This window comes from Nonomuraea sp. NPDC047529 (genome assembly GCF_040642995.1).
Classification (GTDB): Bacteria; Actinomycetota; Actinomycetes; order Streptosporangiales; family Streptosporangiaceae; genus Nonomuraea.
Genome location: NZ_JBEYTJ010000001.1, coordinates 498,158 through 609,171, shown reverse-complemented (window position 1 = coordinate 609,171; position 111,014 = coordinate 498,158). Strand labels below are relative to the sequence as shown.

At 69.4% G+C, this 111,014-nt stretch carries 119 protein-coding genes and 2 tRNA genes (1 of these 121 cut by a window edge); 70 read left to right on the top strand and 51 right to left on the bottom strand.

What is annotated here, in order from left to right; translation table 11 throughout:
- The 6 genes from ABZ815_RS03185 to rpsF form a co-directional block, all read right to left on the bottom strand.
- Positions 1-65, bottom strand: partial view of an amino acid ABC transporter permease gene (locus tag ABZ815_RS03185; protein ID WP_357693368.1) — the 5' end (the start) only. 796 nt of this gene lie to the left of the window's left edge; the window shows 65 of its 861 coding nt (coding positions 1-65); it begins with the start codon at positions 63-65; the stop codon falls past the left edge of the window.
- The gene (locus ABZ815_RS03180; RefSeq protein WP_357693366.1) at positions 62-931 is read right to left on the bottom strand and encodes an ABC transporter substrate-binding protein; all 870 of its coding nucleotides are present in this window, start codon (positions 929-931) and stop codon (positions 62-64) included. The genes ABZ815_RS03185 and ABZ815_RS03180 overlap by 4 nt, the downstream gene beginning before the upstream one ends.
- 292 nt (positions 932-1,223) lie before the next feature.
- On the bottom strand, positions 1,224-1,670 hold the full coding sequence (rplI, locus tag ABZ815_RS03175; protein ID WP_357693364.1) for a 50S ribosomal protein L9: 447 nt from the start codon (positions 1,668-1,670) through the stop codon (positions 1,224-1,226).
- Positions 1,671-1,684: 14 nt separating this feature from the next.
- Positions 1,685-1,921: a 30S ribosomal protein S18 gene (rpsR, locus tag ABZ815_RS03170; protein ID WP_020543048.1), complete on the bottom strand. Its 237-nt coding sequence runs from the start codon at positions 1,919-1,921 to the stop codon at positions 1,685-1,687.
- 63 nt (positions 1,922-1,984) lie between these two features.
- The gene (locus ABZ815_RS03165; protein ID WP_357693362.1) at positions 1,985-2,551 is read right to left on the bottom strand and encodes a single-stranded DNA-binding protein; all 567 of its coding nucleotides are present in this window, start codon (positions 2,549-2,551) and stop codon (positions 1,985-1,987) included.
- A 147-nt stretch (positions 2,552-2,698) separates the two neighbouring features.
- A complete protein-coding gene (gene rpsF / locus ABZ815_RS03160) occupies positions 2,699-2,989 on the bottom strand; it encodes a 30S ribosomal protein S6 (protein WP_026214314.1) in 291 nt (96 codons plus the stop codon).
- Between the two features lie 191 nt (positions 2,990-3,180).
- Here rpsF and ABZ815_RS03155 point away from each other — a divergent pair, with 191 nt between their 5' ends.
- Positions 3,181-3,498, top strand: a complete 318-nt coding sequence (locus tag ABZ815_RS03155; protein ID WP_357693361.1) for a hypothetical protein — start codon at positions 3,181-3,183, stop codon at positions 3,496-3,498.
- 58 nt (positions 3,499-3,556) lie between these two features.
- Here ABZ815_RS03155 and ABZ815_RS03150 read toward each other — a convergent pair whose 3' ends face one another.
- Positions 3,557-3,736, bottom strand: coding sequence for a hypothetical protein (locus ABZ815_RS03150; RefSeq protein ID WP_357693360.1), 180 nt, complete (start codon positions 3,734-3,736; stop codon positions 3,557-3,559).
- A gap of 76 nt (positions 3,737-3,812) precedes the next feature.
- On the opposite strand from ABZ815_RS03150, the gene ABZ815_RS03145 reads away from it, so the two are divergent.
- A complete protein-coding gene (locus ABZ815_RS03145; RefSeq protein WP_357693359.1) occupies positions 3,813-4,556 on the top strand; it encodes a deoxyribonuclease IV in 744 nt (247 codons plus the stop codon).
- A 107-nt stretch (positions 4,557-4,663) separates the two neighbouring features.
- On the opposite strand, the gene ABZ815_RS03140 is transcribed toward ABZ815_RS03145, so the two are convergent.
- From ABZ815_RS03140 to ABZ815_RS03125, 4 genes are all read right to left on the bottom strand, one after another.
- Positions 4,664-5,728, bottom strand: a complete 1,065-nt coding sequence (locus tag ABZ815_RS03140) for a mannosyltransferase family protein (protein ID WP_357693357.1) — start codon at positions 5,726-5,728, stop codon at positions 4,664-4,666.
- Positions 5,725-7,041, bottom strand: coding sequence for a glycosyltransferase 87 family protein (locus ABZ815_RS03135; protein ID WP_357693355.1), 1,317 nt, complete (start codon positions 7,039-7,041; stop codon positions 5,725-5,727). Before ABZ815_RS03135 ends, ABZ815_RS03140 begins: the two co-directional genes overlap by 4 nt.
- Positions 7,038-9,500 (bottom strand): transglycosylase domain-containing protein, encoded by a 2,463-nt coding sequence (locus ABZ815_RS03130; RefSeq protein WP_357693353.1) that lies wholly within the window; start codon positions 9,498-9,500, stop codon positions 7,038-7,040. Before ABZ815_RS03130 ends, ABZ815_RS03135 begins: the two co-directional genes overlap by 4 nt.
- A 230-nt stretch (positions 9,501-9,730) precedes the next feature.
- Positions 9,731-10,117, bottom strand: a complete 387-nt coding sequence (locus tag ABZ815_RS03125; protein ID WP_357693351.1) for a DUF5318 family protein — start codon at positions 10,115-10,117, stop codon at positions 9,731-9,733.
- A 133-nt stretch (positions 10,118-10,250) separates the two neighbouring features.
- Here ABZ815_RS03125 and ABZ815_RS03120 point away from each other — a divergent pair, with 133 nt between their 5' ends.
- Together ABZ815_RS03120 and ABZ815_RS03115 are read left to right on the top strand one after the other, a co-directional pair.
- On the top strand, positions 10,251-10,835 hold the full coding sequence (locus ABZ815_RS03120) for a PadR family transcriptional regulator (RefSeq protein WP_125640646.1): 585 nt from the start codon (positions 10,251-10,253) through the stop codon (positions 10,833-10,835).
- Between the two features lie 13 nt (positions 10,836-10,848).
- Positions 10,849-11,928 (top strand): inositol-3-phosphate synthase, encoded by a 1,080-nt coding sequence (locus ABZ815_RS03115; RefSeq protein ID WP_352322950.1) that lies wholly within the window; start codon positions 10,849-10,851, stop codon positions 11,926-11,928.
- A gap of 24 nt (positions 11,929-11,952) precedes the next feature.
- Here the strand turns inward: ABZ815_RS03115 and idi are convergent, their stop codons facing one another.
- The gene (idi, locus tag ABZ815_RS03110) at positions 11,953-12,537 is read right to left on the bottom strand and encodes an isopentenyl-diphosphate Delta-isomerase (RefSeq protein ID WP_357693349.1); all 585 of its coding nucleotides are present in this window, start codon (positions 12,535-12,537) and stop codon (positions 11,953-11,955) included.
- A gap of 106 nt (positions 12,538-12,643) precedes the next feature.
- On the opposite strand from idi, the gene ABZ815_RS03105 reads away from it, so the two are divergent.
- Positions 12,644-13,933, top strand: a complete 1,290-nt coding sequence (locus ABZ815_RS03105; RefSeq protein WP_357693347.1) for an MFS transporter — start codon at positions 12,644-12,646, stop codon at positions 13,931-13,933.
- Here the strand turns inward: ABZ815_RS03105 and ABZ815_RS03100 are convergent.
- Positions 13,913-15,337 (bottom strand): CCA tRNA nucleotidyltransferase, encoded by a 1,425-nt coding sequence (locus ABZ815_RS03100; protein ID WP_357693345.1) that lies wholly within the window; start codon positions 15,335-15,337, stop codon positions 13,913-13,915. The two genes, ABZ815_RS03105 and ABZ815_RS03100, sit on opposite strands and share 21 nt — an antisense overlap.
- A 130-nt stretch (positions 15,338-15,467) precedes the next feature.
- Between ABZ815_RS03100 and ABZ815_RS03095 the strand changes: the two genes are divergently transcribed.
- From ABZ815_RS03095 to trxA, 8 genes are all read left to right on the top strand, one after another.
- A complete protein-coding gene (locus tag ABZ815_RS03095; RefSeq protein WP_357693343.1) occupies positions 15,468-15,992 on the top strand; it encodes a YbaK/EbsC family protein in 525 nt (174 codons plus the stop codon).
- Positions 15,993-16,036: 44 nt separating this feature from the next.
- On the top strand, positions 16,037-18,166 hold the full coding sequence (locus tag ABZ815_RS03090) for a DUF6049 family protein (protein ID WP_357693341.1): 2,130 nt from the start codon (positions 16,037-16,039) through the stop codon (positions 18,164-18,166).
- Complete coding sequence (gene murJ / locus ABZ815_RS03085) at positions 18,163-19,767, top strand: murein biosynthesis integral membrane protein MurJ (RefSeq protein ID WP_357693339.1); 1,605 nt, start codon at positions 18,163-18,165, stop codon at positions 19,765-19,767. Before ABZ815_RS03090 ends, murJ begins: the two co-directional genes overlap by 4 nt.
- 230 nt (positions 19,768-19,997) lie before the next feature.
- Entirely contained in the window at positions 19,998-21,515 is a 1,518-nt protein-coding gene (locus ABZ815_RS03080) for a protein kinase family protein (protein ID WP_357693337.1), read from the top strand.
- Between the two features lie 16 nt (positions 21,516-21,531).
- Positions 21,532-22,167 (top strand): RNA polymerase sigma factor SigM, encoded by a 636-nt coding sequence (gene sigM, locus ABZ815_RS03075; protein WP_357693335.1) that lies wholly within the window; start codon positions 21,532-21,534, stop codon positions 22,165-22,167.
- A complete protein-coding gene (locus tag ABZ815_RS03070; RefSeq protein WP_357693333.1) occupies positions 22,157-23,035 on the top strand; it encodes a zf-HC2 domain-containing protein in 879 nt (292 codons plus the stop codon). The genes sigM and ABZ815_RS03070 overlap by 11 nt, the downstream gene beginning before the upstream one ends.
- A 124-nt stretch (positions 23,036-23,159) precedes the next feature.
- Positions 23,160-24,092, top strand: coding sequence for a thioredoxin-disulfide reductase (gene trxB / locus ABZ815_RS03065; protein WP_357693331.1), 933 nt, complete (start codon positions 23,160-23,162; stop codon positions 24,090-24,092).
- A gap of 10 nt (positions 24,093-24,102) precedes the next feature.
- A complete protein-coding gene (trxA, locus tag ABZ815_RS03060) occupies positions 24,103-24,417 on the top strand; it encodes a thioredoxin (protein WP_357693330.1) in 315 nt (104 codons plus the stop codon).
- Between the two features lie 77 nt (positions 24,418-24,494).
- Here the strand turns inward: trxA and ABZ815_RS03055 are convergent, their stop codons facing one another.
- On the bottom strand, positions 24,495-25,112 hold the full coding sequence (locus tag ABZ815_RS03055; RefSeq protein ID WP_357693328.1) for a GNAT family N-acetyltransferase: 618 nt from the start codon (positions 25,110-25,112) through the stop codon (positions 24,495-24,497).
- 269 nt (positions 25,113-25,381) lie between these two features.
- Between ABZ815_RS03055 and ABZ815_RS03050 the strand changes: the two genes are divergently transcribed.
- The gene (locus ABZ815_RS03050; RefSeq protein ID WP_357693547.1) at positions 25,382-26,614 is read left to right on the top strand and encodes a PLP-dependent aminotransferase family protein; all 1,233 of its coding nucleotides are present in this window, start codon (positions 25,382-25,384) and stop codon (positions 26,612-26,614) included.
- Positions 26,615-26,743: 129 nt separating this feature from the next.
- The gene (locus ABZ815_RS03045) at positions 26,744-27,700 is read left to right on the top strand and encodes a D-alanine--D-alanine ligase (protein ID WP_357693326.1); all 957 of its coding nucleotides are present in this window, start codon (positions 26,744-26,746) and stop codon (positions 27,698-27,700) included.
- Positions 27,701-27,822: 122 nt separating this feature from the next.
- Here the strand turns inward: ABZ815_RS03045 and ABZ815_RS03040 are convergent, their stop codons facing one another.
- Positions 27,823-28,827, bottom strand: a complete 1,005-nt coding sequence (locus ABZ815_RS03040) for a hypothetical protein (protein ID WP_357693324.1) — start codon at positions 28,825-28,827, stop codon at positions 27,823-27,825.
- Positions 28,824-29,345 (bottom strand): RNA polymerase sigma factor, encoded by a 522-nt coding sequence (locus ABZ815_RS03035; protein ID WP_357693322.1) that lies wholly within the window; start codon positions 29,343-29,345, stop codon positions 28,824-28,826. Before ABZ815_RS03035 ends, ABZ815_RS03040 begins: the two co-directional genes overlap by 4 nt.
- A gap of 560 nt (positions 29,346-29,905) precedes the next feature.
- On the opposite strand from ABZ815_RS03035, the gene ABZ815_RS03030 reads away from it, so the two are divergent.
- On the top strand, positions 29,906-30,952 hold the full coding sequence (locus tag ABZ815_RS03030; RefSeq protein ID WP_357693320.1) for a low specificity L-threonine aldolase: 1,047 nt from the start codon (positions 29,906-29,908) through the stop codon (positions 30,950-30,952).
- Between the two features lie 261 nt (positions 30,953-31,213).
- On the opposite strand, the gene ABZ815_RS03025 is transcribed toward ABZ815_RS03030, so the two are convergent.
- The 8 genes from ABZ815_RS03025 to rpmH form a co-directional block, all read right to left on the bottom strand.
- Positions 31,214-32,176, bottom strand: coding sequence for a ParB/RepB/Spo0J family partition protein (locus ABZ815_RS03025; protein ID WP_357693318.1), 963 nt, complete (start codon positions 32,174-32,176; stop codon positions 31,214-31,216).
- A gap of 309 nt (positions 32,177-32,485) precedes the next feature.
- Positions 32,486-33,391, bottom strand: coding sequence for a ParA family protein (locus ABZ815_RS03020; protein WP_357693316.1), 906 nt, complete (start codon positions 33,389-33,391; stop codon positions 32,486-32,488).
- Between the two features lie 206 nt (positions 33,392-33,597).
- The gene (gene rsmG, locus ABZ815_RS03015) at positions 33,598-34,269 is read right to left on the bottom strand and encodes a 16S rRNA (guanine(527)-N(7))-methyltransferase RsmG (RefSeq protein ID WP_357693314.1); all 672 of its coding nucleotides are present in this window, start codon (positions 34,267-34,269) and stop codon (positions 33,598-33,600) included.
- Positions 34,270-34,812: 543 nt separating this feature from the next.
- Positions 34,813-35,301: a R3H domain-containing nucleic acid-binding protein gene (locus ABZ815_RS03010; protein WP_357693312.1), complete on the bottom strand. Its 489-nt coding sequence runs from the start codon at positions 35,299-35,301 to the stop codon at positions 34,813-34,815.
- Positions 35,302-35,321: 20 nt separating this feature from the next.
- Positions 35,322-36,245, bottom strand: a complete 924-nt coding sequence (gene yidC, locus ABZ815_RS03005; protein ID WP_357693310.1) for a membrane protein insertase YidC — start codon at positions 36,243-36,245, stop codon at positions 35,322-35,324.
- A gap of 4 nt (positions 36,246-36,249) precedes the next feature.
- Positions 36,250-36,507 (bottom strand): membrane protein insertion efficiency factor YidD, encoded by a 258-nt coding sequence (yidD, locus tag ABZ815_RS03000; protein ID WP_352322972.1) that lies wholly within the window; start codon positions 36,505-36,507, stop codon positions 36,250-36,252.
- A 17-nt stretch (positions 36,508-36,524) separates the two neighbouring features.
- Positions 36,525-36,887 (bottom strand): ribonuclease P protein component, encoded by a 363-nt coding sequence (gene rnpA / locus ABZ815_RS02995; protein WP_357693308.1) that lies wholly within the window; start codon positions 36,885-36,887, stop codon positions 36,525-36,527.
- Positions 36,888-36,949: 62 nt separating this feature from the next.
- Positions 36,950-37,087 (bottom strand): 50S ribosomal protein L34, encoded by a 138-nt coding sequence (gene rpmH / locus ABZ815_RS02990; RefSeq protein WP_043614899.1) that lies wholly within the window; start codon positions 37,085-37,087, stop codon positions 36,950-36,952.
- 444 nt (positions 37,088-37,531) lie between these two features.
- Here rpmH and dnaA point away from each other — a divergent pair, with 444 nt between their 5' ends.
- The 9 genes from dnaA (at position 37,532) to ABZ815_RS02945 (ending at position 49,202) form a co-directional block, all read left to right on the top strand.
- Positions 37,532-39,112: a chromosomal replication initiator protein DnaA gene (dnaA, locus tag ABZ815_RS02985; protein ID WP_357693306.1), complete on the top strand. Its 1,581-nt coding sequence runs from the start codon at positions 37,532-37,534 to the stop codon at positions 39,110-39,112.
- A gap of 525 nt (positions 39,113-39,637) precedes the next feature.
- The gene (gene dnaN / locus ABZ815_RS02980; protein ID WP_357693304.1) at positions 39,638-40,777 is read left to right on the top strand and encodes a DNA polymerase III subunit beta; all 1,140 of its coding nucleotides are present in this window, start codon (positions 39,638-39,640) and stop codon (positions 40,775-40,777) included.
- 49 nt (positions 40,778-40,826) lie between these two features.
- Positions 40,827-41,768 carry a phosphogluconate dehydrogenase (NAD(+)-dependent, decarboxylating) gene (gene gnd, locus ABZ815_RS02975; RefSeq protein WP_357693303.1) on the top strand — a complete coding sequence of 314 codons (942 nt, stop codon included), beginning with the start codon at positions 40,827-40,829 and terminating at the stop codon, positions 41,766-41,768.
- Between the two features lie 90 nt (positions 41,769-41,858).
- Positions 41,859-43,091 carry a DNA replication/repair protein RecF gene (gene recF, locus ABZ815_RS02970; RefSeq protein WP_357693301.1) on the top strand — a complete coding sequence of 411 codons (1,233 nt, stop codon included), beginning with the start codon at positions 41,859-41,861 and terminating at the stop codon, positions 43,089-43,091.
- Positions 43,081-43,581: a DciA family protein gene (locus ABZ815_RS02965; RefSeq protein ID WP_352324557.1), complete on the top strand. Its 501-nt coding sequence runs from the start codon at positions 43,081-43,083 to the stop codon at positions 43,579-43,581. The genes recF and ABZ815_RS02965 overlap by 11 nt, the downstream gene beginning before the upstream one ends.
- A gap of 302 nt (positions 43,582-43,883) precedes the next feature.
- Positions 43,884-45,827 carry a DNA topoisomerase (ATP-hydrolyzing) subunit B gene (gene gyrB, locus ABZ815_RS02960; protein WP_357693299.1) on the top strand — a complete coding sequence of 648 codons (1,944 nt, stop codon included), beginning with the start codon at positions 43,884-43,886 and terminating at the stop codon, positions 45,825-45,827.
- A 15-nt stretch (positions 45,828-45,842) separates the two neighbouring features.
- Positions 45,843-48,341: a DNA gyrase subunit A gene (gene gyrA / locus ABZ815_RS02955; RefSeq protein WP_357693297.1), complete on the top strand. Its 2,499-nt coding sequence runs from the start codon at positions 45,843-45,845 to the stop codon at positions 48,339-48,341.
- Positions 48,342-48,344: 3 nt separating this feature from the next.
- On the top strand, positions 48,345-48,995 hold the full coding sequence (locus ABZ815_RS02950) for a DUF3566 domain-containing protein (protein WP_357693295.1): 651 nt from the start codon (positions 48,345-48,347) through the stop codon (positions 48,993-48,995).
- 133 nt (positions 48,996-49,128) lie between these two features.
- Positions 49,129-49,202, top strand: a tRNA-Ile gene (locus tag ABZ815_RS02945).
- A gap of 540 nt (positions 49,203-49,742) precedes the next feature.
- Here the strand turns inward: ABZ815_RS02945 and ABZ815_RS02940 are convergent.
- Complete coding sequence (locus ABZ815_RS02940; protein ID WP_357693293.1) at positions 49,743-51,032, bottom strand: DUF11 domain-containing protein; 1,290 nt, start codon at positions 51,030-51,032, stop codon at positions 49,743-49,745.
- Positions 51,033-51,251: 219 nt separating this feature from the next.
- Here ABZ815_RS02940 and ABZ815_RS02935 point away from each other — a divergent pair, with 219 nt between their 5' ends.
- Both ABZ815_RS02935 and ABZ815_RS02930 read left to right on the top strand, forming a co-directional pair.
- Positions 51,252-51,452 (top strand): hypothetical protein, encoded by a 201-nt coding sequence (locus tag ABZ815_RS02935; RefSeq protein ID WP_357693291.1) that lies wholly within the window; start codon positions 51,252-51,254, stop codon positions 51,450-51,452.
- A 3-nt stretch (positions 51,453-51,455) separates the two neighbouring features.
- Positions 51,456-51,770 (top strand): hypothetical protein, encoded by a 315-nt coding sequence (locus ABZ815_RS02930; protein ID WP_357693289.1) that lies wholly within the window; start codon positions 51,456-51,458, stop codon positions 51,768-51,770.
- A 16-nt stretch (positions 51,771-51,786) separates the two neighbouring features.
- Here ABZ815_RS02930 and ABZ815_RS02925 read toward each other — a convergent pair whose 3' ends face one another.
- Complete coding sequence (locus ABZ815_RS02925) at positions 51,787-52,158, bottom strand: DUF4267 domain-containing protein (RefSeq protein WP_357693287.1); 372 nt, start codon at positions 52,156-52,158, stop codon at positions 51,787-51,789.
- A gap of 89 nt (positions 52,159-52,247) precedes the next feature.
- Here ABZ815_RS02925 and ABZ815_RS02920 point away from each other — a divergent pair, with 89 nt between their 5' ends.
- Both ABZ815_RS02920 and ABZ815_RS02915 read left to right on the top strand, forming a co-directional pair.
- The gene (locus tag ABZ815_RS02920; RefSeq protein ID WP_357693285.1) at positions 52,248-52,820 is read left to right on the top strand and encodes a TetR/AcrR family transcriptional regulator; all 573 of its coding nucleotides are present in this window, start codon (positions 52,248-52,250) and stop codon (positions 52,818-52,820) included.
- Between the two features lie 74 nt (positions 52,821-52,894).
- The gene (locus ABZ815_RS02915; RefSeq protein WP_357693284.1) at positions 52,895-53,284 is read left to right on the top strand and encodes a nuclear transport factor 2 family protein; all 390 of its coding nucleotides are present in this window, start codon (positions 52,895-52,897) and stop codon (positions 53,282-53,284) included.
- 18 nt (positions 53,285-53,302) lie between these two features.
- Here the strand turns inward: ABZ815_RS02915 and ABZ815_RS02910 are convergent, their stop codons facing one another.
- Positions 53,303-53,629 (bottom strand): CU044_2847 family protein, encoded by a 327-nt coding sequence (locus ABZ815_RS02910; protein ID WP_357693282.1) that lies wholly within the window; start codon positions 53,627-53,629, stop codon positions 53,303-53,305.
- A gap of 207 nt (positions 53,630-53,836) precedes the next feature.
- Here ABZ815_RS02910 and ABZ815_RS02905 point away from each other — a divergent pair, with 207 nt between their 5' ends.
- Together ABZ815_RS02905 and ABZ815_RS02900 are read left to right on the top strand one after the other, a co-directional pair.
- On the top strand, positions 53,837-54,256 hold the full coding sequence (locus ABZ815_RS02905; RefSeq protein ID WP_357693280.1) for a hypothetical protein: 420 nt from the start codon (positions 53,837-53,839) through the stop codon (positions 54,254-54,256).
- A 2-nt stretch (positions 54,257-54,258) separates the two neighbouring features.
- Positions 54,259-54,483 carry a helix-turn-helix transcriptional regulator gene (locus tag ABZ815_RS02900; RefSeq protein ID WP_357693278.1) on the top strand — a complete coding sequence of 75 codons (225 nt, stop codon included), beginning with the start codon at positions 54,259-54,261 and terminating at the stop codon, positions 54,481-54,483.
- Here the strand turns inward: ABZ815_RS02900 and ABZ815_RS02895 are convergent.
- Entirely contained in the window at positions 54,480-54,956 is a 477-nt protein-coding gene (locus ABZ815_RS02895; RefSeq protein ID WP_357693276.1) for a transcriptional regulator, read from the bottom strand. The two genes, ABZ815_RS02900 and ABZ815_RS02895, sit on opposite strands and share 4 nt — an antisense overlap.
- 97 nt (positions 54,957-55,053) lie before the next feature.
- Here ABZ815_RS02895 and ABZ815_RS02890 point away from each other — a divergent pair, with 97 nt between their 5' ends.
- Entirely contained in the window at positions 55,054-55,233 is a 180-nt protein-coding gene (locus tag ABZ815_RS02890) for a hypothetical protein (RefSeq protein WP_357693275.1), read from the top strand.
- Here ABZ815_RS02890 and ABZ815_RS02885 read toward each other — a convergent pair.
- On the bottom strand, positions 55,211-55,834 hold the full coding sequence (locus ABZ815_RS02885; RefSeq protein WP_357693273.1) for an FMN-binding negative transcriptional regulator: 624 nt from the start codon (positions 55,832-55,834) through the stop codon (positions 55,211-55,213). The genes ABZ815_RS02890 and ABZ815_RS02885 overlap by 23 nt on opposite strands.
- A 46-nt stretch (positions 55,835-55,880) precedes the next feature.
- Between ABZ815_RS02885 and ABZ815_RS02880 the strand changes: the two genes are divergently transcribed.
- The gene (locus tag ABZ815_RS02880) at positions 55,881-57,209 is read left to right on the top strand and encodes an aminotransferase class I/II-fold pyridoxal phosphate-dependent enzyme (protein ID WP_357693271.1); all 1,329 of its coding nucleotides are present in this window, start codon (positions 55,881-55,883) and stop codon (positions 57,207-57,209) included.
- Positions 57,210-57,226: 17 nt separating this feature from the next.
- Here the strand turns inward: ABZ815_RS02880 and ABZ815_RS02875 are convergent, their stop codons facing one another.
- Complete coding sequence (locus tag ABZ815_RS02875; protein ID WP_357693269.1) at positions 57,227-58,606, bottom strand: MFS transporter; 1,380 nt, start codon at positions 58,604-58,606, stop codon at positions 57,227-57,229.
- Between the two features lie 133 nt (positions 58,607-58,739).
- On the opposite strand from ABZ815_RS02875, the gene ABZ815_RS02870 reads away from it, so the two are divergent.
- Entirely contained in the window at positions 58,740-59,450 is a 711-nt protein-coding gene (locus ABZ815_RS02870) for a hypothetical protein (RefSeq protein ID WP_357693267.1), read from the top strand.
- A gap of 12 nt (positions 59,451-59,462) precedes the next feature.
- On the opposite strand, the gene ABZ815_RS02865 is transcribed toward ABZ815_RS02870, so the two are convergent.
- Genes ABZ815_RS02865 through ABZ815_RS02855 form a run of 3 tightly spaced genes read right to left on the bottom strand, consistent with a single transcriptional unit; the run spans position 59,463 to position 65,501 of the window.
- A complete protein-coding gene (locus ABZ815_RS02865; RefSeq protein ID WP_357693265.1) occupies positions 59,463-62,057 on the bottom strand; it encodes a LuxR C-terminal-related transcriptional regulator in 2,595 nt (864 codons plus the stop codon).
- Between the two features lie 49 nt (positions 62,058-62,106).
- Positions 62,107-62,268, bottom strand: coding sequence for a hypothetical protein (locus ABZ815_RS02860; protein ID WP_185844989.1), 162 nt, complete (start codon positions 62,266-62,268; stop codon positions 62,107-62,109).
- Positions 62,269-62,303: 35 nt separating this feature from the next.
- Positions 62,304-65,501 (bottom strand): BTAD domain-containing putative transcriptional regulator, encoded by a 3,198-nt coding sequence (locus ABZ815_RS02855; protein ID WP_357693263.1) that lies wholly within the window; start codon positions 65,499-65,501, stop codon positions 62,304-62,306.
- 111 nt (positions 65,502-65,612) lie between these two features.
- On the opposite strand from ABZ815_RS02855, the gene ABZ815_RS02850 reads away from it, so the two are divergent.
- Positions 65,613-66,131 carry a universal stress protein gene (locus tag ABZ815_RS02850; protein WP_357693261.1) on the top strand — a complete coding sequence of 173 codons (519 nt, stop codon included), beginning with the start codon at positions 65,613-65,615 and terminating at the stop codon, positions 66,129-66,131.
- A 12-nt stretch (positions 66,132-66,143) separates the two neighbouring features.
- On the opposite strand, the gene ABZ815_RS02845 is transcribed toward ABZ815_RS02850, so the two are convergent.
- A complete protein-coding gene (locus tag ABZ815_RS02845) occupies positions 66,144-67,517 on the bottom strand; it encodes a PLP-dependent aminotransferase family protein (RefSeq protein WP_357693259.1) in 1,374 nt (457 codons plus the stop codon).
- Positions 67,518-67,584: 67 nt separating this feature from the next.
- Here ABZ815_RS02845 and ABZ815_RS02840 point away from each other — a divergent pair, with 67 nt between their 5' ends.
- A complete protein-coding gene (locus ABZ815_RS02840) occupies positions 67,585-68,034 on the top strand; it encodes a carboxymuconolactone decarboxylase family protein (protein WP_357693257.1) in 450 nt (149 codons plus the stop codon).
- Positions 68,031-69,194, top strand: coding sequence for an MFS transporter (locus ABZ815_RS02835; RefSeq protein ID WP_357693255.1), 1,164 nt, complete (start codon positions 68,031-68,033; stop codon positions 69,192-69,194). Before ABZ815_RS02840 ends, ABZ815_RS02835 begins: the two co-directional genes overlap by 4 nt.
- On the opposite strand, the gene ABZ815_RS02830 is transcribed toward ABZ815_RS02835, so the two are convergent.
- From ABZ815_RS02830 to ABZ815_RS02820, 3 genes are read right to left on the bottom strand one after another with little or no spacing between them, the layout of a single operon-like run.
- The gene (locus tag ABZ815_RS02830; RefSeq protein ID WP_357693545.1) at positions 69,177-71,390 is read right to left on the bottom strand and encodes a heavy metal translocating P-type ATPase; all 2,214 of its coding nucleotides are present in this window, start codon (positions 71,388-71,390) and stop codon (positions 69,177-69,179) included. The two genes, ABZ815_RS02835 and ABZ815_RS02830, sit on opposite strands and share 18 nt — an antisense overlap.
- Before the next feature lie 29 nt (positions 71,391-71,419).
- The gene (locus ABZ815_RS02825) at positions 71,420-72,331 is read right to left on the bottom strand and encodes a hypothetical protein (RefSeq protein ID WP_357693253.1); all 912 of its coding nucleotides are present in this window, start codon (positions 72,329-72,331) and stop codon (positions 71,420-71,422) included.
- Positions 72,328-72,540 carry a heavy-metal-associated domain-containing protein gene (locus tag ABZ815_RS02820; protein ID WP_357693251.1) on the bottom strand — a complete coding sequence of 71 codons (213 nt, stop codon included), beginning with the start codon at positions 72,538-72,540 and terminating at the stop codon, positions 72,328-72,330. The genes ABZ815_RS02825 and ABZ815_RS02820 overlap by 4 nt, the downstream gene beginning before the upstream one ends.
- A gap of 258 nt (positions 72,541-72,798) precedes the next feature.
- Between ABZ815_RS02820 and ABZ815_RS02815 the strand changes: the two genes are divergently transcribed.
- The 4 genes from ABZ815_RS02815 (at position 72,799) to ABZ815_RS02800 (ending at position 74,921) form a co-directional block, all read left to right on the top strand.
- A complete protein-coding gene (locus ABZ815_RS02815; protein ID WP_357693249.1) occupies positions 72,799-73,251 on the top strand; it encodes a hypothetical protein in 453 nt (150 codons plus the stop codon).
- A gap of 718 nt (positions 73,252-73,969) precedes the next feature.
- Positions 73,970-74,089 (top strand): DLW-39 family protein, encoded by a 120-nt coding sequence (locus ABZ815_RS02810; RefSeq protein WP_020542320.1) that lies wholly within the window; start codon positions 73,970-73,972, stop codon positions 74,087-74,089.
- A gap of 15 nt (positions 74,090-74,104) precedes the next feature.
- Positions 74,105-74,833 (top strand): HAD-IA family hydrolase, encoded by a 729-nt coding sequence (locus tag ABZ815_RS02805; RefSeq protein ID WP_357693247.1) that lies wholly within the window; start codon positions 74,105-74,107, stop codon positions 74,831-74,833.
- A gap of 15 nt (positions 74,834-74,848) precedes the next feature.
- A tRNA-Ala gene (locus tag ABZ815_RS02800) sits at positions 74,849-74,921 on the top strand.
- 83 nt (positions 74,922-75,004) lie between these two features.
- Here ABZ815_RS02800 and ABZ815_RS02795 read toward each other — a convergent pair.
- From ABZ815_RS02795 to ABZ815_RS02780, 4 genes are all read right to left on the bottom strand, one after another.
- Positions 75,005-75,424: a hypothetical protein gene (locus ABZ815_RS02795; protein ID WP_357693245.1), complete on the bottom strand. Its 420-nt coding sequence runs from the start codon at positions 75,422-75,424 to the stop codon at positions 75,005-75,007.
- 114 nt (positions 75,425-75,538) lie between these two features.
- A complete protein-coding gene (locus ABZ815_RS02790; RefSeq protein WP_357693244.1) occupies positions 75,539-76,258 on the bottom strand; it encodes a tyrosine-type recombinase/integrase in 720 nt (239 codons plus the stop codon).
- 323 nt (positions 76,259-76,581) lie between these two features.
- Positions 76,582-78,720, bottom strand: a complete 2,139-nt coding sequence (locus tag ABZ815_RS02785) for a tetratricopeptide repeat protein (RefSeq protein ID WP_357693242.1) — start codon at positions 78,718-78,720, stop codon at positions 76,582-76,584.
- A 115-nt stretch (positions 78,721-78,835) separates the two neighbouring features.
- Entirely contained in the window at positions 78,836-79,123 is a 288-nt protein-coding gene (locus ABZ815_RS02780; RefSeq protein WP_357693240.1) for a hypothetical protein, read from the bottom strand.
- A 239-nt stretch (positions 79,124-79,362) separates the two neighbouring features.
- Between ABZ815_RS02780 and ABZ815_RS02775 the strand changes: the two genes are divergently transcribed.
- Positions 79,363-80,049, top strand: coding sequence for a hypothetical protein (locus tag ABZ815_RS02775; RefSeq protein ID WP_357693238.1), 687 nt, complete (start codon positions 79,363-79,365; stop codon positions 80,047-80,049).
- Between the two features lie 241 nt (positions 80,050-80,290).
- On the opposite strand, the gene ABZ815_RS02770 is transcribed toward ABZ815_RS02775, so the two are convergent.
- Positions 80,291-80,545 carry an immunity 53 family protein gene (locus ABZ815_RS02770; RefSeq protein ID WP_357693236.1) on the bottom strand — a complete coding sequence of 85 codons (255 nt, stop codon included), beginning with the start codon at positions 80,543-80,545 and terminating at the stop codon, positions 80,291-80,293.
- A 166-nt stretch (positions 80,546-80,711) separates the two neighbouring features.
- Entirely contained in the window at positions 80,712-81,092 is a 381-nt protein-coding gene (locus ABZ815_RS02765; protein ID WP_357693234.1) for a hypothetical protein, read from the bottom strand.
- 474 nt (positions 81,093-81,566) lie between these two features.
- Between ABZ815_RS02765 and ABZ815_RS02760 the strand changes: the two genes are divergently transcribed.
- Both ABZ815_RS02760 and ABZ815_RS02755 read left to right on the top strand, forming a co-directional pair.
- Positions 81,567-82,766 (top strand): sensor histidine kinase, encoded by a 1,200-nt coding sequence (locus ABZ815_RS02760; protein WP_357693232.1) that lies wholly within the window; start codon positions 81,567-81,569, stop codon positions 82,764-82,766.
- A 23-nt stretch (positions 82,767-82,789) separates the two neighbouring features.
- Positions 82,790-83,461: a response regulator transcription factor gene (locus ABZ815_RS02755; protein WP_357693230.1), complete on the top strand. Its 672-nt coding sequence runs from the start codon at positions 82,790-82,792 to the stop codon at positions 83,459-83,461.
- A 215-nt stretch (positions 83,462-83,676) separates the two neighbouring features.
- Here ABZ815_RS02755 and ABZ815_RS02750 read toward each other — a convergent pair whose 3' ends face one another.
- Positions 83,677-84,087 (bottom strand): hypothetical protein, encoded by a 411-nt coding sequence (locus ABZ815_RS02750; RefSeq protein WP_357693228.1) that lies wholly within the window; start codon positions 84,085-84,087, stop codon positions 83,677-83,679.
- 636 nt (positions 84,088-84,723) lie between these two features.
- Between ABZ815_RS02750 and ABZ815_RS02745 the strand changes: the two genes are divergently transcribed.
- The 3 genes from ABZ815_RS02745 to ABZ815_RS02735 all read left to right on the top strand — a co-directional run bounded on the left by ABZ815_RS02745 (position 84,724) and on the right by ABZ815_RS02735 (position 87,288).
- Complete coding sequence (locus ABZ815_RS02745; RefSeq protein WP_357693226.1) at positions 84,724-85,191, top strand: hypothetical protein; 468 nt, start codon at positions 84,724-84,726, stop codon at positions 85,189-85,191.
- 343 nt (positions 85,192-85,534) lie between these two features.
- On the top strand, positions 85,535-86,104 hold the full coding sequence (locus ABZ815_RS02740) for an RNA polymerase sigma factor (protein ID WP_357693224.1): 570 nt from the start codon (positions 85,535-85,537) through the stop codon (positions 86,102-86,104).
- On the top strand, positions 86,101-87,288 hold the full coding sequence (locus ABZ815_RS02735; protein ID WP_357693222.1) for a CU044_5270 family protein: 1,188 nt from the start codon (positions 86,101-86,103) through the stop codon (positions 87,286-87,288). The genes ABZ815_RS02740 and ABZ815_RS02735 overlap by 4 nt, the downstream gene beginning before the upstream one ends.
- A gap of 162 nt (positions 87,289-87,450) precedes the next feature.
- Here ABZ815_RS02735 and ABZ815_RS02730 read toward each other — a convergent pair whose 3' ends face one another.
- Complete coding sequence (locus ABZ815_RS02730; protein ID WP_357693220.1) at positions 87,451-88,263, bottom strand: TetR/AcrR family transcriptional regulator; 813 nt, start codon at positions 88,261-88,263, stop codon at positions 87,451-87,453.
- A gap of 70 nt (positions 88,264-88,333) precedes the next feature.
- On the opposite strand from ABZ815_RS02730, the gene ABZ815_RS02725 reads away from it, so the two are divergent.
- Both ABZ815_RS02725 and ABZ815_RS02720 read left to right on the top strand, forming a co-directional pair.
- The gene (locus ABZ815_RS02725) at positions 88,334-89,038 is read left to right on the top strand and encodes a hypothetical protein (protein WP_357693218.1); all 705 of its coding nucleotides are present in this window, start codon (positions 88,334-88,336) and stop codon (positions 89,036-89,038) included.
- A gap of 428 nt (positions 89,039-89,466) precedes the next feature.
- A complete protein-coding gene (locus ABZ815_RS02720) occupies positions 89,467-89,784 on the top strand; it encodes a hypothetical protein (protein WP_357693216.1) in 318 nt (105 codons plus the stop codon).
- Positions 89,785-90,020: 236 nt separating this feature from the next.
- Here the strand turns inward: ABZ815_RS02720 and trpS are convergent, their stop codons facing one another.
- Positions 90,021-91,001 carry a tryptophan--tRNA ligase gene (trpS, locus tag ABZ815_RS02715; RefSeq protein WP_357693214.1) on the bottom strand — a complete coding sequence of 327 codons (981 nt, stop codon included), beginning with the start codon at positions 90,999-91,001 and terminating at the stop codon, positions 90,021-90,023.
- 493 nt (positions 91,002-91,494) lie between these two features.
- On the opposite strand from trpS, the gene ABZ815_RS02710 reads away from it, so the two are divergent.
- Positions 91,495-91,653 carry a hypothetical protein gene (locus tag ABZ815_RS02710; protein ID WP_357693212.1) on the top strand — a complete coding sequence of 53 codons (159 nt, stop codon included), beginning with the start codon at positions 91,495-91,497 and terminating at the stop codon, positions 91,651-91,653.
- Positions 91,654-91,713: 60 nt separating this feature from the next.
- Complete coding sequence (locus tag ABZ815_RS02705) at positions 91,714-92,601, top strand: permease-like cell division protein FtsX (RefSeq protein WP_357693210.1); 888 nt, start codon at positions 91,714-91,716, stop codon at positions 92,599-92,601.
- A 130-nt stretch (positions 92,602-92,731) separates the two neighbouring features.
- Here the strand turns inward: ABZ815_RS02705 and ABZ815_RS02700 are convergent, their stop codons facing one another.
- Entirely contained in the window at positions 92,732-93,319 is a 588-nt protein-coding gene (locus ABZ815_RS02700; RefSeq protein ID WP_357693208.1) for a hypothetical protein, read from the bottom strand.
- Between the two features lie 85 nt (positions 93,320-93,404).
- Here ABZ815_RS02700 and ABZ815_RS02695 point away from each other — a divergent pair, with 85 nt between their 5' ends.
- Both ABZ815_RS02695 and ABZ815_RS02690 read left to right on the top strand, forming a co-directional pair.
- Positions 93,405-94,064 carry an HNH endonuclease family protein gene (locus ABZ815_RS02695; RefSeq protein WP_357693206.1) on the top strand — a complete coding sequence of 220 codons (660 nt, stop codon included), beginning with the start codon at positions 93,405-93,407 and terminating at the stop codon, positions 94,062-94,064.
- A 67-nt stretch (positions 94,065-94,131) separates the two neighbouring features.
- Positions 94,132-94,824 carry a hypothetical protein gene (locus tag ABZ815_RS02690; RefSeq protein WP_357693204.1) on the top strand — a complete coding sequence of 231 codons (693 nt, stop codon included), beginning with the start codon at positions 94,132-94,134 and terminating at the stop codon, positions 94,822-94,824.
- 14 nt (positions 94,825-94,838) lie between these two features.
- Here the strand turns inward: ABZ815_RS02690 and ABZ815_RS02685 are convergent, their stop codons facing one another.
- Positions 94,839-95,660, bottom strand: a complete 822-nt coding sequence (locus tag ABZ815_RS02685; RefSeq protein ID WP_357693202.1) for an alpha/beta hydrolase — start codon at positions 95,658-95,660, stop codon at positions 94,839-94,841.
- A 62-nt stretch (positions 95,661-95,722) separates the two neighbouring features.
- On the opposite strand from ABZ815_RS02685, the gene ABZ815_RS02680 reads away from it, so the two are divergent.
- The 16 genes from ABZ815_RS02680 to ABZ815_RS02605 all read left to right on the top strand — a co-directional run bounded on the left by ABZ815_RS02680 (position 95,723) and on the right by ABZ815_RS02605 (position 106,937).
- Entirely contained in the window at positions 95,723-96,226 is a 504-nt protein-coding gene (locus ABZ815_RS02680) for a MarR family transcriptional regulator (protein WP_357693200.1), read from the top strand.
- Positions 96,223-96,753: a flavoprotein gene (locus ABZ815_RS02675; RefSeq protein ID WP_357693198.1), complete on the top strand. Its 531-nt coding sequence runs from the start codon at positions 96,223-96,225 to the stop codon at positions 96,751-96,753. The genes ABZ815_RS02680 and ABZ815_RS02675 overlap by 4 nt, the downstream gene beginning before the upstream one ends.
- A gap of 77 nt (positions 96,754-96,830) precedes the next feature.
- Complete coding sequence (locus ABZ815_RS02670; protein ID WP_357693196.1) at positions 96,831-98,630, top strand: NAD(P)/FAD-dependent oxidoreductase; 1,800 nt, start codon at positions 96,831-96,833, stop codon at positions 98,628-98,630.
- A 127-nt stretch (positions 98,631-98,757) separates the two neighbouring features.
- Entirely contained in the window at positions 98,758-99,027 is a 270-nt protein-coding gene (locus ABZ815_RS02665) for a hypothetical protein (RefSeq protein ID WP_357693194.1), read from the top strand.
- Positions 99,020-99,634 (top strand): DUF6879 family protein, encoded by a 615-nt coding sequence (locus ABZ815_RS02660; RefSeq protein WP_357693192.1) that lies wholly within the window; start codon positions 99,020-99,022, stop codon positions 99,632-99,634. The genes ABZ815_RS02665 and ABZ815_RS02660 overlap by 8 nt, the downstream gene beginning before the upstream one ends.
- A 4-nt stretch (positions 99,635-99,638) precedes the next feature.
- Positions 99,639-100,355: a DUF6082 family protein gene (locus tag ABZ815_RS02655; RefSeq protein WP_357693190.1), complete on the top strand. Its 717-nt coding sequence runs from the start codon at positions 99,639-99,641 to the stop codon at positions 100,353-100,355.
- An 11-nt stretch (positions 100,356-100,366) separates the two neighbouring features.
- Complete coding sequence (locus ABZ815_RS02650) at positions 100,367-100,756, top strand: hypothetical protein (RefSeq protein WP_357693188.1); 390 nt, start codon at positions 100,367-100,369, stop codon at positions 100,754-100,756.
- 44 nt (positions 100,757-100,800) lie between these two features.
- Positions 100,801-101,418, top strand: coding sequence for a TetR/AcrR family transcriptional regulator (locus ABZ815_RS02645; protein ID WP_357693186.1), 618 nt, complete (start codon positions 100,801-100,803; stop codon positions 101,416-101,418).
- Complete coding sequence (locus ABZ815_RS02640; RefSeq protein ID WP_357693184.1) at positions 101,415-101,831, top strand: thioesterase family protein; 417 nt, start codon at positions 101,415-101,417, stop codon at positions 101,829-101,831. The genes ABZ815_RS02645 and ABZ815_RS02640 overlap by 4 nt, the downstream gene beginning before the upstream one ends.
- A 61-nt stretch (positions 101,832-101,892) precedes the next feature.
- Complete coding sequence (locus tag ABZ815_RS02635) at positions 101,893-103,053, top strand: histidine kinase (RefSeq protein WP_357693182.1); 1,161 nt, start codon at positions 101,893-101,895, stop codon at positions 103,051-103,053.
- The gene (locus tag ABZ815_RS02630) at positions 103,041-103,682 is read left to right on the top strand and encodes a response regulator transcription factor (protein WP_357693180.1); all 642 of its coding nucleotides are present in this window, start codon (positions 103,041-103,043) and stop codon (positions 103,680-103,682) included. The genes ABZ815_RS02635 and ABZ815_RS02630 overlap by 13 nt, the downstream gene beginning before the upstream one ends.
- A 34-nt stretch (positions 103,683-103,716) precedes the next feature.
- On the top strand, positions 103,717-104,511 hold the full coding sequence (locus tag ABZ815_RS02625; RefSeq protein ID WP_357693178.1) for an MBL fold metallo-hydrolase: 795 nt from the start codon (positions 103,717-103,719) through the stop codon (positions 104,509-104,511).
- A 35-nt stretch (positions 104,512-104,546) separates the two neighbouring features.
- Positions 104,547-105,119 carry a PadR family transcriptional regulator gene (locus ABZ815_RS02620; protein WP_357693176.1) on the top strand — a complete coding sequence of 191 codons (573 nt, stop codon included), beginning with the start codon at positions 104,547-104,549 and terminating at the stop codon, positions 105,117-105,119.
- Between the two features lie 117 nt (positions 105,120-105,236).
- Positions 105,237-105,614 carry an SgcJ/EcaC family oxidoreductase gene (locus ABZ815_RS02615; RefSeq protein ID WP_357693174.1) on the top strand — a complete coding sequence of 126 codons (378 nt, stop codon included), beginning with the start codon at positions 105,237-105,239 and terminating at the stop codon, positions 105,612-105,614.
- The gene (locus ABZ815_RS02610; RefSeq protein WP_357693172.1) at positions 105,611-105,961 is read left to right on the top strand and encodes a hypothetical protein; all 351 of its coding nucleotides are present in this window, start codon (positions 105,611-105,613) and stop codon (positions 105,959-105,961) included. Before ABZ815_RS02615 ends, ABZ815_RS02610 begins: the two co-directional genes overlap by 4 nt.
- Before the next feature lie 10 nt (positions 105,962-105,971).
- Positions 105,972-106,937 carry a GNAT family N-acetyltransferase gene (locus ABZ815_RS02605; protein WP_357693170.1) on the top strand — a complete coding sequence of 322 codons (966 nt, stop codon included), beginning with the start codon at positions 105,972-105,974 and terminating at the stop codon, positions 106,935-106,937.
- On the opposite strand, the gene ABZ815_RS02600 is transcribed toward ABZ815_RS02605, so the two are convergent.
- Entirely contained in the window at positions 106,924-108,384 is a 1,461-nt protein-coding gene (locus ABZ815_RS02600) for an ATP-binding protein (protein ID WP_357693168.1), read from the bottom strand. The two genes, ABZ815_RS02605 and ABZ815_RS02600, sit on opposite strands and share 14 nt — an antisense overlap.
- Positions 108,381-109,052 (bottom strand): response regulator transcription factor, encoded by a 672-nt coding sequence (locus ABZ815_RS02595; RefSeq protein WP_357693166.1) that lies wholly within the window; start codon positions 109,050-109,052, stop codon positions 108,381-108,383. The genes ABZ815_RS02600 and ABZ815_RS02595 overlap by 4 nt, the downstream gene beginning before the upstream one ends.
- A 144-nt stretch (positions 109,053-109,196) precedes the next feature.
- Between ABZ815_RS02595 and ABZ815_RS02590 the strand changes: the two genes are divergently transcribed.
- Complete coding sequence (locus ABZ815_RS02590) at positions 109,197-109,766, top strand: hypothetical protein (protein ID WP_357693164.1); 570 nt, start codon at positions 109,197-109,199, stop codon at positions 109,764-109,766.
- On the opposite strand, the gene ABZ815_RS02585 is transcribed toward ABZ815_RS02590, so the two are convergent.
- Positions 109,763-110,845 carry a hypothetical protein gene (locus ABZ815_RS02585; protein WP_357693162.1) on the bottom strand — a complete coding sequence of 361 codons (1,083 nt, stop codon included), beginning with the start codon at positions 110,843-110,845 and terminating at the stop codon, positions 109,763-109,765. The genes ABZ815_RS02590 and ABZ815_RS02585 overlap by 4 nt on opposite strands.
- Positions 110,846-111,014: the final 169 nt, after the last annotated feature.

Sequence of the window (111,014 nt, the reverse complement as noted above, 5' to 3'; positions counted from 1 at the left end):
CGTTCGCGCTCAAGCTGCCGCTGCGAGGGGACGTGCTCGCTGGCGGGCTTACTCGTCGGACTCACGACAACTCAGGCGCGCCGGCGGCCGAGCCCAGCCACTCCTGCTCGATCTTCGCCAGGTCGCCCTTCGACTTCAGGGAGTCGACGGCCTTGTCCAGGCACGGCTTGAGCGCGCTGCCCTTCTCCATGACCAGGCCGAACTCCTCCGGCGTGCCCGCGGTCGAGCTGAACTGGCCGACGATCTTGGAGTTGTCCACCTGGGCGGCCGTGACGTAGAACGCGGTGGGCAGGTCGACGACGATCGCGTCCACCTGCTTGTTCTTCAGCGCGTTCACGGCGTCGACCTGGTCGTTGTAGACGTTGGGCTCGGCGGACGGCTTGATGACGTCCTTGACCCCGGCCAGCGACGTGGTGCCCACCTGGACGCCGAACTTGGCGTCCTTGAGCTCGGCCACGTTCTTCGCCTCGGCGAACTTGCTGCCCTTGATCGCCACGACGGCCTGCTTGACCGTGTAGTAGCCCTTGCTGAAGTCGACCGCCTTGGCCCGGTCGGGGTTGATCGAGACCTGGTTGACGTCGAAGTCGAACTGCTTGGCCCCCGGCGCGAACGCGGAGTCGAACTTGATCGTGCTCCACTGCACCTCGGTCCGGTCGAAGCCGAGCTCGCCGGCCACCGCGAACGCCACCGCGCTCTCGAAGCCCTGACCGTTGCTCGGGTCGTCGTCCTTGAACCACGGCTCGTAGGCCGGCTTGTCGGTGCCGATGGTGAGCTTGCCGCCGTTGACGAGCTTGAGCTGGTCCTTCGTGCACATGTCGGCAGCCGCGGAGCCGGTCGCCGTGGCCGCGGGGGCCGGTTGGTCCGCCGGGGCACATGCGACGGCCCCCACCGCGAGCACACCGATCGCGAGCAGCATCGTGGAACGGGCCATGGCAGAGCCTCCAGGGGGAAACACACACAAAGAACGCAGGCATTCTACGCGGCCCCCACGGGAAACAAGTGCGCAGGTCACCACGGCAGCCGGTCACGCGTGGGCGCGCGTCACGGCGGCCCGCCGGTGAAGGGTCAGCGGCCGTTCCCCTGGAGGGCCCTCGGCCGGAGCACGGCGGGTGGCCGGACCGGGCGCAGCCGTAAGGACCGGAAAAGGACACCGGCTACGGGCGGCGGGCACGGGAACGCGAAAAAGCCCCCCTCCTTGCGGAGAGGGGCTTGATCAGCGATCGTCAGCCGGCCACGACGTCGACGTCGACGGACGCCGACACCTCGGGGTGGAGCTTGACGGAGATCTTGTGCGACCCGACGCTCTTGATCGGGTTGCGGATCTCGATGCGACGGCGGTCGAGGGTCGGGCCACCGGCCGCCTTGACGGCGTCGGCGATGTCGCCCGTGGTGATCGAGCCGAACAGCCGGCCCGACTCGCCCGCGCGGGTGGTCAGCCGCACGCGCAGGGCGCCGAGCTGGCCGGCGACCTCCTTGGCGGTGCCGATGTCGCGGATCTCGCGAGCGTCGCGAGCCTTCTTGATGGTCTCGATCTGGCGCTCGGCGCCACGCGTCCAGCGCATGGCGTAGCCGCGCGGGATGAGGTAGTTACGGCCGTAGCCGTCCTTGACCTCGACGACGTCGCCAGGGGCGCCGAGGCCGGAGACCTCGTTGGTGAGGATGAGCTTCATGTCGACAGACCTCCTTAGCGCGCGGTGCTCGTGTAAGGCAGCAGAGCCACCTCACGGGCGTTCTTGATCGCGGTCGCCACGTCGCGCTGGTGCTGGGTGCAGTTGCCCGTCACCCGGCGCGCACGGATCTTGCCGCGGTCGGAGATGAACTTCCGAAGCAGCGCCGTGTCCTTGTAGTCGACGTATGAGATCTTGTCGTGGCAGAACAGGCAAACCTTCTTCTTGGGCTTGCGCAGTGCCGGCTTAGCCATCGTGGTGCTCCTCTCAGAGCCCCGCTTTTCGGGCGGGAATGGACTCGGGCTTGTGGACAGGTGTTAGAAAGGCGGTTCGTCGCTGAAGTCGTTGCCGCCGCCGAAGCCGCCGCCCTGGTTGCCGCCGCCGCCGCCGAAGCCGCCGCCACCACCGCCACCGCCCTGGTAGCCGCCGCCCTGGGGCGGGGCGGGCGAGGCAGAGGCCCACGGGTCGTCGGCAGGGCCGCCGCCGAAGCCGCCGCCACCGCCGCCGCCGCCCTGACGGGTGGTGCGGTTGACCTTGGCCGTGGCGTTGCGCAGGGACGGGCCGACCTCGTCGACCTCGACCTCATAGACCGTGCGCTTCTCGCCTTCCTTGGTCTCGTAAGACCGTTGCTTGAGCCGCCCCTGCACGATGACCCGCATGCCGCGCTGGAGGCTTTCGGCGGCGTTCTCCGCCGCCTGCCGCCACACGTTGCAGGTCAGGAAGAGGCTTTCGCCATCCTTCCACTCGTTGGTCTGGCGATCCATGAACCGCGGAGTGGACGCGATGCGGAATCGAGCCACCGCTTGACCCGTCGGGGTGAAGCGCAGCTCCGGGTCGTCGACAAGGTTGCCGACGATGGTGATTACGGTGTCGCCTGCTGCCATGGCTAGCGCTCGCCTTCCTGCACGCCTTCGCTTGGGTTACGGCTCAGAGTACGGGTGCTCTCCGACAAAAAGCCGGTGGTCGTCAACAAGAAACCCGCTCGTCGGCCCGCCACCGAGACGGCGGCCCGCTTCGCGGCCTTCCTGCTGCTAGTGCACGTCCGGGCGCAGGACCTTGGTGCGCAGGATGCCCTCGTTGAGGTTCATCTGCCGGTCGAGCTCCTTGACCGTCGCGGGCTCCGCGGACAGGTCGATGACGGCGTAGATGCCTTCCGACTTCTTGTCGATGTCGTAGGCGAGCCGACGACGGCCCCAGACGTCGACCTTCTCCACGGTGCCGCCGTCGTTGCGGACCACGGTGAGGAACTGGTCGAGGGACGGCGCGACAGTGCGCTCATCGAGCGAAGGGTCCAGAATGACCATTACTTCGTAACGACGCATGCGGGACTCCAACCTCCTCTGGACTCTTGCGGTCACGACACTCTGCCGTGACAGGAGGACGCTGACGTCAGGCCGCGGCGCCCCATTTCGGCGCCCCGGGTCGATGGATCACCCATCACAACGCAGCGCTGCCCAGGTTACCAGCCACGAGTAGGTGGGAAGGCATGTAAGAAAGCAAGGGGGTGGCGGCTGTGCCACATGTGCTTCATCCCTCTGAAAGGGAGCGGTTCAGGCTCACGCTCAACACCGACGGACGCTCTCACCCGGTGGAGAACGGCCTGGCGGTCGCGACACTGGCTTGCGGTCTCGTGGCGTTCGTCGCCGCGTTCTTCCCCGCCGCCCACGTGATCTCGTCCTGGCTCGGCACGCTCGGTTTCGGGACCGGTCTCTACTCGCAGTACATCTCGGTGACCACGCCTCAGCGCTCGGTCAACATCGTGGGTCTGGTGGCCTCGTTCGTGGGAGCCGTGCTCGGCATCGCCCACGGCGGCTTCCTGCCGCATCCTTGACGGGCCCCCGCACGGCGAACGGCCCCGGTGACGCCCGGGGCCGTCGTGTGTCCGCGGCTCACCTGCCGATGTGCAGGTCGATGCCGAGCAGGACCAGGAACCAGAGGAACACCGCGAGCAGTGCCTCGGCGACGTCCCGGAGGAGACCCGGGGTGATGTAGTCGTAGATCCAGGCGACGTAGATTCCGACGATCACGTAGACCAATAAGAGCAGCGCCCGCAGCCGCCAGCGTGTCATATGCGTTCTCCTCGGGGGTAGGGGGTGCCGGGCGTCTTCCCGGGGGCGGTCCCGCCAAACGGATAAGCTCCTTGACATGCTGCGTATCGGAGCTCACGTCGACCAGGACGATCCCGCCGCTCACGCCGAACGGGTCGGCGCGGAGGTCGTGCAGTTCTTCCTCGGCGATCCCCAGGGCTACGCCAAGCCGGTGCTACCGGACAAGCTGGTCGAAGGCGTCGACGTCTACATCCACGCGCCCTACCTGATCAACGTCGCCACGACGAACAACCGCATCAGGATCCCCAGCCGCAAGCTGCTCGAACAACATCTGAAGGCGGCCGCGGGGCTCGGCGCCAAGGGCCTGGTCGTGCACGGCGGCCACGTCAACAAGAGCGACGACCCGCAGGTGGGCTTCGACAACTGGCGCAAGGTGTTCGAGCGCATGGAGTGCCCGATCCCCGTGCTCATCGAGAACACCGCGGGCGGTGGCAACGCGATGGCCCGCAAGCTGGAGCGCATCGCCCGGCTGTGGGACGCGCTCGACGGCTTCGACGTGGGCTTCTGCCTCGACACCTGTCACGCGCACGCGGGCGGCGAGGAGCTGGTCGACCTGGTCGAGCGGGTCAAGGCGATCACCGGCCGGATCGACCTCGTCCACTGCAACGACTCGCGCGACGACTTCGACTCCGGCGCCGACCGGCACGCCAACCTGGGCCAGGGGAAGATCGACCCCGAGCTGATCCTGGCGGTCTGCCGCGCGGCGGGCGCCCCGGTCGTGGTGGAGACGCCGGGCGAGGGCCAGGCCGACGACATCGCGTTCCTGCGCAAGAACCTCTGAACGCGGCGCGAGAACCTCGGAACGCCGCGCGGGAGCCTCTGGACCGAAAACACACAGCCTGTGGATAACTTCCCTGGATTACCGAGGCGAAGAAACGGGTAGAGACTTCAGCCCGCCCAGGCACCCGTGAGGAAGCGGGCCGCGTTGAGGTACATGAGCGGCCCGCAGATCAGCGCGTACAGCACGATGACCCACGGCTTCCTGGTCGCCACCTTCGCGACCAGCACCCACAGCGGGAACCACAGCAGCAGCGAGCGCGGGATCGACAGGTAGTACGCCGAGGTCATCAGCGCCGCCGCCTGCAACCCGCAGTAGACGGCCTCGCTCCACCTGCGCAGCGCCAGCAGCCACACCAGCACGCCCACCGCCAGCACGGCCCCGGCGATCTCCATGCGGAAGGCCACCGCGAAGTCGTCGGTGCCCATGGCCGAGCTCCACGTCGTCCGCCACGCCTGCCAGGGCCACTCGAAGTCGCGCCCCCAGCCGGCCTCCTGCGCGTGCTTCCACGCCAGCCAGTCCCCGGAGCGCCGGTAGTGGTAGAACGAGTACGCCGCCAGCGGCAGGAAGGGCACCGCCAGCCAGCCGGCCCGCCGCCACGACTCCCTGCTCCTGACGAACTCCACCGCCAGCGCGACCGCCAGGAACAACCCGGTGATCCGCACGCACGACGCCCCCGCCGCCAGCAGGACGGCCTGCGGCCAGCGTCCGAGGCGGGCGGCCAGCCACGCGGGGATCGCGAAGGCCAGGAACAGCGACTCGCTGTAGCCCGCCGACAGGAACACCGCCATCGGGAACAGCAGCAGCGCCAGCACCGCCATCCAGCCGGTCGCGCCCTCCAGCTCGGCCAGCCTGGCCAGCGCGACCATGGCCACCGCCCCGGCGACCAGCGAGATCAGCATCCCGCAGATCGCCCAGTCGGGCACCACGAGATGCACCGCCCGCAGCGCGACCGGCAGGCCGGGGAAGAACGCGGGCAGGCCGTCGTCGTGCGGTTTGCCGGGTTCTCCGTCGTACCCGTACTGGGCGATCGTGACGAACAGGCCGGCGTCCCATTGGCGCCACTTGCCGGCGTACTCGGCGAGGGTCACGCCGAGCAGCGTCGACACCAGGAGCCCGGCCCGCGATCCGAGCCACAGCAGCAGCGCGTCCCGACCGGCCGAGCGCGTGATCACGGTGTCTTCAGTACGAACCGGTCGGGGGCGTCGTCGAACACCCCGCCCGCCTGGTCGTCGATGTCACCCTGGCGCACCACGTCCAGTTCCGGGCGCAGGATGTCACGGACGACGAACGCCATCATGATCCCGATGGTGATGACCCGTCCCCAGACCGCGGTGAAGTACGTGTCGTCCCCGATGCCCAGGTCGTCGCGGCTGAGCGGGGGCTGGGCGAGCAGGTAGAGCCAGATCGCCGCGAAGTACCAGACCTCGGCGAGCTGCCACAGCGCCAGCGGCTTCCACCTGGGCCTGGCCAGCACCGCGAACGGCACCAGCCACAACACGAACTGCGGCGACCACACCTTGTTCGTCATCATGAACGCGGCCAGGGCGAGGAAGCAGATCTGCACCAGCCGGGGCCGGCGCGGCGCGGCGAGCGCGAGCACGGCGATGCCCAGGCACAACACGGCCAGCGCCACCATGCCGAGCGTGCTGACGTCGGCCTCGCCCAGGATGCCCCAGCCCTTGCGCTGGAAGAACAGCCATGGCGATCCCCAGTCGATCCCGCGTTCCTGGGAGAAGACGTAGAAGCGGCGCCAGCCGTCCCAGGCGAAGAGCATGAAGGGCACGTTCACCACGAGCCAGGCCCCCGCGGTCGAGCCCAGCGTCACCAGGAACGGCCGCCAGCGGGCGGTCCTCAGCGTGAGCAGGAACAGCGCGCCGAGGAACATCAGCGGGTAGAACTTGGTCGCGATCGCCAGGCCGAGCAGCACGCCCGCCAGCACCTGCCGCTTGCGCGCCCAGGCCAGCAGCATGCCCATCGACAGCGCGCCGGCGACCAGGTCCCAGTTGATGTACGCGGCCAGGATCACGGCGGGCGAGATCGCGTACCACAGCGCGTCCCACCGGCGGGTGGGCCCGGCCACCGCCGCCATCAGCAGGACGCCGACCACCAGGCAGATGCCGAGCAGCAGGACCGTGAGGTCGTAGAACCTGACGGCCTGGGCGACCTGGTCGAGGTCCAGCTTCCGCGAGATCCAGGCGATGACCTGCATCACCTCGCCCAGCACCACCGGGTACTCGACCTGCTTGTCGAACGGCACGTCGGCGAAGTACGGGTTCTGGGTCGCGAGCTGCCGGTCGAAGTACAGCGGGTAGATGTCGGTGTAACAGAAGTTCGTGTACGTCTGGACCTGGTCGTTCCATCCGCCGGTCCGGCACGGCAGCCGCACCACATAGGCGAGGACGGCCCCCAGGGCGGCGATCAGCCCCAGGGGGAGGAACGGCACGGCACGCGCCGCCAGAGGGACGCGTGCCTCGGTCGTGGTCACCACTCCTCGTGTCTGGCGTTCATCTGGTGGGTGCCGGCCGGGCGGGAGTCGGGCACCTTGCCGCCTCCGCCGCCGCTCAGGATGCCGTGGTCGTCGGCTTCGGGGATGCCGGTGTCCTGCTGGGAGTCGTCGGTGACATCACCGCCGTCGTCGTTGCAGGGCGCGACCAGGCAGTCCTGCTGGTTGCCGTCGTCGAAGGGGTTGCCCGAGCCGTCGTCGAGCGGGTTCTTGGTCGGCGTCGGCGTCGGCACCGGGCGCGGCACGATGTTCTCCGGCAGGCCGATGTCGGCCTTCGGCGGGAACTGCTCGATCGGCTTGCCCTCGTGCGCGGCGAGCATGAACCGCCGCCAGGTCGCGGTGGGCGGGCCGGCGCCCTCGAACCCGAGCGGGGCCTCCTCGGCCTTGGTGTACTTGTTGTTCGGGCCGTACTTCTTGCTCGGCTTGCCGCCGGGGGTCTCCGGGCAGTTGGCATGCAGGGGCTGGACGACCTTGCCCGTCTTGGTCACGCACCGCTCGCGGTAGAACCCGACAGCCGTGGAGATCTGCGGCGTGTAGCCGACGAACCAGGCTTCCTTCTCGTTGTTGTTGGTGCCGGTCTTGCCGGCCGCGGGCCGGTTGCCGAGCCCCTGGCCCGCTGCGGTGCCGCTCCTCAGCACCTCCTGCATGGCGGTCGTCGAGTCGGCGGCCACCTCCGCGTCGATGACCCTGGTCGAGGTCCGCTGCTCGGGGTAGACGACCTGGCCGTTGAGCTTGACGTCCTGCACCACGTGGTACTTGGTGTACTTGCCGCCGTTGGCGAAGATCGCATACCCGGCGGCCTGCTCGACCGGCTTCACCAGGGCGCTGCCGATGGCGAACTGGAACTGGTGCTCCCTGACGTCCAGGTCCATGCGTCCCTTGTCGAACCCGGCGTTCTCCACGAGCTCCTTCACCTCGTCGAGCTGCCTGGGCAGCTTGAACGCCATCGACACGTACGCGGTGTTGACGGACTGCGCCGTGGCCTTGATCACGTCGACGGCCTGGCCGACGTTGTGGCTGTTGCGGAAACCGTCCTTCTGCTGGCCCGGGATGATCTTCGGCACGGTCTGGTTGCCCGGCACGTAGCTCTTGAGCGAGTAACCGGCCTGCAGCCAGGCCGCCAGCACGTACGGCTTGAACGCCGACGCGGCCTGCTTGTTGGCGTCGAAGGGCTCGTTGAACGGGTCGGTGAGGAAGTCGCGGCCGCCGTAGAAGGCCAGGACGCGGCCGTTCTTCGGGTCGACGGCGGCCAGGCCGGCGTGGAACTCCTTCGACATGTTCGCCGTCGTGGCCTCGACCGCCGTCTTGGCGGCCTTCATGAGCTTCTCGTCGAAGGTCGAGGTGATCTGGTAGCCGCCGCTCCTGACCATGTCAGGGGTGAGCTTGCGCTGCTTCAGCTCCTCCAGCACCTGCGTGATCATGTAGCCGCGCAGGCCCGCGTAGGCTTCCTTGGTGTCGCCCTTGTAGACCTTGGGGAACTTCGCCTTCGCCGGCAGGTCGCCGTACTTCTGGGGCCACTGCTCGGCCATGTACTTGATGGTCGTGCTCCACCGCTCGCGCAGGCCGGGGTCGTCGGGGCCCCAGCTCGGGCGCTGGATGCGCGCGGCCAGGTAGGCGCCCTGCTCGGGGGTCAGGTTCTTGGCGTGGACGCTCTTCCCGAAGTACGCCTGCGAGGCGGCCTCGACACCGTAGGCGAGGCCGAAGTTCACGGTGTTGAGGTAGCGGGCGAGGATGACTTCCTTGGTCAGCTCCTGGTTGAGCTTGACCGCGACGAAGATCTCCTTGAGCTTGCGCTTGACGGAGACCTCCTGGCTGAGGCCGTCGTAGTAGCCGCGGGCCATCTGCTGGGTGATGGTCGAGGCGCCCTGGAGCTGCTGGCCGGTCGCGGTCATCCACACCGAACGCGCCATGCCGGAGAGGGAGACGCCGGAGTCCTCGTAGAACGTCTTGTTCTCGATGGCGACCGTGGCGTCCTTGACGGTGTCGGCCATGTCCTTGAAGTCGACGGTCTGCCGGGGCACGCCGAGCTTGGCGAGGACCTTGCCGTTGCGGTAGTAGAGCGTGCTCTGCTGCGCGACCGCCGACGCCTGGGTGGCCTCGGGCACCGGCGTGAGGTTGTAGGCGACCATGATCATGCCGAAGATGCCGGCCGCCAGCACGACCACGCTGGCCACGACGATCTTCCAGCTCGGCACGAACCGGCGCCAGCCGCTGCGCCTCTTGGTCGGCGGCCCGGGCGGCTCCGGGGGTTCGTCCTGCCCGCTCGCCCGGCGCGAGCGCCTGGGCGGCGCCTCGCTGACCATCGTCTCCTGGTTGCTCACGGAACGCGTGTCCTGCCGCGCCCGGGAGCGGGCGCGCGGCGGCGGCTCCTCACGCCCCTGGGGCGCCCCGCGCTGGGGCTGCGGCCCTGAGGCGGGGTCGCTGTACGACTGCGCGGACATCGCGCCGGTCTGCTCATAAGCGGCTTCAGGACGACGTGGCGACTGCGTCGAACCCCAATCGGAGTCGCCGGTTTGGGGAGGAGAACCTGGGGGCACAGAACGGGATGAGTTGGAGCGACGGCGCCTTCCCGGGCGGGCCGTCCCCTCATTCATGCTGTTACTCACACGTCCTCGCATCGTCGTCGGATAAAACGGCGTATGGGCGTGAGGTGACTCGCCGCCCTCGGTGTTCACGGTTGGCCGACGAGGTCTGGCGGTCCGTTGCCGAGGACGAACGAGACCGTCAGGTGGTTCCAGGAACAACCTTGGCAGACCTCGACGACGTACACCCGGAACTCATCGTAATCATGGGCCATTTCGACAAGCTCTGACGTGGCCTTTGCCTGACCGGCATGCCGCCCGAGCGAATCGCCGTAGACATAGGTCACGTTGGTGACGTTCTCCCTCTCGCACACCGGGCAGAGACGTTCGGTCGACTCGCCGAACATGCGGGCTGCGCGAAGGAGGTACGGCTGTGCGTCACAGAGGTCTCCGCGCGAGGCGCGGCCCACCTCAAGGGAACGGACCGCTGCCCGCTTGGCGAGGCCGTAGTCCACCACCCTCCGCTGTGACCACATGAGCGCCAGACTACGGCGTTTTACCGAATCATCCCAACGGCTTGGCAAATCCTTTGATTGCGGCCTTATAGCGAATCGACGTATCCTCTGGATGTATCGACTCGATACATCGACGCGAGAGGAGGCGGTTCCAGTGGCCAGCGGACAAGGCAGAGTTCTGGAGCTCGCCGTTCTCGGGTCGCTGCACGAACAGCCGCTACACGGCTATGAGCTGCGCAAACGGCTCAACGCCCTGTTGGGCATGTTCCGTGCGTTCTCCTATGGATCGCTGTACCCCTGTCTGCGATCGCTACTGGCCCAGGGCCTCATCGTGGAGGAGCAGCCTGCTCCCGCCACGATGGTCGGCGGCCGGTCGAAAATCGTCTACAAGCTGACCGCCGAGGGCAAGGAACGCCTCCAGGAGCTGCTGACCCAGGCCGGCCCGTCAGCCTGGGAGGACGAGAGCTTCGGTGTGCACTTCGCCTTCTTCAGGCACACGGAGGCCGAGGTGCGCCTGCGCATCCTCGAAGGCCGCCGCAGCCGCCTGGAGGAGCGCCTCGACAGCGTGCGCACGGCGCTGGCCCGTACCAGGGAGAGGCTCGACAGCTACACGCTCGAGCTGCAGCGCCATGGGCTTGAGTCGGTCGAACGCGAGGTGCGTTGGCTGAACGAGCTGATCGCCACGGAGCGGCGGGCCTCGGAAGGGCCCGAGAGAGATACCACGTCAACTGATGAGTAAGGGAGCGAGTGCGATGGGTTCGGTTCGCGTGGCCATTGTCGGTGTCGGCAACTGCGCGTCTTCGCTGGTCCAGGGCGTCCACTACTACAAGGACGCGGACCCGGCCGCGCGAGTGCCGGGCCTGATGCACGTGAAGTTCGGTGATTATCACGTGGGCGACGTCGAGTTCGTCGCCGCCTTCGACGTGGACGCCAAGAAGGTCGGCCGCGACCTGTCTGAGGCGATCGTCGCCAGCGAGAACAACACCGTGAAGATCACGGATGTGCCGCCGACCGGGGTGACCGTGCTGCGCGGTCACACCTTCGACGGTCTGGGCGAGTTCTACCGCGAGATCATCGAGGAGTCCGACGAGGAACCCGTCGACGTGGTCAAGGTGCTCCGCGACAACCAGGTCGACGTCCTGGTGTCCTACCTGCCGGTGGGCTCGGAGGAGGCCGACCGCTTCTACGCGCAGTGCGCCATCGACGCCAAGGTGGCGTTCGTCAACGCGCTGCCGGTCTTCATCGCCTCCGACCCCGAGTGGGCCGAGAAGTTCACCGAGGCCGGCGTGCCGATCGTGGGCGACGACATCAAGTCGCAGGTCGGCGCCACGATCACGCACCGCGTGCTGGCCAAGCTGTTCGAGGACCGCGGGGTCGAGCTGCTGCGCACGTACCAGCTCAACTTCGGCGGCAACATGGACTTCATGAACATGCTGGAGCGCAGCCGGCTCCAGTCGAAGAAGATCTCCAAGACGCAGTCGGTGACCTCGCAGATCCCGCACGAGATGGGCAAGGCCGATGTGCACATCGGCCCGTCGGACCACGTGCCGTGGCTCGACGACCGCAAGTGGGCGTACGTGCGCCTGGAGGGCCGCTCGTTCGGCGACACGCCGCTGAACCTGGAGTACAAGCTGGAGGTCTGGGACTCCCCCAACTCCGCCGGCATCATCATCGACGCCGTGCGCGCCGCCAAGATCGCCCTCGACCGGGGCATCGGCGGCCCGATCCTGTCGGCGTCGTCGTACTTCATGAAGTCGCCGCCGGAGCAGTACTCCGACGACGAGGCCCGCGAGTACGTCGAGAAGTTCATCAGGGGCGAGGTCGAGCGCTGACCGGTGGCCCCTCGCGGCCGCGGCTCAGCCGCGCGCGGCGGGGGGCAGTTCGTCGTCGGGGGCGGGACGCCAGGCCAGCGGGTCGGCGCCCAGCTCACTGAGCAGCGGCACCTGCTCCCTGCACCACGGCGAGATCGCCAGCAGGCCGCTCAGCACGCCCTCGGCGAACTCCTTCCACGGCATCCAGCGCACCTCGCCCACCTCGTCGGGGTTGGGCACCACCGGGGTGTCGACCGTGACGCGGTAGACCGGGCACAGCTCGTGCTCGACGATGCCGTTGCCCATGACGGCGCGGTAGGAGAAGCCGGGCAGCATGAGGTCGGCGCGGCCGGCGTCGAGGCCCAGCTCGTAGGAGAGCCTGCGGAGGACCGCCTGGGCGGGCTTCTCGCCGGGCAGCGGATGGCCGCAGCAGCTGTTGGTCCAGACGCCCGGCCAGGTGATCTTGTGGCCCGCCCGCCTGGTGAGCAGCACGCGGCCTTCGGGGTCGAAGACGTAGCTGGAGAAGGCTAGATGGAGCGGGGTCTCCTGGCCGTGCACCGACGTCTTGGGCGCGGTGCCGAGCGCGTGCCCCTCGCGGTCGACCAGCACAACGTGTTCCTCAGTGGTCACGCTTCGAAGCGTACGAGATCCCGGCGCACGTTCGTAACCCGCCGGGCATCTGCCGTACCAACCTCCGGCGCATCCTAGTTCAGGCACTCGGGGCTAGGCTGACGGGGTGTCATTCGTCGCCGATCTCCGCGTCGTCCTTCAGGGCCGTGACTTCCGACGGCTGTTCAGCACGCGGCTGGTCTCCCAGTTCTCCGACGGGATCTTCCAGTTCGGCGTCACGAACTTCGCGTTCTTCAGCCCCGAGAAGCAGACGACCGCCCTTGCGGTGGCCGCGGGCCTCGCCGTGCTGTTCCTGCCGTACAGCGTGCTCGGGCCGTTCGTCGGGGTGTTCATCGACCGGTGGTCGCGGCGGCAGATCCTCGTCATCGCGCCCTTCGTGCGCGGGGGGCTGCTGCTGGTCGCCGCCGGGCTGGTCGCCGCCGACGCGCCCGACCCCGTCTTCTACGCGGCCGCGCTCGGCGTGCTCGGGGTCAACCGGTTCTTCCTGGCCGCGCTCGGCGCCTCGCTGCCGCACGTGGTGCCGTCCGACCGGCTGATGGCGGCCAACGCGGTGACGCCGACCTGCGGCACCGTGGTCACGTTCGTCGGCGCGGGCGTCGGGTTCCTGCTGCGCGAGGTGTTCGGCGACGGCGATGCGGGCATCGCGCTGCTGCTGGTCGTGTCGGGCGTGATGTTCGGGCTGAGCGCCCTGGTCGCCCGCCTGATGGACCGCGCGCTGCTCGGCCCCTCCTACGACCCCGGCCAGCCGCAGGCCCGCGAGGCGCTGCGCAACGTGGTCGTGGGCCTGGTCGACGGCGCCAGGCACCTGGCGCGCCACCGCGACGCCGCCGCGACCATGGGCGCGATGGCCGCCCACCGCTTCCTGTACGGCATGGCCACCGCCCTCGGCATCATCCTCTACCGCTACTACTTCACCGACGGCGATCCCGACGCCGCCCTGCGCGGGATCAGCCTGGTGGTGGCCACCTCCGGCTTCGGCTACTTCCTCGCGGTGATCATCACCCCGTACGCGACCGAGCGGTTCGGGATCGGCCGCTGGGTGGTCATCGCGCTGTCCTCGGCCGGCGTGCTGGCGGGGGCGTTCGTCCTGCCGTTCCAGACGTGGGGGCTGCCGGTGGCCGGCTTCGTGCTGGGCGTGGCCGGGCAGAGCGTCAAGATCTGCGCCGACACGACCGTCCAGCGCGACGTCGAGGACGCCTATCTCGGCCGCGCCTTCTCGATCTACGACATGCTCTTCAACGGCATGTACGTGCTGGCCGCCGCGCTCTCGGCGGCGATCCTGCCGCCCAACGGCAAGTCGTACCTGGCCGTCGTGATCATCGCGGTCGGCTACCCCGTGGCGGCGCTGCTCTACCGGATGGTCACGACGTCGTCCTCACGCTCCCAGGTCGTGTGACCTCGCCCAGTCGAGCAGCGCCTGGGTGGCCGCCTCCTTGCCGAGCACGCCCTTGTCCAGCCTGAGGTCGAGCAGGAACTTGTACGCCCGGCCCACCACGGGCCCGGGGCCCACACCGAGGACGGCCTGGATCTCGTTGCCGTCGAGCTCGGGCCGGATCTTGGCCAGCTCCTCCTCCTCGGCCAGCCGGGAGATGCGCTCTTCGAGCTGGTCGTAGGTGCGCGACAGCGCCGCCGCCTTGCGCTTGTTGCGCGTGGTGCAGTCGGCCCTGGTCAGCTTGTGCAGGCGGCCGAGCAGGGGGCCGGCGTCGCGGACGTAGCGGCGCACCGCGCTGTCGGTCCACTCCCCCGTGCCGTAGCCGTGGAAGCGCAGGTGGAGCTCGACGAGCTGGGAGACGTCGGCCACGACGTCCTTGGGGAACCTCAGCTCGGTCATGCGCTTCTTCGTCATCTGCGCGCCGACCACCTCGTGGTGGTGGAACGACACCCGCCCGCCGGCCTCGTGGCGCCGGGTCTTAGGCTTGCCGATGTCGTGCAGGATCGCGGCCCAGCGCAGGATGCGGTCGGGCTTGCCGTCCTCCTCCTGGGCGATGGCCTGGTCGAGGACGGTCAGCGAGTGCTCGTAGACGTCTTTGTGCCGGTGGTGCTCGTCGATCTCCAGGCGCAGCTTGGGCAGCTCGGGCAGCACGTGGGCGGCCAGGCCGGTCTCCACCAGCAGGCGCAGGCCCTCGCGCGGGTTGGCGCCGCAGATCAGCTTGTCGAGCTCGTCGCGGATGCGCTCGGCCGAGACGATCTCGATGCGCTCGGCCATCGCGGTCATCGCCGCCAGGGCGGCCCGGTCGACGCCGAAGCCGAGCTGGGAGGCGAACCGCGCGGCCCTGAGCATGCGCAGCGGGTCGTCGGCGAACGAGCGCTCGGGGGTGCCGGGGGTGCGCAGCAGCTTGGCGCGCAGGTCGTCCAGGCCGCCGTAGGGGTCGACGAACTCGTGGCCGGGCAGGCGTACCGCCATGGCGTTGACCGCGAAGTCGCGACGCTCAAGGTCGGCCTCCAGGGTCTCACCGTAGGCGACCTCGGGCTTGCGCGACTTGGGGTCGTAGGACTCGCTCCGGTACGTCGTGATCTCGATCAGCCAGTTGCCCTTGCGCAGGCCGACGGTGCCGAAGTCGATGCCGATCGTCCACACGGAGTCGGCCCAGTCCCTGACGACGTCGAGCACCCTGTGGGGGTTGGCGTCGGTGGTCAGGTCGAGGTCGTTGCCGACGCGGCCCAGCAGGATGTCGCGCACGGGCCCGCCGACGAGGGCCAGCTCGTGCCCGTGGTCGGCGAACAGGCGGCCGAGCTCGTCGGCCACCGGTGCGATCTTGCGGAACAGGTCGTGCATCGCCCGCTGCTGGCTTTCGGTCATTGTTGAGTCGGACAAACCCTGTCGGTCCTTCGATTCCGGAACATATCCCCCGAGCCACATCAGGTCCGGGTTACCGTCGGTCTGGGGACCGTCGGGGGCCATGGAACAGGGCGAGACGGAGGAGGACTTCATGAAGGACGCCCTCGCGATCCACCGCTGGCTCCTCGCACACCAGGTCCATCATGAGATCGTACGCCTTCCGCGCCCCATGACTTGCGCGGAGGAACTGCCGGAGACGGTCTCCGCGGCACCCGGGCGGTGCGTCGTGGTCACCGTGTTCGACGTCGCCACCAGGATCGGCAGCGAGGTCGTCGTCGCCGTCGTCTCCACGGCGGCGGCCCCGCCCCAGCCCGGCGTCGTCGGGGGCCTGCTGGGGGCCCGCCAGGTGCGCCCGGCCCCGGCCTTCCTGGTCAACTCGGCCACCGACTACACCGGCGGGCTCGTCTGCCCGCTGCTGCTGCCGGAGTCGCTGCCGGTGCTCATCGACGACCGGCTCGTCGCCGACGACGCGGCCGTCTTCACCGCCACCGGGGAAAGGCACACCGCGCTCTGTCTTCGTGCGCTCGACCTGCTGAATCTTCTCACCGGCAAGACGGTCGACCTGCGGGTGCCGCGACCGCGGGGCACCCGCGAGGCGGTCGCGCCGCGGCACTGAACCCGTACCATTGCGGGCGTGCGCCGTCGTACCCCAGCCCTGGCATGCGCGTGATCCGTAAGGCCGCGCTGCTCGCCGTGATGTCCGCCGCGTCGCTCGCCCCCTTGGTGGCGGCGGCGCCGAACTCCGCTGCCATGGTGGCGGCGGCGCCCGACTCCGCCGCCACGGCGGCGGCACGGGAGACGCTCTCCGTCTCCATCACGTCGATCACGCCACAGGTGGCGACCAGTCCGACCGACGAGATCAAGTTCACCGGCACGGTCCGCAACGACACCGGGACCGCGCTCGGCCCCCTCCGCGTACGCCTGCGCTACACGGGCGAACGCTTCTTCGACCGCGCCTCCATGGCCGCCTACCAGAGCGACCAGAACATCGCCACCCTGCCCGCCAACGTGTCCCGCACCTCGGCCATGGACGTCCCGGCCCTGGCCGTGGGCGGGCAGGCCACCTGGACGTTCACCGCGACCCCGGTCCAGCTCGGCTACCAGGCGTTCGGCGTCTACCGGGTCGCCGTCGACGTCTCCCAGAACGAAGTGCCGATCAGCGCGCAGCGCACGTTCCTCACCTATGCCCCGCCCACCACGCCGAAGCCGCCGCGCAACAAGCTCGCCGTCGCCCTGCCCGTCATCGACCAGCCCCACCGGGGCTCCGACGAGACGTTGTTCGTCGACGACAAGCTGAGCCAGTCGCTCAGCGGCAAGGGCCGCCTGGCCGCCCTGGCCCGCATCGCGCAGGAGGCGCCGAAGAGCGTCACCTGGTTCGTCGAGCCGTCGCTGCTCGACGACCTGAAGGCGATGACCAAGGGCTACCACGTCAAGACCAAGGACGGCACCGAGGGCAAACCGGCCAACGACACCGCCGGCACCTGGCTGACCACCATGAGCACGGCGCTGGCCGCCTCCCCCGTGATCGCCACCCCGTACGCCGACCCCGACGTGACGGCCCTGGCCCATCAGGGGCTCGACGCGCAGCCCGGCCGGGCCATCGAGCTCGGCGGCCAGACCGCCAGGGCGCTGCTCAACCGCAACGCGCAGACGTCGATCAACTGGCCGCCCGCGGGCGTGCTCGACGCCGATGCCCTCGACCTGCTCTCGGTCAGCCCCGGCAAGGTCACCACCGTCCTGCTCAACTCCACCAACCTGCCGCCGCAGCCGCCGGTCACCCACACTCCCGACGCCGCCGCCACGCTCGACACCGTCGCCGGGCCGGTCAAGGCGCTGGTCGCCGACGCCGAGCTGAGCCGGCTGTTCGAGCCGACCGCGCCCACCACGGTCCTGCTCAGCACCCAGCGCTTCATCGCCGAGACCGCGATGATCGCCGCCGAGGCCGGGCAGGTCGAGCCGCGGTCGCTGGTCGTCGCACCGTCGCGCCGCTGGGACCCCAACCCGACGCTGGTCACCAGCCTGCTGAAGACCGCCCGCAAACTGCCTTGGCTGTCGATGACCACGCTCGACTCGATCAAGCCGAGCAAGGCGGCGACGCCCCGGGCCGGGCTCACGTACACCGAGCAGGACCGCAAGGAGGAGCTGAGCGCCAAGTACCTGGCCCCCGTCCGGGAGGTCGCGTCGCAGGCGCAGCTCACCGCGTCGATCACCGGGGCCAAGGCGCCCTCGGCCTTCGACGCCGCGGTGCTCAGGCTCACCTCGTCCGCCTGGCGCAACAACACCCGCGCGGGCCGGGTGGTGACCAAGCTGGTCGGCACGGCGGTCGACGACCAGATCGACAAGATCCAGATCACCGACGCGCCGCGCACGCTCGCCGGCAGCAACGGCGTGGTGCCCATCAGTGTGAAGAACTCGCTGGACAAACCCGTCACCCTCTACATCGACGTCAAGTCCAACGACCGCGCGCGGTTGCAGATCCTGCCGCCGCCGGCGCCGATCGAGCCGCTGGTGATCGGCGGCAACCTGAGCGGCACACTCCAGGTGAACATGAACGCCACCACCAGCGGCGACGCCACCGTCACCGTGCAACTGCGCACGGTCGACAACCTGCCCTACGGCAAGCCGCAGCGACTGACCATCCGCACCACCGGCTACACCGGCATCGCCCTGGTCATCGTGGGCGCCGCGCTGACGGTGATGCTCGCCGCCGTCGTGACGCGGATCCTGCGCCGAAGGTCGGAGCGACGGCTCGCGCGGGCGGGCAAATCCCGGGAGAATGAGACCGTATGAGCCGTATGTTGCGGGCCAGCGCCATCATGGCGGCGGGCACGATGGTGTCCAGGGTCACCGGGTTCGCCCGCACGATGGTGCTGGCCTACGCCATCGGCACCGCGGCGCTGGGCGACTCCTACAACGCGGCCTACGCGATCCCGTACAGCATCCTCGACCTGCTGCTGCTGGGCGTGCTGAGCAGCGTCGTGGTGCCGATGATCGTCCGGGCGCAGCAGCACGACGCCGACGGCGGGCGCGCCTACGAGCAGCGCCTGCTGACGCTGGCCACCGCCGTGCTGGTCGTGGTGGCGGCGCTCGCCGTGCTGGGCGCGCCGCTGCTCATCGACCTCTACACCGACTGGGACCGCGGCACCCCCAAGTTCGAGACCGCGGTCATGCTGGCCCGGTTCATCCTGCCGCAGCTGGCCTTCTTCGGGATCGGCGCGGTCGCGGGCGCCATCCTGAACACCCGCGACCGCTACGGCGCCCCCATGTGGGCGCCGGTGCTCAACAACCTGGTCGTCATCTGCGTGTTCCTGGCCTACGCCGTCGTCGGCAGCGGCTCCGACATCGACGCGGTCACCACCGGCGACCTCGCGCTGCTCGGCCTCGGCACCACGGCGGGCATCGTCGCCCAGGCGGTGGTGCTGATCTTCGCGCTCAGGCGCGTGGGGTTCTCGTTCGTGCCGCGCTTCGACGTGCGCAACGCGCGGCTGGGCGAGATGGGCAGGGCCGGGGTCTGGACCATCGGCTACGTCGTGGTCACCCAGCTCGGGTTCATGCTGACGACCAACCTGGCCAGCTCGGCGGGCAACGAGGTGGCCGGGCACGGCATCAGCCCGTACACGCTGGCGTTCCAGCTCTTCCAGCTCCCGTACGGGATCATCGGCGTCTCGGTGATCACCGCGATGCTGCCCCGGATGAGCCGGGCGGTGGGCGAGGGCCGGCTCGACGACGTGCGCACCGAGTTCGGGTCGAGCGTGCGGCTCATCTGCTCGCTCATGGTGCCGGTCTCGCTGCTGCTGATGGTGCTCGGGCCGGCGATCACCGTGCCGATCTACGGCCACGGCGCCAACAGCGTCGCCGACGCCGTCTACATCGGGAACGTCCTCCAGGTCTACGGCCTGGCGCTGGTGCCGTTCGCGGTGTTCCAGCTCCTGCTGCGGGTGTTCTACAGCTTCGGTGACACCCGTACGCCGGTGTTCGTGGGGGCCGGCACGACCGCGGTCAACGCACTGCTCATGATCATCTTCTTCGTGCTGCTGCCCGCCCGCTACGCCGTGATGGGGCTGGCGCTCGCGTACGCCATCGCGTACGGGCTGGGCGCGGTCCTGGCCTGGACGCTGGCCAGCCGCCGCGTGCAGGGCCTGGGCGGCTGGACCATCGGCACGGCTCTGACCAGGATGTATCTGGCGTCCCTGCCCACGGCCGTGCTGGGGCTGCTCACGGTCTGGGTGGTCACGCAGATCTTCGGCGGTCTGGGCTTCGTCAACTCGCTGATCGTCCTGGCGGTGGGCGGTGGCCTGGGCCTGTTGCTCTATCTCGCCGTCGCCCACAGGATGCGCATAGCGGAGGTCAACTCACTCGTTGGTATGGTCGCGAGACGCGTAGGTCGGTAGTAATTGGGAAATCCGCCATATGGACGGACTTGACCACGACGGCTGACGAGTTTCCGGTTGGCAAAGAACGCGGGCGGAATCGACTCGGCACTACCATGGTGCCCTACGCGCGCGAATGGAAGCAGGAGGGGCGTGGGCGGATCCACCCGGCATAGCGTGCCTACGTGGGACACCACCACGCAGGTGAGTCGAGTCATGAGCACGCCCGATCGGCCTAGCGGAGAGAGCCTGTGAGCACGTCGGCCGTGGAACCCGGCACCCGACTGGCCGAGCGCTTCCGGCTGGAGGACCGCGTCAGCGAGTCCGACGGCGCGACCCTGTGGAAGGCGATCGACGAGATCCTCGCGCGGCCGGTGGCGGTGCACACGTTCGGCCCCGACTTCCCGCGCGTGCACGAGGTCGTCACCGCCGCCCGTGCCGCGAGCCGGCTCACCGACCCGCGCCTGACGCAGGTGTTCGACGCCGCCGAGGACGACGACCACTCCTACGTGGTCAGCGAGTGGGTCACCGGCGATTCCCTGACCGACCTGCTGGCCGGCGGCCCGCTTGAGCCCGAACGCGCGGCCGGTCTGGTGGCCGAGGCGGCCGAGGCCCTGGCGCACGCCCACGAGGCCAAGCTCTACCACCTGTGCCTGCGCCCGTCCCACCTGGTGTGGACGACGGGCAACACGGTCAAGGTGCTCGGCGTGGCCGTCGACGCCGCCCTGTCCGGGCTCACCACCGACCAGCCCGCCCTCGACGACGCCGAGGGGCTGGGCCGGTTGTTGTACGCCGGCCTGACCGGCCACTGGCCCGGCGACGAGGAGGAGGGCGGCCTGCCCGCCGCCCCCATGAGCGACGGCCACTTCTGCTCGCCGCGACAGGTCACCGCCGGTGTCCCGACTTATTTGGACACGGTCACCGTCCGCGCCTGCCTTCCCGAGTCACGCAAGGGCCAGGGCGCGCTGTCGAGCCCGTCCGAGGTCGCCGAGGCACTGGCCGACGTGGCCAGGCCCATGCCGATCGCGATCTCCTACCCCTCGACGCCGGCGGTCGCCTCCGCCTCGCACACCGAGGGCCTCGACATCGCCCACCGGCAGCAGCGCACCATGCCGCCCCTGCCGACCGTGCCGCGCCGTCCCCCCAACCAGGGTGGCGGCAACGTGCTCAACCGGGTGCTGATGACCCTGGTGGTGCTGCTGGTCATCGCCGCCGTGGGCGTCGGGGCCTGGACGATCGGCCGCAGCCTCGGCAGCCCCGCCACACCAGAGGCGTCGGTCGTCCCCACCACCGGCAAGTCCTCCGCCACGGCCTCGACGCAGGCCGTCAAGCCGGACAAGGCCAAGGGCTTCGACCCGCTCGGCGACGACGGCGACGAGAAGTCCGACATCGCGGGCCAGGCCATCGACGGCAAGCCCGGCACGGCCTGGACGACCCAGAGCTACGGCAGCGCCGAGCTGGGCAACCTCAAGAAGGGCGTCGGCCTGCTGCTCGACATGGGCAAGTCCATGCAGATCAGCGACGTGGTGGCTACGCTGGCCAAGACCGAGGGCGCGAGCGTCGAGTTGAAGGTCGGCGACTCCCCCGAACTCGGTTCGCTCAAGACCGTGGCGACCGAGAAGTCCGCCTCGGGCAAGACCACCCTCACTCCCGGGGAACCGGCAACCGGTCGGTACGTTTTGATCTGGTTTACGCGCGTTCCGGCGGATGCAGGCCAGTTTCGTGGCACCATCTATGAAGTAGTGGTGCATTCTCCCGGATCGGCATAAATCAGGAATCTCTCTTGTGAACTCCCCACCCGAGACACCCTCAGCAGCGGAACGGCCGGCGATCACAGACGCCGAGCTGCTCACCGCGCACATCAACGGGGATCCACACGCGTTCAGCGAGATCGTCAAACGGCACCGTGACCGCATGTGGGCGGTCGCGTTGCGTACTCTCGGTGACCCTGACGAAGCGGCGGACGCCGTTCAGGACGCGTTCGTCTCCGCATATCGCAAGGCTGCCTCGTTCCGAGGCGAGGCGGCCGTGACCACCTGGCTCCACCGCATCGTCGTCAACGCCTGTCTCGACCGGATGCGGCGCAAGTCCGTCCGGCCGGTGGCCGACGACGAACTGATCGAGGCCGCCGAGCGGGACAGCCCGCTCCCCGACCAGACCGTCGAGCGTGAGGTCTCGATGGAGGTTTCGGCGGCTCTGAAACTGCTGCCCACCGACCAGCGGGCGGCTCTCGTGCTCGTGGACATGATGGGCTATTCAGTCGAAGACGCAGCTCAAGTGCTTGAGGTGCCCAGCGGCACCGTGAAGAGCAGATGCGCGCGGGGCCGCGCGAAACTTGCCCCAATTCTTTCGCATCTGCGGAACCGTTCGGACCTCAATCGCGTCTCATCCGCGAAGGGAGCAGAACTTCGTGACGGGTGATACGCACTACGATCTTGAGGTCCTGGCCGAGCTGGCAGAGGACCTCTTGGACGCCGCGACGGCACGCCGGGTCCGCGAGCATCTCGCGGTCTGCGACCCCTGTGGGGAGCTTCTGGCAGACCTGGCGGCGGTTCGCGAGGTGCTCGCGGCGACAGCTACACCGGCCATGCCGATGGGCGTCGCACTGCGCATCGACAAGGCGCTGGCCGCCGAGGCGGAGTCCCCCCGCGGGGGTGTCGGCCTCGTGGAGGCACCTGACTGGGACAGGCTCATGCGGGACGCGCCGTGGGAGCAGCCGGCGGCGGAGGTCCCCGAGCCGGCGCGTCTCGGGGTGGTCTCCGACGACGGCACCATCGTCCCGGCCCGGACCAGGTCCTCCAGGCGGCGCAGGTGGGCAATGCCCGCCGTGGCGGCGTCGGCGGCGGCCGCGGTGGTGGTCGGCACGCTGGCGCTCTCGGGCGGGTTGCTGGCCGGTGGAAGCGGACCGGGCGGTTCGTCCGGGCCCACGGTGGCCGAGTCGACGACATCGTCGAAGCCGTCCCACCAGCGGGCGAGGGCCTACGCCCTGACCGACAGCAACTACAACTACAGCGACCGGGAGCTGCGCCAGCCGCTGCTCGGGTACTTCGGCGCGGCTCCGGCCGCCCTCGAAGGCTCCCCGGACACCGCCAGGGTCGACCGATGCGTCGCCAAGGTGGCCGCCCGTTCCAAGCTGCAGACGTTCGCCGTCGACCAGGGCCAGTACAACGGCCAGGAGGCGCTGGTCGTGGCCTCCTGGAAGGACGAGGCCGCCAAGAAGTTGCGCATCGACATCGTCGACCCGTTCAACTGCAAGAACCTGCGGAAGCCCACATTGGGCCGCTGGTAATCGAAAGCCCACGTCAGAGCCCGCTTCGGCGGGCTCTTTCGTTTCGCTGGCAGGGGCGGGAATCAGCGCGGCCTAGGATCTGTTGAGCCCGAAGCAAACAGCAGACGAGGAAGGCGTGGGAGCGTTGAGCGACGTTCGTAACGTGATCATCATTGGGTCGGGCCCTGCGGGCTACACCGCGGCCGTCTACTCCGCGCGCGCCGAACTCAAGCCGCTGGTCTTCGAGGGCTCCGTGACGGCGGGTGGCGCCCTCATGAACACCACCGACGTGGAGAACTTCCCCGGGTTCCCCGACGGCATCATGGGCCCCGACCTGATGGACAACCTGCGCAAGCAGGCCGAGCGCTTCGGCGCCGAGCTGGTGGCCGACGACGTGGTCGAGGTCGACCTGGAGGCCAACCCCAAGGTCGTCAAGACCCACACCGACACCTACTACGCCAAGTCAGTCATCCTGACCATGGGCTCCGGCTACCGCGAGCTCGGCCTGGAGAACGAGAAGCGCCTGTCCGGCCACGGCGTGTCCTGGTGCGCCACCTGCGACGGCTTCTTCTTCCGCAACAAGGACATCGTGGTCGTGGGCGGCGGCGACACCGCCATGGAGGAGGCGACGTTCCTGACCCGGTTCGGGCGCATGGTGACGGTCGTGCACCGCCGTGGCGAGCTGCGCGCCAGCAAGATCATGCAGGAGCGCGCGTTCGCCAACGAGAAGATCCGTTTCGTCTGGGACTCCGAGGTCGTCGACGTGCTCGGCGACACCAAGGTCGAGGCGGTCAAGCTGCGCAACGTCAAGACCGGCGAGGAGTGCGAGCTGGCGACCGACGCGCTGTTCCTGGCCATCGGTCACGACCCCCGCACCGACCTGGTCAAGGGCCAGATCGACCTCGACGAGAACGGGTACATCCAGGTCGCCTCGCCGTCGACCGCCACCAACATCGACGGCGTGTTCGCGGCCGGCGACGTCGTCGACCACACCTACCGCCAGGCCATCACCGCGGCCGGCACCGGCTGCGCCGCCTCGCTCGACTCCGAGCGCTGGCTGGCCAACAACGAGAAGTAAGGAGCGCACCGTGAAGGCAGTTACCGACGCCACGTTCGAGACCGAGGTCCTCAAGAGCGACAAGCCTGTGCTGGTCGACTTCTGGGCCGAGTGGTGCGGCCCGTGCCGTCAGGTCGCGCCCATCCTTCAGGAGATCGCGAACGAGTACGGCGACAAGCTTGAGATCGTCAAGCTGAACATCGACGAGAACCCCGAGGTTCCCCGTCAGTACGGTGTGCTCCAGATCCCCACGATGAACGTCTACAAGGGGGGCGAGGTCGTGAAGCAGATCATCGGCGCCAAGCCGAAGGCCATGCTGCTGCGCGAGCTCGACGGCATCATCTAGTCGCCCTCCAGTCGAAGCCCCCTGCGGCGGTGCCCGCGGGGGGCTTTCGCTTGCCCTTCTCAGGCGCCCAAGAGCCGTCAGACGGGACGAAGGGCGCGCTCCGGGCTCATGGACCCCAGAAGGCGTTCGAGGGCCACCTCGACGTCCTCACGCCACGAGATGGCGCTCTTCAGCTCCAAACGCAACCGCGGAAACCGCAAATGCGGTCGAACCGTCTTAAAACCCACAGAAAGCAAGTATTCAGCAGGAACTACACAACTCGGCTCTTCCCACTTCAGGTCGCCGAACGCCTCAATGGCCTTCACGCCGCGCCTGGTCAGGTCCTTGGCCACGCCTTGAATGAGCATCCGGCCCAGCCCGCCGCCCGAGAACTCGGGGATGATGTGGGCCGTCATCAGCAGCACCGCGTCGGCGCTCACCGGCGAGGTGGGGAACGCCAGCGAACGCGGGCTGTAGAGCGGCGGGCTGTAGAGGACGAACCCGGCCGGAACCCCGTCGACATAGGCGATTTTCCCGCAGCTCCCCCATTCCAGCAGCGTGCCCGAGATCCAGGCCTCCTTCTCCAGCCCGGAGTCGCCCGAGTGCACGGCGCGCTCGCCACTGACGGGATCCAGCTCCCAGAACACGCACCGCCGGCAACGGCGTGGCAGATCTTCGAGATTGTCCAGGGTTATGTTGACCAGCCGGCGCGACAACTACGGCCCCTATCGTCGACCCAGAAAAGCGCGCGAAAACCGCGTCCGTTGGTGGCATGGTAGCTCAGTGAAGATGCAGCCAGCGGATACCACGACGGTCGAGCCCGGTCACGAAGGACATCTCCGACTGGCGTAATCTGGTATTTCGGTCCGATATGACACCTAGGAGGTGGGCCGTGACGGAAGAGCTGAATCACGGTCAGACACCCGCGACCCAAGGGTCGCGCATCGACGCCTACGTCGACCGGTACGCCGCACGAGCTACCGGGATGGTCGCCTCCGAGATTCGAGCTCTCTTCGCCGTCGCGTCGAGACCCGAGGTGGTCTCGCTCGCCGGCGGCATGCCGTACGTCACGGCGCTCCCCCTCGACATGGTCGGCGAGCTGGTCTCCGACCTGGTCACCACGCGCGGCACGGTCGCGCTGCAGTACGGTTCCGGCCAGGGTGACCCGCATCTGCGCGAGCAGATCTGCGAGGTCATGCGGCTGGAGGGGATCGAGGCCGGGGCGAACGACGTCGTCGTCACCGTCGGTTCACAGCAGGCGCTCGACCTGATCACCCGGATCTTCATCGACCCGGGCGACGTCGTGCTCGCCGAAGGCCCCTCGTACGTCGGGGCCCTGGGGACGTTCTCCGCCTACCAGGCCAAAGTGGTCCACATCGCCATGGACGATCAGGGCATCGTGCCCGAGTCGCTGGCGCAGACCATCTACGCGCTGGAGACCGCCGGAGCGCCCGTCAAGTTCCTCTACACGATCCCGACCTTCCAGAACCCGGCCGGCGTCACGCTGAACCTGGCCAGGCGGCAGCAGGTGCTCGACATCTGCCAGCGCGCCGGGATCCTCGTCATCGAGGACAACCCGTACGGGCTGCTCGGCTTCGACGGCGAGCCCATGCGCGCCCTGCGGGCCGACAACCCCGACGGTGTGGTCTACCTGGGGTCGTTCTCCAAGACGCTCGCCCCCGGCTTCCGCGTCGGCTGGGCGCTCGCGCCGCACGCCATCCGCGACAAGCTGATCCTGGCCATGGAGTCGGCCGTGCTGTCGCACTCGGTGTTCACACAGCTCGCCGTGGGCCAATACCTGGCCACGCAGCCGTGGCGGGAGCAGATCAAGTCCTTCAAGGAGCTCTACCGCGAGCGGCGCGACTCCATGCTGGACTCCCTGGAGGCCCTGATGCCGCCCGAGGTCACCTGGACCCGTCCGGCCGGCGGCTTCTTCGTCTGGGCGACCCTGCCCGAGGGGCTCGACTCCAAGGCGATCCTGCCGCGGGCGGTGGCCGAGCGGGTGGCGTTCGTCCCAGGCACCGGGTTCTTCTCCGACGGCAGCGGCGCCCGGCACATGCGCCTGTCCTACTGCTTCCCCGAGCCCGACCGCATCCGCGAGGGCGTACGACGCCTGTCCGGGGTGATCGAGCAAGAGATGCAGCTCCGGGACATGTTCGGCACCGGCTCCGGTCCCGATCGGGTCGGCGTCGACACTCCGGGGCCCGAACTGGCCTAGCTTTCCTCGGTACGGCCGGCGCTCCCCGGGGACGGGGACGCCGGCCGTACTCGTGTGCGGGCCTCACCTACACCATTCGCCGCCAGCCGCCGGTACGGTTGGACGCGTACGATCAGCGGAGGAGATGTGATGAGCGATCTGGGCCACGTGCTCGTGCTGGCCGGGGGCCTCTCCTATGAGCGGGAGGTGTCCCTGCGCTCCGGCCGCCGGGTGAGCGAGGTGCTGCGCGCCACGGGCATCGACGTGGAGGCCCGCGACACCGACGCCTCCCTCGTGCCCGCCATCCTCGCCGACCCGCCGGAGGCGGTGTTCGTCACCCTCCACGGCGGCGCGGGCGAGGACGGCGCGATCCGTTCCGTGCTCGAACTCCTCGACGTCCCCTACGTCGGCGCCGGCCCCGACGCCTGCCGCGTGGCCTTCGACAAGCCCACCGCCAAGGCCGTCGTACGCTCGGTCGGGCTGCGCACCCCCGAGTCCGTCACCCTCCCCCGGGAGACCTTCCACGACCTCGGCGCCACCGTCGTGCTCGGCCGCATCATCGACCGGCTCGGCCTCCCGCTGTTCGTCAAGCCCGCGCGCGGCGGCTCGGCCCTCGGGGCCTCCATCGTCCGTACGGCCGAAGACCTGCCCGCCGCCATGGTCGGCTGCTTCGCCTACGGCGACACCGCCCTCATCGAGCGGTACGTCGAGGGGGTCGAAGTGTCGGTCTCGGTCGTCGACCTGGGCGAGGGGCCCGTGGCGCTGCCCGCCGTGGAGATCGTCCCCGACGCCGGCGTCTACGACTACGCGGCTCGTTACACGGCCGGGCACACCGAGTTCTTCGCCCCCGCCCGCCTCTCCACGGCCGCCGCCGAAGCCTGCGCCCAGATGGCCGTGACGGCGCACACGGCGTTGGGGCTGCGGGACATCTCCCGTACCGACCTGATCGTGGACGCGGCCGACGACCCGCACTTCCTTGAGGTGAACGTGGCGCCGGGGATGACGGAGACGTCGCTGCTGCCGATGGCGGCGGAGGCGGCGGGCCGCGACCTCGGCGACCTCTGCCGCACCCTCCTCCAGAACGCCGCCAACCGCCCCCGCCCCTGACCGTGCGGGGATTGCGGGGCTCGCCCCCGATCCCGAGCCCCAGCTTGTCTCGCGAGTCCGCACCCCCTCGCCCGCCCAGCCGGGACGCAGTGCTCACCGCACCGCGATCCCCTACGCGGGTTCTAGAGCCGGGCCGTACAGCGGACGCATCCGGCAGGCGGCGCCGGCCGCACATCGCTCCAGCCCGCCTTCCTGACGATCTCGGCGCTCCAGGCGACGCCCTCCGGAGTCAGCCGTTGCCTCCCGAGGAGTCGGCCGGTCCTGCGGTCGATCACGATCTGCTCCTCCTTGGATTGGAGGGCCAGCCCGTCGAGCCGGAACGTCCCGGGAACATCGTCGACCACTTTGATGCCCGGCGCCTTCGCCAGGAGAAGGTAGGCGGCAGCCCTGGTGCCGGGCGTCGCCGGTGAGTTGATGAGCCGCGAGGCGGCCCCCGCGAGCCAGGGCTCACGCTCGGCGGCCGCATGGGGGTCGTAGCTTTCCAGCAGCCGTTCCCTGAGCGCCGCCGGCTCCGCGGGGAGGCTCCGCAGTTGCGTCAGCGTCGGGTTCAGCCCATCGGCGAGCTCCAGTCCCGCATCCAGGTCCACCGAGGAATATGCGGGCATGTTCCTGTCGCACCCCCGCGCGGGGCACAGCCGGGGGGAGCCGTCCCGTCGCCACGCGTTCAGTCCCTCGGCCGTGTACGGCTTCGACGAGATCGGCTCGTGCCAGCCGTAGACCTCGCGGTCGGGCCCGAAGGCGAGGACCTCCATGGCCCGTTCCTCGACCTTGTAGGCATAGCCGTTCTTCGTCCGCATGACCTGCTCGGTGTCGCGTCGCCAATAGCGGCCCTTCGCCTCCGGCGTCGCCGCCAAGCTGGCGGCCGCAGCTTCCAGTTTCTGCAGGGGAGTGACCGCGACCGGCTCCACCGCAGGTCGAGGTACGAGGGCCACCACCACGCCGACCACGAGCACGACGGCCGCCGCGACGAGCGCCATCCCCGTCCACGACTGTCTACCCACCCGCGCTCCGGACGCAGGGGGCACCCGGGTGGCTGCGAGTACCCGCTCCCGCGCCGCCGCCAGCTGGCCGGCCGACGGGGGCGGCACATCGGGCATCACCGAGTCGATGACCTGGAACTCGTTCATCCCAACACCTCACGCAGCTTGGTCCTGGCCCTGCTCAACCGGGACGCGACCGTCCCCGAGGCGATCCTGAGCGCCGCCGCCACCTCGTCGTAGCCCAGCCCGCCGTACGCGATGAGGAGCACCACGTCGCGCTCCCCCTTCGACAGCCGCGCCAGCGCCCCGGCCAGCCGGTCGACCGTCACGCTCGCGCTGAGCCTGTCCACGATCCGCTGGTCGTGTCCTTCGTCGTCAGGCGGCGGCCCCGTCCGGGCCATGGCGCGGTACCTGCGCACCTCGGCGCGCCGATGGCGGCCGATGAGGTTGGTCGCGATGCCGTACAGCCATGGCCTGACCGCACCCATGGCCGAGTCGAAGCGTTCACGTTGCCTGAAGGCGATGAGGAACGTCTCCGCGGCGAGATCCTCAGCCACGCCGGGGTCGAGCCTGCGCCCGATGTAGCGCCGGATCTCCTCGTAATGGGCTTCGAAGACGACCTCGAAGACGTCGGGAGCAGTGATCACACCCTTGTTTGCCCGCAAGCATGCGATCCTTCCAGGAAATCTTGATTACTTCTCGCAGAGATGCGTCCGCGCGCCTGGTCATGTACGAACGCCGCTGCGCCGCCGCTGTCTTCGCCCGCCTGTACTGGGCGCCGGTTCAGCGCGCCTCTCCCCAAAGGTCTTCCGGATCGCGTGCAGACGCTTCCCGCCCAGCCCGCCTGCGCACCAATCTGGGCACGCCTTCTCCTGAAGCCTCGCCCCGTGGTCTCCATCGCGATCCTCACCCGCGCCGTAGCCGTTGCCGTCGGCGCCACCAGCCCTCCGCCTTTTCCTCCCCGACCGCGAGAGCGACCTCGCCTCCACCCCCACACCGACAGACACCACCGTCTTGCGGTGCCTTGATGCTCGCGGTCGCCTACCTCTGCGCGTAACCGCCCTAAGGCTTCAGGCAACGCCGTCCTGCCCTCTTGAAGCGTCAGCACGACGCCAACGGCGACACCACCACCGCCGACGGACCGAGCATCTGAAGCGAGAACACCCCCCGGAAGCCACCCCGCCCCTCCCAGCCCCCGCCCAAGCACCTTGCATAGCCTTACGGTGTGCCGATCAATCCCGCCCACCCCAAGAGCTTCGCCAGCGACAACCACGCAGGCGTGCACCCCGACATCCTCAACGCCATGACCACCGCCAACCAGGGAGACGCCCCCGCCTACGGCGACGACACCTGGACCTCGACCTTCGAGCAGAAGATCAAGGAAACGTTCGGCCCCACAGCAGAAGGCTTCGCCGTACTCAACGGAGCCGGCGCCAACATGGTCGGCCTGGCCCTCATGCTCGGCCGCTACGACGCCATCCTCTGCACCGACACCGCCCACATCGCCACCCACGAAACAGGCGCCACGGAACGCCTTCTAGGGGTGAAGCTCCGAACCGTCCCCACCCCTCAGGGCAAGCTTCACCCGGACGACATCAAGGCCCACCTGAACCTCATCGGCCAGCACCACGAGCCCCAGCCGACGGTCGTCTCCATCTCCCAGGTGACCGAACTGGGCACCTGCTACTCCCCCGCCGAGATCGCCGCTCTGGCCGAAACAGCCCACACCGCCGGCCTACGCCTCCACGTAGACGGCGCCCGCCTCGCCAACGCCGCCGCCCATCTCGACTGCTCCCTGAAAGCCATCACCACGGACGCAGGCGTAGACGTCTTCAGCTTCGGCGGCACCAAGAACGGCGCCATGGCCGCCGAAGCGGTGGTCGTCCTGGACCCGTCCCTGACGGACGCAGTGCCGTACCTCCGACGGCAGTCGCTTCAACTGGCCTCGAAGATGCGCTTCATCTCCGCTCAGCTCTCCGCCCTCCTGACCGACGGCCTCTGGCACCGAAACGCCTCGCACGCCAACCAGATGGCACTCCGCCTGGCGAACGGCCTCACAGACGTCCCCGGCGTGACGCTGGCCTACCCCGTGGAGTCCAACGCCGTCTTCGCCACGCTCCCCCACGCCATCAGCGAGTCCCTCCGGCAGCACTACCTCTTCCACTACTGGGACGAGCCCGCAGGCACCGTCCGCTGGATGACCGCCTTCGACACCACCGAAGAACACGTGGACGACTTCCTGGCCGCCCTCTACAAAGCAGCGACCCCTTAGTCTCCCGGCGCCGTTTCACGTGAAACACCGCCTCCCCACCGCCCAGAGCCGACAGGGTTTCACGTGAAACAGCGCCCACCCGAGGGCGTGACACAAGACAGACGGCAGCGCCCAGGAGAGAAGACGAGACTCAACGAGGAAAGAGAGAGAAACGAGGGCGGAGTCTCACACGAGCCACCACGCCACTCGGCCTAGACGCGCTCGTGCAGGGAGCCAACAATCACCAAGGAGCACGCACGTTTCACGTGAAACACGTGAGGTTCAGTCTTCGCGCTCCCGCATCACCCGAGCCGCCTCAGGCGCCATCGTCCCGATGATGCGCTCAAGGTCGTCGATCGTCGCGAACTCCACCACGATCCGCCCCTTACGCCGCCCCAAGTCGACCTTGACCTTCGTCTCAAAGTGGTCGGAGAGCCGGTCCGCCAGATGGGTCAGGCCAGGAGCCGTAGGCTTGGGCGCCTGCCGCTCACGCGGCGCCTTCTGAGCAGCCTTCGCGCTGCCCATGGCGACGATCTCTTCCACCGCCCTCACGGACAGAAGCTCCGCCACAATGCGCTTGGCCAACGCAACCTGCTCCTCCACACTGCTCAGGCCGAGCAGGGGGCGAGCGTGCCCGGCGCTGATGGTGCCGGCGGCCACGCGGCGCTGAACCTCCGGCGGGAGGTTGAGCAGCCGGAGCGTGTTGGTGATGTGGGATCGGGAGCGCCCCACCTTGCTGGCCAGCTGCTCGTGGGTCGCCTGGAAGTCGTCCAGCAACTGCTGGTAGGCGGCCGCCTCTTCCAGAGCGTTCAACTGCTCGCGCTGAAGGTTCTCGATGAGCGCGTCCCGGAGGAGATCGGTGTCCTGTGTGTTCCGGACGATCGCGGGAACCGGGTCAAGACCGACCTGCTGGCACGCCCGCCAACGCCGCTCCCCCATGATCAGCTCGTACTGGCCGCCGCCCACAGAGCGCACCACGATCGGCTGCAGAAGGCCGACCTCGCGGATGGAGTCAGCGAGCTCCTTGAGGCGCTCGCCGTCGAACACCTCACGCGGCTGACGGGGGTTGGGCACGATCGCGGTCAGCGCGACCTCTTTGAAGTACGCTCCAGCGATCGGCTGAGGGCCCGCCTCGGCCGAGGAACCGTTCGAGGGAGCGGGCGCCGTACCCGGGCCGTCAACGATGGGTCCGGTCGGGATGAGCGCCCCGAGTCCCTTGCCCAATCCCCGCCGCTGCTGACTCACTGCGTCTCCTCATCCAGCCGGTCGAATCCGGCCGGTCGATTCCGGTCACTCCAGGAGAGGTTACCGTTGCAGGCCCAACGGGGTGCCCCCACGCCACACACAGTCCTGTGGGATTTACGCCGACACGGCTACAAATCTGCGTAACTCGCGACGGGCCACGAACAAGACCACCCGGCCACCGGCCCCACCCAACAGCAGCCGGCCGGTGATTCCACACAGACCACCCAGGGCGCGGGCATGACGAGCCCACAACCAACGCGACCTCACCAGGAGCCCTCTCGCGCGTACGCGGAAGACCCGCAACCGGGGTCAGGCCACGGTGGCGCGGTGAGCGATCTCGCGGGCCGCGTCCATGTACGCCATCGCCCCGCTCGAACCCGGGTCGTACGTCATGACCGACTGCCCGTAGCTGGGTGCCTCCGACAGCCGGACGCTGCGCGGGATGACCGTCTTCAGCACCGTGTCGCCGAAGTGCGACCGCACCTCGTCGGCGACCTGCGAGGCCAGCCGGGTACGCCCGTCGTACATCGTCAGGACGATCGTGGAGAGCCGCAGGGTCGGGTTGAGGTGCGCCTTGATCAGGTCGACGTTCCTGAGGAGCTGCCCCAGGCCCTCCAGCGCGTAGTACTCGCACTGGATCGGGATCATGACCTCCTCCGCGGCGACCAGGGCGTTGACCGTCAGCAGGCCGAGGGACGGCGGGCAGTCGATGACGATGTAGTCGAACTCCACCTCGTACGCCGCCAGCGCCCGCCGGAGCCGCGCCTCCCGTGCCACCAGCGAGACGAGCTCGATCTCCGCACCGGCCAGATCGATCGTGGCGGGGGCGCAGTAGAGGTTCGGCATCTCGGGGACCTGCTTGACGATGTCCGCCATGGGCAGATCGTCGACGAGCACCTGGTACACATCCGGTACGTCACCGCGATGCTCGGTCGCCAGCGCCGTCGAGGCGTTGCCCTGAGGGTCAAGGTCGACCACGAGGACCCGCTGCCCATGCATCGACAGGGCCGCGGCGATGTTCACCGAAGTGGTGGTCTTGCCGACGCCGCCCTTCTGGTTGGCCACCGCGATCACCCTGCACTGCGCCGGACGCGGCCAGGAGCCGTCGCCCTCGCTGCCGGTGCCGCCTCTCTGGGCGGCGGGCTGGGCAGCAGGCTGCGCGGCAGGTGGCGGGGTGGCGGCCGGCTGGGCGGCAGGCGTTTCACGTGAAACCACTGAACTGAGCGCCTCTCGTACCAACGGCGAATCACCGGGGTTCAGGGGGGTCTGGGTCACGTTGGCCATCCTTTCAACCAGTGGTGTGCCGGTGCCGGGAATTTGCTTGTGCGACACGCCCATTTCCGGCCATCCAACCCCGGCTGGGCTCTCGGACCGACGGCTGTCCGGCCAGCCAAGACCGCAAGACGCGACTGGCACAACCGTCACCTCCTTCGTCGCCGCCTGGCTCGCTCCGGCGCGCGACCCGCTACCACCCGAACCAATGTTGCAGGCGGCTCGACCTTACCGTGCCCGACGGTCACAAGCTCGGCCGTTCGGGCCCCACTGGCCCGCAATTGGGACTCCGCCTCGGCGAGCTCGCCGGCGGCCCGCTCGCCCTTCATGGCTATCAGTTCGCCGCCCTCCCGCAGAAGAGGCATGGCCCATTTCAGCAACCGGTCGAGCGGCGCGACCGCCCGAGCACTGGCGACGTCGAACTCCCGCTCCCCCGCCAGGTCCTCCGCCCGCGCGCGCAGCACCTCCACGTTGTCCAGTTTGAGCGCCTCGACGCACTCCTCCAGGAACACGGTACGGCGAAGCAGCGGCTCCAGCAGCGTGACCTCGATGTCCTGACGGACGATGGCCAGGACGAGCCCCGGCAGCCCCGCCCCGGAGCCGATGTCCACCAGACGCACCTCCGGCGGCACGGCCTCGGCGACCACCGCGCAGTTGAGCAGGTGACGATCCCAGATGCGCGGCACTTCGCGCGGCCCCAGCAGCCCCCGGACGACACCCGGGCCCGCCAGCATCGCGGCGAACGCGTTCGCGCGGTCCCATGCCTCCCCGGCGAAGACGTCCCGCGCTATGTCCGGCGGCGCCGGAAGCTCTTCGCTCACTGGATGCTGGCCTTTCTCGGTCTCAAATGCTGTTGGTACTCAGGTTGCCTGCTCGGCGGAGGTGCCGGTGGGCGTTCGACGGTAGGTGTCCCGACGTTCTAGGGGCGCTGTCCACCCAAGGCTAGATGTGAGATCACACTGGAAGACTAGCGGGCTGGCATGTAGGTGACCGTCGAGCACGCGCCGCGCGCACCTCTCAATCCCGCCACTGACGCCAACTCCCCAATAAACGATATAAAGCGCACACCCCTCAATAGACACCCTTACACGCACCTTCATGGACGAACATCAAGCTCACCGCACAAATGCGCACGTGCCCCTCCGACCGCCCCGAACACGCACACAAACGCACGAAGGCCCCGAAGAACTCTCTAACCACCAACAGTCAGGATCGATCTGCACAGGTCTGGATGTCCGCTCACAAACCCGCTAACCGCCCACACAAGCTCGCCCACCCGCACGTACAGCCATAAATACGGAAACGGCCGCCCATCAGCGCAACCAAGCGCCGACAGACGGCCGAACCGGCTGACAATGCACGTTTCAGGCGGGAAGGACCACCACGTACCGCTGCGGCTCCTCACCCTCGGACTCGCTGCGCAGCCCGGCGGCCGCCACCGCGTCGTGGACGATCTTCCGCTCGAACGGCGTCATCGGGTGCAGCGCCTTCGGCTCACCCTTCTCCTTGACCTGGATGGCGATCTCGGTGCCGAGCTTGCTCAGCTCGGCCCGGCGCCGCTCGCGGTAGCCGGCGACGTCGAGCATGAGCCGCGACCGCTCCCCGGTCTGCCGGTGGACGGCCAGGCGGGTCAGCTCCTGCAGCGCCTCCAAGACCTCCCCCGCGGGCCCGACCAGCTCGTTGCCCTTGAGCCCCACGACGGAGACCATGGCTCGGTCGCCCTCGACATCCATGTCGATGTCACCGTCGATGTCGGCGATGTCGAGAAGGCCCTCGACGTAGTCGGCAGCGATCTCGCCTTCCTGCTCAAGCGCGTTGAGATCAGGAGCCTTCTCCTGCTCGGCCTCGGTCATGGCCGGCCTCTCCTTCGTGTTCAAGACTTCTTGCTGCCGGTGCGCTTGCTGCGGGACTGGCGGCTGGGCTGCTGCCTAATGATCTTAGGCTCCGGCGGGGCGGGCGGTGCCGCCTCTTCGGGAGTGGTCTTGCGCATCTTGGCCACCAGGCCGGGCTTGGGCGTCACGGGAATGGCGTTGCCCTTGGCGTCGAACTGCGGCATCGGGTGCCGGCTGTAGAACCAGTGCTGCTGGCCCAGCGTCCACAGGTTGGTGGTGACCCAGTACAGGATCAGGCCCAGCGGGAAGTTGAGGCTGAAGAAGGCGAACAGCGGCGAGATGTACATCAGAATCTTCTGCTGCTGCGCCATGGGGTTGTCCGGCATCTGGGCCATCGAGCGGGTGACGCTCTGCCGGACGGTGAGGAACGTGGTCAGCGAGCTGATCGCCACGAAGAAGCCGATGACGATCTTCTGGGCGATGTCAGGAGCCTCGAAGAACGTGGCCGGCAGGGGCGCGTTGATGATCAGCGCGTGCTTGGCGCTGTCGACCAGTTCCTGCGACATGCCGAACTTGGCCTGGTCGGCGGCGATGGCCCGCAGCACGGTGAACATCGAGATGAAGATCGGGAACTGCGCCACGACGGGGAGACAGCCACCGAGGGGGTTGGCGCCCGCACCCTGGTACAGCGCCATGACCTCCTGGTTCATGCGCTGCTTGTCGTTCTTGTAGCGCTTGCGGAGCTCCTGGACCTTCGGTGCCAGCTCCTGCATCTTCCGCGAAGACCGCATCTGCTTGAGGAACAGCGGGAAGATGAGGATCCGCATGCAGACGGTCAGCGTGACGATGGTCAGCGCCCAGGTCAACCCGCTGTTGGGGTCGAGGAAAGTGCTGTAGACCTGGTGGATCCAGGTGATGACTTGGGCGACGGCCGTGTACAGCCAATTGAGCCAGGACAGCTCCACCGAGCTAGCTCCCTTGCGTTTCGTGGGACCGGACCGGGCGTGGGGGCACCGGGTCTATACCTCCGGGATGGAATGGGTGGCACCGCCCGATGCGCCGGACAGTCAGCCAAGTGCCGCGCAATGCCCCATGTACGGCAATCGCCTCGAGCCCATACGCGCTGCACGACGGGTAGAACCGGCAGCGTGGACCGAGCATCGGGCTGATGAACGCCCGGTAGAACCGAATGGGGATGATCAGCGCCCGGGCGGCGAGGCCCGGCATCCCTTGCGGCTGCTCCGTCATCTGTGTCCACCCGTCGAGGACTCACGCCGCCTGAGCAAACGATCCAGCGCGGCGTCGAGCTCGGCGGCCAGTTGCTCGACGCACGCGGACGCGGCCGGTGGATTGGCGCGTACCACCAGCAGGCTACCTCGCGGCAGCCGGTCGAGACGGTCGCGCATCAGGTGTCGGAGCCGTCGTTTGACCTTGTTCCGGGTCACCGCGCCACCAACGGCCTTGCTCACCACGAAACCAACCAGAGGTGTCTCTTCCCCAGAAAAGTTGAGATGCACCACCAGAGTGGGACGACCGGCGCGTTTTCCGCGCCGGACCGCCGCTTCGAATTCGTCCCCGCGCCGCATGCGGGATTGACGGGACAGCACCGTATACGCCTAACGCCCGTCGGCGAGGTACACCGACGGGCCAGACTTAGGGCGCGGGTCGATCAGGCCGACAGCTTCTCGCGGCCCTTGCGGCGGCGGGCGGCGAGGATGGCGCGACCGGCCCGGGTGCGCATCCGCAGCCGGAAGCCGTGGGTCTTCGCGCGGCGACGGTTGTTCGGCTGGAAAGTACGCTTGCTCACGGGTGGGCTCCTTGAAGGTGCGCCCAGGGGCGCTTATACACACATGGCTGGCCTGCCGTGGGAGCGAGGGCACGCGAAATAGCCGTCGCGTGGCAAGCCGACCGTCGTACGTTACGGGCCAACGGCCTCCCAGGTCAAACCGAACGGGTTATCCACTGATCCACAGGCGACTTTTCCACCGCCGGGCCCACGTCCACAGTTTGTGCATCCGGGTGCCACTAGGCTGTGGACAACGTCTTGAACACAGCTGTGCACATGGATACTGTCGGCCCTTCTGGACCACCTGAAACACCGTGCACAGCCTGTGGATCTCCTGTGGAGGACCTGGGTACGAAGCCCTGCCGCCACGCTGTGGACGAAGGGGTCGCCGACCGCTCGGGGCGGCCACGGACATGTGGATAAACGATCGCGGGGGGCCGCGAGAGGAAGGAGGGGAGCCGCACCATGAGTGGTGTCGACCTCGGCACGGTATGGGCGAGGGCCCTGGGCAACTTCCTCAACGAGAACGTGCCCATCCAGCAGCGCACCTGGCTGTCGATGGTCCGTCCGATCGCCCTCGCGGACGACACGATCGTGCTCGGCGTCCCCAACGACTTCCTCAAGGACCTCATCGAGGGCAAGTTGCGCCCGCTGGTGGCCCACGCGCTGTCGCAGGAACTCGGGATGACGATGCGGCTGGCCGTGATGATCGACACCACGGCCCCTGAGCAGCCTTTGCCAGAAGCCCATCAACAGCCTGTGAATATGCCCTATCCCCAGAGTGTGGATAGCCAGCCGCGTTACACACAGCCGGTGCAACCCCAGCACTACCAGGCATCCGAGCCCCCGCAGTTCTATTCTCCACAGCCTGAGCAGCCACCGGCGTCCACCGAATATCCACAGCCTTCGTTCTCTTTTGAACAGGTGCAGCCGTACACACCGCCTGTGGAGAAAGCGCCGGAGCCGGCGCCGAATCGCTGGGAAGCGAAGAGCAACAAGCCCAGCGAACCGGCCAGACTCAACCAGAAGTACACATTTGAGACATTCGTCATCGGTGCCAGCAACCGGTTCGCGCACGCCGCGGCCGTGGCGGTGGCCGAATCCCCCGCGAAGGCGTACAACCCGCTCTTCATTTACGGCGACTCCGGCCTGGGGAAGACGCACCTGCTGCACGCGATCGGGCATTACGCGCAGAGCCTGTACGACGGCGCCCGGGTGAGATACGTGAGCTCGGAGGAGTTCACCAACGACTTCATCAACAGCATCCGCGACCACAAGGCCGACGGCTTCCGCGGCCGCTACCGGGCGATCGACATCCTGCTTGTGGACGACATCCAGTTCCTGGAGGGCAAGGAGCAGACGCAGGAGGAGTTCTTCCACACCTTCAACACCCTGCACAACGCCAACAAGCAGATCGTCATCTCCAGCGATCGGGCGCCCAAGCAGCTCATCACGCTGGAGGACCGGCTGCGCAACCGGTTCGAGTGGGGCCTGATCACCGACGTCCAGCCGCCCGAGCTGGAGACCCGCATCGCGATCCTGCGGAAGAAGGCCATCCAGGAGGGCCTGGCCGCGCCGCCCGAGGTGCTGGAGTACATCGCGAGCCGGATCTCCACCAACATCCGCGAGCTGGAGGGCGCCCTGATCAGGGTGACCGCGTTCGCCAGCCTCAACAGGCAGGGTGTGGATCTGCAGCTCGCCGAGGTCGTGCTGAAGGACCTGATCACCTCGGAGTCCGACACCGAGATCACGATCGCGGCCATCATGACCGAGACCGCCAACTACTTCGGCATCAGCATCGAAGACCTGTGCGGCACCTCGCGCAGCCGCGCGCTCGTCAACGCCCGGCAGATCGCCATGTACCTGGCGCGCGAGCTGACCGAGCTGTCGCTGCCGAAGATCGGGCAGCAGTTCGGCGGCCGCGACCACACCACCGTGATGCACGCCGAGCGCAAGATCCGGTCGCTCATCGCCGAGCGCAGGTCGATGTACAACCAGGTCAACGAGCTGACAATGCGTATCAAACAGAGCAAGCGTGGATCTTGATGGTCGTACACAGCCTGTGGAAAACACTGTGGACCAGCGGAAACGCAAAATCGGCCCGTCGGTACGACCACCAATGCCGGGAAAAATCCGCCCACAAGGGCTGGGGACGAATCTGGGGACATCCTGAGGAGAACCTGGGGATGACTCGTGGATAACGTGTGGACGGCCTGTGAACAGTCGATCTGGGACTCCAGAAGGCACCCGCTTACCCCGTGGACAACCTGTGGAAACCTCGTGGATAACCGGTGGATGAACACACCATGATCTGGGGACGGCCTGTGGGCAACGAATCTTCATCCCCAGGCGGCGAAGTTTCCCCCAGGCGTCACCCACACCCTCGGTGGATGAAAATACGGGTGCTGACCTGCAAGGACTTCAGTTGTCCACAGTTCCCACAGCCCCTAGTGTGATGACCTCTTATCTCTCTTACTAAGAAAATCAAAGACCCATAGAGGGGTTCTCCCCGAACCGAGGTGCGGGAGAGTGAACACTTGAATCAACGACGAACCCAGGAGGCTGATCACCGTGATGTTCCGAATCGAGCGAGACGTCCTCGCTGAGGCGGTGGCATGGACGGCACGCAGCCTCCCGGCGCGCCCGTCGGTGCCCGTACTCGCCGGCATGCGGCTGGAGGTGACGGAGGGACAGCAGCTCAAGCTGTCGGGGTTCGACTACGAGGTCTCCGCCGAGGTCACGCTCGAACTCCAGACCGGTGAGGCGGGCGTCGTCCTGGTCTCGGGCAAGCTGCTCGCCGAGATCACCCGCGCGCTTCCCGCACAGCCTGTGGACTTCGTGGTGGAAGGCGCCAAGGCCGTCGTCACGTGTGGCAGCGCGCGCTTCACACTGCTGACCATGCCTGTGGAGGACTACCCGTCGCTCCCGGCCATGCCGCCGGCCGCCGGACGGGTGGGCAGTGACGTGTTCGCCTCGGCCGTCGGCCAGGTCGCCGTCGCGGCGGGCAGGGACGACACGCTGCCGATGCTCACGGGCGTGCGCATGGAGATCGAGGGCGACACCGTCACCCTGGCCGCCACCGACCGCTATCGGCTGGCCGTGCGCGAGCTCAAGTGGCAGCCGGGCCAGCCCGACTTCGCCGCCATCGCGATGATCCCGGGCAAGACGCTCGCCGACACCGCCAAGGCACTCGGCACCACCGGCGCCGAGGTGGAGATCGCGCTCAGCTCGGCCGGCGGCACCGGCGAGGGCATGATCGGCTTCTCCAGCGCGGGCCGGCGCACGACGACCCGGCTGCTCGACCCCGAGTTCCCCAAGTACCGCTCGCTGCTGCCGACGGAGTTCTCCGCGCGCGCCGACCTGTCCACAGGCCCGTTCGTCGAGGCGGTCAAGCGCGTGGCCCTGGTCGCCGAGCGCAACACCCCCGTCCGCCTGGCGTTCAGGAGCGGCGAGGTCGTGCTGGAGGCCGGCAGCGGCGACGAGGCGCAGGCCGTCGAGGCACTGCCTGTGGACTACGAGGGCGAGGAGATGAACATCGCCTTCAACCACCAGTTCCTGCTTGAGGGGCTGGGGGCCATAGACTCCGACATCGCACGCCTGCAGATGACGACCTCGACCAAGCCCGCCATCCTCACCGGGGGCAAGCCTGTGGACGAAGGCGCAGGTACGGACTACCGTTATCTGATCATGCCCATCCGCCTGTCGGGCTGATCCCGTCATCGGGGATGATGGAAGCCTGACAAGGGGGTAGAGGAGCGTCATGCAGATCGGCATGGTGGGACTGGGCAAGATGGGCGGCAACATGGCCGAGCGGCTGCGCCGCGGCGGCCATGAGGTGGTCGGTTACGACCGCGACCCTGGCATCAGCGACGTGGCCAGCCTGAAGGAGCTGGTCGAACGGCTGTCCGCGCCGCGCGCGGTCTGGGTCATGGTTCCCGCGGGCAGGCCCACCCAGCAGACGGTCGATGAGCTCGGCGAGCTGCTCGACGAGGGCGACATCGTCGTCGACGGCGGCAATTCACACTATGTGGACGACCAGAAGCACGCCGCCGAGCTGCGCGAGAAGGGCATCGGCTTCGTCGACTGCGGCGTGAGCGGCGGCGTGTGGGGGCTGCAGAACGGCTACGCCCTCATGTGCGGCGGCGAGCAGGCCGACGTCGACCGGCTCATGCCGATCTTCGAGACGCTCAAGCCCGAGGGCGAGGACGGCTTCGTCCACGCCGGTGACGTCGGTGCCGGCCACTTCGCGAAGATGGTCCACAACGGCATCGAGTACGGCATGATGCAGGCCTTCGCCGAGGGCTGGGAGCTTCTGGAGGCGTCCGACGTCGTCAAGGACGTCAGGGGCTCCTTCAGCAGCTGGCGCACCGGCACCGTCATCCGTTCGTGGCTGCTCGACCTGATGGTCCGGGCGCTCGACGACGACGAGCACCTCGACGAGCTCCGCGGTTACGCACAGGACTCCGGCGAGGGCCGGTGGACGGTCCAGGCGGCCGTCGACCACGCCGTGCCGCTGCCGGTGATCACCGCCGCCCTCTACGCGCGGTTCGCCTCGCGCCAGGACGACTCCCCCGCGATGAAGGTCGTCGCCGCGCTGCGCAACCAGTTCGGCGGCCACGCGATCACCTCGACCGAGGGCAGCACCGGCAAGGGCGCCGACTCGCCCGGCGCCGACGTGACCCCGCCGCGCGAAGCCGAGTAGTCCACAGGCGGCCAGGGGAAGCCCGGGGTTTTCCACAGGACGGCACGCCGGTGACGCGGGCGGCCCCCGCGGCGCACTAACCTTCGTGGGGTGCATGTCGCCCACCTCTCGCTGACCGACTTCAGGTCCTACGCGTCCGTGGAGCTCGGTCTGGAACCGGGCGTCACGGCTCTCGTGGGGCCCAACGGCCAGGGCAAGACCAACCTGGTCGAGGCCCTCGGCTATGTCGCGACGCACTCCAGCCACCGGGTGGCCAACGACGCGCCGCTGGTGCGTCAGGGTGCCGCGCGGGCCATCGTGCGGTGCGCCGTCCACAGGGACGATCGGCGGGCGCTGATCGAGCTGGAGATCAACCCGGGCAAGGCCAACCGGGCGCGGCTCAACCGCTCCCCCGTGTCCAGGCCGCGCGACGTCATCGGCCTGCTGCGCACGGTGCTGTTCGCGCCGGAGGACCTGGCGCTGTCCAAGGGCGACCCTTCCGAGCGCCGCCGTTTCCTCGACGACCTGCTGGTGGCCAGGGCCCCCAGGTTCGCCGGGGTCCGGGCCGACTACGACCGGGTGCTGAAGCAGCGCGGCGCCCTGCTGCGCACGGCCGCGCAGGCCCGCAGAGGCAGCAGGAGCGCCCGGCGGGCCGAGAGCGACACCGCGTTCGCCGCCGCGGGCGCCGGCGACGTGCTGAGCACTCTGGAGGTGTGGGACGCCCACCTCGCCCGGCACGGCGCGGAGCTGTTGCAGGCGCGGCTCGAACTGATCGAGGCGCTGCGCCCGCTGGTCGCCGGGGCCTACTCCGCGCTGGCCCCCACGAGCGCCCCCGCGACGCTGGCCTACCGCAGCACGTTGTCCACAGGTGGGGACGGCGCGGAGGACGAAGTCGCCGGTGAGCGGGGATCTCCCGATGCGCAGACGTTATCCACAGACTTGGGGAAAACCCTTGAACAGCAGCTCCGCGACCGGCTGTTGGAGGTCCGCCAGGCCGAGCTGGAACGGGGGGTCACACTCGTCGGCCCACACCGCGACGACCTGATCCTGGGCCTCGGCGACCTGCCCGCCCGCGGCTACGCCAGCCACGGCGAGTCGTGGTCGTTCGCGCTGGCGCTGCGCCTGGCCGCCTACGACCTGTTGCGGGCCGACGGCGGCGACCCGGTGCTGATCCTCGACGACGTGTTCGCCGAGCTGGACAGCCACCGCAGGCGCAGGCTGGCTGAGATCGTCGCGCCGGCCGAACAGGTGCTGATCACCGCCGCCGTGCCCGACGACGTGCCGAAGGAGCTGGCGGGAGCCCGTTTCGACGTCGCTGAGGGGAGCGTGGCCCGTGTCCGATGAGCAGCACAACGCGGCGGCCAGGGGGGCCGCCATGGCGAGGGAGAAGCTGGCGCAGGCCAAGGCCGACGCGGCCAAGCGCGGGCAGCTCCCGCGCCGCGAGCCCAGGCGGAAGGCCGGCCCGCGCCGGGAGGCCGGCGATCCGCAGCTCTTCGGCCGGGCCATCGCCGACCTGCTGGCCGACCGGGGCTGGGAGCGGTCGGCGGCCGTCGGCGCGGTGTTCGGCCGGTGGAAGGAGATCGTCGGCCCCGACCTGGCCGCCCACACCCGGCCGGAGTCGTTCGACGAGGGCGAGGTGCTCATCGCGGCCGATTCCACGGCATGGGCGACGCAGGTCAGACTGCTCGCGCGCACCCTCATCCGCAGGCTGAACGAAGAGCTGGGTGACGGATCGGTGACAAAGGTCAAGGTCAGGGGGCCGCAGAACGCGCCCCGGCCCACAGGGGGATTGCGGGTGACCGGAAGCAGGGGGCCCGGCGACACCTATGGTTAGGCGCCGGGGGCGATCAGACAGCCGCAGACGCGATAAGCCCCCTTTCCGAAGGGGGGATGCTTGAGTGGGGGGCAAAACGAGCTAGGGCGCATCACAGGCGCGTGTATTGCCACCACGGGCTCCGGGAAGCGGTAGAATGAAAAAGGATTCCGGACACGTCCGCTTGCGTGTCACCCCGGCAGCAAGCCGACTCCCCCGGGTGACCGCGCATCGGGGCACTCACGACGGTGACGGGCACGGCAGGGGCAGCATCAGGTTGATGGCCTCCCCCGCCGCGTGTCCGCGGCAGGAGGATTTCGCAGTTGTCCTACGACGCTAGCTCAATCACCGTACTCGAAGGACTTGAGGCGGTTCGCAAACGCCCGGGTATGTATATCGGCTCGACCGGTGAGCGCGGCCTGCACCACCTCGTCTACGAGATCGTGGACAACGCGGTGGACGAGGCGCTGGCGGGTTTCGCCTCCAGGATCGACATCACTCTGCTGGCCGACGGCGGCGTGCGCGTGATCGACAACGGCCGCGGCATCCCCACGGGCATCCACCCCGTGGAGAAGCGCTCGGCCGTCGAGGTCGTGCTGACCACGCTCCACGCGGGCGGCAAGTTCGACAGCCAGTCCTACGCGGTCTCCGGCGGCCTCCACGGCGTCGGCTCGGCCGTCGTCAACGCGCTGTCCACCGCCATGGACGTCGAGGTCAAGCAGAACGGCCACTTCTGGCGGCAGCGCTACGAGCACTCCAAGCCCACCGCGCCGCTGGCCCAGGGCGAGGAGACCGACGAGACCGGCACGACGATCACGTTCTGGCCCGATCCCGACGTCTTCGAGACCACCACCTGGAACTACGAGACGCTCTCGCGCCGGTTCCAGGAGACGGCCTTCCTCAACAAGGGCCTGACGATCACGTTCACCGACGAGCGGCCCGACCACGTCAACGGCGAGCCCCTGACGGTCGAATACCACTACGAGGGCGGCCTGGCCGACTTCGTCAAGCACCTCAACGCCAAGAAGGAGGCGGCGCACGCGTCGATCATCTCCTTCGAGGAGGAGGGCGACGGCATCGCGGTCGACATCGCCATGCAGTGGAACAACTCCTACTCGGAGTCGGTCTACACGTTCGCCAACATGATCAACACGGCTGAGGGCGGCACCCACGAGGAGGGCTTCCGCGCGGCGCTGACGACCATCGTCAACCGCTACGCGCGCGAGCAGAAGTTCCTCAAGGAGGGCAAGGACGACAACCTCTCCGGCGAGGACGTCCGCGAGGGCCTGACGGCGATCATCTCGGTCAAGCTGTCCGACCCGCAGTTCGAGGGCCAGACCAAGACCAAGCTGGGCAACACCGAGGCCAAGTCGTTCGTGCAGAAGGCCTGCAACGACCATCTGCGCGACTGGTTCGAGCGCAACCCCGGCGAGGCCAAGGACGTCATCAACAAGTCGCTGCAGGCCAGCCGCGCCCGCATAGCGGCTCGCCAGGCCCGCGACCTGACCAGGCGCAAGTCGCTGCTGGAGTCCGGCAGCGGCCTTCCCGGCAAGCTGGCCGACTGCCAGTGGAACGACCCGGAGAAGTGCGAGCTGTTCATCGTCGAGGGCGACTCGGCCGGCGGCTCCGCCAAGGGCGGCCGCGACTCGCGCTTCCAGGCGATCCTGCCCATCCGCGGCAAGATCCTCAACGTGGAGAAGGCGCGGATCGACAAGGTCCTGAAGAACAACGAGGTCCAGGCGCTCATCACCGCTCTGGGCACCGGCGTGCACGACGAGTTCGACATCGCCAAGCTGCGTTACCACAAGGTGATCCTGATGGCCGACGCCGACGTCGACGGCCAGCACATCAACACCCTGCTGCTGACGCTGCTGTTCAGGTTCATGCGGCCGCTGATCGAGGCCGGGCACGTCTACCTGTCGTGCCCGCCGCTCTACAAGATCAAGTGGGACCGGAAGGGCGAGGACGCCTCCTACGCCTACTCCGACGCCGAGCGCGACGCGGTCATCAACGACGGCATCGCGCAGGGCAAGGCAGACCCGCGCCCGCGTGACAACGTCCAGCGCTTCAAGGGCCTCGGCGAGATGAACGCCGGCCAGCTCTGGGAGACCACCATGAACCCGGCGACGCGACTGCTGCGCCTGGTCACGCTCGACGACGCGGCCCAGGCCGACGACCTGTTCAGCGTGCTCATGGGCGAGGACGTCGAGGCGCGGCGTGACTTCATCATCCGCAACGCGCGCGACGTTCGCTTCCTCGACGTTTAAGAAGGACCTGAACCTGTGACGGACGTGAACACCACTCCCCCGGCTGAGCGCATCGAGCCGGTGGACATCCAGTCGGAGATGCAGCGCAGCTACATGGACTACGCGATGTCCGTCATCGTGTCCAGGGCGCTGCCTGACGTGCGCGACGGTCTCAAGCCGGTGCACCGGCGGGTGCTCTACGCGATGTACGACGGTGGCTACCGTCCCGACCGCGGCTACTTCAAGTGCGCCCGCGTCGTCGGTGACGTGATGGGCACCTACCACCCGCACGGCGACACCTCGATCTACGACGCGCTGGTCCGCCTGGCCCAGCCGTGGTCGCTGCGCTACCCCCTGGTCGACGGGCAGGGCAACTTCGGCTCGCCGGGCAACGACCCGGCGGCCGCGATGCGGTACACCGAGTGCAAGCTCGCGCCCATCGCCATGGAGATGCTGCGCGACATCGACAAGGACACCGTCGACTTCCGCCCCAACTACGACGGCAAGTCGCAGGAGCCCGACGTCCTGCCGGCGCGGTTCCCGCAGCTGCTGGTCAACGGTTCGGGCGGCATCGCGGTCGGCATGGCGACCAACATCCCGCCGCACAACCTGCGCGAGGTCTCGGCCGCGGTCCGGTGGTACCTGGAGAACCCGCAGGCCGACGACGAGGAGCTGCTGGAAGCCTCGATCAGGCTGGTCAAGGGGCCCGACTTCCCGACCAGGGCGCTGATCGTCGGGCGCCGGGGCATCGAGGACGCGTACCGCACCGGGCGCGGCTCGATCACCATGCGCGCGGTGGTCGAGGTCGAGGAGGACAAGGGGCGGCAGGCGCTCGTCGTCACCGAGCTGCCGTACCAGGTCAACCCGGACAACCTGGCGCTGAAGATCGCGGAGCTGGTGCGTGAGGGCAAGCTCACGGGCATCGCCGACGTCCGCGACGAGAGCTCCTCGCGGGTCGGCCAGCGTCTGGTGATCGTGCTCAAGCGCGACGCGGTCGCCAAGGTCGTGCTGAACAACCTGTACAAGCACACCCAGCTCCAGGACACCTTCGGCGCCAACATGCTGGCGCTGGTCGACGGCGTGCCGCGCACGCTGCGGCTCGACCAGTTCATCCGCCACTACGTGGCCCACCAGGTCGAGGTCATCGTCCGCAGGACGCGTTACCTGCTGCGCAAGGCCGAGGAGCGCGCGCACATCCTGCGCGGGCTGCTGAAGGCCCTTGAGCGGCTCGACGACGTCATCGCCCTCATCCGGGCCTCGGAGTCGGCCTCGCACGCCCAGCAGGGCCTCATGGGGCTCCTGGAGATCGACGAGGTCCAGGCTCAGGCCATCCTGGACATGCAGCTGCGCAAGCTGGCCGCCCTGGAGCGGCAGTCCATCCAGGACGAGTACGACTCCCTGATGGCCCAGATCGCTGAGTACAACTCGATCCTGGCCAGCGAGGCCCGCCAGCGCGAGATCATCGGCGACGAGCTGGCCGAGGTCGTCAACCGCTTCGGCGACGAGCGCAAGACCGAGATCATCGCCTACGACGGCGACATGTCGATCGAAGACCTCATCGCCGAGGAGGAGATCGTCGTCACGATCACCCGCGGCGGCTACGCCAAGCGCACCCGTACCGACCTCTACCGGGCGCAGAAGCGGGGCGGCAAGGGTGTGCGCGGCGCCCAGCTGCGCCAGGACGACATCGTCGACCACTTCTTCGTCACCACCACGCACCACTGGCTGCTGTTCTTCACGAACAAGGGCCGGGTGTACCGGGTCAAGGCGTACGAGCTGCCTGATGCCGGGCGTGACGCCCGTGGCATGCATCTCGCGAACCTTTTGGCCATGCAGCCCGACGAAACAGTCATGGAAGTTCTCGACCTCCGCGACTACGACGTCGCCCCCTACCTGGTGCTGGCCACGCGCAGCGGCCTGGTGAAGAAGACGCGCCTGTCCGAGTACGACTCCCCCAGGTCGGGCGGTCTGATCGCGATCAACCTGCGCGAGGACGACGAGGTCATCGGCGCCCGCCTGGTCTCCGAGACCGACGATCTGCTGCTCGTCTCCAAGGGCGCGCAGTCGATCAGGTTCACCGCCTCCGACGAGGCGCTGCGGCCCATGGGCCGCGCGACCAGCGGCGTCATCGGCATGAGGTTCCTCGAAGGAGACGAACTTCTCGCCATGAATCGCATGGCCGACGGTCAAGACGTGCTTATCGCCACGAAGGCTGGGTACGCAAAACGGACGCCAGTGGAGCAGTATCCAGTTCAAGGACGTGGCGGTAGGGGCGTGCTGACTGCGAAGATCGTGAGTTCCCGTGGCAAGCTGGTCGGAGCCGTCATGGTCAACCCAGAGGACGAGGTCTTCGCGATCACGTCCGCCGGCGGGGTGATCCGGACGAGTGCCGGCGAGATCAAGCAGTCCGGCCGCCAGACCATGGGAGTGCGATTGATGAACCTCGCCGAAGGCGACAGCGTGGTTGCCCTCGCCCGGAACGCGGAGTCGATGGAGACTCCGGTGGAGAATGAGGAAGACGGGGGAGGAGAGTAAATCATGAGCGCCCAGGGTGGCACCGCCAGAGCCCAGGCGGCGTCGGGTAACGGACAGCAGCCGAAGAAGTCCAACGAGCCGGAAATCTTCAATTCGGTCGACGGCGAGCAGGACAAGACGCCCAGGCCGGGCGCCGCTGCTCAGCCTCGTTCCAAGGACGAGCCGCAGGCGGAGGGCAACGAGACGGTGCGCCTCCGTCCGTCGCTCACCTCAGAGGCGCCTCCGGCCGTCGAGATGCCCAAGAAGAAGTCGTCGAACAACGCGGGGTCCAGGCTTCCCCGCAAGGCACACCTGGTGCTGCGCCGCATCGAGCCGTGGTCGGCCATGAAGTTCAGCTTCGTGGTGTCCCTGGTCTGCTTCGTGGTGCTCTTCGTGGCAGTCGCCGTCCTTTACGGCGTGCTGTCGGCTCTGGGAGTGTTCGACTCGCTCGTCGACCTGGTCAACCAGCTCGGCAAGGGCGAGCAGGGACAGAGCTCGATCCCGATCAACATCGCCTCGTGGTTCGAGCCGGTGCGGATCCTCGGCTACACCGCCCTGATCGGCGCCGTGAACGTGGTGCTGATCACCGCTCTGTCCACGCTGGGCGCGGTCATCTACAACATCGCGTCCGACCTGGTCGGGGGCGTTGAGGTGACGTTCAGCGAGGCCGAATAGCAGGTTCGGGCGGGGGCTCGTGCCGTACCGGGATGGTTGGTACGGCACGAGCAGCCCGTCGGACACGGTAAGCTTTTCTCGTCCGAACAACCGGTTCGCCTCCATCAGGCGAATGCGATACGGTTCGGTGTGCGGGGCTATAGCTCAGACGGTTAGAGCGCTTCCCTGATAAGGAAGAGGTCCCAGGTTCAAGTCCTGGTAGCCCCACAGTGCTTCCTCCATTCAAAGGCCGTTTCCCGGAGATCGGGAAACGGCCTTTTGATTGTTCGCCATCAATCTGTCATCAGGAACGTCTGTCATCAGGTGACAGGGGTCAATCCACATCGACATCAGCCGAATTTCCGGGCAAGGTTGAAATGATGACCGGTTGAACGACTTCATCAAGGAACAGAGCGGATGAACTCCGCGAGCGTGGAGTTTGATCGCTCGACCGGCGACCGGCGACCGCCCGTCCTGCCCTCGCGCGGAGTCTGGTCGGTCCCATCCAGCGGGATGAACTCCCTCCTGCCCTGCTCGGGGCGAACCGTCCGTAGTCCGCCGCTTGATCGTCGGACAGGAACTCGACTGTCATTAACCGTCATCGACATGGATTGACGCGTCGGTATCGCTGATTTCTGCGGAGTTCCTCCTCGCCCCGACGGTGACGGCGTCCCGAACGCCGGGGCTGCACATGATGGCCTGAGTGCACGATGGAATACCCCAAGGGGGCCTCAGGCCACGCCTGGACCCCCTTGGGACGTGGGTCAGTTACCAGGGTCGTGGTTTGTGTGGTGATTTGTGGAAGACCTTCACGATGGTGCTGTCGGTACATTTCATGAGGGCTTCGGACGATTTGCAGTGCCAGGAGACCATGTTGCGCAGGAAACCGGGCCTGTCGGCGATCACCGTGTAGGTGATCGTGGCCGTCTGCCCCGGGCTCAGATCGCCGGTCCAGACCAGGGTGTCGCCGGAGCGCTGGACGGTTCCCGTCGTGGCTCGGATCGGTCCCGTGAGTGAGCCGTTGTCGAGCACGTCGGTCAGGTCGTCGGTGACGGTGGCGTTGAGGAAGGTCCTGTCGCAGGTGTTGGTGACGCGGATGCGATAGTGCACCTGGTCGCCGACGGAGACCTTGGTCCGGTCGGCGGTCTTGTCCACCCGCAGTTTCTCTTTGGGACACGGCTCCGGCGCGGGCGGGACGCCGCACGACTCGGTGTCGTAGGAGAGGGTGACCTCGCCGTTGCCCTCGCGGACGCCGGTGTTGTAGGTGACTCCGGCGGGACCGAGGCTCGACCCTCCGCCACCGCCGCCACCGTACAGGGTGCTGCTGGAGGAGGAGCCGCCGGCGCCGCCGCCTTGCGCGCCACCACCGCCGCCGCCGCCCGTGCCCATGTGCGGGTCGGCGAGGTTGACGGCGCCGTTCCCGCCGGTGCGTCCTTGAGCGTCCCCGCCGGGAAGGCCGGGAAGATCGAAGTCAGCCACGGGCTGCCCGCCGGGGCCGCCTGCGCCGCCGTTGCCGCCCGAGGAGCCGCCGGCGCCGGCGCCGGGCTGGTTCGGAGTGGCGCCGTTGGTGCCGTTCTGGCCGCCGTCGCCGCCTTGGCCATCCGTTCCACCGGCGAAGCTGCCCGCGCCTCCGCCACCGCCGCCGGCGATGACGAGCGGCTGCGTGCCGAGGGTGATCGTCGTCGCGCCGCCCCCGCCACCGCCGTTGGTGCCGTTGCCGGGCCTGAGGTCCTCCTGGTACCCGCCGGGCCGGCCGCCTCCGCCGTAGCCCCCTGCCGCGGGTTCGCCGGTGTCGAGGTTCCCGCCTGTGCCCGCGCCGCCGACGTCGATCGTCAGCTCGTCTCCCGGATTGACCCGTACGGTGCCGCTGACCTCACCGCCTCGCCCGCCGGGAGATCCGTAGACGGCGGTGCCGCCCGCGGCGCCGAAGGCGTCCACGATCAGCTCGCACACTCCTTCTGGGACTGTGAATGTCTGCGGAGCTCCGGTGTAGCCGAATGTCTGGCTGCCTTGCGCCGCCTGCGCGACGGTCGGCGCGAGTGCCAGCGCCGTGGTCATTGTGGCTCCCGCTACCCATGGCAGCCACTTAGGGTTAGTGAATATCACGGTTAGTAACTTTAAGTTCAGCCCGGTCACGATCTTTCCGGCTCAAGGCAACGAGCCGCCCCATGTCGTCACACCTCAACGCATCCCGACCTGCACACCACCCGCTGGGCGCGACCTGTACCGGTTACGCCACGCCGCATCGCCGGGCTGAGCGCGCTGGAGGTCAACTACGTGGTGCGGGAGCTCGGCTGGTCGGGCCTGGCCACCGGCCTGGTGTTCGGGGTGAGCATGGCCGGCGGGCCGGCGGCCGGGGCGATCGCGGGGCCGCTCACCGACCGGTACGGCATGCCGCGCGTGCTGCTCGGGGCCGCCTTCGCGTACCCGTTGTGCAGCGGGTCGATCGGGCTGGTGGGGCCGGGGGTGGCGGGGTAGGTCGTGGTGGGCGTCTCGTGGACGTTGCTGATCATCGTCACGCTCGTCTTCCAGAGCACCCAGCGCAGTCTGCGGCAGCTCCTGACGCCCAAGGAGATGCAGGGCCGGCTGGCGGCCACGTCCCGCTGGCTCACCTGGGCGGCCACGCCGGTCGGCGCGGTCCTCGCGGGAGCGCTGGCCGGCGGGATCGGCATGCGCGGGACGCTTGTCGTGTTCTCGGCCGGGATGCTGGCTGGTCCGGTGGTCATGTGGTGCTCGCCGCTGCGCACGTCCCGGCGGGAGATCGAGCGGGACGTACGGACGGCGACGGCGGGGTAGCTCCGGGATCGCCGGGTCACACGGCGAAGAGCAGGGCGGCGCTCACGAGGACGGCGACGGCGGTCGCGAAGTGCACGCCGAACGCGACCGCCTTGGTGCCCCCGTTGCGGAGCACGATCAGGGTGTCGCCCAGGGGCAGCAGCGCGACGATCAGCATGTACCAGGCCTCCGCCTGGGCGCCGGCGAAGGCCAGCAGGGCCAGGCCGAGCAGCCCGTACGCGCCGTCGCGCAGGCCCTTGATGGTCAGGTAGGCGCTGTCACCGTCCTGCTTGGCGGGGACGCCGTAGCCGGCGGCGGCGGCGCGCGGGACGAACAGGAAGCGAGCGCCGATCAACAGGACCATCAGGTTGAGGACGATGGCGAGGCCGTAGGCAATGGTGGTGAGCATGTCCGTCTCCAGAAAGCTAGCGGTGCTAGGAACGAGGATGACGCTAGCAGAACGATGACAGATGCGCTAGCGGTGCTAGAATCGAGAGCATGACGATCCAGGCGCGCCGGGAGCGCGAGCGTGCGGAACGCGAGAAACTGATCATCACCGTCGCCTGCGAGCTGGCCGAGGCCGAGGGCTGGGAGGCGGTGACCACGCGGCGGCTGGCCGAGCGCATCGAGTACAGCCAGCCGGTGCTCTACAGCCATTTCAAGGGCAAGGGCGCGATCATGGCGGCCGTCGCCGTCGAGGGATGCGCCGTCCTCGCGGAGGAGCTGCGCGAGGCCCGCACCGCGGCTCCGGACGCCGGCAGCGCGCTCGCGGCCGTCGGCGCGGCCTACACGGCGTTCGCCGAGCGGCGTCCGGCGCTCTACGACGTCATCTTCAACCTGAGCGTCGATCTGCCGTTCGCGACGCCGCAGGCTCCCGCGGCCCTGCATGCGGCGTTCGGCGAGCTGGTGGAGGGGCTTCGCCCGCACGCCGGTGAGGAGGACCTGCCCCTGCTCGCCGAGACCTTCTGGGCCGCGCTGCACGGGCTGGTCACGCTCACGAGGGGCAAGCGGCTGCCGCGGGAGCTCCACGACCGTCGGCTTGAGCTGCTGCTGAGGCGGTTCGTGGCCTGACGGTTTGACCTTGTCACTGGCGTCAACGATTACCCTCGTCGCCCGCCCATCGACCGGAACGGACGACCACACCCATGAGCACGTCCCGCACCACCCTGCTCGACCTGGACCAGAGCTTCTTCGACGCCCTGGTGGCCAACGACCACGACCGCCTGAACGACCTGCTGACGGACGACTTCGTCCTGGTGGGGGTCGAGGACGGGACGGTCGCCGGGAAGGGCGTCCTGCTCGATCTGGTGGCTTCTGGAAGCCTTCGATTCCCGAAGATTGATTCGTTCCCGGACGAGGCGATCGTGCGGGTCATCGGGCAGGTGGGGATCGTCGTGGGGCGTACCGGGATGAACTTCACGAACCCCGATGGCAGCACGTTCAGCGCCGGGAGCCGGTACACGCATGTGTACGCGGCCGGGGGCGACGGGAGCTGGCGGCTCGTCTCGGCACAGGGCACCGCCATCAAGCCGTGAACAGGGGCTGCCGAACGGTCAGCTGTTCGGCTTGTGCCATTCTGCGGTGACCTTGAGGTGCGCCTCGCCCGTCGACTCGGCGACGACCACGCCGGCCTTGGCGGTGAGCTTCATGCCGAACTCCACCGCGATCACGTCCGGCGGCTCCGGGCATGATCGCATGCGGCGCAGGACGTCGGTGGCGAAGGTCTGGACGCGCTGGAGCCCCGCGCCCAGCGTCTCGGGCATGCGTTCGACGGCCGCGCGCGCCCGTCCGGCGGGGAGCGGCTCGTCGCCGGGCCGCTCGTCGACCTCCACGAGCACGGTGCCGCCGTCGTCGAGGGGAACCTCAAGGAAGTAGCGCACGGTGGGCCTCCTGTCCTGGGACAAGAGCAAGCATGCTGGACGGGTCCGCCCGGCGGTGGCTCTTTCGCCACGGCGGTGCTCCCGGCGGCCTGTGGACGGGCTCTCCGGCGAAAAGTTATCCACAGGATGGGGACGGTTGTCCACAGCAGTGGAGAAGTCTGAAATCATTGACATGATGTACAGAGCGTTTTACATTCCCTCCTTGTGATGTCGTACGAGGAAAAGGGCGCCTGGGTCTATCTCGTGGCGACGGTGGGCACCTACGTGGCCTACGTCATCGTCATCCTGGGCCGGGCCGGCGGCGGTCCGCTCAGCGCCGTCCCCTACGTCGCGCCGATGGTGTGGGCGATCGGCATAAGCATCGGCCTGTCGATCGCGGGCCGTATCGTGGTCGAGATCGTGAAGCCCAGCGAGAGTCACCAGAGCGACGTGCGAGACAGGGAAATCAACCGTTCCGCCCAACATGTCGGGGGCGTTGTCCTAGGGGGCTCCATGATGGTCCCCCTTGGTCTGACCATGGCGGAAGCCGACCACTTCTGGATCGCCAACGCCATCTACGCGGCACTCGTCCTGTCCGCCCTGGTAGCCACCCCGCTGAGGCTCATCGCCTATCGGAGGGGCTTGTAGGGATGGGCAAGCCGACCAAGGTCACCAATTCCATCAGGACTCTGCGGTTCACGCACGGCGAGATGACACAGGCCGAACTGGCCCAGCGGATCGGCGTCACGCGGCAGACCGTCATCGCCATCGAGCAGGGCCGCTATTCACCCTCTCTTGAGGTGGCCTTTCAGATCGCCAGGGTGTTCCGGGTGCCTCTGGACGACGTCTTCCAGTATCCGGACCCCGAAGGCTAGTTATCCACAGGCGCGTCGGTTTTCCACAGGCTGTCGAGAGCGGCGGCGACGGCCGCGATGGAGTCGTGTGCGGAGCGGATGCGGGCGGTCTGGGCCTCGTCCGTCCAGCCGAGTCGCAGGCCCTCCTCGGCCAGCGCGTCGAACGCCGTGAACGCGGCCAGCTTCTGGCGCAGCACCTTCGACCAGGCGTCGTCCTCGATCCGGTAGAAGACGTTGCGCTCCCCCGGCCTGCGGAGCTTGTGGACGAGCCGGATCGACGTCAGGAGCTGCATGGTCGTCGTCAGCGACGCGCGGCTCGCGCCGATGGCGTCGGCGATGTCGGACGCGGCCTGCGCGGGCGGGTCGCAGACCATGAGCCAGCCCAGGACGCGGCCGGTGATCGGAGCCAGACCCCACTCCTCGGAGACGAAGTCCGCCACCCGCTCGACCCAGTCGAGCACCTGCTCCCGGCCGGGGCCGTCCGGCGCATCCATGTAAGACCTCCCCTTGCGTCGCGATCCCAGCCGACATCACTCTTCGCGAGCTGTCAAATACCGGGAGTGGCGACGGCGGGCTGCCAATGCTGAATCCGTGATCGCTGTCATGCTGCTGCCCCCCTGGTCCTGCCCGAGCCGACCTCGGTCGTCCGGGCGCGGGGTGAGGGCCTGGATCACGGTGAAGCACCACTACGGGCTGACCGTCACCCACCGGGAGAAGCGGGCCCTCATCCGCATGCTGCGCACCTGCTTCAGTGCCCTGCCATCCTCCTGAGCTGCTGCTCCCTGGCTCCGGCGTCGCCCGGCAGGTCGCGTTCGGCCAGCAGGGCGGCCACCCGCTCGCGGGCCTCGGCGGGGTAGTGGCCGTCGTACTTGAACTTGGCGCGCACCTCCACCACCGCCAGGCGCAGCCCGCGCAGGCCGGGCAACTGCCGGTGGTACGGACCCTCGCCGGCCGCGACGACGCCGTGGGCGCCGTCGGGCTGGAAGTGGGCGAGCTGGCGGCGCAGGATCTCCGCCTTGGCCTCGGGGTCGTCCACCGTCTCGGCCCGGCAGGTGAGCTGGACGGAGGCGTAATAGCTGGTGGGCACGCCGGTCTCGGGGTCGCCCTTCCGCCAGCCGCCGGGGATGTAGGCGTAGTCGTCGTGCACGCTCAGCAGGACCAGCGGATCGCGCTCGATCGCCGCCCACACGGGGTTGGGCCTGGCCAGGTGGAGCAGCACCTCCGTGCCGCCGTCGAAGAGGAAGTGGGTGGGGACGACCACGGGCGGGCCGCCGTCGTGGCCGTTGGCGGCGAGCTGGCCGAAGTCGCGGGTGGCCAGCCAGGCCCGCCACTCGTCGTCGTCGCGTGCCGCGTCCCAAGGATGGATGAGCACGTGAAAACCCTCCCGTCGGGGTTTGTATTAGTACATAATGTTTTTTGTGTCAGGAACATACACGATCGTTGGGGGGACGGCCAGCGAGATCGCGGCGGGCGTCGAGGCCGCCGTGTCCGCCGGGCTGCTCCTCCCCGGTACGCACCTGCCGCCCGTGCGCGAGGTGGCCGCCATGGCCGAGGTCAGTCCGAACACCGCCGCGGCGGCGTACCGGCTGTTGCGGGAGCGCGGGGTCGTCGAGACCGCGGGCCGGCGCGGAACCCGGGTCAGGCCGCGTCCGGCCACCACGACCCGCGAGGAGATCCGCATCGAGGTGCCGCCGGGCGCGCGCGACCTGTCCCACGGCAATCCGGACCCGGCTCTGCTGCCGCCGCTGCACGACGCGCTCGCCGCCGCGGCGAGGGCGCACGAGCAGCGTCCGGCCATGTACGGCACGGGCGACGACGAGGAGCTCCTCTCGCTGGCCGCCGCCCGCCTGCGTGCCGACGGCGTGCCGGCCGCGCCGCTGGCGATCACCTCGGGCACCCTCGACGCCGTGGAACGCGTCCTGATCGCCCACCTTCGTCCCGGCGATCCGATCGGCGTCGAGGACCCGGGCTGGACGGCCCTGCTCGACCTGGTCGCCGCCCTGGGGCTGCGGCCGGTCCCCATGCGGCTGGACGACGAGGGTCCGCTGCCGGACGAGCTCGACCGGGCGTTGCGGGCGGGCGTACGAGCGGTGGTGATCACGGCCCGCGCCCAGAACCCCACCGGCGCGGCCGTCACCGCGTCGCGGGCCGCGGACCTGCGTGCCCTGCTGGACACCCGGCCCGACGTGGTGCTGATCGAGGACGACCACGGGGCGAGCCTGGTGGACCTCCCCCTCCATCCCCTGGCCGGCGTGACGACCCGCTGGCTGCTCACCCGCTCGACGGCCAAGGCGTTCGGCCCTGACCTGCGGCTGGCGCTGGTCACGGGCGATCCCGTCACGCTCGGCCGGCTGCGCGGACGGCAGCGGCTGGCCGCGGGCTGGGTCAGCCATCTGCTGCAACGCGCGGTCGCCCACCTGTGGCGCGCGCAGGCCGTGGACACCGCGGCCGTCGCCGCCGCCTACGCCGGACGCCGGGACGGCCTGGTCGAGGCGCTGGCCGCGCGTGGCGTACGGGCGCACGGCCGCAGCGGGCTCAACGTCTGGGTCCCGGTCGCCGACGAGACCACCGCGGTCACCCGGCTGCTGGCGCTCGGCTGGGCCGCCGCGCCCGGCGCCCGCAACCGCGTTCGGACGCCGCCCGCGCTGCGCCTGACGGTCTCCACGCTCGGGCCCGACGAACTTCCGCGCCTCGCCGACGACCTGGCCGTCGCCCTCCGTCCGCCCACGACCGGCCGGTACGGCTGACGTCACGGGCCCCGCGGTCAGCGGTGCGGTTCCAGGGACATCGCCGGGGCCGGCTCGGGACACCGCGGACGGCGTGCCGAATGGGCCAGCACGCCCAGGGCGCCCACGATGAGCACGAGCAGGGCCGCCCTGGTGGCCGCGGGCCAGCCGGCGTCCAGGGAGCCGAAGAACACCGCGCCGGTGATCGTGCCGCCGAGCACGCCGCCGGTCTCCTGGACCGTCCCCAGCACCCCGGCCGCCGCGCCCGCGCGCTCCCGGCGTACGGACGCGAGGACCGAGGAGAGCAGCGGCGACATGAGCAGGCCCATCCCCGCGCCCGCCACCAGCAACGCGCCCGCCACCAGGTACGGCGACTCCCCCGCCTGGTAGAGCAGCCCGAGCCCCAGCAGCAGCGCCAGCGGGCCGACCGGGCGCGGCACCCGGGCCGAGCGCGGCGAGGCCAGGAAGAAGCCGACGTTCAGCGCGGTGCACACCGCCCCGGCGGCCAGGGGACCGAGGCCGAGCCCGTCCTGGAGGTGGAGGGCGAGCACGAACGACAGGCCCGCCGAGGTGCCGAACAGCAGCGCGACCGCCGCCAGCCCGGTCGCGAACCCCTTCTCGCGGAACACCTCCAGGTCCAGCAGCGGCTCCCGGCCGGTCGCCGCCAGCCGCCGCTGCCGCCGGACGAACGCCGCCAGCGTGAGCGCCGCGCCGCCCAGGCACGGCCACGTCCACTGCGGCCAGCCCTCCTCGCGCCCCTGGACCAGCGGCAGCACGACGCCCACCAGCCCCGCCGCGACCAGCGCCGCCCCCGCCAGGTCCAGCCCGGCGCGCGCCCCGGCCCCCGCGACGCCGGGGACCAGCCGCCTGGTCAGCGCCAGCGCCGCCAGCCCGATCGGCACGTTGACCAGGAAGCACGCCCGCCAGCCGAGCCCGAGGGGATCGGCGGCCACCAGCAGCCCGCCGACGACCTGGCCGCTCATCCCGGCCAGGCCCACCACCGTGCCGTACCAGCCGAACGCCCTGGCCCGGTCCGCGCCCGGGAACAGCGTCCCTACCAGCGTGAGGACCTGCGGGGCGAGCAGCGCCGCCGCGACGCCCTGCGCCACCCGGGCGAGCACGAGCGCGGCGGTGTCCGGCGCGCCGCCGCAGGCCGCCGAGGCGAGCGTGAACAGGGCCAGCCCGGCGGCGAAGAGGCGGCGCGGCCCGTAGAGGTCGCCGAGCCGTCCCGAGACGATCAGGCCCGCCGCGTACGCCAGCCCGTACCCGGCGATCACGAACTGGCTCGCCGCGTCGCCCGCGCGCAGGTCGGCGCGGATCGAGGGCATGGCCACGTTCGCGACGAAGAAGTCGAGCGTGGTCATGAACACCGCGACCAGCAGCACGGGCAGGGCCGCCCAGCGAGGACGGAGGGACATCAGGGACTCCAGGGGGGAGGAACCGGGCGGTGGGAGAACACCGGCGGGCGCCGGACGGTTGACCTCACCCTGGAGGCGGGCGCTTATGGTTTCCTGCTGATGAGCTACGGAATCAGCGTCATAATGACGCTCAATGCCGAAATTTCAGGGCCTGGGGGAGTTTGCGGCGGCGATCGCGCCCGTCATCGACGCCGCACACGTCAACGTGCACGCCGCCGCCGGCAGAGCCCTCCTTGACCTGGTCGAACGCTCCGGCCTGACCGCCGGGCTGCTCAACGACCTGCGCTTCGTGCTGCCCCTGCGCCCGGTGACCACGGCCGCGCTCGCCGCCGTCCACCGGTACGGCGACGTGACCGAAGGCGTCGACGTCCACGTGCGTGAAGGGGCGCTCGAACGGGACGCCGACGGGGCACTGCGGCTGACGGCCCAGGGCCGGGCGTTCGTGGACGGCCTGTACGCCGCGCACGCCGAGGCGGCCGGCCGCGTCTGGGCGGGCCATGACGTGACCGCTCTCGCCGCGTCGGCGGGCGGCGTGCTCGACCGGGCCGTACGCGTGCCGGGCGGCGCGCTGGAGGTGATGGCGCCGCCGTACGAGCCGGACGGCGCCCCCGCCGGGTTGCTGCTGTTCAACCGGCTCGCGGTGCTGCGCTACCACCGGGCGGACGCGCACGCCGAATCCTGGCGCGCGGCCGGGCTGACCGCGGCCGGGATCGTCGCCCTGAGGGACGGACCGCTGCGGGACACGATCGAGGCGGACACGAACCGGCGGGCCGCCGCGCCGTACGAGGCCATGACGGCCGCCGACCGCCAGGCCCTGTACGACGGCCTCCTGGGCCTCGTCTGAGGCTGCCCTCGGTTACAGCGCAGCCAGGAGGCGGCCCACCTGGGTGCGGTCGTTGACGCCCAGTTTCTCGTAGGCCGCCTGGAGATGGTTGGCCGCCGTCCGGGTGGACAGCGTCAGCCGGTCGGCGATCTGCCGGTTCGTCAGCCCGGCCGCCGCCAGCTTGACGATCTCCCGCTGGCGCGGCGTGAGCTCCGGCGTGGCCAGCTCGACCAGCGCGGGCGTCGAGACCCCCGGGCACCGCCTGGCCAGCGCCCACGCCCTGGTCTGCGCCCCCTTGGCCAGCGTGCCCCGGCCGTCCCGGCGGTGGGCCGCCGACTCCTGGGCGAGGGCCTCGGCGGCGTACAGGATCAGGCCGAGCCGCTCGAACTCGGCGGCGACGTCCCGCAGCTCGGCGGGGTCGCCGGCGGCCCGCGCGTGCCGGGCGAACAGCCCGGCCAGCGGTCCGTCCACGCGTTCGGCGAGCGCGGCCAGCCGCCGGGCCGCCAGGGCGGGCGCGCCGAGCCGCACCAGGTCGTGCAGCGCGAACATCAGCTGCCCGAACTGCTCGTGCTGCTCGGCCAGCCCGGCGGCCGACAGGCACAGGCTCACCGCCTCGTCCAGGTCGCCCGCCGAGGCCGCCACCCAGACCGCCGCCTGGAGCACCGGCTGCCGGGTGAACGCCCACCGCGAGGCTGACTCCTCGGCCTCGGCCAGCACGGCCCGAGCCGCCGTCGTCTCCCCCAGCAACGCCCGCGCATGAGCCAGCTCGGCCAGGCACCGCCCCCGGTACGGCGTCCGCGCCGGCAGCCGGGCCGCGTCCTCCCTGGCCCAGCGGGCCGCGCCGGCCGCGTCGCCGCGCAGCCTGCCGACCATCGCCCGGTACGCCCCGAACCCCGACACCGCCGGTTCGGCCGCCGCCGGCTCCATGCCCTCCGCGGCCGTCCGCTCGGCCTCGTCCAGCCGGGCGGAGAACACCTGGGCGGCGCAGCGCGCGTCCAGCAGGGTCGGCAGCGCGTGCGGGGCGTCGTCGTCCCAGTCGTCCATGGTCGTGAGCGCCCGCTCGACCACGGCGAGCGCACGTTCCGCACGGCCCGAGTAGGCGTCGATCCACGCCTCCAGCCCGGTCGCGTGCGCCGCGCCGCGCACGGTCATCGGCTCGCACGCGCGCGCCCGCGCCAGCGACCCGGCGGCCCCGGTCAGCCGCCCGGCGAAGAAGTCGGCGACGCCCCGGTAGACGTGCGCCTCCTGCCGCCAGGCCGGATCGGTCAGCGCCTCGGCCGCCAGGTCGAGCACCCGGCACGCCTCGCCGTCCGCGCCCGCCCAGGCGAGGTTCATGCCCAGGCTGAAGGCGTGCTGCGCGCGCTCGCCCTCGGTGACGGCGTTCCTGGCCGCCTGCCGCAGCGCCGTCAGAGCGGCGTCCGGGTCGCCCAGCACCATCAGCACCTGGCCGAGCAGCGCGACGGCCGCCACGCCCGCGCCCGCCTCGATCGCGGCCCTGGCCAGCCGGGCCGCCAGCCGTGGGTCACGCCTGGCCCAGGCCAGGTCCGCGGCCGACAACAACATCTCGGGCGCGGCGGCCGACCCGCTGTCCAGCCGCCAGACGGCCGCGCGCAGCTCGTCCTCGCGTCGCCGCAGGCCGCTGGCCTCCAGGGCCTCGGCCAGCGTCCGCAGCCGCCGCCTGGCCCGTAACGTGCCGCAGTCGCCGCGGACCACCTCGCCGTACAGGGGGTGGCCGAGGCGTACCTGCTCGCGCCTGCCGTCGCCGGCGACGGCGACCAGGCCGCGGGCCTCGACCCGCTCGACCGCGCGTGACGAGGTCAGCGCGACCAGCAGCTCGGCGCCCACCGGCTCACCGAACGCCACCAGCTCCAGCACCTCCCGCTCGTCCGGGTCCAGGTGGCCGATGCGGGCGCCGACCAGCTCGCGCAGCCGGGTCGTCATCGACAGCTCGCCCCGCCAGCGCCACTCGCCGCCGCTCTCGGCCAGGCAGCCGGACGTCCGCCCGGCGTGCACGACCTCGCGCAGGTAGAGCACGTTCCCGCCGGTGACGTCCGCCAGACGCCGTACGGTCCCCGCCGCCACCTCGCCGCCGAGCGCGCCCGCCAGCACCTGGCCGACCTCGTCCTGGCCGAGCGGCGGCAGCTCGATCCTGGTCAGCAGCTCGTCCTTCCACAGGGCGACCACCGGTGCGGGCAGCGGGCCGCCCGTACGCACCGTGACCAGCACCCTGGCCTCCCCACCCGCCGCCAGGTGGTGCACCAGCGCGGCCGAGGCCGCGTCGAGCCGGTGGGCGTCGTCCACGCTCACCAGCAGTTCTCCTTCTCCCCTGCCTCCCCTGCGCAGGTGCCGCGCGGCCCAGCGCAGCAGGTTCTCGCCACCGTGCGGCGGACCCGTCAGTACGTGGGCGAACGCCCCGAACGGGATCATCGACGCGGTCTCCGTGCCCAGCACGCGCACGACCTCGTACCCGTCGAGCCCGGCCAGCGCCTGCGCGGCCAGCCTGCTCTTGCCGACGCCCGCCTCACCGGCGATCATCACGCCGGCTCCCGACCGCAGCGCCTCGCGCACGGTCGCGATCGATCCCCCTCGCCCGACGAACGGCCATCCGCTCCCCAGCTGCTCGCTCATCGTGCCTCCTCTCACCACAGATGGTGGCGAGCCGAGGTTCGCGCGAGGTTCAGGCGGGATCGCGGTTCAGGCCGGCCGCGTTCAGCAGCAGGGTGATCACGGCGTCGGCACCGCTGAACGGCACCGGCTCGCCCCCCACCTCTTCGAGCAGCCCGCGGAGCTGGCCGCCGGATTGCTCGGGCTCGACCAGCCGTACGATGACCGTCCTCATCGGAGCACCATCTCCCCGGACGGTTCAGGTCTGGTTCAGGTGGGGTAGGGCGCGGGCTCGACCTCCAGCTCGCGCATGCGCTCGGCGTACAGGTGGTAGCGCCTGCGGGCGTCGCCGCGCCGTCCCGCCAGGTCGAGCACGCGTACCAGGCCCAGGTGGGCGCGTTCGTCGTAGCCGTCGCGCTCCAGCAGGCGCAGCCAGTGGCGGGCGGCCTCGTCGTAGCGCCGCTCGCGGGTGCGCGCCGCGGCCAGCCTGGCGGCGGCCTGCACGTAGGCCAGCCTCGCCTGTTCGCGCAGGCCCACGGCCCAGTCGGCGTAGGGGTCCTCCTCGCAGAACTCGCCGCCGTACGCGCTCTCGGCCGCCGTCCACAGCTCCAGCGCCTCGGCCGTCCGGCCGGTCTGCTCCAGCCGTACGGCTCCGGCGGCCAGGTCGAGGAAGCGCTCCACGTCGACGTCGGCGTGCGCCAGGTCCAGGCGCAGCGCGCCCTCCTCGGAGACCACCAGGTCGTCGGCGGGCCGTTCGTGGGCCGGGTCGAGCACCGCGCGCAGCGTGGAGACCATGACGTTGAGCCGCCGTAGCCCGACCGTGTCGTCCGCCTGGTCGGGCCAGAGGATCTCCACGAGCCGTTCCCTGCTGATCGCGCCGCCCCGGCGGCTGACCAGGATCTTCAGCAGGTCGCGGGCCTTGCGCGACTGCCAGGCCGTACGCGGGACCGGCACCGCGCCGCGCAGCACCCGGAACGTTCCCATGGTCTCGATCACCACCGTCGCCCCCGTCACGGGCGCCGCGCGGGCGATCAGCTCGTCGATCCGGTCGTCGAGCGCCCGGCAGCCGATCGCGTGCATCCGCTCGCGCACGCGTACGGCCACCTCGCCCCCGCTCACCGGGTCGGCCAGGGCCGCCCGCACCAGCTCGGCCCTGGCCCGCCCGATCGGGTCGCCGAGCGCCGCCCACCTGCGCACCGCCTCGTCGGCCTGCGCCGGATCGCCGTCGAGCCGGGCCCGCAGCTCGCAGATCACCGCCTGGGCCGCGTGGTCCCTGCGCTCCACGGCGACCGGCTCGGTCTCGTCGAGCAGCCGGACGGCCTCCTCACGGCGTCCGGCGGCCACGGCCACGTGCGCCGCCGCCACCCGCGCGGTGACCCCGGCGATGCCACCGGCGTGCACGAGCGCCTGCTCGGCCACCTTGGCGGCTTCCTCGGGATCCTCCTCGGCGAGCAGCTCGGCCAGCGCGTTGAGCGCGTTTGAGCGGGTCTGCACCTCGCCCAGCGGGCCGGTCTCGGCGATCACCCGGCGGTAGACGGCGGCCGCCTGGCCGCGGTCGCCGCGCAGCGCGTGGATCTCGCCCAGCCTGACCAGCCCGACGCTGACCAGCCGCGAACCCATCGCCTCCCACCTGGCCACCGCGTCGGCGGCGTCGATCGCCGACTCCTCCAGCCGGCCGAGCCCGACCAGCGCCTTGGCCCGGTTCGCCACGTTGAGCGCGGCGTACGGCGCGAACGACACCAGGTCGCACAGCCGGCCGGCGGCCTCCGTCTCGGCCAGCGCCTCGGCGTAGGCGCCCTCGTCGAGATGGCGGGAGGCCCGGTTGGCCCGGATCCTGATGAGCTGGACGATGTCGCCGGCGCGTTCGGCGTACTCCAGGGCGCGCAGGTAGTAGGCGTCGTTGGCGCGGCGGTCGCCGTCGAGCGCGGCCAGCATGGCCAGCACCGTGTTGGCCATCGCCAGCGCGCCCGGGTCGCCGAGGCCGCCGGCCTGCTCCAGCGCCTGGTCGGCCAGCTCGGCACAGCCCGCCCGGTCGCCCTTCAGCCACAGCACCGAGGCCATGGAGGCGGCGCACATGGCGGCGTCGGCGGGCGGCGAGCCGTACGCGTGGCCCTTGGCGTACATGGCCATGGCGGCGTCGAGGTCGCCGCGCAGGTGGTCGATGAAGCCGAGCCGCCTGGCCACGAACGCGTCGAAGGCGGGGCTGCCCGCCACCCGGGCCAGCAGGTCGTGGGCGCGGGTCCAGTGGCCGCGGTTCTGCTCGGCGATGCCGGCCAGCCTGAGCATCGGCGGGGAGCTCCTGGCCTGCTCGGGCAGCAGGTCGAGCGCCGCGATCACGTCACCGCGTTCGGCCAGGCGGGGGCCGTGGGAGTTGAGCAACGACGCGGCGAGCTCGGGGTGGGCGGTCGCGACCGCTGCGCGCAGGGCCAGCTCGGGCTGGTCGTGCTCGACGTACCAGCGGGCGGCGACCGCGGCCACGTCGTGGGCCTCGTGCCGGTCGAGCGGGGCGTGCCTGGCCAGGACGTGCCTGCTGGTGGAGGTCAGCCGGTGGCCGTCCTGGTCGGCCTCGATGAACAGGCCGCGGCTGGTCAGGGCCGCGAGCGTGTCGGGCGGCGCGCCGAGCGTGGCGGACAGGCCTGCGGTCAGCACCGGCAGGACGGTCGCCGCGCGCAGCAGCTCGCGCATACCCTGCGGCAGGTCCTTGAACGCGGCGAGCGTCAGGTGTTCGAGCGTGGCCGAGCCGGCGGTCAGGCTCGCCGCGGTGCGCGGCCAGCCCGCCGGCTCCTCGCGGGCCAGCGTGTCGAGGGCGGCCTGGACGGCGGCGGGCCAGCCCGCGCAGGCCTCGTGCACCCTGGCGGCGATGCCCGCGCCCTGCTCGCCCAGCCGCTCGCGGGCCCAGGCGGCGGTCTCGGACGGGGTGAGCGCGAGGTCGGTGGCGTCGAGGTCGAGCACCTCGTGGTCCTGGCGCAGCCGGGCCGTCGGGAACGGCAGCGGCGCCCGCGAGGCGGTGACCAGGTGGAGGTGCCGGGGCGCGGCGCGGACCAGCGTCTCGACGTAACGCACCGAGCCGGGCGCGCCGGTGATCGCGTCGACGCCGTCGAAGACCAGCGCGAGCCCTCTGGTCAGCCGCCGGGCCAGTGCCTCGGCCAGCGCGCCCGCCAGCGCGGCGGCCCTGGACAGCTCGTCGGCGCCGGGCCCGAGCGGCGCGCCGGCCGCGGCCAGCAGCTCTGGGGGCAGCCCCGGGACGGCCTCGGCCAGCGCCGACGCCACCGAGCCCGCCAGCGTCGGCAGGTCGCGGTCGGCGGGCCCGAGCAGGTGCAGCACCGCGCCGACGGCGTGGCTCCAACCGGCGAGCGCGATCGACTTCCCGTAGCCTGTAGAGGCCACGAGCGTGGTGAGCCTGTGCGTAAGCGCCCCGTCGAGCCGCCGGTCGAGGGCGGGACGGGGTTGCACCCACCCGCGTTCCACCCCCGCATGCTACGCCCGGGTTCGCGGAGGACTCCAGAGTTCGCAAAGTGCCACCTCCCGGTAACTGGCCGGTTGGCGCACTATGGTCGTACTTCATTTCCAGGAGGCACCGTGGAACAGGATCTGCCTGGCGGTGTGAGGCTGATCGTGGGGGTGGACGAGTCCCCGGCCTCGCGCTGGGCACTCGCCTGGGCCATCGGCGCGGCCAGGCTGCACCGGATGGCTCTGGTGGCCGTTCACGTCAGTCGCGCGCCCGTCCATCCCTTCCCCGAGGCGCTGCCCGTGCAGCACGCGATCCGTCAGGGCGAGGAGACCCGCTGTGCGGAGGTGATCACGGGCGTGTTCGAGGACGTCGCCGGCGGCATGCCCGACGACCTGCGCGTGGCGACGGTCAGCAAGGTCGGCGACCCCGGCTACCATCTCGTCGACCTGGCCCGTGAGGGCGACCTGCTGGTGCTCGGCCGGGGCAGGCGCAGGCTGCTGAGCCGGATCCTGCTGCCCTCCACCAGCATGTACTGCGCCCGCCACGCCAAGACGACCGTCGTCATCGTGCAGCAGCCGTCGCCGCCGGACGATCCGGAGCTGTCGGGGGAGCGGGCGCGGCGGTTCTGGAGCCGCCGGCACTACTGACGGCGTCCGGCTCTACGGGCCGGTCAGGCTGTCGATGAGCAGGCGCAGGCCCGGCCCGATGTCGTGCGGGCCGATCGCGCCGTAGCCCAGGACCAGGCCCCGCTGCGCCGGGCTCTCGCCGCAGTACGCGTCGAGCTGCTCGCCGGCCACGTCCGGCGCGGGACGCAGCGACACGCCCGGGGCCAGCCGGGCGCACACGTGCAACCCCGCCGCGGACGGGATCAGCCGCAGCCGATCGTCCCCGGCCAGCGTCCTGGTGACCAGGTCGTGCCGGGTGGCGTACACGCGGGTCGCCTTCCTGATGTGCCTGGCCAGCAGGCCCTCGTCGATGAAGCGGGCCAGCGCGGCCTGCGTGGGCACGTCGCCGTGCCAGTCGGAGAGCTGCCGCGCGGCGCGCAGGGCCGGGCCGAGCGAGGCGGGGGCGACGAGGAAGCCGAGCCTGAGCATGGGGAGCAGGGTCTTGGAGAACGAGCCCACGTAGATGACCCGGCCCGCCCGGTCGAGGCTCTGGAGGGGTTCCAGCGGACGTTCGCCGAAGCGGAACTCGCTGTCGTAGTCGTCCTCGATCACGACGGCGGCGCGGCGTTCCGCCCAGGCGAGCAGGGCGGCGCGGCGGGCCAGCGACATGGGCGTGCCCAGCGGGAACTGGTGCGAGGGCGTGACGTAGACGAGGCTCGCCGAGCGGGGGATGGCCGAGACGTCCAGGCCCTCGGCGTCCACGGGCACGCCGACCACGCGGGCGCCGAGCGAGCCGAACAGGCGGCGGGCGGGCGGGTAGCCGGGCTCCTCGACGGCGACGGTCGTGCCGGGCTCGATCAGCACGCGTCCGACGAGGTCGAGGGCCTGCTGCGCGCCGTTGGTGATCAGGACGTCGTCGGGCCCCGCATGAACCGACCGACTGATGCCGATATGCCGGGAAATAGCCTCACGTAGAGGCTCATAGCCGGACGGATCGGCGTACGTCGCCAGGCCCACCCGCAGCTCCCCGGCCACCAGCCTGCGCCAGGTCTCCATCGGGAACAGCCGCGCGTCCGGCACGCCGACGCGGAAGTCGTACCGGGCGGGCGGCTCCTGGACGGGCGCGCCAAGCTCCCGCCAGAACGCGCGCGGCCTGACCACCCCCTTGGGCGCGGCCCGCCCGCGCACCGGCTCGGCCGACACGAACGTGCCCGCCCCCGCCCGGCCGATCAGGAAGCCGTCGGCCACCAGCCGGTCGTAGGCCACCCCCACCGTGTTCCTGGAGATCTCCAGCCGGCGGGCCAGCTCCCTGGTCGGCGGCAGCCGCTCGCCCGAGCGCAGCCGCCCGTCGAGGATGGCGTCGAGCAGTTGCCGGTAGACCTGTGCGGCCAGGTCACCGCGCCCTTGGAGGCTGATGTGAACGTCCAATTTGGCCCAATCAACTTGGCGGAAATTGGAGCTTATATCGGGACAAGGGGGCGGCCAAAATGAGCACATGACCGAACGCATGGAACTCGGGAAGTTCGCCGGCGAGGCCTACAAGGCGATGGCCGGCCTGGACAGATTCGTGGCCCAGAGCACCCTCCCCAAGCCCCTCCTCGAACTCGTACGGCTGCGCGCCAGCCAGATCAACGGCTGCGTCTACTGCGTGGACATGCACAGCTCCGACGCCAAGCAGGCGGGGGAGAGCGACGCCAGGCTGCACGCCGTGGCCGTCTGGCGCGAGGCCCCCTTCTTCACCCCTGAGGAACGCGCCGCCCTGGCCTTCACCGAGGCCGCCACCCGCCTGTCCACCGACGACGTCACCGACGAGGTCTGGGCCCAGGCCGCCGCGCACTTCGACGAGCAGCAACTGGCCGCGCTGACCGTGGCCGTCGCCACCATCAACGCCTGGAACCGGATGGGCGTCGCCACCCGTATGACCCCGGAGTCGTACAAGTCATGAGACGCGAGCGCGTCCTCGCCGCCGCGCAGCTCGCCAACTCCATCGGCGACGGTGCCTACCTGGTCACCTCGGCGCTCTACTTCGCCAAGGTCGTGGGCCTGTCGGCCACCGAGATCGGCCTCGGCCTCACCCTGGGCTGGGCGGTCGGCTCGGTGGCGGGGGTGCCCCTCGGGCACCTGGCCGACCGGCGCGGGCCGCGCGGCGTGGCGGTGCTGCTCGCGCTCACCACCGCGGTGGCGGCCGGCTCGTTCGTGTTCGTCCACTCGTTCGCGCTGTTCGTGCTGGTCGCCTGCCTGTACGGGACCGCGCAGACCGGCCTGTCGGCGGCCCGCCAGGCCCTGCTGGCCGGGCTGATCGAGCCGGCACGCCGCACGGTCGTGCGGGCGGTGCTGCAGTCCACGCTCAACGGCGGCATGGCCGTCGGGGCCGCGCTGGGCGGCGTCGCGCTGACCGTCGGCACCCGTGCCGGATACACCGCGGTGTTCGCGCTGGACGCCCTGAGCTTCCTGGTGGCCGCGCTGGTCCTGCGCGCGCTGCCCGCCGTGCGGCCCGCGCCCGCCGCGCCGGGGCCGCGGCTGGCCGTGCTCAGGGACCGGCCGTACGCGCTGGTCACGCTGATCAACGCGGTCATGCTGTTCTACATGCCGCTGCTCAGCCTCGTGGTGCCGCTGTGGATCGCGCAGCGCACGTCCGCGCCCACGTGGATGGTCTCGGTGCTGCTCGTGCTCAACACCGGCAGCGTGCTGCTCTTCCAGGTACGCGTGGCCCGCCGGGTGCGCGATTTGCGGGACGCCTCCTCGGCCGTCCGCAGGGCCGGGTTCGTGATGTTCGCCGCGTGCGCGGTGTTCGCCCTCAGCCCGTACGGCTGGATCTTCCTGATCGCGGCGGCCGGCATGCAGGTGGCCGGGGAGATGTTCCTGGCTGCGGGGGCCTGGGAGATCGGGTTCGGATTGGCCCCCGACGACCGGCAGGGCCAGTACCAGGGCTTCTTCGGCACCGGCACGGCCGTGGCGAGGATGCTCGGCCCGGTCGTGCTCACTGCGCTCGTGCTCGACGGGGGAACCGTGGGCTGGCTGCTGCTGGGCCTGGCGTTCATGACGGCCGGCGCCACGATGGCACCGGCCGTCAGATGGGCCCAGCGATCACTTGAACCGGCGTAGCCGCAGGCTGTTGCTCACCACGAAGACGCTGGAGAAGGCCATCGCGGCCCCCGCGATCATCGGGTTGAGCAGGCCGAGCGCGGCCAGCGGCAGGGCGGCCACGTTGTAGGCGAAGGCCCAGAACAGGTTGCCCTTGATCGTGCCGAGCGTCCGGCGCGACAGCCTGATCGCGTCGGCCGCCACCCGCAGGTCGCCCCTGACCAGGGTCAGGTCGGAGGCCTCGATCGCGGCGTCCGTGCCGGTGCCCATGGCCAGGCCCAGGTCGGCCTGGGCGAGCGCGGCCGCGTCGTTGACGCCGTCGCCGACCATCGCCACGACCTTGCCCTCGCCCTGCAGCCGCTTGACCACGTCGACCTTGTCGGCGGGCAGCACCTCGGCGATCACCTCGTCGATGCCGACCTCGTCCGCGACCTGCCGGGCGACGGCCTCGTTGTCACCGGTCAGCAGGACCGGGGTGAGGCCCAGAGTCCGCAGCCTGGCGATGGCCTCCGCGCTCGTCTCCTTGACCACGTCGGACACCACCAGCAGCGCCCTGGCCTTGCCGTCCCAGCCGGCGGCGACCACCGTGCGGCCCTTGGCCTGCTCCTCCTCCAGGGTGGCGGCCAGGTCGGCGGGCAGGTGCTGCGACCATTCGGCCAGCAGCCTCGGGCGGCCGACCAGCACCGCGTGGCCGTCCACGATGCCCTGCACGCCGAGGCCCTCGACGTTCGCGAAGTCCTCCACGGTCGCGTCGGACTTCGCCTCCCTGGCGATGGCCTGGGCGATCGGGTGCTCGGAGGCGTGCTCGATGGCGCCGGCCAGCCGCAGCACCTCCTCGCGGCTCTCGCCCTCGGCCAGGTGCACGTCGACCAGCGTCATCTTGCCCTCGGTGACCGTGCCGGTCTTGTCCAGGACGATGGTGTCGATGCGGCGGGTGGACTCCAGCACCTCCGGGCCCTTGATCAGGATGCCGAGCTGGGCGCCCCTGCCGGTGCCGACCAGCAGCGCCGTGGGCGTGGCCAGACCGAGCGCGCACGGGCAGGCGATGATCAGCACGGCCACCGCCGCGGTGAACGCGGCCCCCGCGCCGTTGCCGGTGCCGAGCCAGAAGCCCAGCGTGCCGAGGGCCAGCGCGATCACGATCGGGACGAAGATGCCCGAGACGCGGTCGGCCAGCCGCTGCACCTCGGCCTTGCCCGTCTGGGCCTCCTCCACCAGCTTGGCCATCTGGGCGAGCTGCGTGTCCGCGCCGACCCGGGTGGCCCGCACGACCAGCCGGCCGCCCGCGTTGACCGTCGCGCCGGTGACCGCGTCGCCGGGCCGCACCTCGACGGGCACGGACTCGCCGGTCAGCATCGAGGCGTCCACCGCGGAGGTGCCCTCCTCGATCACGCCGTCGGTGGCGACCTTCTCACCCGGCCGCACGATGAAGGTGTCGCCCGACTTGAGCTGCTCGACCGGCACCCGCCGCCCGTCGGCCAGCTCGACGTCCTTGGCGCCCAGCTCCATCAGGGCCCGCAGCGCGGCCCCCGCCCGCCGCTTGGAACGCGACTCGAAGTAGCGCCCGGCCAGGATGAACGCCGTGACCCCCGCCGCGGCCTCCAGGTAGATGTTGCCCGAGCCGTCGGTGCGCTCGATGGTCAGCTCGAACGGGTGCGTCATGCCCGGCGTGCCCGCCGTGCCGAAGAACAGCGCCCACAACGACCAGCCGAGCGCGGCCAGCGTGCCGATGGAGATCAGCGTGTCCATCGTCGCGGCGCCGTGGCGCAGGTTCGTCCAGGCGGCCTTGTGGAAGGGCCAGCCGGCGTAGACCACGACCGGCGCGGCCAGCACCAGCGACAACCACTGCCAGTTCGTGAACTGCAACGCCGGGACCATCGCCATCGCGATCACCGGCACGCTCAGCGTGACGGCGGCGATCAGCCGGTCGCGCAGCGGCCGCAGCTCGTCGGCGGGCTCGGCCTGCTCCTCCTGCCCCTTCCGCTCCTTGGCGACCGGGAGCGCGGCGGTGTACCCGGCCTTCTCGACCTCGCTGATCAGCGACTGGGGGTCGAGCCCGTCGGGAAAGGTGACCTTCGCCTTCTCCGTCGCGTAGTTGACCGTCGCGGTCACGCCGTCGAGCTTGTTCAGCTTGCGCTCGATGCGGTTGGCGCAGGACGCGCACGTCATTCCGCCGATCGTGAGCTCGACGGCCATTTCCTCGGTGAGGGAAGACATCATCTCTCCTTTCCCAGCGTCTCAGCGTCTCAGTGGCCGTGGGGGGCCGACGGCTCCGCGGCGTCCGCGTCGCCCTGCGTGGCGCGGACGGTGAAGTCCGCGGTACGGACCTCGTCCCCGTGCTTGAAGTCGAGGAACAGGCGGTAGTCGCCGACGCTCGGCACCTCGGCGTAGAAGGTGATCTGCGGCCCGGCCTTCTCGCTCTGCTCGGGGTGCACGTGCAGGTAGGCCAGGTCGCCGGCGCGGAGGGCGACCAGGTGACCGTACGCGCCCAGGTAGGGCTGCAGGTCGGTGACCGGCTTGCCGTCCTTGTTCACCGTGAGGGTGAGCTTGCTCGCCCGCCCGGGGACCAGGTCTCCGTCGAGGCTCACAGTGTAGTCGCCGACCTTCGAGGAGCGGCTCGCCTCGGGCAGCGGCTTCGGCCGGTAGTCGCCGGCGGCCTGGACGTCGGCGCCGAGCGTCAGCTTCTCGCCGCCCGTCGGGGCGAAGTCGGCGAAGGCCCGGTACGCCCCCGCCTCCGGCAACGTCAGCCCGACCGACCAGATGCCGTCGGGGGTCATCTCCGGATGAAGGTGGAGGAACGTGGTCAGATCGCGGGAGACCACGATGAAGTGCAGCTTCTTGTCGTGCTCGACCTGGTAGTCGGTCACCGGCCGGCCGTTCGGCCCGGTCACCGTGAAGCGGAAGTCAGTGGCCTTCCCGGTCTCGACCGGGGTCAGCGGGTTGAGGGTGTATCCGTTCTGCGACACTTGCAGCCCCCCAGGGGTATCGCTGGACGCCTGCTTCGGCGCGTCGTTGCTCCGGCTCTCCGTCATGGCGGCGTGGTTCTCCTGCGGCGGCTCCTGGGACACCGGGCCGACCACCCGCCCCACGCCCAGGGCCCCGCCGAAGACGACGGCGAGCCCCAGGACGTAGGAGCCGAGTTTGGCGGCCGTGTTCACGACTGCCCGACAAGTTCGTATCCGGCCTCTTCGACCGCGGCGGCGATCGAGGAGGACTCGACCTGGCTCTCGCTGGTCACGGTGAGCAGGCCGCTGGCCAGGTCGACCTCGACACCGGTGACGCCGGCCACGCCGCCGACCTCCTCCTTCACCGAGCTCACGCAGTGGCCGCAGGTCATGCCCTTGACGGTGTAGGTGGCGGTGCTCATTACGGTCTCCTTCGGCGTTGTTCCGGTTCCTGTCGAATACACTCTAACACGGTACCCCCCTAGGGTATTTCGAAGGGGTGTGAGATTCAGCTCACTGTTTCGCGCACGGCCGGTTCGCGCATGAGCGCCGCGTCGGCGACGGCGGTCTGGAAACCGTCGGTGAGCCGGCCCTTCGAGGTGGCTGCGGGCCGTCATTACGGCCAGGTCGAGTGGTAGGTCGTGTGACGCCTCCCCTCGGCGACCAGGCTGGCCGGCAGCATGTTCGTGGTGAAGCCGCTGGTGAACCGCAGCCTCGTCACATCCGTGGCCGGGGCGGCGAGTCCGGTCACGATCAGCGGCTTGGGTCCCGAACCTGCCGGGCGGCCTCGGCGTGACGCCGACCATGAAGGTCATGATGGCCACAGTCATGGGCACCTGCCTGGCGGTCCGCTGGACGACCAGGAACGGCGCGAACAGGACGACCCCGCCGACTCCGCCGAGCCCGGCGATCCGGCTTCCGGCGACGATGGCATGGACGACCAGCCCGGCCGCGACCGAAACGGCTTTCACGAGGTCGCCGCCGCCACGCCTGCCGCCACGCCTGCCGCCGTCGCCGCGCCTGCCGCCGCCGTGCCCTCGACGCATCACCGAGTACCTGAGCCGGCCCTGGGGGTTCGTCATCCGCATCCCGATCGGCCTGGCCACCCTGGCCGCGACCGGCCCGTCCCATGAGATGCACGCTGCGGCGCCGCCCGCGGGAGCTGCGGCGCCGTACAGGGCCATGGCCTTGCCCGGCTCGCGAGGATTGTGGACGAAGAGCGTCACGAGCAGGGTCATCGCGGCGGGGGCGATCAGCGCGCCACCGACGCCCTGCACCGCGCACCCGGCGATCTTTACCGAGGCCGTGCCGGCGATCACGGACCTCGCCGATCAGCGCCGCTCAGTCGGTGACGAACATCCTTCACGCCCCGAACAGGTCGGACAGCCGCCTGCCCACCCGCCGAAGACCACGACATAGGCGTTGAACACCCGTTGCAGCCCGTCGGCCGAGAAGTCGAGGTCCCGCGGCATTTCTGGCAGTTGGACGTGTCCAGGGTCGCCGTGAGCTGGGCGGTATGACGCCCTTCGTTCTGTAATTACCCGAGGGGGGTATATCGGAAGGCGACGGAAACGTAACATACCCCCTGAGGTATGTCGAGCGCGCGGGACGTCCGGATATTTGGCATGATCGGGATGTTGTCCGAAGTGATTGGCAGGTTGCCCAGGACGGGATGGATAAAGGCCGGGGTCGAAGGGATGATCCAGGCCGGGCTGAAGGCTCGTTCTACGCACAAGCCACACATCGGGTTCGTGCGCGACACAAGGAGCGCAGCCATCCCTTGCTAGGCTGCATGTCAACCGTTGGGTCTCACCCCGGCAGGTGAGACCGTCGAAGAAGTGGGGTCACACCGTGAAGAAGCTGCTCGTTCTGGCGCTGATCGCCCTTGGGGGGTTGCTGATCTGGCGTAAGGTGCAGGCCGACCGCGCCGAGCTCGATCTCTGGACCGAGGCGACCGGCAGCGAGAACTAACCGACCGGCGAGGCGATGAGTGACGTCGTCCCCATCGAGCTGGCGTGCCTGGACCTGGCAGGCACCACAGTCGGTGACATCGCCATGGTCGAGCGCGCCTTCGCCGAGGCGATCGCCACCCAGGGCATAGTGCCCGGGACCGGAGCGTACGCGCGTGCCATGGTTCACGTGCACCGGTCCCGGGGCTGTCCCAAGATCGATGTCTTCCGGGGCATCTTCCCCGGCAACGAGGCCCAGGCCCAGGCGGCGAACCTGACGTTCGAGCGCTCCTACGAGGGTGCGCTGGAACGTGCCGGACTGGTGCCCGTCCCCGGAGTCGTGGAAGCGCTCGACAAGCTCCGCGGCACCGGGGTCAAGCTCGCCCTGATCACCGGGTTCAGCCGTACGACGTTGAGCCGCGTGCTCGGCGTCCTCGGCTGGCACGACAAGGTCGACCTGGCCATCTCCCCGGAGGACGCCGGCGGCCGCGGACGCCCTTGGCCGGACATGGTCCTGCACGCCGTGCTGCGACTCGGCGTGCAGGACGTACGGCACGTGGCGGTCGTCGGCGACTCGGAGAGCGACATGCTCTGCGGACGCCGAGCCGGGGCGTCCGTGGTGGCGGGGGTGATGACCGGGGTGCACAGCCGGGAACGGTTGCTCAAGGGCGGAGCCACACACATCCTGGACTCGATCGCGGACTTTCCGGGCTTGGTGCTGAGCGAGGACCTTGGGGCGACGCGGGTGGCTTCGTCGGCCCGGTAAGCTATCTTCGTCGAAGGGGCCTTAGCTCAGTTGGCAGAGCGCCTGCTTTGCAAGCAGGATGTCAGGAGTTCGAATCTCCTAGGCTCCACTCCAGGTCAAAGGCCACTACCCGTGATCGGGAAGTGGCCTTTTCGATCTTGTACAGCTGCAAAATACAGCTACAGCGACAACTCACCCCGGTTCCCGTGAGAGTGAGTCGACGAACGTCTCGGCTTCTGACTGGCTCATGTCTTCGCTGCTTCGCGCAAGAAAGACGGCCTCCTTACGGTTGCCGGCCTCGATCAACTTGCGAACCTGGGTGGGTAGGTCGCCCTCGTCGAACACCGGGAAGCCTGGCAGGACGCCACCAGTGCGCAGAACCCGTGCGACCTTCACCGCGGTTGGTCGAGATACCTGGGACTCCTCCTGGATCAGCGCTACGGCGTCGCGGATCCTGCCTGCCTCGATGAGGTCATGGGCCCGGACCTGAACATTGACAGGCGTCATGAAGTCCAGGTCGACGTAGATGCGCGTTACCTTGCGCTGTCTTATCCACCTGCTGATTCCGATCCCGGTGATCAACAGCAGCAGGACGAGGAGAATCGAATCCATCGCGTCTAAGCCATACATGCGGTGATCGTAGTGAGAGGCACCGACAGGTCAGAACCCCGTGAGCCATGCCAAAGGCCGCTCCATGGAGAAGCGGCCTTAAGGTGCGCGGATGGCTTAGGAACCGAGGTGCTGTCCCAGGCGCTTCAGCGCCTTGCGCGTTTCTTCTGACGAGACTTCGCTGTAAATGTTCATGGTCACCGCGATCTGTGAGTGGCGGAGGATCTGCATGGCTACGCGCGGGTGGACGTCGAGGGCCACGAGCAAGGATGCACAGGTCTTGCGGGTCGCGTGGACGTGGACTTTTCGTACTCCCGCCTTTGCGCAGGCGTTGGCGAAGCTGCGGCGGAAGTTGGACGGTTCGATGGACCGGCCGCTGGCTGTGGTGAAGACGAGGCCGGTGTCCTGCCAATCGTCGCCAGCTGCTTCCCGAGCGGTGTCGCGTGCCCGTTGACGGGCACGGAGGGCCGCCGTGACGATCTCGGGGAAGGGGAGCGTGGCGTCGGACGCGTCCGTTTGGTCTGGCGGTGCAGCAGCTTGCCAGCGACGCGCTGAATTTGCCAGCCGATTGTCATCTCGGCCTGGTCGAGGTCGACGTCCTCCCAGCGCAGACCAAGCGTTTCGCGCAGGCGTAGCCCGAGGACGAGCACCCAGGACGTAGGCGGGGTACATCGCGTCCTCGTTCTTGCGGGCCGACTCCAGGAAGGCCCGCGCCTCTTCGACCGACCAGGGCTTGACCTTGCGCTTTCGAGGGACGGGCATCTTGATGTTGGCGGCGACGTTGCGGGTCAGGATCTCCTCTCGTACGGCGTTGCTTAGGGCGGCCCGCAGAGTCATGTAGCGTCGTGGACAGTCCAATCGGAGGGGACGGCGTTACAGCACTTACCTACGGCGCAACAGTGCTGGCGGCGCTTCGGGTTGCTGTGGACTTTGGGGCGGGCGGCGTCCTTGCCCTGGTCGCCAAGCTGGCCGAGATCAGCATATCAATGAGCGATGAGCGGGCTCGGCCGGCGGTTCGCCCTCGCCCTATTGTGCATTACGTATAGGTGTTACAAACTTGTCTATCAGGCTGGCCGCAACTATGTATCAACGTAGGATTGCAGCCGGCAACGGTTCTCATCCGCGCGATCATCGCCCTTCGCCGGCTTTGGGGGTAGCTATCAAGAGGAGCGCCTCTGGTTCCTCTTAAACTCGATCAGGAGCTCTCTGCTTTCGATCGTGAAGGGATGATCGGAGCCGAGGTTGTTTTCCCGCCACGCCACGACACCATTCATTAGCTCGATGGCAAAATCCAAATGCCCAAGTGCGCACTGGATTCGGGCATAAAGCTGCTGAGCGCCCAGCGCGATCGGGTAGTTGGGGCCATAGCGACGTTGATATTTGTCGGCAACTGACCGGATTTGCTCGTCTGCCTCCTCAAGACGTCCCAGTTCGTATAGTGCCACGGCATAGTGGTGTCTTGCGAGCAGAGTAATAGTGTGCTCGGGGCCGAGGTGCCGCTCGCATTGTGAGGGCAGGGAAAGCAGTGCAGCGTTCTCTTCAGCGGCGAACTCAGAAGTGGATAGCATCAGCAGTAAGCTGACTTGGGAGCGAAGAGTCAACGGGTGGAAAGGCCCCAATGCTCTTCGTCGACCTTTCTCCGTAGCCCGGAGGAGTGAGAGTGCTTCGTCACGTCTGCCGAGGTTCAGAGCCACGAGGTAGAGGCCATGACTACTGTCCAGGGCGTCGGGATCGTCGGCACCGAACAGTCGTTCCTGAGTGGTGCGGACGTGTTGCAGTATCAGTTCCGCCTCAGAATATTGTCCCAGCCGAAACAGCGCTCGGCCGACCCTAGAGCGCGCGCGTAGCACAAGTCGGTGCTCTGCGCCGAGGGTTTGCTCCGCAAGGGCTGTTGCGGTACGGGCAGTTTCCCAGGCGGGCAGGTAGTCTCCGGTGCGGTGGAGCGCGATGGACAAGCGTGTCGCCACGCTCAATACATCAGCTACGGTGGCGGGATCCGTAACTCGACGCAACAAAGCAAGCATGTGGGGCGCGAACAGGCGTAGCTGCGGATTGAATGGGCCCGTGTCGGGAATCTCAGGCACTGCGGCATCGAGCAACCGGCTGGCTGTCGCGTTGAGAGTGGCGAGTGATTCAGGCGGCGTAGCCACGGCGACGCTGTCGAGCAGCACAGCGTGGGTCTGCACACACCGCACGCCAACGTCAACCAGCTCGGTGAGTGATTGATCGAGCAGCGCTCGCAGTGCTGTTTCAGTGCGGGTATGAGGGAGGACACCGCTGATCTCAGGCCTGTCCAGTAGAGACAACGGTAGTGGCTCGGAAGCGAAGCGAGCCAGGAGCCTGAGTAGCGCTACGGCTTCAGACAGCCCACGGGTCTCGAATGCATCGATTGTCAGCTGCCAGGTTCTCCCGACCAAGTGTCGATGATCCTCAGCGGACAAGACATCAGCCCCCTGATCCATGAGCTCGACGAGTTCCCCGTCCTGGAGGTGACGCCCGTAGACGTCCATGGTCCAGGGGGAGAGCACCTGGTGAGAGAGGAAACCGCCGGCGAGCGTGAGCGCAAGCGGCAGTCGTCCAAGCTGATCCGCGATGTTGGCAGCCTGCTCCATCGTGCCACTCTGCGGAGCCAGGTCACACAACACCCGTGCAGCGTCCTCGCGCGGTAATACTCCGATATGTTGAAGCTCCGCCCCTGGCCACCAGCGGGCTGCCGCTCGGCGCGTGGTGATCACAACGGTTCCGCGCGGACTGGTACGCAGCCAGCTGCCGTCCCAGAGGATCTCGGGGTCATCAGCGTTGTCGAGTACGAGAAGCCAAGACTCAGCAGACCGGTCAAGGTATCCCCATACAAGGTCAGCTCCGGGGCGAAGGCCGTTTCGGGCAGCCATCAATTCACCATCGCTGGCACCACGATCGGCGGCAACAGCGAGCATGCCGGCACGTAAACTCGCGCGCTCGGACGCGTTGACCCACAGACCGACTCGGCCGCCGATCTCTGTTGCGAATTGGAAGAAGGCATAGGCAACGGCCGTCTTGCCGCAGCCTCCCATGCCGTGAAGAACGAAGACCTCGCCGCCGGCCCCCACGGCGACACTCTTGCGCAAGCGCTCCAGCACCTCAACGCGATCACGCAGCACCACTGGTGCTCTGCCGACTGCTGGCCGCCGAACTGAGTCTGGACCGGCTTGGGCAGCTCCTTCGCTACCGTAGTAGTGGTGCTCATTGATGTGCTGGTCACCTGATGTCTGGTAGACGCGGCCACCATCCTCAGCGTGGCCATCCATCGCACCGCTCATGACTCGGTGACCTGTTGGTCTCGCCCAGCTTGCTGGACCCGAGCATGCCCGGATCCAGCGCCGTTCTGCGTGATCGCTGGGATATCAGCCGCTACCTGCTTCAAGGCGACCATCGCTACATCATCGGTGAATGGTTGCGCTCGGGCAAGGCCGCCTTGTCGATGCAGAGCCGCTGCTGCGCCGCCGACAGCCAGTGATAGAAGCTGGAGCGGGCCACCCCGACGATCCGGCACAACCGAGCGCCGAACGCCTCCTCAACGAGGCGCAAGATCATCCAGCATCTGTTGGAGGCAGGACTCCTCGTACGTGGGTTCCCGGTCGTCGCCGGCCGCGCTTGCCCTTCGGGTGCCACCCGCATGCCGCCGGCCATGCTGCTCAGCTCGATCACGAGACGCTGTTTCAAGCTGCCTCCGGCGGGGCCTCAGGCTCCGGGATGATCACAGCCGCCACCAGGTCGTCACAGGCTGAGGTGGAGGCTGATCGTCCCGTCGCTATCGCCTCAGGACAAGCCCAAGCAGACCAAGGGCCGGGGGCGAAGGTCATTCTTCCAGCGGGGAGCTCCACCTTCACCCCCGGCCCTTGGCCCGCTTCCCTGCCGGGTGGGACGATGGCGACGGGATGATCAGGTGGGGAGGTACCGCGATGGGCATCACGGGGCGCAGGCGCGCTCTCTATCCGCCGGGAGCTGAAGAGGCTCTTGCTCTGGTGATCCATCGCGCCTTTCTTGAAATCCGGCACATGGTCCGATTCCGTGATCCGCTCTGGTTGGAGGACACCGCCACATCGCCTAAGGCGAAGGAGTATCTCCACAAGATTCACATGCTGTCCGACCTTGGCGACCAGCTTCCTGGGTGCCTGGCCAGCATGGTTCGACGACCGACATGGCGCCAGAAAATCTCGCAGAATCTGACCTACACCTGGAGAACTGCCGGGCGGGAGAAGCGCCAGTGGCTCCGGGAGGCTTTTCGAGAAGTCGGCTACGACCATCGTCACCTCTTTCCCGATCAGGGAGACAACGACAAGTACGACCAGGCGAGCGTGTTCGGTGAGCGCATCCGAAAGGCATTCCGGCCAGCGGCAGAAGCGGCGCTGACTGCGCAGGGGTACGACAAGGGGGCCTGGGGTGAAGATCCGTGGCACACGGTTGCAGAGATCCTCGGCCCACAAGGGCCGCGGCCTCATGTGATCTTCACCTTCATGGCTCGCTCCAGGCTGGCCCGATGGCGAAGAAGGTCACCGTTGCATGTGGCTGTAGACGTCGAGACGAATCATGCTGTGGTGCTTGGTCGAGAACCTGGGATTGCTCAGAACGATCTCGTCTCGCTCTGACCGTGCCGCAGATATCAGTTGCAGTTTGAGTTGCAATTCCAATCGGTTTGAGGGAGTTCCACGCAGGTCACCCCGCCCCGTCGGGCCACATGGAACGTCCTGGAACTAAGGTCATCCGTGCTTTTAATCCGCAGGGTCCAGGGTGAGGTGCACTTCTGAGGCGAGGCGACGTTGATGGGAGCATCAGAGGGAAGGCGAGACAGCACCGCCAGCGAAGTCCCGAAACGCCTCCAACATCTCACTAAGGTTGAGGGGGGCCGCATGCCCCTTCGAAGCTGGTGCCATCGCTCCAGACATATAGCCAGTCATCCTCAGTTCGCTCAACCACCAGGCGATCCAACGGGATCCCTGCGAGGGGCGTATCCATAAGGTTGATCTTCAAGTCCCATCCCGGGTTGTCCAGCGTGCCGATCTTCACGCCGTAGCCGTGCTCCCAGTCGCCGTCGCAGCAGGAGGCGTACCAAGGCTGAAGGAAGCTGAGTGCGTCCGGGATCATGTGGTGAGTCTGTCAGCCGTGCCCGCCGCGTGCCCGATAGGGCGGGAAGCAAGGGGGAACAGAGGGGAGCCACGGGGAACGCAATCAGCGCACTGAGCTCCGTTTGCGCTGATGGGGCAAGATCAGAGTGCGTCTTTGCAAGCAGGATGTCAGGAGTTCGAATCTCCTAGGCTCCACCAGCCAATACGCCGCTTCTCTGATCATGAGAAGCGGCGTTCGTGCCATTAACGTGCCATCGGCCTTTGGCGATCTTCTTTTGTTCGGCTTCTACGCGGGTGCTCTGGGCATCGGCGATTCTCTCGTCCGCGTCGCGTGTGGCGTGCTGGTAAATCAGCGCTGCGCGGTCGCTGTCGTGTCCCATGCGCGCCTTCAGGTCGGCCAGGCTTGCCCCTGACTGTGCCTGGTACGGCCAGCCGGTGCACTCGCTGTATTCGGGGCTCATCGGCCCGGCTCTCGAAAACTGGCGTACGAGGCGCTCGTGGATCGCCCATACCTGCTCGAAGTCTCGTGGCGTCATGTCCAGGTTGCAGGCGGTGGCCAGGCCCATCTTGGCGTTGTAACGCTCGCTGAACTCAGCCGACGTCTCCGACGCATCGCGTTGGAGACGTCGGGGACTGCGTCGGTGACGGCCGAGCGGTCACCTGCGGCGATGCCGGCGATGAGCCGTGCCGTGAGCGGCCAGATGTCGGAGGACTGGATGGCGAGGGCGGTGAAGTCACTGCCGGCGACCTCGCCGCCGTCGATCTTGAAGGGTTCGCTCTGGAGTTTGTCGCGCAGGGCCAGAAGCCGTGATCGTACGAAACCGATCCGGTCCCGGCAGAGGTCTTGCCGGGAGCGTCGCCGGGCACGGTGACCGTACTGGTGTGACCGCAGGTGTGGAGGTCGTGATTTTCATCGCACCGTACGGCTCCGCCCGAGGTCACTGCAGGTACGTCGAGGGCCGAGGTAGGCAAAAGCCCACCCAGAAGAGTCCGGGTGCCCTCACTGCTCGTAGATCACGAAATGCGTAGCATCTCCCGTCATGTACGAATCGGCGGCGCTGGCCGCGTTGCGAAGCTCTCCCGTGCGGTTCTGGTTCACGCGCTGGCCCTGGATGTCGCTGAAATATCTGGCGATCGGCGCCGCACTTTGCCTCGCGACCTTGTTGGCCTTCACCTTCATCGGCACCATTCCCTACTGGGTGCACTGGCTCGCCACCGCTGAGCGCCGCTGGGTGCGGCTGGCCGGGTTCCGGCCGATCCCCAGCCGCCCGCCGGGAGCCGGGCTCCCCGGCCTGCAGGAGCCGTTGCTGTGGCGTGAGATCGCGTTCGCGCTGGCGCACATGCTGATCGGCTGGGTCTCCTTCGTCGCCCTCTTGGCAGGGCCCGTCTTGGTCTTCGCGGCGATGGTGTCAGTGTTCGTGCTGGCGGGCGTGGATGTGCCGCTGATGCGGGAGCCCTCACAAGCGCCGTTGCTGGCGCTGGTGGGGCTGCTGATCGTGGTCGCCTCGCCGTACGTGGTGACGCTGGCGGCCTACGCTCAGGGAGCGCTGGCCATGGCATTGCTTTCGCCCCGGGCCGAAGAACTGCAGGCGCAGGTGGCGTCGTTGGCCAGGGCCAACATCGCCGAGCTGGAACGATTCGAGGGCGAGCGGCAGCGGATCGAACGCGACCTGCACGACGGCACCCAGCAGCACCTGGCCACTTCGGCGATGCGCCTGGGCATGCTCGAACTGGAAGTACGAGAGATGCTCCCGCCAGGGCCGGAGCAGGACTCGGCGCTGGAGTCGCTGGAGGCGGTCAGGAGAGAGAACGAACTGGCGCTGGACACGTTGCGCGACGTCGTACACGGGCTACGGCCACGCACGCTGATCGACGACGGCCTCGGCGCCGCCCTGCGCGAGCTGGCACGTCGCGTACCCGTCAAAACCACCGTCGACGCCGAGGGCGTCGGGCGCTTCTCCCTGCCGGTGGAGTCGTCTCTGTACTACATCGCCAGCGAGGCCGTCACCAACGCGATCAAGCACGCTACGCCGGACCACATTCACATCGAGCTGGCAGAGACTTCTGACAGGATCAGGCTGACGGTGTCCGACGACGGCCTCGGTGGTGCGAATTCGGCGCACGGCACTGGGATGGTCGGCATGTACGAGCGGGCCGTCCTGCTCTCAGGCGAGCTCATCGTCGACAGCCCACCGGCCGGGCCGACGAGGATCATCGCCGACATCCCACGTCCGTACTGATCAACATGACGCACAATGGCACCATGCGTGTAGTGATCGCCGAGGACGCGGCCCTGATGAGGGAAGGCCTGGTAGCACTGCTGCAACGCTTCGGCCACCAGGTCGTGCACGCGGCCGAGGACGCCGACGAACTGCTGGAGGCCGTCGCCGGCCACCGCCCCGACGTCGTGATCACCGATGTACGGATGCCGCCCCGCAACGTCGACGACGGACTGCGGGCCGCACTGGCGATCCGCGCCGAGCATCCGGACATCGGCATCCTGGTGCTGTCGCAGTATCTCGGTGACGCCTACGCGGCCAAATTGATCGCCGAGCCCGCGAACGGGCCTCGCCGTGGCGGCGCCGGCTATCTCCTCAAGGATCGCGTCGGCAGGGTCGCCGACTTCATGCAGTCCCTCGACGTCATCGCAGGCGGCGGCATCGTCATCGACCCCAAGGTCATCGGGCACCTCATGTCCTCCGGGCGCCCGCACGCGCTCGACATGCTCAGCGAGCGCGAACACGAGGTCCTGGGCCGGATGGCGACCGGGGAGAGCAACGCCCACATCGCCGCAGGCTTGCACGTCACCGAGGGCGCGGTCGTCAAGCACATCGGCAACATCTTCGCCAAACTGGGCCTCCAAGCCCAGGACGGCAATCGGCGCGTCCTGGCAGTCCTCACCTACCTCCAGGCGGCCCGGCCGGAAGATCCCTGATCAGGTCTCCTGCGGCGGTGGAGTGGCGGCGTTCGGGGAGCGAGACGGGACGGCTTTGAGGGGGTCGGATTGTGCGGTTGGGCGCGGCGGCGTGCTCCGGGCCTTCTGCCTGTTCGCCGTATCGACGGAGCGCATGGGCCGGGGTTGTGACGTCGCCGCGCAGACGCTGTCCTGCGATCGCACATGTGGGGCTGGCTACTTGTAGAAGTGAAAGGTCAGCGCTGGCCCACTGAGCCGGGCGGCTGATCGTCGTATGGGTTCGGCTCCCGCCACCATGTTTCGTCCTCGTCCCATTCCGTAGGCTCGGCCCACTGCTGGGCGCGCAGGACGATCTCGGCGGGAAGGCGTACAGAGTGGTCTCTTACATAGTGGGCCAGCCCTTGTGGCCACAGGAACACGCCGTCCGTGAGCTCCAGATTGCCGCTGGGCTCGTTACAGATCCGGCATGGTGAAGGGCCTGTTGCTCTGTAGGGAGCCTGTTGACCGCTCTCGAGGTAGAGAGCGAGCAGGTCGCGCTCTTCGGGGTCCCAGTCGGGATCGATCAACTCGTGCGGACGAGGCCGTTCCGGAGCTTCGGGACTCCACCAGTAGCCGATCATTCGCGCCGAGCCGTGGGCATCCACCATGAGGAGATGTTTGCAGATCAGGACTGGCCTTGGCCTCGTAAAGCGTCAGTCGGCGGGTGAGCTTGGCAGAATGAACCTGTGCGGCAGCCGGGCGAGGACGAGGCGCGGATGGGGGCTTGGCGGCTACTGCATGGGGCTTTGGAACGTTTGGCGTGGCAGGCGTCTGATCAGATCGCGTGGCTCGGATCAGTGACGTGCCCTGATGAGCTTGCTCTGGATTTCGATCACGCGTACAGGGTCTCGTGGATGGCGCGGGAGGCCGGCTGGATCGGCGACGAGCTGTCCGGGCATCTGGATGAGATCGATCGGCTCCTCGTAGAGTTGACGGAGGAAGGACCGGAGCCGTGGACCTCCGAGGGGCTGCGGAGTCATCCCACTTGGGCGCGTTTGAGAGTCCTCGCGGGTCGCGCTCTGAAGCTCATGCGTGCGGCTCCGTGGACGAGTGGATCAGAGCTCTGATCGTCGTGCCATTACGACACGAGTTCACAGCGGCGTGCGGCCTGGGGGCGGTTGGTTCCGGATGGCTTCGAAGGAGTTGCCGGCGTGTGGCCTGATCTGTGGACGGTCGTAGGAGAAGCTGATCGAGCGCGATGGGACTTTGCGCCGCTTGAGCCTGTCGGTCCACTGCGTTTCGGTATGAGCCCGCAGGAAGCGATTGCCGCGATGGAGGTACGGGGATTCACCTCCGATGCCGTCTCCCAGGTCGGCAAGGTCGGCCCCTTCGAACAGCTGCGCACGCGCTTTCGCGCCACGGACGCTCCGATGTACCGGGTGGATGTGGTGGCCTACTACCTCGGCTCGAAGGGACTGACCTGTGTTGTTGCCGACGCCTTGTCCGGACCTCAGGTCTCATTGGACGGGATCCGGCTCGTGGGTCGGCTGCCTTCAGAGCTTTCGGCCGAGCTCAGCGCCTACCTGGAGAGATCCGGCAGAGAAGTGAGCTTCACCGCTGAGGGTGACATCGGCTCAGAAGAGCTGGGGATGATCCCTCGTGCGCAGCGAGGCGGCGACATCCTGCTCACCCGGCTGGTTCTTGGGAGGCCCGACGACTGGGCCAACACCATGGACGACTGCATTCCGGCCGACGAGTGGCGCCTGAACTGAACCCCGTGTGAGACGTTCGTCTGCGGTCCTGTTCCTCGTCGCAGCACGGACACTGGATGTCTGTCTCCATCCGGTCAAGGATCTCTATCCCGTGATCGGCGACCGTGCACTCCACTATGTCGCGATACAGGCGTGTCAGTCCGTGGCGCCGTCTTCCATACCGGGCGAAGTACTGGTCGATGGCGGTCACGGCTTCCACGTCCAAGGTCATGCCGGCTCCTCTGCTGGGGTCTCGCGATGGTGCGCGTTCAGCTGATCATGATCGAAATCCCTGCGGGGTGTAAGAAGTCGGGCGGTTTGCGCACTTCCCTGGTAGTTGCCCACTGAGGGGAAGGGAGGACGCATGATCGAACCTGGTCTTCGTGACCGGTTCACCGTCTTGTACAGCTCCTGCTATTCGAGCGTGTACGCGTACGCCGTCAGCCGTGCGGGGCGGCAGCTCGCGGAGGAGGTGGCGAGTGAGACGTTCTGCGTCGCGTGGCGGCGGATCGACGACGTGCCGGACGAGGCGCTTCCGTGGCTGCTCGGCGTCGCCCGCAACGTGCTGCGGGAGTCCTACCGGGCGGAGGCCCGGCGTCAGTCGTTGGAGAACGAGCTGGCGGATTGGAGTTCGGCCACGGAGCTGACGGTGCGCGACGTCGCCGAGTCGGTCACCGAGAGGGCAGCCATTTTGCGGGGGCTCGCTGCGCTCTCCGATGAGGATCGTGAACTGCTCACGCTGGTCGCCTGGCATGGTCTGCGAGCCGCGGACGCGGCGAAGGTCGTCGGCTGTTCCACGGCCACGTATTTCGTCCGGTTGCATCGCGCCCGACGCAGGCTCCAGCGTGCACTGGCCGCCGCAGAGCCCCACGCGAGCACAGGCACTGTGTTCTCCTCCCGACCGCTGCCATCCGCAAAGGAGTCCACCCGGTGAAGAAGACCGATGTGATGAAGTCGCTCGCGGCCACTCGTCCGGCGTCGCTCAAGCCGGCGGACGATCCGGAACGGCTCGATCGGATCATCGCGGCCGCGACCACGCGGCCGTCCACGGAGGTCGGGGGGACGGACGCGCCGGAGCGCGTCCCAGTTCGGCGGCGGCGCCTGCTCTCTCCTGGCCGCTCCCTGCTCGGCCTGGCCGCGGCCGCCGCCGCGGTGGCGGTCATCGTCCCCGCGACGTTGTCCGACAGGACGATCTCTGTCGCGCCTCAGCCCAGTACGTCGGTGTACGTGACGGGCGAGCCGACCGCCCGGCAGATCCTGCTCGCCGCCGCCGTCGCCGTGGAGAAGGCCCCGGCGAGCGGCGACTACTGGCGTACCGCGACCGTCGACCGGTGGATGTTGACCGACCCCACCCGCAGCTACGTCCTTGAGGGAGGACGCTCCATGGAGGTGTGGCTGGCGAAGCGGCCGGATCTGCGGAGCTGGCGCGTCTGGCAGGTCCTCGGCGTCAAGCCCGCGACACCACAGGACGAGGCCGCCTGGCGGGACGCGGGGGCGCCCACCAGCTGGCGATATCCCAAGGACATGAAGACGGAGAACCTGTTCTCCGTCCCGTCCAAGCCGCTGGAGACGGCGGCAGGCGAGCGGACCGGCGAACAGCTTCACTGGAAGATGGCCGGTGTGCTCGCAGGGAAGCCGTTGACCTGGGAGGAGACGAGCGCGCTCCCGAGCGAGCCCGAGGCGCTCCGGACCTACCTGGAAGAGGGCGTCGGCAAGCTGGACCTGACCGGATCCGGCATGGACGTGGAGGAGGCGAAGGCGCACATCCTCCTCCGGAACTGTGTGGACATCATCAGTACGCTGCCGGCCTCGCCCGAGACCCGTGCGTCCGCGTACCGGATCCTTGCGTCGCTGCCCGGCATACGGGCTGAGGGGGAGATGACCGATCCGCTGGGCCGGCGCGGGGAGACGCTCGCCTATCAGGAGGAGATCGAGCCGGGCGTGTTCGCCCAGGTTCAGCTCGTGGTCGACCCCGGCGCCGGTCAGCTTCTCGCCGAAGTGCGGACGAACACCACCAAGCTTGAGAACGGGCGGCGGGCGGAGCTGCGTCTCTCGACCTCGTTCCAGGCGATCGGCTGGACCGACGAGCGTCCGGAACTGCCCGCGAAGAAGGACTGACTCACTTGCGGCGGGCAGGGCCGGAAGAGGGGCGGCGGTGCGTCGTCGTAGGCCTTGCCCGCTCAGGGAGCGGCGCAGACCGCCCAGAAGCGTGCGGTCGGTCCAGTGCAACCTGATGACACGGCGACGTCCCGTCACACCAGGCCGACTGCCATGGGATTCTCATCGCTGCACATATGCCTCGATGCCATCAAGAATCCTGGCAAGGCCGAATTCGAAGCCGTCGAGCGGGGCTTCGTCGGCGAGGAACATCGGATCCTCGATCGCGTCCGCGACGGCGTTCAGGTTGCGGGAGCGGAGTTGGCTGTCCAGGAACACGCGTACCGCGCGTACGGCTCGTTGCTGGTCGGGGTTCGCGCGGCGCAGCGCGGCCGGGGTCGGGGTGTTGCGCCGCAGGTTGGCGCCGTACCGGGCGTGGCTGTCGAGGAGGTACGCGCAGTTCAGCGTCTGCTGGGCCGCCATTCCGGTCGAGCCGAGCACGGTGATCAGGGCGTCCAGCCAGGCCGCGTTGTGCGGGGTCAGGGAGACGGTCGTCGGCACGTCCAGCAGCCAAGGACGTGAGAGGAAGCGTTCGAACAGCTGGCGTGCCCACAGCGCGGCCGCCTCTCGCCAGTCGCCGTCCGGCAGTGCGGGTGGGTCGCCCCAGGCGCGATCGGCCAGGAGCACGATGAGCTCGTCCTTGGAGCTGACGTAGCGGTACAGCGCGTTGGTGGTGACGCCGATCCGAGCGGCCACCTTCGGCAGCGAGGCGGCGGCGATGCCCTCCTCGTCGGCCAGTTCCGTCGCGACCGCGATGATCTTCTCGACGCTGTGCGCCGGCTTCGGGCCGCGCCGCCCCCCGGTGTCGACGACGCCCCAGGCCGCGGCCAGGCCCGGCGGCAGCGCCCCGAAGTCGGCGTCGTCGGCGTTCGCGCGATCAGGTGCGATCTCGCGATCTCGCGCAGAGTCGGGTCCGGGGCTCTTGCGTGGGGTCATGGCCGGCATCCTCTCGAAGATCTGAGAGAAATAGTAGACGGCTTACACAGTTGTTGTTACTGTGCATGCCATGAACACTTCACTGCTTACACAGATTCCGCTTCCGCCCACGGCTCGCCGCTGGATCGGCGTGGCCGCGATCCTCGGCGCCGTCTTCGCGATGGCCGAGCTCCCGCTCTACTTCGTCGTGCCTGCATGTGACCCTCCGGCCTGCAGCGTCGAGACCGGCGCGCTCATGCCGGACTGGCTGATCCTCACCCGTACGCTCTTCAACTTCTGTGCGCTCACGCTGTTCCTGGTGTTCATGAGCGGCGTCCGGTCCCTGATCACGCGGGCCGACGCCCGCTACGAATGGTTCGGGGCGGTCGCCGGCACCGCCGGCGTGGCGTGGACGATCATCGACATGGTCGCCAAGGGGATCGAAGGCAGCAATGCCATCAAGGCCGTCGAGGAGATCGACCCGACCCGTACCGTGCCCACCTACCTGCTCTACGGCTCCATGAGCCACCTGATGCTGGTCGTCTTCGGTGTCGCCTTCGGGTACGCGGTGCTGCGCACCGGCGCCCTCTCACGGTGGGTCGGCTGGTCGTCGTTCGGCATCGCCGCACTGCACCTGGCCGGGGTGCCGTCGATGTTCTTCGGCTTCAACTCGTCGGAGTTCTACGCCTCCAACGGCTGGGGGGCGGTCGCGATGTTCAACGGCATCGCCGCCATCTGGGTGGCGGCCGTCGGCGTCGCGACGCTGAGGCGCAAGCCTGCGCGGGCACTCGTCTGACGGCCGTCGCACAGGCGCGTACGCGTGGCGGGTTCGGCAGGTCGGATTCCGCCGACCCCGCCACCCATGCGTCGCCTCTGGGGTCCTCGCCCGACAGCGCTGCCGATGCCCGTACTGTGACCATCCGATGACGTTCACACATGGGGAGCGAGGCCATTAGTGCTGCACACATGGGTCAGTACCGCAGGAGGGCCGCTCATCGCCGTCCCGCAGTCCGAGCTCGACGGCTGGGCGGGTGTGGACGCCTGGACGGTACAGAGTCCGGGCCACCTACACCCACGACGAGAACAACTCAATGATCCTCGTCCAGCTCCAGCCGACCACCTGATCCTGGGGCGGCGGAGAGAGGGGGATCGATGGCCGTGTTCAGGACCGGCTCACCTCCGCGGCGCGAGAAACACACAAGAAGCGGCCTCCTGAGCCCCGCCTTGATCAACCTGGCTCTCGGCGTGCCCGCGACCATGCCCCTCTACCTGGCGTGGTGGCTGCTGACCGAGTACCTGCCGATGGACTGCCGGAGCACGGCAGACCTGCCCAAGCCGAACCTCGTCAACTGCAACTACACGACGCTCGATCACGCGAGCATCGTCATGTTCCTCCTGGTCGTGACCGGTATCGCCACGTTGGCGGCGATGATCGTGGTCGACGTCGTCCTCCCGCTCCGGCGCGGACGGGGGCTCGCGGCACGGCTGGGCACGGCCCTGCTCGTCCCGCTTCCATTCGCCCTCTGCCTGGCGCTGGCCTGAAGACGACCAGCAGCACCGCGACGTGATCAGCCGACGTCGGCGAGTGCGGCGAGCTCGCATACCACCGGCTGGCTGCCCGGGACCCACCTGTATCCGCACGGTCGTCTCTTCCTGCGGGTGCTCGGTCGGACGTGTGAAGGCTCCGACGGACCCAGTGTCCTGATCGGCGTATGACCCGCGACGTGACCGCCTCCGGAGCTGGGCCGGAGGCGGCGTGACGGGGAGGTGAGTGGCAGTCAGGCGGGGAGGAGGCCGATGGCTGCCTTGGTCTGGCGGATCTTGGTGCCGGCCAGGTCGCGGGCTCGTTCGGCGCCGGAGCGCAGGGCCTTCTGGACGTGGCCCGGGTCTTCCGACAGGTGCAGGTAGCGGTCGCGGATCGGGGTGAGGGTGGCCACCACCGCGTCGGCCACCGCCTGCTTGAGCTCGCCGTATCGGTCGAACTGGGATGCCAGGTCCGCGGGGGCGCGGTCGGTGCAGGCGGCCAGGATGGCCAGGAGGTTCGAGACGCCGGGTTTGCGGTCGGGATCGTACGCGACCGAGTTGTCCGCGTCGGTGACGGCACGCATCACCTTGCGCCGGAGCACGTCGGGGTCGTCGAGCAGGCGCAGGACGCCGCCCGGCGTGGCGGCTGACTTGCTCATCTTGTCGGTGGGGGAGGTCAGGTCCATGAGGCGGGCGGCCACCGGCGGATTGACCGTCGTGGGGACGGTGAAGACCGGGGCATATCGGGTGTTGAACCGCTGGGCGACGGTTCTGGCCAGTTCGACGTGCTGACGCTGGTCCTCGCCGACGGGGACCTGGTCGGTGTCGTACAGCAGGATGTCGGCGGCCATGAGGATCGGGTAGGTCAGCAGGGACATGCGTACCTGCTGCTGGCGGCTGGACTTCTCCTTGAACTGGATCATCCGCTGGGCCTCGCCGTAGCCCGTGGTGCATTCCAGCAGGTAGTGCAGTTCGGTGTGTTCCGGTACGTGCGACTGGACCAGGAACAGGCAGGACTCGGGGTCCGTGCCGGCGGCGAGCAGCAGGGTGGCGAATTCCAGGGTCCGCCGGTGCACCTGGGCGGGGTCGTGGTCCAGGGTGAGCGCGTGCAGGTCGGAGATGAAGACGACGGTGTCCGTGGTGGTCTGTTCGGCGATGATCGGTGCGATGGCGCCGAAGTAGTTGCCGAGGTGCAGGTCGCCGGACGGCGTGAAGCCTGTGAGACGTCGTGGCATCGGTGGAGCTCCCTCAGGTCGGGAGCCGCCTCTCGTCCTGGGACCGGCCGAGGTACGAGGACACCGACGAGCCGCCCGGGACTGGGCGGCCGCTTGGTGTTGGGTCTGCGCGGATGAGCAGTGCCGCCCTGTTAGGGGCGCCACCAACCGAGAAATGAGTGGATCATCCGCATGACGCCTACCGTACCACCCGGTTTGGAGCGGATGCGTCCTCGGGTTGGTGCTGGATATTCCTGACGGCTAAAGGGCAGGTTTGGTGGCATTTCGGGGGTTTGGTCCGGGATTATGCTGCCTGTGGCGATGCTTCGGTTGTTGGCAATCGGGTTTCTAGCCGGTGTCGTGGCGTTCCCGCTCCTGTGGCTGGAACGCGCGGACGGCTTTCAGCATGCGCGGATCGCGGCACTGTTGGCGCTGGGGGCGGGGCCCCTTTTTCGGAGTGCTTGTCGCCACTCAGGCGTGGGCCATGGGCCGATGGGTCGAGGGACGCGCCGAGGTGGACGATATCGACGCCGAAACCGTCCTGGCGTTTCTGGCGACCATTTCCGGGACGGTGACGACGGTCGTCGGCCTGTCCATCGTCCTGTTGCGATGGTCCGGTTATGATTCCCGAACCGCGCCGTTACGTCAGCGGCGTGCGCGCAGGCGCGGGTGAACGAATTCCGTCACGCACGGAACTCCGTTTCCGGGGCTGATCGGTGGAACGAGGAGTTCGGTGAAGTACTGGTTATGGCGGGTGCTGGTCGCGTTTGTCGTGGCGTTCTCAGGAATGGCGGGACAGGCCGTGGCGGCGCCCGGTCACGAAGGCGGTGTCGGTGACGACCTGGAGATCGCGGTCTTCCTGTGCGCGCCGTCCGCGGCCAGGTGTCACAAGCGGTACGCGACGGCGAAGCAGCGGCGGGAACTCGGGGCGTTCCTGAAGTCGGTGCCCGAGGTGACCGAGGTTCGGTTCGTGAGCCGGGCGGCGGCGTACGCGGCGTTCCGGCGGGAGTTCGCCGGCCGGAAGAAGACGCTGGCCGGGGTGCGGGCCAAGGACCTGCCGGAGTCGTTCCGGGTACGGGTGTCGGGGGTGGCCGATCGGGCTCGCGTTCTGGCCGCGGCGGAATCGCGGCCGGGGGTGTGGTGGGTCGTCGACCAGGCGGATGGCCGTTTCAAGACCCAGCCGTCCTGGAACGAGGATTTCTCTGTGCTGCTCTGCACGGGAACCTCGTTCACGAAGGGATGCGAGCGCGGGCGGGGCAGTGCGAACGACGCGGCTGCCACGGCGAAGGAGAAGAAGGCGATCGTCGCCGCCATCGAGCGGATTCCCGGCCTGGAATCGTACCTGTTCGAGGATCAGCAGACGGCGTATCGGAACTTCGTCGAGACGTACGCGGACGACGAGTCCCTGATCTTGGCCACCAGGATGTCGGACATGCCCATGAGATATCGGCTGTGGGTCCGGCCGAAGGGGAATCCCGGTTCCTGGGGCCACCGGCTGGCAGGCATGCCGGGGGTGAGCCAGGTGGACGACCTGGGGTGTCTGGCCGAAGGAGTGCGGTTCTGGCTGGAGTACGGGCTTGAGAATCACCGGTCCTGGACCAGGGAATGCGAGTTGCGCTGAGACAGGGTGGCCGCCGGTTCGAGCGTTTCGTTCAAGACCGGCGACACGATCGTGGACGTCGGCCGCGGTACCGGTTCACAGGCGATGCTGCTCCACCGTCCCGAACGGCGGGCCCGGGTCATCGGCGGGATCAGCTCCAGGTGGCGCGCTTGAGCACCCCGGCCAGCCCGTAGGTGTTCCAGGCGTCCACCACCAGGATCCTGGACTGCGGCAGGAACCACTCCCGCTGCGTCCACTTCGAGGTCGTGCGGCCGGTGTCGTTCGTCACGCAGCGGTTCGGCCAGGTGGTGTACTGCGCCTTGTGCCCGGCGCCCACCGGCCGCAGCCCGCGGTAGGAGGCCTTCTCGCCGGGGTACCAGCTCAGCTTGGAGTTGTACGGGCACGGGATCACCCCGCTGAACGGATGGAACTGCTCCTTCCCCGTGTACGTGAAGGAACCGCCGCCGACCGGCACGTTCGTGTACTCCTTCGGCCCGAAGATCCAGAAGCTCTCGCAGTCGGGCGCGAACGGCTCCGCCTTCTTGCACAACAACCCGGTCACCACCACGACGTGGTCGCCCGACCGGCGCACCTGCCAGTCGGCGGGGATCCTCAGGGTCATGCCACGGAAGGAGACGGTCCTGACCTGCGCAGAGGAGGAGGCCGACGCGGTGGACGCGGTCGCGGGCAGTACGGCCGCCGAGGTCAGGACGGCGAGAAGGAGAAGGCTTTTTCTCATGGTTCGGGAAGGTACGCACCCCCACTTGCGGAGGGCTGGCCATCCACTTGGAGGACGTCCGCCTCGGGTGGGTATGGGGTAAAGCATGATCTTCCTGAGACGGGCCGTCCTGATGGTCCTCCTCGCCTTCCTGGTCATCCCGATCACCGAGGTCGTCGCCGGTCCGCAGCCGGCCGCGGCGCAGTCCCGCGCCGAGGCGCAGGCCGGTGCGGCACGGGCCCGCCGCATGCTGGCCCAGCTCCGCGTCGCCAGGCCCTTGTCGCTGCGCGGCTACAGCCATCGCCGGTTCCAGCCCCGGTGGGGACGTCACAAGGGAAGGTGCGACGTACGGGAGACCATCCTGGCCCGCGACGGGCGACGGGTGCGCAGGAACGCCGCCTGCCGTCCGGTGAAGGGCGTCTGGTACAGCCCGTACGACGGCAGGCGGTTGAAGAGCGAGCGCCTGGTGGACGTCGACCACGTCGTGCCGCTGGCCTACGCCTGGCGCTCGGGCGCCAAGAGGTGGAGCCAGGCGCGGCGGCGGGCCTTCGCCAACGACCTCACCCGTCCTGAGCTGGTCACCGTCAGCCATTCCGCCAACATCGCCAAGGGCGGGCAGGGGCCGCAGAGCTGGCGTCCGCGCCGCCGCGCCTACTGGTGCCGCTACGCGACCTCGTGGATCACCGTGAAACACCATTACCGGCTGTTCGTGACGCGCGGCGAGCGCAAGGCGCTGTCCAACATGCTCAGGACCTGTGGGCGCTGACCCAGAACGGGAGAAACGGGGATGAATCCTGACAAAACTGCTGTTGATCAGCGGTTGGATGGGGTGCATGACTGCTCACGAGGTGGCCCGGAGGCTGCCCGACATCCCCGTGCTGCGTGACCTCTGCCGATCGATGGCGGTGCTGGAGGCGGTCCTGAGCCCGGAGTGGGAGGACCGCTTCCACTCCTTCGACGCCCACTGGAGCCCGGGTGAGGAGATGGCCTCCCTGCGGAACGGCTCCGGCGACGACTACTCGATCGTCTTCTCCTCGAAGGGCGCCTACATCCGTGCTTTCGACCACGAGTCCGAGATGAGCCCGTACGCGAACGACGGGCCGTGGCCCGGCGTGCTCGACTCGGTCCCGGACGTCTTCCTCGACTGCGTACGTGAACCCGCGTTCCGCGACGAGGACGGCCTGCCGCTCGTGACCGCCTGCATCTGGCGCGAGACCGGCGACGGGGAGTGGCGCACGGGCGACATCGCCTACCCGGACGCGGCCGAGGACGCCGACGGCGCGTCGGGCCTGTTCGCGCTGCTAACGGACCCCTCGCCGGAGGCGTTCCGGCGGTTCGCCGAGGACCACTACGAGATCCCGGTGGACCTGGACGCGGTCCGGCACGTCTTCGCCCTCCGCCCGCTCACCCCCGCCGTCGTGGCCGCGCTGAACGCCGAGCTCACCCTCCAGGACCTCGCCGAGGACCTTGCGGAAGCCGGGTACCCGATGCCGGAAGCCGGCCACCCGATGGCGGAGGCCGGGTAGCCGGGCGGTCGCGCTCACGCCTGCCCGGCGAACACCGCCTTGAGCGCCTCCGCCGTCGCGCGCGGGAAGGCGGTGTTGCCGTTGTGGCCGCCCGGGAGCGTGACCGGCTCGGTGCCGAGCAGCTCCGCCAGCGCGAGCGCGCAGCGGTAGGTGTGCACCGAAGGCCGGGTGGTACGGCCGATCGCCGGGATCACCCGCGTCCCGGTGTGCGTCAGCTCCGCCGGGGCGAGGTCGTCCGCCATGACCGCCGTGAACTCCGTCCCGATGAAGAAGCCGAAGTTGGCCTGCCGCCTCGGCGTGAGCGGTTGCGGGGTGAGCCCTTCCTCGGTCTCGTCGTGGGCCGGGTCGATGCCGAGGTGCCGGGTGATCGCGGGGAAGGCCGCCGGCAGCCCGCCGGACGCGTACGCCTGCTGGATGGCCGTCAGCTCGGAGACGTGCTCGGCCCGGCCGGCGGCGGGCAGCAGGTTTGGCGTCACGGGCTCGTGCGCGATCAGTGTGCCGAGCACGCCGGGGTGCCGCGCCGCCACCTGGAGGCCGATCGCGCCTCCCATGCTGAACCCGGCCATCAGCGCGGGCCCGTCGGCCACCTCGGCGAGCAGCCGCACGACGTCGTCGGCGTGGTCGGCCATGGTGACGGGCGGCGCGCCGGGGTCGAGGGCGCTGCGCGACAGGCCGCGCCGGTCGTAGGTGACGACCGTGAAGGCGTCGGCCAGGAGCGGCACCAGGTCGGCGGTGCGGTCGGCGTCGCCCTCGCCGCTCTGGGACAGCAGGAGGACAGGCCCGTCGCCCTCGACCTGGAAGTGGAGGGTGGCACCCGGGACGGAAAGCGCGTTCATGATCGGTCTCCTCTGCGAAAAGCATCTAAATCGATGCATCGATATAGATGTATCATGTCGTCATGAACGGAGTCCAACTGTTCCTGCTCGGCCGCACCCTCATGAAGATCGGCGAGCAGGCGATGCCCCAGCCGAAGGGCGACGGCCCGCGCGGCTCGGTCCGTACGGTGCTCGTGGTCCTCGGGGACGTGGTCGCCCATCCCGGCACGACGGTCAGCGAGATCGCGGCGCGGACCGGCCTGCCGCAGAGCCAGGTGTCCACGGCCGTCGCGCGGCTGGAGTCCACGGGGTCCGTCGAGGGCGTGCCCGATCCGGCCGACCGGCGGCGGCGGCTCATCCGTCCCGCCGCGACGCCGTCGGCCCGGGTCGCCGAGGTCAGGGCCACCACGATCGACGACGCCCTCGCCGCCGCGCTCCCCGACCCGGGCCCCGAGGCGGTCCGTGAGGTCGCCGCCGCCCTGGAGGTGCTGGCGCGCCACCTCACGCCGGAGGTCACCGCCCGCGTCCGCGCCGTCGACATGGAGAGCGCCGTCGACGCGGAGAGCGCCGTACGATCTCAACCGTGACCGCCTCCGGCAGGACCCTCTACGTCATCGTGTGCGCGGCCGGCCCGGCCGGCGACGTGGCCAGGCTCGTCGTCCCGGCCCAGGGCGAGGGCTGGGACGTCCAGGTCGTCGCCACGCCGTCGGCGCTCGACTTCATCGACGTGCCCGAGCTGGAGCGCCTGACCGGCCGTCCGGTCCGCAGCCGCTACCGCAAGCCGCACGAGCCCAAGCCGCCCAGGGCCGACGCGATCGTCGTCGCCCCGGCCACGTACAACACGATCAACAAATTCGCCATGGGCGTCGCCGACACCTACGCGCTGGGGGTGCTGGCCGAGGCCCCTGGGCTGGGCATCCCGGTGGTCGTCCTGCCGTTCGTCAACAGCGCGCTCGCCGCGCGGGCGCCCTTCCGGCGCAGCGTCGAGGAGCTGCGGTCGGAGGGGGTGCGCGTCCTGATCGGCCAGGGGCAGTTCGAGCCGCACGCCCCGAGCACGGGCGACGGCAACGACACCTACGTCTGGGAGAGCGCGCTCACGGCGCTGCGTCCGTAGAGGGCCGATCGCGGCCCTTGTCGAACGAGATTCGCGAATGACATTCTGGAATTCGGAACCTCGTCTCCGGAGGACGCATGGACAAGGAAGCCCTCCGCCGCAAATACCTCGAAGAGCGCGACAAGCGACTGCGCCCGGACGGCGACGACCAGTACGTCCGCCTCACCGGCCGCTTCGCCCACTACCTGGACGACCCGTACACGCCGAGGACCGAGCGCGACCCGAAGACCGACCACGTGACGGTGGCCTTCGTCGGCGGCGGGTTCGCCGGGCTCGTCACCGGCGCCCGGCTCAAGGAGGCGGGCATCGACGACGTGCGGATCGTCGAGAAGGGCGGCGACTTCGGCGGCACCTGGTACTGGAACCGCTACCCGGGAGCACAGTGCGACACCGCGTCGTTCGTGTACATGCCGCTCCTGGAGGAGACCGGCCACATGCCGACGGAGAAGTACGCGCACGCCCCCGAGATCCTCGAACACTGCCGCCGCATCGGCAAGCACTACGGCCTGTACGACAACGCGCTCTTCCACACCGAGGTCCAGGACCTGGAGTGGGACGCGTCCCGGTCGCGCTGGACCGTCCGCACGAACCGCGGCGACGCGTTCACCGCCCAGTTCGTGGTCATGGGGATCGGCCCGCTACACGTGCCCAAGCTCCCCGGCATCCCCGGCATCGACGACTTCCTAGGGCATTCGTTCCACACCAGCCGATGGGACTACGACTACACCGGCGGCGACCCCACGGGCGCGCCCATGGACCGGCTGGCGGGCAAGCGCGTCGCCGTCATCGGCACGGGCGCGACGGCCGTGCAGTGCGTGCCGCACCTGGCCCGCGCCTGCGCCGAGCTGTACGTCTTCCAGCGCACCCCCTCCTCGGTGGACGTACGCGACAACCGGCCCACCGACCCCGCCTGGTTCGCCGGGATCGCGACCCCTGGCTGGCAGCGGCGCTGGCTGGAGAACTTCACCGGCAACCAGACCGGCGGCCTGACCGACGAGGACCTGGTGATGGACGGCTGGACCGACATCGCCCGGCGGATCCGCGCCCGCATCACGGCGCTCCCGCCCGAGGACCTGACCCCGGAGAAGATGGCGCAGGCGTACGAGGACTCCGACTTCGAGAAGATGGAGGAGATCCGGGCCCGCGTCGACGCGATCGTCCGCGACCCGGAGACCGCCGCGAAGCTGAAGCCCTGGTACCGCCAGCTCTGCAAGCGTCCCTGCTTCCACGACGAGTACCTGCAGTCCTTCAACGTCCCCGGCACCCGCCTGGTCGACACCGACGGCAAGGGCGTCGAGCGCGTCACCGAGCGCGGCGTGGTGGCCGCCGGAGTCGAGTACGAGGTCGACTGCGTCATCTACGCCTCGGGCTTCGAGGTGACCACCGACTACACCCGGCGCGCCGGCTACGAGCTGACCGGCCGCGACGGCGTCCGGCTCACCGACCACTGGGCGGACGGCATGCGCACCCTGCACGGCATCCACGCGCACGGCTTCCCGAACGCCTTCGTCGTCCAGCCCGCGCAGGGCGCGAACCTCATCTCCAACATCCCGCACAACCTCACCGAGGCCGCCCGGACGATCGCCCTGACCATCGGCCACGCGCTCGCCCACGGCTTCGACGAGATCGAGGTGACCGAGGAGGCCGAGGACGCCTGGATCGAGCTGCTGCTGTCCGGCCCCGGAAGCATCCTCGGCGCCTCCGCCGACTGCACACCCGGCTACTACAACAACGAGGGTCGCGATCCCGGCAGGAAAGGCCGCCTGAACATCGGTCACCCGCAGGGCGCAATGGCGTACTTCGCGTATATCGACGGGTGGCGGACGTCGGGCGCGTTCGAGGGGCTGGAGTTCCGCAAGCGCGCAGAGGGAGATTGACCCGATCGGTCCCCTGGAAGCATTACTGCCCTGCCGGTGAATTCACTCTTCCGTGACCGGACATTGTCGGCCATCGTATTCGATGTCACACTCATGCGTAACGCCACCAGGGAAAAGGGGTTATGCCGTGGCGCGTCCATGGGAAGCTGATGCATCGGCCGAGCTGCGACGACGCCTGGGGAGGTCGGCCCTTGAGCTTGGCGATACCACCGCAAGTCCCTCATGTCCTGATATCTGGGAACTGTCCAACGGCGATATCGCGATAATCGGACGCGACCTTACGGACAGTTACCGGGGCCGGCTGCCCGCGGGGGTTAGTATTGCCCGTGACGAACGCCTGGTCGTCATTCCCCGCAAGATGCTCGTAGCCGCCAAGCCGGATATCCCTGATGCTTAGAAACGTCGCTGCGGCCAAGTCCCAGCAGCTCACGCCCGACGAGTATTTCGCTGATTTCTGGCCGTACTTCCGCGATCTCGAACGGGTGTTTTGGAAGCTTGAGACGCGCCAGAGCTACCGTGAGCCCGACGAGCCGAGCTGGCTGGCCCTCGACGCCGGCGACTGGGGCGAGGCGATCCGGCTCATCGACGAGCGCCGGCAGGAGATCCAGCGGCCGCTGCGCGAGGCGGGGGAGTTCGCGATGCGGCGGGTCCGGCTCGTCGAGCGGCCCTTCAGTTCCTACCTGCAGTGGGAGCTCTACTACATCCGCCTGCGGGCCCTGGCCGGCGAGCACATCCGCGTCCTCGAAGCCGACGGCCTGGCGGCGCTCGGCTTCCCCGAGGCGCTGCCCGAGGTGGTCATCCTTGACACGACGGTCATGTACGAGGTGCTCTACAGCCAGGACGGCACACTGACCGGAGCGCGCAAGATCCTCGACCGGTCGTTGATCGAGAGCTGCGGAGACGACATGGAGAAGCTCTTCGGCCAGGGCGCGGAGCTCATTCCGTACATGACCGCCGAACGCGACGTGCTTCCTCCGCCGCTGCGCCACTCGGCCACGTTCTAGCCAGGTGAACAGACGGTCGTTCGGGCGCTACTGGGTGACCATCCTGCTCCTGCTGTCGGTCGTCGCCGCCGCCGGCCTGGTCGTCGCCTCCCCCTTCTTCCTGGCCGCCCTGGGACGCAGCCGCGGCGACTGGTCGGTGCTCGGCGACATCGGCCAGACGTACGGCGCGGCCTCGGCCATCCTGGCCGTGCTCGCGCTGATCGGCGTGGCGTTCTCGCTCGTGCTCCAGGCCAGGGAGGCCAAGTCCGCCAGGGAGCAGGCGCTGCGCACGCTGCACGGCGACCTGATGAAGATGGCGATGGACGACCCGCTCTACCGGGCGTGCTGGGGGGCGTTCTTCGCCTCCGGCGACGAGGAGGGCCAGCGGGCCCACCTGTACGTGAACATGATCCTCAACCACTGGCTGCTGATGTGGGAGCTGCGCTCGATCACCGAGGCCCACCTGCGGGAGGTCGCCGCGACCGTGCTCGCCGGGCCGATCGGCGGCGGGTTCTGGCGGCAGGTGCGGGCGTTGCGGATGACGAGCGCCGGGTCGCGCAGGGAGCGCCGGTTCAACCTGATCGTCGACGACGTCTACTCCGAGGTGACCGCCGGCGGGACGGCGTCCGTGGCGGCGGCGCCGCGCCGGGGAGGTTCCGTGGCGGTGCGGGTCGGGGTGGTGCTCGCGTTGGTTGTGGTCGTACGGCGTATTTTGCGCAGGTTCGTGGGGGATCGGCACTAGTTTCGTGCACCATGAGCTACGACCTGTACTTCGGCTCGGAGGACGACGAGCCGCGTCCACCGGACCTGGTGGCCTGGAACAACGTCGTCACCCAGGCCAGCGCGCTCCTTGGCGAGGTGAAGATCTTCGAGGACCCGCCCAACTGGGACCTCGAACACGAGGGCACCGGCATCTCGGTGAACCACTGGGAAGGCGGCTGGGGGATCAGCGTGCCGTTCTGGTGGCACGGTGACGCCGCCGGCCGGGTCGTGGAGCTGATGTACCAGGTGGCGCGGATCGTCGAGCGGGAGTCGGGGCTCGCCGGCAGCGATCCCCAGCTCGGCCGCCCACTGGCGGAGGCCGACGCGGCGGAGGCGGTCCTGATGTTCGACTCGGTCGCGGTGCGCTACGGGAGGGTTTGACCCCTTCAATCTGAACGATCGGTCGTTAATGTATGCTGAGCGGCATGGCCGACGTGAAGGAAGACGGTCGCCGGGCGCGCGGGCAGCGCAGCCGTGAGGCGATCCTCGGGCAGGCCGTGTCACTGGCTTCGGTGCACGGCCTGGACGGGCTGACCCTGGGCCGGTTGGCCGAAGCCGCCGGGGTCAGCAAATCCGGATTTTTCGCCCACTGGCGCGACAAGGAGCAGCTCCAGCTCGACACCGTCGAATGGGCCGTCCGCCAGTGGACGGACGAGATCGTCAGGCCCGCGCTCAAGGCCCCGCCCGGCGTGGCCCGCGTCCTGGCCCTGCACGAGGCCCGGCTGCGCTTCTACGAGACCGGCGTCCTCCCCGGCGGGTGCTTCTTCTACACCGCGCAGGTCGAGTTCGACGACCGTCCCGGCCCGGTCAGGGACCGGGTGGCCGAGGCGGCGGCCGACTGGCTCGCCTTCATCGAGCGGCTGGTGCGCGAGGCGGTCGAGCTGGGCGAGCTGCCGCCGCAGACCGACCCGGCGCAGCTCGCGTACGAGATCGAAGCCCTGGGGGAGTCCGTGGTCACCCAGACCCGCCTGCTCGGCAGGGGCGGGGCCGCCTACGAGCGGTCCCGTCGCGCCGTCCACGACCGACTGAAGGAGCCCGTGTGACCCAGACCCGACCCGCCCAGGTGCACTTCGACGACCTCGACGCGATGGGCCTGCTGCACAACTCGCGCTACGCCCTGCTGGTCGAGCGCGCCATCTCCGCCTACTGGGCCGAGCAGGGCTGGAGCTTCGACCCGGCGATCTCCAAGTTCAAGGACCTCTACCTGGCCGTCCGCGAGTTCAAGATCACCTACAACGCGCCGGTCATGGGCGCGGGTGAGGTGCTGGTCGACTTCTGGATCGACCGCATGGGCCGGACCAGCGGCGTCTACGGCTTCCGGGTCCTGTCCGGCGACCGCTCGGTCGTGCACGCCGAGGGCTACCGCGTCAACGTCAACCTCGACCCGCAGACCTTCCGGCCCGCGCCGTTCAGCGCGGAGCTGCGTACGGCCGCCGAGCCGCTGATGGCGGGCTGAGCCGCCGAAGGTAGACCCCGCACTACTGCGCGCCGTTCCCCGCCGCCGATACGGTCACCGGGTGGGAAACAGGACCGCGCTCGAAGCGCTCACGCAGCGCCCGCCCGCCTTCCTCCGGTCGGCCTGGACATGGCGGTGCGTGGCGTACCTGCTGGGCAGCGTGGTCCCGGGGGCGGCCGTCGGCCTGGGCGTCATGGTGGTCGGGCTCGCCGGGCCGCCGGTGAGCCTGCTGCTCGTGCCGGTGCTGCCGGCGCTGGTCGTGCCGCTGATCGCCCGGTTCGAGCGCGTACGGCTGCGTCTGGTGGACACCGTGCCGCTGCCGCCGGTGCCCGACCGGCGCAGGCGGGAGGCCGGGGTCGCCGTCATGACGGTGTTCGCGATGTGGTGGATCGACCTGCTCATGCTGGGGTTCACCGTCGGGGGGCCGGTGCTGCTGATCCTGTCGCCCGTGGTGCAGCCGGAGGTCGTGCCGGCCGCCGGGCTCGTGGCGAGCGTGGCGGGGGTGCTGCTGCTGCCGGTGGCGGCGTACACGATCACGGCGTGGGGTGGGGCGCGCGGCGCGATGGTCAGGGCGGTGCTCGCGCCCACCGGGTCGGAGCTGAGCGAGGTCATGCGGTCGCGGGCGCGCCTGGTGGACGCGTTCGAGACCGAGCGCCGCAGGATCGAGCGGGACCTGCACGACGGCGCGCAGCAGCGGCTGGTCGCGCTGTCGATGACGCTCGGCATGGCCAGGCTGGACGTGCCCGACGACTCCCCGATGGCCAGGACGCTCGGCCGGGCGCACGACGAGGCCAGGCAGGCGCTGGCCGAGCTGCGCGAGCTGATCAGGGGCGTGCATTCGCAGGTGCTGACCGACCGGGGGCTGGGCGCGGCGGTCCGCGACGTCGCCGGACGCTCGCCGGTGCCCGTGGACGTGGACGTCGACGGGCTGGGCCGGCTGCCGGCGCCGGTCGAGGTCACCGCGTACTACGTGGTCAGCGAGGCGCTGGCGAACGTCGCCAGGCACAGCGCGGCCACCAGGGCCGCGGTCACCGCCCGGACGGCGGCCGGCACGCTGGCCGTCGAGGTCCGCGACGACGGCGTGGGCGGCGCCGACCCGGCCAGGGGGACCGGGCTGACCGGCCTGGCCGACAGACTGGCCGTGGTGGAGGGAAGATTGTCGGTGTCCAGCCCGCCGGGCGGCCCGACCCTGGTGAGAGTGGAGATCCCGTGCGCGTGGTGATCGCCGAGGACGCCGTGCTGCTCCGCGAGGGGCTGGTCGGACTGCTCGAACGTTTCGGCCACACCGTGGCCGCCTCGGTCGGCGACGCGGACGCCCTGGTCGCGGCGGTCGCCGAGCACCGCCCCGACGCCGTGGTGACCGACGTGCGGATGCCTCCCGGCTTCACCGACGAGGGCCTGCGCGCCGCGCTCGACCTGCGCCGCCGCCATCCCGGCCTGGCCGTGCTCGTGCTCAGCCAGTACGTCGAGCAGACGTATGCGGCCGAGCTGCTGGAGTCCGGCGACGGCGCGGGCGTCGGCTACCTGCTCAAGGACCGCATCGGCGACGTGCGCGAGTTCGTGGACGCGCTCGACCGGGTGGCCGCGGGCGGCACGGTCGTGGACCCGGAGGTGGTGCGCCAGCTCCTGCGGCGGCGGCGCGACCCGCTGGCCCGGCTCACCCCGCGCGAGCAGCAGGTCCTCGGCCTGATCGCCGAGGGCCGCGCGAACGCCTCGATCGCCAGGGAGCTGGTCGTCACCGAGGCCGCCGTGGCCAAGCACATCGCCGGCATCTTCACCAAGCTCGACCTGCCGCCCGAGTCCGACGGGCACCGCCGGGTCCTGGCCGTGCTGGCCTACCTTCAGGGATGACCGGCAGGAAGTCCGAAAAGTAAGGTTCGTTGGCATGAACGAGCGGTGGCAGGAGGTCGGCGACCGGGTCTACGTGCGCCGCCATGAGTCCTTCGACATGAACACGGGCCTGATCGTGGGCGACGGGCACTGTCTGGTGCTCGACACCCGCAGCTCCCACCGGGAGGCGGCCGACCTGATCGACGCGATCAGGACGATCACCAGCCATCCATGGACGGTCGTGAACAGTCACTCGCATTTCGACCACTACTTCGGCAACGCGCTCTTCCGTCCCGCCGAGATCTGGAGCCACGTCCGGTGCGCCGAGGAGATCGACGTCTACGGCGAGCAGCATCGCGCGGACGTCCTGGAACGGCTGCCCGACCGCCGCGCGGAGATGGAGGAGATCGCGATCGTGCCGCCCGACCACACCTTCACCGCCTCGGCCAGCCTCGACATCGGCGGACGCATGGTGCACCTGCGGCATTTCGGGCTCGGGCACAGCAGCAACGACATCGTCCTGCACGTGCCGGACGCCGGCGTGGTGTTCGCCGGTGACCTGGTCGAGGAGGGCGCGCCGCCGGCGTTCGGCGACTCCTACCCGCTCGACTGGCCGGTCACGACGGGCGCGATGCTCGACGCGCTGCCGGAGCAGGTGTTCGTGCCGGGGCACGGCGCGGTGGTCGGCCGGGCGTTCGTCCAGGAGCAGCGGGCCGAGCTGGAGCTGGTGGCGGAGCTGGCCGCTAAGGCCCACGTGGAGGGGTTGCGCGACTCGATCACGCGGTTCCCGTACCCGGAGGAGGTGTCGCGGCAGGCGATCGAGCGGGCCTTCCTCCAGCTCGACGGCTAGGCTATATTGCAAAGTGCAATATGGAGGGTGGCAACATGGCGCAACGCAAGAGCCTGGTCGACCTGACCGTGCTCGCCCTGCTCACGGTGCACCCGAGCCACCCCTACGAGCTCCACCGCTTCATCATCGACACGCACAAGGACTACATCACCGGCCTGCCGCGCAGCCTCTACCACGCGGTCGAGCGGCTGGCCGCGGACGAGCTGATCGTCCCCGCCAAGACCGACCGTGAGGGCCGCCGGCCCGAGCGCACGGTCTACGAGATCACCGACGAGGGCCGCCAGGAGCTGATCACCCGGCTCCGGCGGCTGCTGGAGCAGCCCGACCCCGACCGGCGCGCCTTCGTGGCGGCCATCTCGCTGATCGGCTGCCTGCCGCCGTCCGAGGCGCAGCGGGCGCTGCGTGCCCGCGCCGCCACGCTCGAAGGCACGCTCGCCGGGATGGAAGGGCACATCAAGGCCATGAACGACAGTGGCCTGCCGGAGATCCTCATGCTGGAGGTCGAGTGCGAGCAGGCTCTGCACGCCGCCGAGCTCGCCTGGATCAGGAGGCTTCTCGACCGGCTCCACCAGGGCGAACTCACCTGGACGAGCACGGCCGAGGGGTGAGATGACAAGGGCCGCCGGGGTGCGCCAACACCCCGGCGGCCGACATCCGAACACGGCGCCTGCCCTGCCCGGACGCGCAACTCCCAGGATAGGCGCCGCCACGAAGGGAGCTGTGCCATGTCCGAAGAGATCACCCGCCTGGTCGAGCGGATGACGGAGACCTGGAACGCCGGCGACTCCGCCGGCTACGCCGGCCTGTTCACCGAGGACGCCGACTACATCACCTTCTTCGGCCTGCACCTCAAGGGCAGGAAGGCGATCGAGGAGACCCACCGCGCGCTGTTCAGGACGTCCATCAAGCTCGCCGAGGGCGGCCCCGCGCCGACCGTCAGGCCGCTGACCGACGACGTCGCGCTGGTGATCGCGGGCGGCACCTCGTCGGTGGACGGCGTGCCCGACCCGAAGAGGGCGTCCGTCGTCACGCTGACCGCGCTGCGCACGCCGGAGGGCTGGCTGTTCGCCTCCTTCCAGAACAGCCGGGTGAGCAAGCCATGAGGAAACGGCTGATCACCGAGGTGGCCGGGGTGATCGGCGCCCCGGTCGAGCAGGTGTGGCAGGCCCTGACCGGCTCGCCGCCCGCCTACCCGATGACCGTCGAGCAGGACGGGCACACCGTCGCCTACCAGGGCGGCTGGTGGTACCGGGGCGAATGGACCGTCCTGCCGCACCCCGAGGGCGCCCGCGTGGAGCACCGCGTCTACGACGTGGCCGGGTGGGGAGGCTGGGGAGTGGCCCTGGCCAACCGGTTCTTCATCGGGTTCGGGCGGCGGACGCGGGAGGCGTTCGCCGAGCGGATCGCAGGGGTCGGAAAACAATTGGGGTGCTTCACCAGGCTGGCCTAGGCTGCTGGCCATGAGCCTGGCGTGGGAACCGCTGACCCTTGACGACACCGAGGCGCTCGCCGACCTCCTGGCCGCGATCGAGGCCGAGGATCGCATCGGCGAGGTCCACGACCTCGACGACGTCAGGGAGCAGCTCGGCCACCGCCTGATCGACCTGGCCGCGGGCACGCTCGCGGCCAGGGAGGGCGGCGAGATCGTCGCCTACGGCTACCTGCCGGTCCGGCAGTCCGCCACCGACACCCACGTCATGCGGCTGTCGGGCGGCGTGCACCCCGGCCATCGCGGGCGCGGGCTGGGCCGGCGGATCATCGACTGGAGCCTGGCCGTCGCGCCGGAGCTGAGCGAGAAGGCCTTCCCGGGCGTCCCGCTGGAGATCCATCTGTACGTGCCCGACACCAACCTCGGGCTGAAGGCACTGGCCGAAAGGGCCGGCTTCGCCGCCAACCGCTGGTTCGCCCACATGGGGCGGCCGCTGTCGGGCGAGCTGCCGGACTTCACACCGCCCGCCGGGGTGTCCGTCACCTCCTGGTCGCCCGAGCTGGACGAGGGCGCCCGCCACGTGCGCAACGAGGCGTTCCTCGACCACTGGGGCAGCGTCCCGCACACCCCCGAGAGCTGGCAGGACTACATCGTCGGCTCCCGGAACTTCCTGCCGGAATCGTCGTTCGTGGCCCTGCACGAGGGGCGGGCGGTGGGCGTGCTCATCACCCACACCTTCGAGGGCTACAACGAGCAGGCCGGCGTGCGCCGGGCCTGGATCCAGATCATCGGCACGCTCCGGGAGTGGCGCGGCAAGGGCGTGGCCAGCGCGCTGATCGCGCACGCCCTGGCCGCCTTCCGCACGCAGGGGTTCGACACGACCGCGCTGGGCGTCGACGCCGACAACCCCACAGGAGCCGTCAGCGTCTACGCCCGCTCCGGGTTCGAGATCTTCGAACGCAGCTCGAACTACGCCCTGGCCGTCAAGCCGGACTGAGCGCCCCCTCCGCGAGCGGGAAGCGGGCCACGAACCCGGCGTCCGTGTACGTCAGCGTGCCGCCGTGCAGGTGGGCGATGTCCCTGGCGATGGGCAGGCCGAGCCCCGCGCCGCCCGCGTCCCTAGCCCGCGCCTCGTCCAGGCGGGTGAAGCGGCCGAAGACGGCCTCGCGGTGCTCCGGCGGGATTCCGGGGCCGTCGTCCTGCACTTCGAGCACGGCCTGGTCCTCCTCGGCGCGCACCCGTACGCGTACGGCCGAGGCGGCGTGCCGTACGGCGTTGTCGGCCAGGTTGGTGACCAGCCGGTCGAGGTGGGCGCGGGAGCCGTTCAGCACCACGTCGGGCTCGATGTCCAGCTCCACCCGCACCTCGGGCCGCCGCCGGGCGCGCAGCGACTCCTCGGCCGCCACCTGGCCCAGGTCCAGCTCGCCGGTGCGCAGCGGTTCGCCGGCGTCCAGCTTGGCCAGCATGAGCAGGTCGGCGGCCAGCGCCTGGAGGCGTTCGACGTCGGCCAGCGCCTCGCGGGTCAGCTCGCTCTGCTCGGCCAGTTCGAGCCGGGCGCGCAGGGTGGCGATCGGGCTGCGCAGCTCGTGCGCGGCGTCGGCGACGAACCGCTTGTGCCGGCCCACGGCCGTCTCCAGACGGTCGAGGGTGCCGTTCACGGTGGTGGCCAGGGCCGCGATCTCGTCCTTGGAGCCCGGTACCGGCACCCGCTGGTGCAGGTCGCGGGCCGTGATGTCGGCCACCTTGGCCCTGATCGCGGCCACGGGGGCCAGCGCGCGGCCCACGGAGAACCAGGTCATGCCGGCCACCACGAGCAGCAGGGCGGGCACGCCGGGCAGCAAGGCGCTGTACAGGGCCTCGACGGCCTTCCGCACGCCGTCCAGGGAGACCCGCGACCAGAGCGTGGCCGGGCCGGTCGGCGTGGTCACCTGCAGGCCCGCGACTGCGTAGCTGGCCGGCTGCGCCCACAGGGCGGGCGAGCCGGTGGCCCGGCCGGCCAGGACGAGGTCGGGATCGGCGAGCCGGACCACGGCCGCGTCCTCCGCCAGGGTCTCGCTCGCCTGGCCGGAGACCGTTCTCGACGGTGGCGTCGCTCCCTCCGGCGCGACCGGCTCCGTCTCGGTGACCGGCAACGTCTCGGTGACCGGCAACGCCGCGTACGGCACAGTCTCCGCGTACGACACCGCCGCCGCGGCCCGCCTGGCCGCCTCCTCGCCCGCGTTGCCCTCCAGCGTGCCGCGCAACGCCATGACCAGCACCAGGGCGGCGACGCCGAGCGCCAGGGCCACCACCAGCGTCGCCGCGACGGTGGCCCGCAACCGCACCGACGACAACCCGGCCGACACCCGCCCCCAGCTCGCCGGGCCCCAGCTCACCCGGCCCTGGCTCAGGCGCCCCCAGCTCACCCGCAGCCGGTTGAGCCGCGCTCCGAGCGGGGCCCTCACGCCGGCTCCAACCGGTAGCCCGCCCCACGGACGGTCATCAGCGACGTCCGGCCGAACGGCAGGTCGATCTTCCTGCGCAGGGCGCTGATGTAGACCTCGACGATGTTCGGATCGCCGTCGTAGGAGAAGTCCCACGCCTGGGCCAGCAGCTCGCCCTTGGAGACCACCTCCCCGGGCCGCCGGGCGAGCGCGTGCAGCACCGCGAACTCCTTCGGCGTCAGCCCGATCTCCACCCCGCCCCTGCGGCAGCGCAGGCCGGCCGGGTCGACCACCAGGTCGCCGACGGTGATCGTCACCGGCCGCTCGGTCCCGCCGCGCCGCACCAGGGCGCGCAGCCGGGCCAGCAGCACCACGTACGAGAACGGCTTGGCCAGGTAGTCGTCGGCGCCGTTGTCGAGCGACTCGGCCTCGTCGTGGACGCCGTCCTTGGCGGTGAGCATCATGATCGGGGTCCAGTCGCCCGCCTCGCGCAGCCGGGAGCACACCGTGTAGCCGTTCATCCTGGGCAGCATCACGTCCAGGACGATCACGTCGTAGGCGTTCTCGGTCGCCATCCACAGGCCGTCGCGCCCGTCGTGGGCCACGTCGACCGCGAAGCCTTCGCCCGCCAGCCCGCCCTTGATCAGGCCGGCCAGCCGTTCCTCGTCCTCCACCAGCAGCACTCGCACGACGTCCAGAGTGCCTGAGTGAACCTAAAGCCAACCTGAAGATCCTTTTGGGCGCGTTCAGGATCGCTTCAGGTGTGGGCGAGCACGATCGGGGCGTTCGGATGGATGCGACTGAATTCGACTGGATTCGACTGAGGAGAATGCATGTTCAAGCGACGTCTCGCGGTCCTCGGCACGGTGGGGGTGCTCGCGCTCGCGGTCCTGGGCGGCTCCGCCCTGGCCGACGCGCCCCCCGCCCCCGACGTCCCCGCAGCCACCACCGTGGCCGCCACCACCCTGGCCGCCACCACGGCCCCCACCATGGCCGGGGTGTCCTGCCGGACGCCGGACGGCAAGGAGGTCAAGTTCGTCCACAGCGTGGCGGCCCGCGTGTTCGTCGCCCGCGACGAGAAGGGCGAGCGCAAGGACGGCGCGCCCGCACCTGACGCCGAGCCGGGCGTCACGGTCGAGATCTCCCCCCTGACCACCACCGAGGCCGCCCCCACCACGCCCAGCGCCCCCGCCGCCCCTGAGGGCGCGCCCGGCGCCCCCGAAGCCGCGCCCATCGCTCCCGCCACCCCCGAGGACGCGCCGAGCGCCACCCTGCCCGAGGGCGAGACGGTACGGGCGGTCCCCGCGCTGCCTGCGACCGAGCTCCCGCCGGGCGCCGTGAACGCGGACGACCCCAGCAAGGTCGTCCAGATCGTCTGCGCGCAGGCGAAGCCCGTCGACTAGTTCTGTCCAGGGAACGACGGGTGCGGGCCCAGCGCCCAGTACTCGAACAGGCCGTGGCCGACGAGCCCGTCGTACTCGAAGCGGCCGACGGCGTCGACCAGGCCCCACATCCTGGCGGCGTCGTCGGGCAGCCGGTACGTCACTCCCTGCACGACCGGCCCCGGCCCCTGGTACATGCCGTGCCTCCAGTCCGGCTCCAACCCGTACCCGGTGCCGACCATGAGATGGACCGGCAGCACCGGCGTGCAGCGCACCTCGAACGGTCTGCCGCCCGGCGGCGAGAAGGCGATCACCGCCTCCACGACGTCCCGGGTGTCAGGGGCGTAGACCGGGCGGTAGTCCGGCCGGCCGAGGTACTCCTCCTCCCGCCCGTCCGACCACACGCGTACGGCCTCCTCCAGCAGCCGCCGGCCATGCTCGTCCTCCTGGACGATGCACAGGATGGCGTGGTCGTCGAACCTCATCGGCGCGTACAGCCAGTAGAACGTGCCGGAGTTGTTCGCCTGGATGCCGGGCGGCTCGGGCTCGCCGACCGGCCGGACGCCCCAGGAGCGGTCCCTGGTGCCGAGCCAGCGGTCGGGGGTGACCGGGATCCCCTGGTCGCCGATGGTGATGCTGCCCGTCCAGCGGCCGGTCTGGGCGAGCCGTACCGAGTCGAACATGACCCGCTCCTGCCAGCGCAGGAAATGGCGGGGTTCGAGGGTCGCCGGGATCGTCCCCTCCCAGTCGAGCTCGAAGGACAGGCCATGCTCGTTCGGCTCCAGGATCACGCGGAGCCGCTTGAGCCCTTCGACGACCTCGACGCGGAACGGGCCGATCCCGGTGTTCATCCGGTCGGGGCCCAGCTCGCGCGAGGCCCGTACGACGCGGTGCAGGTCGCCGTGCCGTACGCAGGCGAAGGCGTCGGTGACGCCGAGGTTGGGGTACTGGCCGAGGCCGACGATCAGCATGAGCTCGTCGGTGCCGGCGTGGCAGTTGAAGTAGTAGCGGTCGTAGAAGTTGCGGTCGGAGGTGGCGACGTGCCGCATGACCTGGGCGGTCTGGTGCACGGGGTGATCGTCGAGCGGTGACAGCGCCATGCCCGGAGTTCTAGCAAGCGCTTGGTATGCCGTCAACAGGCCGGGGGAACACGAAGCGGGGGCCCCCGCCAACCCCAGGGGGGGGGGGGGGTTTGGGCCCGCGACAGGGGGGGGGGGGGGGGCGAGGGGGGGGGGGAGCGGGGGGGAGGAGGCAGCACACTCGCAGCAA

Excerpts from the sequence above, each read along its gene's own strand:
- ABZ815_RS03180 (WP_357693366.1), bottom strand. The coding sequence starts at position 931 with ATGGCCCGTTCCACGATGCTGCTCGCGATCGGTGTGCTCGCGGTGGGG.
- rplI (WP_357693364.1), bottom strand. The coding sequence starts at position 1,670 with ATGAAGCTCATCCTCACCAACGAGGTCTCCGGCCTCGGCGCCCCTGGC.
- rpsR (WP_020543048.1), bottom strand. The coding sequence starts at position 1,921 with ATGGCTAAGCCGGCACTGCGCAAGCCCAAGAAGAAGGTTTGCCTGTTC.
- ABZ815_RS03165 (WP_357693362.1), bottom strand. The coding sequence starts at position 2,551 with ATGGCAGCAGGCGACACCGTAATCACCATCGTCGGCAACCTTGTCGAC.
- rpsF (WP_026214314.1), bottom strand. The coding sequence starts at position 2,989 with ATGCGTCGTTACGAAGTAATGGTCATTCTGGACCCTTCGCTCGATGAG.
- ABZ815_RS03150 (WP_357693360.1), bottom strand. The coding sequence starts at position 3,736 with ATGACACGCTGGCGGCTGCGGGCGCTGCTCTTATTGGTCTACGTGATC.
- ABZ815_RS03145 (WP_357693359.1), top strand. The coding sequence starts at position 3,813 with ATGCTGCGTATCGGAGCTCACGTCGACCAGGACGATCCCGCCGCTCAC.
- ABZ815_RS03130 (WP_357693353.1), bottom strand. The coding sequence starts at position 9,500 with ATGTCCGCGCAGTCGTACAGCGACCCCGCCTCAGGGCCGCAGCCCCAG.
- ABZ815_RS03125 (WP_357693351.1), bottom strand. The coding sequence starts at position 10,117 with ATGTGGTCACAGCGGAGGGTGGTGGACTACGGCCTCGCCAAGCGGGCA.
- ABZ815_RS03115 (WP_352322950.1), top strand. The coding sequence starts at position 10,849 with ATGGGTTCGGTTCGCGTGGCCATTGTCGGTGTCGGCAACTGCGCGTCT.
- ABZ815_RS03100 (WP_357693345.1), bottom strand. The coding sequence starts at position 15,337 with ATGACCGAAAGCCAGCAGCGGGCGATGCACGACCTGTTCCGCAAGATC.
- ABZ815_RS03095 (WP_357693343.1), top strand. The coding sequence starts at position 15,468 with ATGAAGGACGCCCTCGCGATCCACCGCTGGCTCCTCGCACACCAGGTC.
- ABZ815_RS03090 (WP_357693341.1), top strand. The coding sequence starts at position 16,037 with ATGCGCGTGATCCGTAAGGCCGCGCTGCTCGCCGTGATGTCCGCCGCG.
- murJ (WP_357693339.1), top strand. The coding sequence starts at position 18,163 with ATGAGCCGTATGTTGCGGGCCAGCGCCATCATGGCGGCGGGCACGATG.
- ABZ815_RS03050 (WP_357693547.1), top strand. The coding sequence starts at position 25,382 with ATGGTCGCCTCCGAGATTCGAGCTCTCTTCGCCGTCGCGTCGAGACCC.
- ABZ815_RS03045 (WP_357693326.1), top strand. The coding sequence starts at position 26,744 with ATGAGCGATCTGGGCCACGTGCTCGTGCTGGCCGGGGGCCTCTCCTAT.
- ABZ815_RS03040 (WP_357693324.1), bottom strand. The coding sequence starts at position 28,827 with ATGAACGAGTTCCAGGTCATCGACTCGGTGATGCCCGATGTGCCGCCC.
- ABZ815_RS03010 (WP_357693312.1), bottom strand. The coding sequence starts at position 35,301 with ATGACCGAGGCCGAGCAGGAGAAGGCTCCTGATCTCAACGCGCTTGAG.
- yidD (WP_352322972.1), bottom strand. The coding sequence starts at position 36,507 with ATGCCGGGCCTCGCCGCCCGGGCGCTGATCATCCCCATTCGGTTCTAC.
- dnaA (WP_357693306.1), top strand. The coding sequence starts at position 37,532 with ATGAGTGGTGTCGACCTCGGCACGGTATGGGCGAGGGCCCTGGGCAAC.
- gnd (WP_357693303.1), top strand. The coding sequence starts at position 40,827 with ATGCAGATCGGCATGGTGGGACTGGGCAAGATGGGCGGCAACATGGCC.
- ABZ815_RS02950 (WP_357693295.1), top strand. The coding sequence starts at position 48,345 with ATGAGCGCCCAGGGTGGCACCGCCAGAGCCCAGGCGGCGTCGGGTAAC.
- ABZ815_RS02940 (WP_357693293.1), bottom strand. The coding sequence starts at position 51,032 with ATGACCACGGCGCTGGCACTCGCGCCGACCGTCGCGCAGGCGGCGCAA.
- ABZ815_RS02925 (WP_357693287.1), bottom strand. The coding sequence starts at position 52,158 with ATGCTCACCACCATTGCCTACGGCCTCGCCATCGTCCTCAACCTGATG.
- ABZ815_RS02920 (WP_357693285.1), top strand. The coding sequence starts at position 52,248 with ATGACGATCCAGGCGCGCCGGGAGCGCGAGCGTGCGGAACGCGAGAAA.
- ABZ815_RS02915 (WP_357693284.1), top strand. The coding sequence starts at position 52,895 with ATGAGCACGTCCCGCACCACCCTGCTCGACCTGGACCAGAGCTTCTTC.
- ABZ815_RS02905 (WP_357693280.1), top strand. The coding sequence starts at position 53,837 with ATGTCGTACGAGGAAAAGGGCGCCTGGGTCTATCTCGTGGCGACGGTG.
- ABZ815_RS02900 (WP_357693278.1), top strand. The coding sequence starts at position 54,259 with ATGGGCAAGCCGACCAAGGTCACCAATTCCATCAGGACTCTGCGGTTC.
- ABZ815_RS02895 (WP_357693276.1), bottom strand. The coding sequence starts at position 54,956 with ATGGATGCGCCGGACGGCCCCGGCCGGGAGCAGGTGCTCGACTGGGTC.
- ABZ815_RS02875 (WP_357693269.1), bottom strand. The coding sequence starts at position 58,606 with ATGTCCCTCCGTCCTCGCTGGGCGGCCCTGCCCGTGCTGCTGGTCGCG.
- ABZ815_RS02870 (WP_357693267.1), top strand. The coding sequence starts at position 58,740 with ATGCCGAAATTTCAGGGCCTGGGGGAGTTTGCGGCGGCGATCGCGCCC.
- ABZ815_RS02865 (WP_357693265.1), bottom strand. The coding sequence starts at position 62,057 with ATGAGCGAGCAGCTGGGGAGCGGATGGCCGTTCGTCGGGCGAGGGGGA.
- ABZ815_RS02860 (WP_185844989.1), bottom strand. The coding sequence starts at position 62,268 with ATGAGGACGGTCATCGTACGGCTGGTCGAGCCCGAGCAATCCGGCGGC.
- ABZ815_RS02840 (WP_357693257.1), top strand. The coding sequence starts at position 67,585 with ATGACCGAACGCATGGAACTCGGGAAGTTCGCCGGCGAGGCCTACAAG.
- ABZ815_RS02835 (WP_357693255.1), top strand. The coding sequence starts at position 68,031 with ATGAGACGCGAGCGCGTCCTCGCCGCCGCGCAGCTCGCCAACTCCATC.
- ABZ815_RS02830 (WP_357693545.1), bottom strand. The coding sequence starts at position 71,390 with ATGTCTTCCCTCACCGAGGAAATGGCCGTCGAGCTCACGATCGGCGGA.
- ABZ815_RS02820 (WP_357693251.1), bottom strand. The coding sequence starts at position 72,540 with ATGAGCACCGCCACCTACACCGTCAAGGGCATGACCTGCGGCCACTGC.
- ABZ815_RS02815 (WP_357693249.1), top strand. The coding sequence starts at position 72,799 with ATGTTCGTGGTGAAGCCGCTGGTGAACCGCAGCCTCGTCACATCCGTG.
- ABZ815_RS02805 (WP_357693247.1), top strand. The coding sequence starts at position 74,105 with ATGAGTGACGTCGTCCCCATCGAGCTGGCGTGCCTGGACCTGGCAGGC.
- ABZ815_RS02795 (WP_357693245.1), bottom strand. The coding sequence starts at position 75,424 with ATGGATTCGATTCTCCTCGTCCTGCTGCTGTTGATCACCGGGATCGGA.
- ABZ815_RS02790 (WP_357693244.1), bottom strand. The coding sequence starts at position 76,258 with ATGACTCTGCGGGCCGCCCTAAGCAACGCCGTACGAGAGGAGATCCTG.
- ABZ815_RS02785 (WP_357693242.1), bottom strand. The coding sequence starts at position 78,720 with ATGAGCGGTGCGATGGATGGCCACGCTGAGGATGGTGGCCGCGTCTAC.
- ABZ815_RS02775 (WP_357693238.1), top strand. The coding sequence starts at position 79,363 with ATGGGCATCACGGGGCGCAGGCGCGCTCTCTATCCGCCGGGAGCTGAA.
- ABZ815_RS02770 (WP_357693236.1), bottom strand. The coding sequence starts at position 80,545 with ATGATCCCGGACGCACTCAGCTTCCTTCAGCCTTGGTACGCCTCCTGC.
- ABZ815_RS02765 (WP_357693234.1), bottom strand. The coding sequence starts at position 81,092 with ATGGGCCTGGCCACCGCCTGCAACCTGGACATGACGCCACGAGACTTC.
- ABZ815_RS02760 (WP_357693232.1), top strand. The coding sequence starts at position 81,567 with ATGTACGAATCGGCGGCGCTGGCCGCGTTGCGAAGCTCTCCCGTGCGG.
- ABZ815_RS02755 (WP_357693230.1), top strand. The coding sequence starts at position 82,790 with ATGCGTGTAGTGATCGCCGAGGACGCGGCCCTGATGAGGGAAGGCCTG.
- ABZ815_RS02750 (WP_357693228.1), bottom strand. The coding sequence starts at position 84,087 with ATGGTGGATGCCCACGGCTCGGCGCGAATGATCGGCTACTGGTGGAGT.
- ABZ815_RS02745 (WP_357693226.1), top strand. The coding sequence starts at position 84,724 with ATGAGCCCGCAGGAAGCGATTGCCGCGATGGAGGTACGGGGATTCACC.
- ABZ815_RS02740 (WP_357693224.1), top strand. The coding sequence starts at position 85,535 with ATGATCGAACCTGGTCTTCGTGACCGGTTCACCGTCTTGTACAGCTCC.
- ABZ815_RS02730 (WP_357693220.1), bottom strand. The coding sequence starts at position 88,263 with ATGACCCCACGCAAGAGCCCCGGACCCGACTCTGCGCGAGATCGCGAG.
- ABZ815_RS02725 (WP_357693218.1), top strand. The coding sequence starts at position 88,334 with ATGAACACTTCACTGCTTACACAGATTCCGCTTCCGCCCACGGCTCGC.
- trpS (WP_357693214.1), bottom strand. The coding sequence starts at position 91,001 with ATGCCACGACGTCTCACAGGCTTCACGCCGTCCGGCGACCTGCACCTC.
- ABZ815_RS02700 (WP_357693208.1), bottom strand. The coding sequence starts at position 93,319 with ATGAGAAAAAGCCTTCTCCTTCTCGCCGTCCTGACCTCGGCGGCCGTA.
- ABZ815_RS02695 (WP_357693206.1), top strand. The coding sequence starts at position 93,405 with ATGATCTTCCTGAGACGGGCCGTCCTGATGGTCCTCCTCGCCTTCCTG.
- ABZ815_RS02690 (WP_357693204.1), top strand. The coding sequence starts at position 94,132 with ATGACTGCTCACGAGGTGGCCCGGAGGCTGCCCGACATCCCCGTGCTG.
- ABZ815_RS02685 (WP_357693202.1), bottom strand. The coding sequence starts at position 95,660 with ATGAACGCGCTTTCCGTCCCGGGTGCCACCCTCCACTTCCAGGTCGAG.
- ABZ815_RS02680 (WP_357693200.1), top strand. The coding sequence starts at position 95,723 with ATGAACGGAGTCCAACTGTTCCTGCTCGGCCGCACCCTCATGAAGATC.
- ABZ815_RS02670 (WP_357693196.1), top strand. The coding sequence starts at position 96,831 with ATGGACAAGGAAGCCCTCCGCCGCAAATACCTCGAAGAGCGCGACAAG.
- ABZ815_RS02660 (WP_357693192.1), top strand. The coding sequence starts at position 99,020 with ATGCTTAGAAACGTCGCTGCGGCCAAGTCCCAGCAGCTCACGCCCGAC.
- ABZ815_RS02650 (WP_357693188.1), top strand. The coding sequence starts at position 100,367 with ATGAGCTACGACCTGTACTTCGGCTCGGAGGACGACGAGCCGCGTCCA.
- ABZ815_RS02645 (WP_357693186.1), top strand. The coding sequence starts at position 100,801 with ATGGCCGACGTGAAGGAAGACGGTCGCCGGGCGCGCGGGCAGCGCAGC.
- ABZ815_RS02625 (WP_357693178.1), top strand. The coding sequence starts at position 103,717 with ATGAACGAGCGGTGGCAGGAGGTCGGCGACCGGGTCTACGTGCGCCGC.
- ABZ815_RS02620 (WP_357693176.1), top strand. The coding sequence starts at position 104,547 with ATGGCGCAACGCAAGAGCCTGGTCGACCTGACCGTGCTCGCCCTGCTC.
- ABZ815_RS02615 (WP_357693174.1), top strand. The coding sequence starts at position 105,237 with ATGTCCGAAGAGATCACCCGCCTGGTCGAGCGGATGACGGAGACCTGG.
- ABZ815_RS02610 (WP_357693172.1), top strand. The coding sequence starts at position 105,611 with ATGAGGAAACGGCTGATCACCGAGGTGGCCGGGGTGATCGGCGCCCCG.
- ABZ815_RS02605 (WP_357693170.1), top strand. The coding sequence starts at position 105,972 with ATGAGCCTGGCGTGGGAACCGCTGACCCTTGACGACACCGAGGCGCTC.
- ABZ815_RS02590 (WP_357693164.1), top strand. The coding sequence starts at position 109,197 with ATGTTCAAGCGACGTCTCGCGGTCCTCGGCACGGTGGGGGTGCTCGCG.
- ABZ815_RS02585 (WP_357693162.1), bottom strand. The coding sequence starts at position 110,845 with ATGGCGCTGTCACCGCTCGACGATCACCCCGTGCACCAGACCGCCCAG.